This window comes from Streptomyces sp. NPDC057697 (assembly GCF_042799335.1).
Lineage (GTDB): Bacteria > Actinomycetota > Actinomycetes > Streptomycetales > Streptomycetaceae > Streptomyces.
The window spans coordinates 114009-224188 of the sequence record NZ_JBHVJA010000006.1 but is presented as its reverse complement, the minus strand read 5'-3'; the positions used below and the strand labels follow the sequence as shown (position 1 = coordinate 224188).

Below are 110180 nucleotides of genomic sequence, written 5' to 3'. Positions count from 1 at the left end.
TGCGCCGGCCTGGCCCCGGGCCGGGCCGGGCGGGGCCCCCGGGGCGGGTGGCTCGGGGGGCGCCCCCGTACCGACCCGCCCGGCGGCTCCCCGTCACGGCGGCCGGTGGGTCACTCCTGCCGGAACGGCAGATAGTCCACGTCGTAGCCGAAGTACCGCGGCCCGGCGAGCGCCAGGCCGCCCGGGGTGGTCCAGCGCGGGTCGCAGGGGGCCGCGAGGACGCTGACGCGCAGGCCGTAGCGGAGCCCCTCCGTGGTGACCGGGTCGCCGGTGTCGGTGTCCAGCACGCAGATCAGGTCCGGCGTGGTGGCGACCGTCTCGCCGTCCCGGGTGGCCAGCAGGTGCTCGTTCTGGAAGCCCAGCTCCAGCACCCGGCCCGCGTCCTCGCCGATGCCCTCGATCCGGGCGCCGCCCCGGGCGAAGCCGCCCTGGGTACGCCGGCTCACGTCGACCACCTTGCCGGTCAGCAGATGCGTACCGGAGAGCATCGCGCGGGCCGCGCGCACCGGGTCGGTGTGCGCGGCGCGCGCCTCGCGCACGGCGGCACCGAGCCGTTCGGCGAGCGTCAGCGTGGCGGGGACGAGCCCGTCGGCGAGCTGGTCGCCCCGCATCACGGTGTCGGCGCTGGAGATCTGGCAGCCGAGTTCCACGCAGACGGCCCGCGCGATGCGCTCGGCCGCGTGGTTGGAGACGGCGTCGACGATGATGCTGTTGCCCTTGTCGTCGGCGAGCGCCATCGGGGTGTTGGCGACGCCGATCAGGCCGGGCAGCACCATCTGCGCCTCGGGGAAGGCGCGGCCCATCGCGTCGCCGTCCACCAGTGGCAGCCCCGCCTCGGCGGCGCAGGCGATGGGCAGCATGGAGTTGACGCCGCCGACCTCGATCGGCGCGATGTGGGTGGCGGGCCGGCCGATGTGCTTCTCCAGGGCGCGCAGGGCGGCCACTTCCTCGCCCCCGGCCGGGACGCGTTCCAGCAGCACCGTGGGCGCGCCCATCCCCGAGACGGGCACCACGGTCGCGTCGGCCGGCACCTCGTCGAAGGCGACGAGCCGGACCGGGCCGTATTTCCGGATGGCCTCGCGGGCCAGCAGCTTGCCGATGTACGGGTCGCCGCCCCCACCGGTGCCGAGGATGCCCGCGCCGCGCGCGATGTCGTCCAGGTTGTCGAGGTTGATCTCACGCATGTGACGCTGCTCCATGGGTGTCGCGCGCCCCGGCCGGGGCGCGGGTGCTGCCGATACCGTTCAGGTCGAGGTCGCCGACCGCCTTGACGCGGATCCGGGTCGCGCCGCCCGGGAGGTAGGCCAGCGGGACCTCCTCCACGTCGACGACGCGGACCGTGCCCGGCCTGGCGCCCGCGCTCTCGGCCCGGCCCACGGCCTCCTCGCGGGCCTCGGCGAGCACCGCGTCCCGGCGCCCCTCCGGGACCTGGAAGACCCGGTCCACCTCTCCGCCGACCTGGGCTATCGCGGCGCCCACCGCGTTGGCGACGTCGAAGTGGCCGGGGCGGCGCACATCGTCGAAGCCGGGCAGCGCCGCGGGCACCAGCACACTGCCGCCGCCCACCGCGACGACCGGCAGCGGCCCCGCCGAGGTGCGCATCCGGTCCACGGTCTCCGCCAGCCGACCGGCGATCCGGTCCAGTGCGCGGGCGGTGAACTCCGGGTCCAGATGGGCGACCCGGGACCGGTCGCCGATGTCGGCGCGGCCCGCGGCGACCGCGAGATCGGTCGCCGTCAGGGTGGAGCCGCCGAAGACCAGCGCCTCCTCGGTGAGCCGGAATCCGACCGAACGGGGGCCGGTCACGCCGTCCGGCGACACCAGGGAGCCGCCGCCGATGCCGAGCGAGAGGACGTCGGGGATACGGAAGTTGGTACGGATGCCCGCAGCCTCGCTCTCCCCCGCCGCCTCGCGCGGGAAGCCGCCGGTCAGGATGCCGACGTCCGCAGTGGTGCCGCCGACGTCGACGACGGCGCAGTCGCCGAGGCCGGAGAGGAAGGCGGCGCCGCGCATCGAGTTGGTGGGCCCGGAGGCGAAGGTGGCCACCGGGTAGGCGCGGGCGAAGTCCACGTCCATCAGCGTGCCGTCGTTCTGCGAGAGGAAGAACGGGGCAGTCAGCGAGACCTCGGCGAGCGACTTGGCGAACGACTCCACGATCGCGGTCGCCAGATCGCGCAGCGCCGCGTTGATGATCGTGGCGTTCTCGCGGGCCAGCAGCCCGACCCGGCCGAGCTCGTGCGACAGCGAGAAGTGCACACCGGGGCCCAGTTCGGCGCCGAGGATCTCGGCGGCCCGGCGCTCGTCCTCCTCGGCGACCGGGGAGAACACCGAGGAGACGGCCACCGAGGTGAGCCCGCGCGCGGCGATGTCGGCGGCGGTCCGCTTCAGCTCCTCGGGGTCGAGCGGCGACAGCGGCCGGCCGTCGAACTCCCGTCCGCCGTGGCAGAGGTAGCCGTGTCCGCCCACGGCCGCCCGCTGCCGCTCCGGCCAGTCCGTCATCGGCGGCAGCGCCGCCGTGGCGGGCAGACCGAGGCGTACCGCGGCGACGGGTGCCAGCCGGGCGCCCTCGATCAGCGCGTTGAGGAAGTGGGTGGTGCCGATCATCACGGCGGTGACGGACTCCATCGGCGGGTCGAGGGCCCGGATCGCCGTGGTCACGCCGGAGGTGATGTCGGAGGTGGTGGGGGTCTTCGCGGTCGCGACGATCCGGTCGTCGTCCCCCAGGAGGGCGGCGTCGGTGTTGGTGCCTCCGACGTCGATTCCGATGCGCATGGTGGGTCCGTCTTTCGTAGGGGGTGGGGTTCTCGGATGGTGCACGGGTCAGGCGACGGCCTTCGGCGACCAGGCCGTGCCCGCTTCCGCCTCGATCGCCGCGGCGGGGCGCACGGGCTGTTCGAACGGCAGCTCCCGGGCTCCGCGCACCAGGCCGAGCTTGCCGAGGACGACATAGCCGAGCCCGGCCAGCAGCAGGGAGTCGAGCGCCGGGACGCCCCACCATTGGTAGTGGTCGCCGAGCCAGCCGAACAGGGAGGCGGCGGTCCACAGCGCGATGGTGGCGGGCACCCAGCCGGGCTCGGTCTCGGGCAGCCGCCCCGCCGAGCGCGAGGCGTCCAGCTGCGGCCGCCACTTCTTCACCACGAAGTACTCGGCGACCATGATCCCGGCGACGGGCGGGGTGAGGACACCGAGGAGCGTGAGGAAGTCGGTGAACCGGTCCAGGATTCCGGCGGCCGCGGCGAGGCTGCCGAGCACACCGATCGTGACGGTCGTGCCGACCCGGTTCAGCCGGACCTTGAAGAGCGCCTCGACCGCGCCGATCAGACCGAGCGACGAGGAGTACAGATTCCAGTTGTTGATCTTCACGGTGGCGGAGACCAGGACGATGACACCGATGACGCCGGAGGAGGACGTGATGATGGCGATCAGGTCGGAGGACTTCACCGCGTAGGCGAGCAGCACCCCGCCGAGGCCCAGGACGTACTCGCCCAGACTGATGCCCACCACCGTCTGCTTGACGACATCGCCGGTGTTGCGGTTGAAGCGGGTCATGTCGGGGGTGGTGACGGCGCCGACGATGTACGAACCGGCCACGACGGTCGCGCCGGTGGCGATGGACATGTGGGCCCCGAACGGCGCCGAGGCCACCAGGTCGCCCACGTCGTGCCGGGAGAACTCGACCATCATCGCCCAGCCCGCGAGGCCGAGGAAGGCGGGCACGGTGACGAACGCGGTCCAGCCCATGGCACGGAAACCACGCAGCACCAGCGCGGTGACGCCCAGCCCGCAGATCAGGCACCAGGCCCAGACCGGCAGCGCGGGCACGATGGAGTGCAGCCCGGCCGCGAACACCGCCGTCTGGACACCGAACCAGCCGAACAGGCTGACCGCGATGACGAGACCGATGAGGGTGGAGCCGTAGCGGCCGAAGCCGGTCCAGCGGACCAGCATCGAGGTGGACAGGCCCTCCCGCATACCGGCGATGCCGACGAATATGCAGACGATCTCCAGGATCACCGAGCCGAGGGTGAACGCCCAGAAGGCGCCCCAGAAGGAGAGCCCGGCGCCGAGCGCGGCCCCCAGCAGGAACTGCGTCAGGTCGGAGAGCTGGCCGAAGCGCTGCACCGCGACGTTGAACCAGGAGTACCGGGCCGCGCGCGGCACCCGCTCCAGGGGGTAGTCCTCGTCCTGCTCCTGGGCCTGGGGACGGGCCGGTGGCCGGGTGGACGGCTCTCGATGCACATCGAACTGCTGGGTCATGGGGGCGGGTCCTCGGGTGAGCGGGCGGGCAGGAGGGCGCAGCAGCACGGCACAGGGCTGCTCCGAAGGGGAGGGAGAGGTGTGAGGGGCGGGGGGTCAGAGCGGAAGGGGCGGCCCGACGGCACGGGCCCGCAGAAGCACCGCGCCGGGCAGATACGGCACCGGCAGGTCCGGTTCCGCGTGGGTGCGTACGCGCCGGGGGTCGGCCCCCGCCCGTACGGCGCCGGCCCTGGCCAGGTCGCGTACCTCGTCGCGCACGGCGTCCAGGCGCCGGCCGGGGCCGCGGTGGACGATCCGGTCGAAGTGACCGCCGACCGGGCTGGCCGCCGCGCCGAACGCCCCGGCCACACCGCCGTGTTCGGGACGTACGACGTCGAACCCGGTCAGCTCCCCGCCGGGTACGCCGCCCGCCCCGCCGCCGACCAGGATCAGCGGGAGGAGTCCGGCGGCGGGGCGCATCCGGTCGGCGGCCTCGGCGAGTTCGCGGTGGGCGTCGGCCCGGACGGTGATCAGGTCGGGGAAGCGCAGGCTGACGGGGACTCCGCCGATGCGTTCGCCGGGGCCCGCCTCCTGCGGATAGCCGCCGGTCAGCGCCCCGACCCGGGCGCGGCGTTCGCCGATGTCGGCGACGACGGCGTCCCGGAGCCCGGCCAGCAGTCCGGCGCCGCGGATGGTGCAGGCGGGCCCGCTGCCCAGGCTGAGTCCGGGCTGGCGGCGCAGGTACTCCAGGCTCATCAGCGTGCCGTCGCTGCGGGTGACCAGCACGGCGGCGCCGGGGGCGAGACCGAGGCCGGGCAGGACGGCGGTCAGCTCGTCGGCGACCCGGGCCACCAGCACGGACAGGGCCGCGTCGAGCACCGTGGCGTTCTCCCGGGCCAGCAGGTCGAGGGTGCCGACATCGCTGGAGAGCAGGACCGTCGTGCCGGGGCCCGTCTCGGCACGCAGGATCTCGGCGGCCTCCCGCTCCTGTCCGCCGTCGACGGGCGAGAACACGGCGGTGACGGCGAACGCCTCGGCGCGGCCTGCCAGCGAGGCGCCGAACCGGGCGACCGCGTCCCGGTCGAGCGGGGTGGTGTCGCGGGGGGTCAGTCCACCGCCGCCCCGGACGTTGGCGGTGCCCGCGCACACCGCGTCGCGCAGCTCTGCGGGCCAGCCGAAGAGCGGCCGCACGGCGTCGGCGGCGGCTCCCCCGACCCGCAGCACACCGACCCGGGCGAGCCCGTCCCGCTCCCGGACCGCGCGGGCGGCGACCCGCAGGCCCACGGCGAGCTGGGTGGCCCGGCCGCGCGGTCCGGCGGGGAGCGCGCGGACGGCGGCGGCGAGCGATCCGACGGCGTCACCGGCCAGCGAGGGCACCTTCACGGCCCGTACCGCCCAGTCTCCGTCCAGGAGCACGGCGTCGGTGTTGGTGGGCCCCACGTCCACTCCGAGGATCACGGGGTGCCTCCCGGTGCCCGGTGCCCGGTCGGCGCGGCCGGCAGACCGGTGAGGCCGAAGGCGGCCGGGCCCGCCAGCCGCAGGCCCGCGGGCGTGTACCAGGCGGGGTCCGAAGGGAGCGTGACGAGGTGGACGCGCAGCCCGTAGCGGACCTCCTCGACCGGAACGGCCCAGCCGGTCCGCACGTCGACCAGGGCGATGACGTCCGGTACGACGGCCAGCGGGGTGCCGTCCTCCAGGGCGGCGACGAATTCGCTGCGGGCCTCGACGAGCACCAGCCGGCCCGCGTCGGGGCCGCCGCCCTCCAGCAGGACACCGGTGGCGTCGTCGCCGTCGGCGCCCTCGGTGGCATACCGCCGCACGGAGGAGACCTTGCCGGTCAGCAGCGGTGTCGGTCCTTCGCCGCGCCCCAGGGCCAGGGCGCGGGTGACCGATCCGGCGACGGCGTGCCGGGCCGCCTGCCCGGCGGTCAGGGGGTAGTCGGTGGACGCGGCGCGCCCGCCGAAGGCAACGACGGCGGCGCGGGCGAACTGTTCGAGGTGCGCGCCGTCCACGTCGTCGACCACCACGGTGTGACCGTGCTCGTCGGCGAGCACCGCAGGTCCCGGGCGCAGTCCGGCCAGCTCCAGGACGTTCTGGTCCATCCGGGGGAAGGCCCGGCCCATCGAGTCGGCGTCGAGCAGCGGCAGCCCCAGCCGGGCCGCCCAGGCGACGGCGACACAGCCGTTGAGCCCACCGATCTCGCTGCTCATCACGGCGGCGACCGGGGCGCCGTGCAGGGCTTCGACGCGGGCCCGCAGCCGTGCGGGCTCGTCCCGGCCACCGATCCGTTCGGCGGCGACGGCGGGAGATCCGACGAGTCCCACGGGCATGACGAGCGCGTCGGCGGGGAGCGCGGCCGGGTCGACGACGGGCACCGGGCCGCACTCCTCGATCGCCTGTCCGGCGACGGGCAGCGTCACATCGGCGGGGCCGCCGCCCCCCGATCCGAGGACGGCACAGCCCCGCGCGAAGTCGGCGAGTGCTCCGGCGTCCACGTGCATGCGTTCCAGCGTACGAAGAAGGATCCCGCTCCCGATGGGCCACCGGCCCATGGTTTCGCACCAGGGTGTGCCTGGAGCACACTGGAGCGATGGTGAACGTCCTGGAACTCCTTGCCTCCCCCGGGCTCGACGCGGTGCGTCCGCTGGTGGGCCCGCTCGACGCGGTGGCGGTCACGGGGGTGCGTCTGGAGGCGCGCCCGGACCGGCTCGCGGCCATGTCGGCCGGGACCGTCGCCGTGCTGCTCGCCCCGGTGCCGGGGCATCTGCTGGACGTGGCGGTGCGGGACGCGGCCGCGGCGGGCGCCGCCGCCCTGGTCCTGACGGGGGTGACGGAGGCGCCGCACGGACTGCCCGCCGAGGTGACGGCCACGGCACGGGCGCTCGCCGAGCGCGGCCGGGTCGCGGTGCTGTACGCCGAGGGGGACCTCGCGGCCCTCGCGGTGGCGGTGGAGCGGGCGGTGGCCGGGTCCGCGGCGGACGCGCTGGCCCGGGTCGCCGCCGCCGCGCGGGAGGTGACGGCCGTCGCGGGGGACCCCGGCCGGGTGGCCGCGGCCGCGGGCCGCGCCCTGGGGCTGCCCGTGGAGCTGCGCGCCGCCGGGCCGGGCGAGGAGGGCGCGGCCGCCGCCGGTCCGGACGGCGAGATCCGGCTCGCGGCCCCGGCCCGCCCCGGTCACGCCGGGGAGGCGGTGCGCTCCGTCCTCGCGCTGGCGGCCCTCGCGGCGGCGGGCGGCGGGCACGGGGACGTCCCGGTGCGCTCCAGGGGCCGGCTCCTCGCCGAACTGCTCGTGGCTCCGCAGGACCAGTCCGCCCGGCTGGCCGCCCGGGGCCGGGCGCTGGCGCTCCCGGTGGACGGCTGGCACATCGCGCTGCGGGTGGAGGCGGGCGGCCTCGACGCCTCGAACCGGCCGAAGGCCCTGGACGCGGTCATGTCCCAGGCGCTGACGCTGCTGCGCACCTGGGACGCGGTGGCGCTCCCGGCCGCCACCGCCCCGTCCGCTCCACGGTCCGGCGACGCCGTCCAGTGGAACGCCGCGCTGGTCGACGACGCCCTCGTCCTGCTCAGCACCTGGCCGGCCGATCCGGGGGCGGACGGGCGGCGCGCCACGCTGGCCCGCGCCCGCCGGGTGGTGGACCGGCTGGCCGGGCTGCGCCCGGATGCGGGCCTGCGGTGCGGCGTGGGCTCCTCGCACCGGGGTCCGCTGGGCATCCGTACCTCGGCCCGTGAGGCGCGTGCCGCGGTGCCGCGCGGGGCGGGGCCCGCGGTGGCGGCGCACGACGCGGTGGGCCTGGACCGGATGCTGCTGGAGTGGTACGCCTCCGACACGGCGCGCGAGGCGGTCGGTGAACTCCTCTCCCCGGTACTGGCGTTGGGCCCGGAGCGCGCCGAACCACTGCTGCGTACGCTCCAGGGCTATCTGGACCACAACAACTCCCCGGCCCGTGCCGCGGAAGCCCTCCATCTGCACCGGAACGCGGTCGGCGCCCGGATCCGCAAGATCGTCCGGCTGACGGGCGCCGATCTGAACGAGCCGGATGTCCGCCTCGCCCTCCAACTGGCCTGCCGCGCGGGCCTGTCCGCCGCGACGGCGGACCGCCCCTGAGCAGCGTCCGCGCCGTCGACGGCCTCCCGGGCCGGGGACGAGGTGACGCCGAAGGGCCGAGCGGCTCGACGCCCGCCCGGCTCACGCCTCGCCCGGGACGGCCGCCGACCGCCAAGGGCGACCTCGGCGGCCCCGGCCCGCCCACCGCCCGGACTCTTCCCCATACACATACGGACGACTCCTCGTACGCGTACGGGCGACACGCAGTCGCGCCCGCTGCCCCCGCGCCGGGGCTCCCGCCCTCGGATCGCCAGGGGCCAGTGGGCACCCCCGACTCCGCCCCTGGCCCCGGCCCTTGTCCGGGAACCGGTTGACTGGCCACCAACACACCTGTTCCACTGGGCAGATGCGCCCTCAGCTGCGGCTGGTCACCCGTGACCACATCGACTTCGGTCGTGTGTGGTCCGCCTCGTGTTGCCGCTGACCGTTCCACGTCAGCCCTTCACCCGACCGGTCTTCCGCAGCACGAGATGAGGCTTCGCCATGCCCGTAGAGTTTCTCGGCATCGCAGCGACGAACGAAGGTTCCGAGGTGACGCCCCGCGCCGGGGCGTCCTTCGACAAGGAGTACACGCTCAGACTGGCCCGCGCACACGAGGACCACGGCTGGGACCGGGTGCTGTTCGCCTACGGCTCCGGCTCCCCCGACCCGTCCCCGGCCGCCGCCTATGTCGCGGCCCGGACCGAAAAGCTCCAGATCCTGGTGGCACACCGCCCCAACGTCTCGTACCCGACGTTCGCGGCCAAGACCTTCGCGACCCTGGACCGGATCAGCGACGGCCGTCTCGCCGTGCACTTCATCACCGGGGGCAACGACCACGAACAGCAGCGCGAGGGCGACTTCCTGACCAAGGACGAGCGGTACGCGCGCACCCGTGAGGCCATCCAGATCATCAAGAGGGCCTGGACCTCGCACGAACCCTTCGACCACGAGGGCACGCACTACCGCTTCAACGACTTCGTGAGCGACACCTTCCCCGTGCAGCAGCCGCACCCGCAGGTCTCGTTCGGCGGTTCCTCACCCGCGGCGTACGCGGCCGGGGGCGCCGAGGCCGACATCTACTGCCTGTGGGGCGAGCCGCTGGCCCGGACCGCGGAGCAGATCGCCGCGGTGAAGGAGGCCGCGAGGGCGGCGGGCCGTACGGACGTCCCGAGGATCCAGGTCGCCTTCCGCCCGATCATCGCACCGACCGAGGAACTGGCCTGGGAGAAGGCCCACCACACCCTGGCCCGGATCAGGGCCCGCAGGGCCGACGCCCCGCCGAGCCGCCGTCACCCCCTGAAGAACCCCGAGAACACCGGATCCCGACGGCTCCTGGAGGTGGCCGCCGAGGGCGAACGCCACGACCGCGCCCTGTGGACACCGACCGCGGCGGAGACGGGCGGCGCCGGTAACTCGACGGCCCTGGTCGGCACCCCCGAAACAGTGGCCCGGGCCCTGCTCGACTACTACGACCTGGGCGTGGACATCCTTTCGGCCCGCGGCTACGACCTGCTGGACGACGCGATCGACTTCGGCCGGCACGTCATCCCACTGGTCCGCGAGGAAGTAGCCAAACGGGACGCGTCCCACCCGGCCGCATAACACCCGGCACCGGAGAACCGCTCCCTCCGCCGCCCCCTGCCCCCGCGCCCCCAGCGCCTACTTCCAGCCTGTCCGGCGTTTGAGGAGCGGGGGTCCGGGGGCGGAGCCCCCGGTTACGGGAAGGGGCGGGGCAGGGGAACAAGCCCGCCGCAGGCGCACCCCACAACCGCCCCAGCGCACCACCCCGCACCCTCACCCCACCGCCCGCACCGCTTCCCCACAAGATTCGCCCCAGCGGACCCTCACCCCACGGAGCTGTACGCCACAACCCCCCGCAACACCGCGTCCACCGCCTTGTGCGCATTGCGCGCCACGGAACTCCCGTCCCGCGGCGCCGCGGCCGCGATCTGCCCCAGCACGTCGATCACCTGCTTGCACCACCGCACGAAGTCCCCGGCCGGCATCTCCGCCTCGCCCAGCACCTCGTCCAGCGTCCGCCCCGACGCCCACCTGTAGACCGCCCAGGCGAAGCCGAGATCGGGTTCGCGCTGGCCGACCCCCTCCGCCTGGTTGATCTTGAAGTCCTCCTCCAGGGCGTCGAGCCGCCCCCAGATCCGGACCATCTCGCCCATCGCGGTCTTCGCCGGACCCGACGGCACCTTCGGTGCCACCGCGTCGTCGGCCTGCCGCGCCTCGTACACCAACGCCGAGACGCACGCAGCGAGTTCGGCGGGGTTCAGTCCCTCCCACACACCCGCCCGCAGGCATTCGCTGGCCAGCAGATCGAGTTCGCCGTAGAGGCGGGCCAGACGGCGGCCGTGCTCGGTGACCTCGTTGCCCCGCAGATAGTCGAGCTCGGTGAGCAGGGCGACGATCCGGTCGAAGGTGCGGGCGATGGTGTTCGTCCGCCCCTCGATCCGCCGCTCCAGCTGCCGGGTGTCCCGCTGCAAGCGGTGGTACCGCTCCGCCCACCGCGCGTGGTCCTCGCGCTCGGCGCACCCGTGGCAGGGATGCGCGCGCAGCTCCGCCCGGTAGCGGGCGATCTCGCGGTCGTCGGCCGCGGCGGACCGCCCCTTGCGGTGCCGCTCGGGCACGATGTGCCCGGCCTTCGTCCGCAGCGCGGAGGCCAGGTCGCGGCGCGACTGCGGGGAGCGCGGGTTGAACGACTTCGGCACCCGCATCCGCTCCAGCGCCTCCACCGGAACCGGGAAGTCGATCGAGGCGAGCCGCTTGACCTGGCGCTCGGCCGTGAGCACCAACGGCCGCGGCCCGTCGTGGTATTCGAGTCCCCGGTGGCCGTGCCCGTTGGTCCGCCCGGCCGGCAGACCGGGGTCGAGGACCAGGGCCAGCCCGGCGAACTTGCCGGTCGGCACATGGATGACATCACCGGGCTTGAGCCGCTCCAGGGACGCCGCCGCCTCGGCCCGCCGCTGCGTCGCGCCCTGCTTGGCGAGCTCGGTCTCCCGGTCCTTGAGGTCGCGGCGGAGCCGCGCGTACTCCTCGAAGTCCCCGAGGTGGCAGGTCATGCCCTCCCGGTAGCCCTCCAGGCCCTCCTCGTTCTTCTGGACCTGCCGCGAGATGCCGACCACCGACCGGTCGGCCTGGAACTGCGCGAAGGAGGTCTCCAGCAGCTCCCGCGAACGGTGCCGGCCGAACTGGTGCACCAGGTTCACGGCCATGTTGTAGGAGGGCCGGAAACTGGACCGCAGCGGGTAGGTGCGCGTGCCCGCGAGCCCGGCGAGCGCCCCCGGATCCATGCCGCGCTGCCACAGCACCACCGCGTGGCCCTCGACATCGATGCCACGCCGCCCCGCTCGACCGGTCAGCTGGGTGTACTCGCCGGGGGTGATGTCGGCGTGCTGCTCGCCGTTCCACTTGACGAGCTTCTCCAACACCACCGAGCGCGCGGGCATGTTGATGCCGAGCGCGAGGGTCTCCGTGGCGAAGACGGCCTTGACGAGACCGCGTACGAACAGCTCCTCGACGACTTCCTTGAACGTCGGCAGCATGCCCGCGTGGTGCGCGGCGATGCCCCGCTCCAGCCCTTCGAGCCACTCGTAATAGCCCAGGACATGGAGGTCCTCGCCGGGGATGGACGCGGTCCGCTCCTCGACGATCTCGCGGACCAGGCGTCGCTTGTCCTCGTCGTTGAGCCGCAGTCCGGCGTGGAGGCACTGCTGCACGGCGGCCTCGCAGGCGGCCCGGCTGAAGATGAACGTGATGGCGGGGAGCAGCCCCTCGGCGTCCAGCCGGTCGATGACCTCGGGCCTCGACGGGGTCCAGATCCGGCTGCGCTGGCGCCGCTCGCGCTCGCGGTCGGCCTCGCGGACCATCTTGCCGCGACGGCGCTCCCGGGGGTTGTACCCCCGCTGGTTCTCCATCCGGGCGAGCCGGACGAGATCGGGGTTGACCTCGCGGCGCGCGGTGCCACGGCCGCCGTGGTCGCTCTCCTCCTCGAAGAGGTCGTACATCCGGCGGCCCGCCAGGACGTGCTGCCAGAGCGGCACGGGGCGGTGCTCGGAGACGATCACCTGGGTGTCCCCGCGGACGGTGTCCAGCCAGTCGCCGAACTCCTCCGCGTTGGACACGGTCGCCGAGAGCGACACCAGGGTCACGGAGTCCGGGAGGTGAATGATCACTTCCTCCCAGACCGCGCCCCGGAAGCGGTCGGAGAGGTAGTGGACCTCGTCCATCACCACGAAGCCGAGCCCCCGCAGCGCCTGCGAGCCCGCGTACAGCATGTTGCGCAGCACCTCGGTGGTCATGACGACCACCGGGGCATCGGCGTTGACGCTGTTGTCGCCGGTCAGCAGGCCGACCTTCTCCGGTCCGTAGCGCTTGACCAGATCGGCGAACTTCTGGTTGGACAGGGCCTTGATGGGGGTGGTGTAGAAGCACTTGCGGCCCTGCTGGAGGGCGAGGTGCACGGCGAACTCGCCGACGATCGTCTTGCCCGAGCCGGTCGGGGCCGCGACGAGCACCCCCTTGCCGGCCTCCAGGGCCTCGCAGGCCTCGATCTGGTAGGGGTCCAGATCGAATTCGTACATCTCGCGGAAGGGCGCGAGTGCGGTGGCCAGCTCGACGGCACGGAGCCGGGAAGCCTGGTATCGCTCAGCTGGTGAGAGGTCCTCTGTCATCTTGCTTACGAGCCTACCCGCCGCCTCCGACAGTGACGCGGTCTTTAAATTCCGGCGGAAATCCCGGCGGAGGGACCGGCGGGAGGAGCCGGTACGAGCACCCGGACCGCGCCCGGTACGCAGTGCGCCGTCAGCGGCAGCGCGCCGAGTCGCTCACCGTCCGCGTACGCGGTGACACCGACCGCGGCCAGCTCGATCGAGGAGACCCGGTGCACGGTGACCTTGGGGTGGTCGAGGTGCGTTCCCCGGTAGACGCGGGGGAAGACCTTGAGCAGGGTGGTGCGGCTGCAGTCCCCGACGACGGTGACGTCGAAGAGCCCGTCGTCCATGACGGCGTCGGCGCAGATCCGCATGCCGCCGCCGTACGTCGTCCCGTTGCCGACGGCGATGAGCGTCGCCTCGATCTCCCGGACCGGTCCGCCGTCCAGCCCGACGCGGTACGGGATGGGCTTGAACGCGGCGAGTTCGGCGAGGATCGCCAGGTCGTACTTGAACCGTCCGCCGACCCACCGCATCCGGTTCCCCCGGTCGTTGACCCGGGAGTCGAAGCCGGAGGCGAGCACGGAGCCGAACCACCGCTCGCCGACCCGGCCCAGGTCGATCTCCCGCGCGGTCCCGCCCTTGAGCGCCTGCGCGGCCAGCCGTCCGGCGGCTGCCGGGTCCCGTATCGGCAGTCCGAGCGCGCGGGCGAAGTCGTTGCCGGTGCCCACGGCCACGACGCCGAGCGGGATCGTCGTGCCCGCGACCGCCTGGAGGGCGAGCGACATCATGCCGTCCCCGCCGACGGCTATCAGCGCGCCGGTCCCGCCCGCGACGGCCTCACGCGCGCGCCGCAGGGCGTCGTCGGCATCCTCACCGAGGACCGTACGCACGGAGAATCCGGCGTCCCGCAACGCGGAAGCGGCCGGCTGCGCGGCGTGCGCGCCCCGGCCGCGTCCTGCGGTGGGATTGACGAAAAGGGTGATCTCGCTGGTCACCCGGGGACCCTACAAGGTCAGGTGATGTCGTCGTAACCGTTCAGCCGGTCACGGTCCGAGCTCGCCTGGGTGGGCAGGGAACGGTTGGAGGAGACCGATTCGATCTCACCGATGTCCTCGGGGGTGAGGTCCAGCTCTGATGCCTCGTCGTCGGAGGGTCCGCCCGCAGCGGTCCTTTCCTTGCGGCGGTCGTTGAGGAGCGAGATCCCCGTCGCCACGAAGTAGAGCACCCAGATCGGTCCGGCGAGACCCAGCATGCTCACCGGGTCGGTGCTGGGCGTGGCCACGGCCGCGAAGACCGTGATCCCCATGATCATGCCCCGCCACCAGCCGAGCATCCGCTTGCCGGAGATGACCCCGCCGAAGTTCAGCATGACGAGCAGCAGCGGCAGTTCGAAGGAGAGCCCGAAGACCACCACCATGCGTGTGATCAGGTCGAGCAGCTCGTCCAGCGGCAACTGGTTGTCGAGGTCGGCCGGCGAGAACTCCAGGAGCACCCGCGCCATCGTCGGCAGCGTCTTGTACGCGAAGAAGCCACCGGCCAGGAAGAGCGGGAACCCCGCGCCCACGAAGGCCAGCGAGTACTTCTTCTCGTGCTTGTGGAGCCCCGGCGCGACGAAGGCCCACAGCTGGTAGAGCCAGATCGGGGACGACAGCACGACACCGGACATCAAGGAGACCTTGAGGGCCAGGGTGAACGGGGTGAGCAGACCGTTCAGGACGATCCGCGCGCAGGTGCCGTCCTTCTGCTGGGTGAGCTCGGCGAAGCTGTACGCGCACCCGACCGACTTCAGGACCGGGTCGGTGAAGACCTCGATGATCTCCTTGTAGAAAAACGCGGCCACAATCGTGACGACGACGATTCCGAGCAGCCCCTTGGCCAACCGGTTACGCAGCTCACGCAGGTGCTCGACCAGGGGCATGCGCCCCTCTGGGTCCGTCTCCTGCTTGCGGGCAGACTTGAGCAACCCACGTCCTCATCTCGTGCAGCAGGCCCTCACCGATCAGGGCGCCTGCGTCGGCCCGTTTCTTGTCAGCGCTTGGTCGAGTCGGTCGGCTCCGCGACCGGACGCGAGCTGGTCACGTCGCCGGGGGCGGCCTTGATGGTGCGCTGGGCGGACTGGTCCTGGGCGTCGTCGTTCGCGGCCGGCTCGGCCGGGGTCGCCGACGGACCGCTCTCGGACTTCATGGCCTTGGCCTCGCTCTTGAGGATGCGGGCCGACTTGCCGAGCGAGCGAGCCATGTCAGGAAGCTTCTTCGCGCCGAACAGCAGAACAATGACGACGAGGATCAGGATGATCTCGGGAGCGCCGAGCCTTCCGAACATATGCGTGTACCTTCTCACCGAGGCAGCAGGGGTGGGGCGGATGGAACCTCGGACAAGACGTCCGATCTTCTTACCGTCAGCGATCGTATCCCGCAGGAGTAAACGCAGGGCAATACCCATGCATCCTTGCGATTACGGCCCATGCCTCGCTCTCAGGGCCGCCTTCAGCAGCGTACCCTCCGAACCCGCGAAACAGGAGGCCACGCCCGTCCGGATCGATCCGCCCTGCTCACAGCCGTGCACGGGCCAGTGGGGCGATGCCTTCTAGCGCAGCGCCTCACCGGTCGCGGCGAGGTCCGTCGCCGCCCTTTCGAGGTCCTCCGCGGCCCGGTTGATGCGCTGGGTGGTCCGGGTCACCTGCTGCCCGAGCCGCTGGGCCTCGATGAAGACCTTGACGGCCAGCACACCGAGAACGGCGATCCCGAGAAATCCCAGGGCGATGGCGAGCATGGGCCAGAACATGCGCAGAGCCTCGATGTGTCTAGGGGGCCGACGGCGTGGAAGTGCGCCGAAGGCGGGTGGAATCTCTCCGGGGCGTGTATCGGAAGTGGCGTCGTCCGCCCGAAGGGAGACGGGACTTCGGGTACACGTCCTAGAGGCCGGTGGTGTGGAGGCGCAGCGTCCGCACCCCGCCCCCGCTGAGGAGCTCGACTATCCGCTCCCCGGCGGGCTTCCGGACGGCCGCGCCGCACTGCGGGCAGGTGAAGGAGTAGAACGTCGTCCGGGGGCTCGCCCCCACGGCGAGGCGAATGGCGGTTGCCGCCAGCTCGAACCGCTCACGGCAGTCCGGGCAGGCGGCCTTGAACCGTACGGACTCGGGCACGACCACGGTCGGAACACCTGACACCACGGGCATATTGCTCATCTCTCCCTCAGACCTCCGCTCGGACCGGCTCGTCGTACGCGGCGAGCGCCGCACGGGCGGCCTGCTGTGCGCTCCGGGCCAGCTCCGGCGGCGAGACGATGCGGCCCTCGCCGCCCAGTCGCAGCGCGAGCCGCCGCAGCGAGGCCGGGTCGGGGGTGCGCAGCACGATCCGCAGTCCGCCGTCGGGCAGCTCCTCCGCGCGGTCGTGCGGGTAGTACTCGGCGACCCAGCGCCCGCCGGGGCCCACCTCGACGACGACCTCCGGGTCCTCGGCGGCCGGCTGGACGAGTCCCGCGGAAAGGTCCCTCAGCTCCAGCTCGGGCGGGGCGGCGGGCTCGTCCAGCAGCCGGATCTCGGCGACCCGGTCGAGCCGGAACGTACGCCGGTCCTCCGACGACCTGCACCAGGCCTCCATGTAGGTGTGCCCCACGGCGAACAGCCGGATCGGGTCCACCTCGCGCTCGGTGAGTTCGTCGCGCGCGGGAGAGTAGTAGCGCAGCCAGAGCCGGCGCCGCTCGGAGATCGCCCGGTCGACATCGGCGAAGACGCCGCCCTCGGACTCGAAGGTGACCGAGAGCCGCGAGCTCGCCGCCCCCACCTCGCCCGCCGCGGTCTCCAGCTTCGCGGTGGCCCGCAGCAGCGCCTGCCGGTCGCTCTCGCGCAGCCCCGGCAGCGTGGCCACGGCGCGGGCGGCGACCAGGAGGGCCGTCGCCTCGTCGGCGGCGAGCCGCAGCGGCTCGGCGACGTCGTCCGGGTTGTGCCACCAGATGCGGTCGCCGTCGGTGTCGATGTCCAGCAGGTCCCCGCCGCGGAAGCTCGTCCCGCACATGGGCAGTACGTCGAGGTCCGAGATCAGCTCGTCCTCGGTGATCCCGAAGGCGCGGGCGACGTCCTGGACGTGGGCGCCGGGGCGCTCGCGCAGATACGTCACCAGGGAGAGCATCCGGCGGGTCTGGTCGATCGCGTTCGTGGCCATGAGTGCCGTCCCTCTCTCAGTCCTTGGCCACGGCGCGCAGCCGGTCCACCACATCGGCCCGCAGATCGGCGGGTTCCTGTACGACGACGTCCGGGCCGAACTCGACGAGCCAGGCGTCCAGGCCATGTCCGTACGGAATCTCCAACTCGTCCCACCCGTCGCCGAGTTCCCGGACCGACACGGCGCGCGAGCGCAGCGGGTATCCGGCACCGGTGCGCAGCCTGATCAGCGCGGTCCGGGTGGCCGTCTCGCCCGCCCAGCTCTCGACCGTCTCGCGCACGGTCACCACGTCGGGCACCTCGGCGGTGAAGGCCCCGGCCCGGGAGCGGACCCGGCCGGAGATGCGGGAGAGCCGGAACACCCGCTCGGCGCCGCGTTCCCGGTCCCAGCCGGCCAGGTACCAGTGCCCACGCCAGCACTCCAGGGTCCACGGCTCGACCTGGCGCTGCTCGGGCCTGGCGGCGTTGCCCTTGCGGTAGTCGAAGGTCACCGGGCGGCGGTCGCGGCAGGCCAGCATCAGCGGTTCGAAGGCCGCCTCGTGGACCGGGATGCGCGGTTCGAGGGCGCTGTGCACCTCGTACGCGTCCTCCGGCATACCGGCGGCCCGCAGCTTCTGCAGGGCGCCGCTGGCGGCGCCGGCCAGCCGCGCCTGCTGCCAGACCTTGGCGGCCAGCCCGAGCGCGGCGGCCTCCTCGGCGTCCAGCGTGATCGGGGGGAGCCGGTTGCTGTCGCGGCGGGCGAGGTATCCCGTCTCGCCGTCCAGGTTCTCCACGGTCTCGATGATCAGACCGAGCTCGCGCAGATCGTCCTTGTCGCGCTCGAACATCCGGTTGAAGGCGTCGTCGGAGCCCGCCTCCAGATAGGCCTCGATGGAACCGCGCAGCTCGCGCTTGCTGAGGGGACGGCGGGTCCCCAGCAGACACAGCGCCAGGTTCATCAGCCGCTCGGCCTTGGCAATCGCCATCGACGCCCCTTCTGTTTCGCTCTCCGACGGTCGACCGTACCGCTACGCGGTGTCGGGACAAAAGCGAGGGCCCGTGCCTGGCGGCACGGGCCCTCGGATCGCACGGAGGCGGGGGATCAGACGGCGACCAGGTCGCAGACGAAGATCAGCGTCTCGCCGGGCGCGATGCGGGCACCGGCGCCGCGGTCACCGTACGCGAGGTGCGCGGGGATGGTCAGCTTGCGACGGCCGCCCACCTTCATGCCCTGCACGCCGCGGTCCCAGCCGGCGATGACCTGGCCGACACCGAGCTGGAACTGGAGCGGGCCGCCACGGTTCCAGGAGGCGTCGAACTCCTCGCCGGTGGAGAAGGCGACACCCACGTAGTGGACGGAGACCTTGTCGCCCGCCTTGGCCACCGCGCCGTCGCCCTCCCAGATCTCCTCGATCTCCAGGTCGGCCGGCGGCTCGCCCCCCGGGAAGTCGATCTCGGGCTTCTCGATGTTCACTGACGTGCTCCTCTTACTGGTGAACTACTGGGCAACCGGGACAGTCTTACATCTTCGCCAGGAGGTCGACGGCGAAGACCAGCGTGGACTTGGCGGGGATGGTCTGCTGCGCCTTGTCGCCGAAACCCTGGTCCGGCGGGACGACCAGGAGCACCCGGCTGCCGATCTTCTTGCCGACCAGGCCGTTCTTCAGCCCCTTCAGGGTCACCTGGGCGAGCGGGAAGGTCTGTGTCTTGCCCGCCTTGTAGGTGCTGTCGAACGTCTTGCCGTCCTTCCAGAGCAGCGCGACGTAGTTCACCACGACACTGTCGGTGTCCTTCACGACGTCGCCCTTGGACTCCAGGATGTAGTTGGAGACGAGCTTGGCCGGCGGGTCGCTCTTGGTCGGGATGGTGACCTCGGGGGCCTTGCCGTCCGTGTTGGTGCCGACCTTGGGGAGGTCGATGTTGTCCTGGGCGACCTCGGTGCCCTTGGCGGAGGCCGGGATCTGCGTGGCCTTGAGGACGTCGACGACGAACACGAGCGTGGCCTTGGGCTTGATGTCGCCCTGGCCCTGGTCGCCGTATCCGAGGTCCGGCGGAATGACCAGCTGGACCCTGCTGCCGACCTTCTGGCCGACGAGACCCTTGTCCCAGCCCTGGATGACCATGCCGGCGCCGAGGGTCAGATCGAACGGCTGCTTGCGGTCGAAGCTGTTGTCGAAGGGCTTGTCGGAGTCCCAGGACTGGCCGAGGTAATTGACCTGGATCGCGTCGCCGTTCTTGATCGCGGCGCCGTCCCCCTGGCTGACCACTCTGGTCTTGAGCTCCTTGGGCGGGTTGCCCGTGCCCTTGGCCAGGGTCGGCTTCTCACCGAACTTCGCGCCCGCGGTGATCGCGGGAAAACCGTCCTTCGACGTGGCGGAAACGGAATCAGAGCCCTTTTCGTCCCCGCAGGCCGCTGTCAGCAGCAACAGGGGGACGACGAGAAGGCCGGCAAGTCGGCGCACTTGTTCCTCAGATCTCAGACGGCACGGTTGGTTGAGTCCCCGACACTCTAGGGCGTACGCGGGGCCCCGTACGAGGAACGCACGGGGCCCGCGTCGCGCCGGAGGCCGGGATCGACCCGTGCCGGCTCACATACCCGCGATCAGCTTTTCCACCCGGTCGTCCACCGAACGGAACGGGTCCTTGCACAACACGGTGCGCTGCGCCTGGTCGTTGAGCTTGAGGTGGACCCAGTCGACGGTGAAGTCCCGCCGCTGTTCCTGCGCCCTGCGGATGAAGTCGCCGCGCAGCCGCGCCCTGGTCGTCTGCGGGGGCACGGACTTGCCCTCGAAGATCTTCAGGTCGTTGCAGACGCGGGCGGCCTGCCCCTTGCGCTCCAGCAGGTAGTACAGACCGCGACGACGGTGGATGTCGTGGTACGCGAGGTCTATCTGGGCGACCCGGGGATGCGACATGGTCATGTTGTGCTTGGCCCGGTACCGCTCGATGAGCTTGTACTTCATCACCCAGTCGATCTCGGTCTCGATGCGGTCGAGGTCCTCGGCCTCGATCGCGTCGAGCGTACGGCCCCAGAGCTCCAGGACCTGTGCGACGGTCCCGGTGCGGATGCCGCGGCGGTCGACGAAGTCGACGGCCTTCTCGTAGTACTCGCGCTGCACCTCGATGGCGGACGCCTCACGGCCGCTGGCCAGGCGCACCTTGCGCTGTCCCGTGGTGTCGTGGCTGACCTCCCGGATCGCCCGGATGGGGTTCTCCAGCGTCAGGTCCCGCATGACCGTGCCCGCTTCGATCATGCGGAGCACGAGATCGGTCGCGCCGACCTTGAGGAGCATGGTCGTCTCGGACATGTTGGAGTCACCGACGATGACGTGGAGGCGGCGGTACCGCTCGGCGTCCGCGTGCGGTTCGTCACGCGTATTGATGATCGGGCGGGAGCGCGTGGTCGCGGAACTGACGCCCTCCCAGATGTGCTCGGCACGCTGGCTGACGCAGTAGACGGCGCCCCGGGGGGTCTGCAGCACCTTGCCCGCGCCGCAGATCAGCTGTCTGGTGACGAGGAAGGGAATGAGGATGTCCGCGAGCCGGGAGAATTCTCCGTGCCGGGCCACGAGGTAGTTCTCATGGCATCCGTAGGAGTTTCCCGCCGAGTCGGTGTTGTTCTTGAAGAGATAGACGTCGCCCGCGATTCCCTCCTCGTGCAGGCGGCGTTCGGCGTCGACGAGCAGGCCTTCGAGAATGCGCTCGCCGGACTTGTCGTGGGTGACCAGTTCGGTCAGGTTGTCGCATTCGGGGGTTGCATATTCCGGATGCGATCCCACGTCGAGGTAGAGGCGGGCGCCGTTCCGCAGAAAGACATTGCTGCTGCGGCCCCATGACACAACACGGCGGAAGAGGTAGCGCGCCACTTCATCAGGGGACAGTCGGCGCTGTCCCCTGAACGTGCACGTGACGCCGTACTCGTTCTCCAGCCCGAAAATGCGGCGGTCCATGACTGAACATTACGCCTGATGGCCTGAGCTGAAACCGGGTTCGACAGCACCGTTCCGATCATTTTCCGATCCCTGTGCGGCAACCGCCGTACGCCCGGGAACGGCCAGTGCCCTTCCGGTCGCCAGCAGGACCAGCAGCGCCGCCACCCCACCGGCCCCCGCCACGGCGAAGCTCCACGAGGTGCCGCCCAGCTCGACGGCCGGGCCCGCCACGGCCGTTCCCGCCGCCGCGCCGACCCCGAAGGTCGTCACCAGCCAGGAGAACGCCTCGGTCACGGTGCCCCGCGGGGCGTGCCGGTCGACGACGATGAAGGAGCAGGCGATCGCGGGCGCCAGAAAGACCCCGGCCACTGCCGCCAGTGCGGTCATGGCGACCACTCCGGGGGTCAGCACCAGCGGCAGATAGCCCAGTGCCAGCAGCGCGACGATGACCCGCAGCCGGCGTTCCGGCGCCCCGGCCCACTGCCGCGCCCCGTAGACCGTGCCGCCGATCAGCGCGCCCAGTCCGAGCGCGGCCATCAGCCAGCCGTACACCGACTCGCGGCCGTGGTCGTCGGCGTAGGCCACACCGGCCACCGTGATCGAGCCCAGCGCGAGCCCGACGAAGAAGAACGACCCGAGCAGCGCCAGGAGCCCGCGCGAGCGCAGCGCGCCCAGCCAGTGGGCCTCGCGGGGCGCGGAGCGCCAGGTACGGGAGGGCTCGGCCAGGACGACGGAGAGGGCCCCGAGGACGCCCAGGGCGTTGATGACCAGCAGGGCGGCGGCCGGTGACCAGAGGGAGACCAGCACCGTCACCAGAAGCGGGCCCACGGTGAACATGACCTCCTGGGCGACGGCGTCCATGGCGTACGCGCGGTGCACCCGGTCCTCGCGGCCCAGGACACTCGGCCACAGGGCCCTCAGGCCGCCCTCCAGGGGCGGTGTGAAGACCCCGGCAACCGCCACCGCCCCGTAGGCCAGCGGCAGCGATCCCAGGCCCACCAGGGCCAGCAGGGCCATGCCGAGGGCCGACACCACGGCGGCCGGGAGCTGGACGCGCGGCTGCCCGTACAGGTCCACGGCGCGGCCCAGCAGCGGCTGGCCGACGGCGGTGGCCAGCCCGTACACGGCCGCGAGGGCCCCGGCCAGGGTGTAGGTGCCGCCCTCGGCGCGGGTGAAGAGCACGATCGCGACGGGGGCGGTGCCGTTCGGCAGCCGCCCCACCAGGGTCCCCGCCAGCAGCCGGGCGGCGTGCCGCGCCCGGAGGATGTCCAGATATCCCGCGGCCATGTCCTGTCGCCCCTCTCCCCCGTACGGTCCGGCGACCCCGAGGTTTTACGTATAACGTCGAGGTTCATACGTACCATGTGCCCAGTCCGCAGGTCCACCGCACGACGCCTGCCCCGACCGGCCCGGAGGCCCGAGTGACCAGCGCACCGCAGCCCGCCCCGACCCGGCCCACCAGCCGCGATGTGGCACGGGCGGCGGGTGTCTCGCAGGCCACCGTCTCCCTCGTGCTCGGCGGCAAATGGCGGGGCAGGGTCTCCGAGGCCACCGCCGAGCGCGTGCGCGGCACCGCCGACGACCTCGGCTACCGGCCCAATCTGGCGGCCCGCAGCCTGCGCCTGGGCGGCACCAGGACGGCGCTGCTGGTCGTCCCCGCGCTCACCAACGAGTTCTTCGCGCGCGTCTACACCGGTGCCGCCAGGGTCGCCGCCGAGCACGGCTTCGGTGTCGTCCTCTACCCGTCCCCCGACGGCGTCGGCCCGGCCCGGGACCCGTTCGCCTCGGCGAGCACCTCGCTGGACGGCGTGATCGCCTCCTCCATGGCCGCGGGCGCGCTCGACGCGCTGCGCGGCGCGGGCCTGCCGCTGGTCATGCTCGACAGCGACCCGGCGGACACCGGTGTCGCGGCCCACGTCAACCTGGACATCGCCGACGGAATGCGGCAGGTCGCCGGGCATCTGCTCGCCCTCGGCCACCGCAGCTTCGTCCATCTGGCGTCGGCGGTCGGCTCCTGGACCTTCGCGGAACGCGGCCGGGCGCTCCGGGACGCCCTGCGGGCCGTGCCCGGCACCTCCGTACGGACCGCGACGGCGGCGCTCGACGTCCACGCGGGCCGCGTCGCGGCGGAGCACGCGCTCGCCGCCCCGGGCCCCCGGCCCACCGCGCTCGTCTGCGACGACGACATCCTCGCCGCGGGTGCCTGCAAGGCCGCCCGCAGGCTCGGCCTCCGTGTGCCCGAGGACCTGTCCGTCACCGGGTTCGACGACCTGGCCCTGGCGACCGCCGTGGAGCCGGAGCTCACCACCGTGCAGCTGCCCGCCGAGCAGGTCGGGGAGCGGGGCATGGCCGCCCTGCTGACGGTGCTGGACGGCCGCCCGGCCGAGCCCGGCAGCCTCCCCGTCCAGCTGGTGGCCCGCGGCTCCTCGGCGCCCCCTCCCTCGGACGCACCGCGGCCATGACCGTGCCCCGGCCCGCCGGGGACGGCGGACCGGGGCACGGTCGCGAGCGGCGGGGCGTCCCGCCGCGGACTACTCGATGTCACCGCCGGAGTCGGTGGACCCGGGAGTCTCCGTCGTGGTGGCGGACTCGCCGCCGTCGCCCTCCTCCGTGTCGGAGGGGGCGTCCGTCGGCGCGGAGCCGCCGTCCGCCTCCAGCAGCCGCGCCAGCTGCCTGCCGACGATCCGCCTGAACTTCCGCTGCTGCGGCCGTGTGCGGTCCAGGACCGCGACCTCCAGCCGCTCCGCGGGGATCTCCCGCTCGCTGCCGTTGGGATCGCGCGACAGCGCCTGCACGGCCAGCTTCAGCGCCTCGGCGAGCGTCATCCCGTCGCGGTGCCGCTGGTCCAGGAAGGTACTGATCTGCTCGGCGTTGCCGCCGACCGCGACCGAGCCGTGCTCGTCGACGATCGAGCCGTCGTGCGGCAGCCGGTAGATCTGGTCGCCCTCCGGCTCGGCGCCGACCTCGGCGACCACCAGCTCCACCTCGTACGGCTTCTCGGCCGCACTGGAGAAGATGGTGCCCAGCGTCTGCGCGTAGACGTTGGCCAGTCCACGGGCCGTCACATCGTCGCGGTCGTAGGTGTATCCGCGCAGATCGGCGTAGCGCACCCCGCCGATGCGGAGGTTCTCGTACTCGTTGTACTTGCCGGCGGCGGCGAAGCCGATCCGGTCGTAGATCTCGCTGAACTTGTGCAGCGCACGGGACGGGTTCTCGCCGACGAACACAATGCCGTCGGCATACTGCAGCACGACCAGGCTGCGACCGCGGGCGATGCCCTTCCGGGCGTATTCCGCCCGGTCGGCCATGGCCTGCTGGGGTGAGACATAGAACGGCGTCGACACCGGTTATCCGTCCCTTTCTGTCAGTGACGAGAGCATCGAAGAAGCAGCGGAACGGAGGTCAGAGCAGCGCGGCGCGCGGGCCGTCGGGCTGTTCCAGCCGGCGTTCCAGGACGGAGCGTGCGATGTCCGAGGACTCCGCCTCGTCCAGCCTCCTGAAGCCCTCGTCGGTGATGACGGTGACGATCGGATAGATCCGCCGGGCCACGTCCGGGCCGCCGGTCGCCGAGTCGTCGTCCGCGGCGTCGTACAGCGCCTGCACGACCAGGGTGAGGGCGTCCTGCTCCGTCAGGTCCTGGCGGAACAGCTTCTTCATCGAACTGCGGGCGAAGACCGAACCGGAGCCGGTGGCCGCGTATCCGTGTTCCTCGGAACGGCCGCCGGTGACGTCGTACGAGAAGATGCGGCCCTTCTCGCGGTCGACGTCGAAACCGGCGAAGAGCGGCACGACGGCCAGGCCCTGCATGGCCATGGCCAGATTGCTGCGGATCATCGTGGAGAGCCGGTTCGCCTTGCCCTCCAGGGAGAGCTGGGCGCCCTCGACCTTCTCGAAGTGCTCCAGCTCCAGCTGGAAGAGCTTGACCATCTCGACGGCCAGCCCGGCCGTGCCGGCGATGCCCACCGCCGAGTACTCGTCGGCCGGGAAGACCTTCTCGATGTCGCGCTGTGCGATCACATTGCCCATGGTCGCGCGCCGGTCACCGGCCAGGACCACACCGCCGGGGAACGTCACCGCGACGATGGTCGTCCCGTGCGGCGCCTCGACGGCGCCCTGCAGGGGCGGCAGGTTCCGGTTGCCGGGGAGCATTCCAGGTGCCTGGTCGGACAGGAAATCCATGAAAGAAGAGGATCCCGGCGTCAGGAAGGCAGCTGGTAGACGCCCGGTGCTACGAGTGTTGGCTTCCACGCGTTTCCCTCCAGGTAAACGACGGCCCTGAGCTGGGCGTCAGGATCGTCTCCCAACTCGGCGACGGCCGAATTGCAGTTGATGCGGTTACGCCACGGACCCTACCCGCCCCGCGGCGGCGATCCACATGAGCCGCGGGGGCGGCTGCACGGCTCGCGGTGGCGCTTGCGCCCGCGCGGCACGGACCGGGTCGGCCCGTACCGCGCGCACCGCTCACTCCCCCGCGTTCACATCCGTGAACTACTGGCCGCCCTTTTGTACGAAGGACCTCACGAAGTCCTCCGCGTTCTCCTCCAGCACGTCGTCGATCTCGTCCAGGACCGAGTCGACGTCGTCGCTCAGCTTCTCCTGCCGGTCCTTGAGGTCCTCGGAGGCCTGGGCGTCCTGCGCCTGCTCCTCGACCTCCTCCGTGGACCGTGTCGCCTTCTGCTGTCCGCCGCCGGTGTCCTTGGTCGCCATCTAGCTCACCCCGCTCGGTTCGAAGCACTTGATCAGACCCTACCCACGGGCTCCGACATCGGCCCGGTACTTTCCCTCAACGTCCGGGGGTCATCCCGATGATTCCCCGATCCCGGCCCTTTCAGCCGCCCGACAGGACCTGGACCAGCTCCTCCGCCGTGCGGCAGCGGTCCAGGAGCTCCTTGACGTGGTTGCGGGTGCCGCGCAGCGGTTCCAGGGTGGGTACCCGTTGCAGCGAGTCATGGCCCGGCAGGTCGAAGATGACCGAGTCCCAGGAGGCCGCGGCCACGTCGTCGGCGTACTGCTCCAGGCAGCGGCCGCGGAAGTAGGCCCTGGTGTCCTCCGGTGGCCGCGTACGGGCCCGCTCGACCTCGTCCTCGTCCAGCAGCCGCTTCATCTTCCCGCGGGCCGCCAGACGGTTGTACAGGCCCTTCTCGGCCCGTACGTCGGCGTACTGGAGATCGACCAGGTGCAGGCGCGCCGCGTCCCAGTCCAGGCTGTCGCGGCGGCGGTAGCCCTCCATGAGCTCCCGCTTGGCGACCCAGTCGAGCTCGCCGGAGAGGCTCATCGGATCGTTCTCCAGCCGGTTGAGGGTGTCCTCCCAGCGGCTCAGGACGTCCTTGGTCTGCTCGTCGGCATCGGCCCCGTACCGCTCCTCGACGTACTTGCGGCCCAGCTCGAAGTACTCCATCTGCAGTTGCACCGCGGTGAGGGTGCGGCCGCTGCGCAGCGTGACGAGGTGCTTCAGCCCGGGGTCGTGGGAGACGTGGTGCAGGGTGCGCACCGGCTGGTCGACCGCGAGGTCCACGTTGATGAAGCCGTCCTCGATCATGGAGAGGACCAGGGCGGTGGTGCCGAGCTTGAGATAGGTGGAGATCTCCGAGAGGTTCGCGTCCCCGATGATCACGTGGAGCCGGCGGTACTTCTCGGCGTCGGAGTGGGGTTCGTCCCGGGTGTTGATGATGGGGCGCTTGAGCGTGGTCTCCAGCCCGACCTCGACCTCGAAGTAGTCGGCGCGCTGACTGAGCTGGAAGCCGTGCTCGTGGCCGTCCTGGCCGATTCCCACGCGTCCGGCCCCGGTGACCACCTGGCGGGAGACGAAGAACGGGGTCAGATGGCGCACGATGTCGGAGAACGGGGTCTCCCGCTTCATCAGGTAGTTCTCGTGCGTGCCGTACGAGGCGCCCTTGTTGTCGGTGTTGTTCTTGTAGAGATGGATCGGCTGGGCGCCGGGGAGCTGGGCCGCGCGCTCGGCGGCCTCGGCCATGATGCGTTCGCCGGCCTTGTCCCAGAGGACCGCGTCCCGCGGATTGGTGACTTCCGGGGAGCTGTACTCCGGGTGCGCGTGGTCGACGTAGAGGCGGGCCCCATTGGTGAGGATGACATTGGCGAGGCCGATGTCCTCGTCGGTGAGCTGGCTGGAGTCCGCGGTCTCGCGGGCCAGGTCGAAACCCCGCGCGTCCCGCAGCGGATTCTCCTCCTCGAAGTCCCAGCGGGCGCGGCGCGCCCGGTGCATCGCCGCTGCGTAGGCGTTGACGATCTGGGACGAGGTGAGCATGGCATTGGCGTTGGGATGGCCGGGAACGGAGATCCCGTACTCCGTCTCGATGCCCATTACTCGCCGTACGGTCATGCGGCCCTCCTTGCCCGGCGGCGCTCCCTCGGGGGCGGCGCTCCAGTACCGCTGCTTGTCGGTGCGCGTGCACTGCCCGTCCACGCACTGCGCGACCGGGCGGTACGCAAGAGCCTAGAGCGCCTCTGTGCTGGTGGGGAGATCAATTGCGTCATTGTGCGGTGTCGCGCGAGCCGTACCGAAAGCAACCGGCTGCGGATGCCCTGCCGGGCATCCGCAGCCTGTCCGCGTGCTTACAGGTACTGCCCGGTGTTCGCCACCGTGTCGATGGAGCGACCGGTGTCCGCGCCCTGCTTCCCGGTGACGAGCGTGCGGATGAAGACGATCCGCTCGCCCTTCTTGCCGGAGATCCGGGCCCAGTCGTCCGGGTTGGTGGTGTTCGGCAGGTCCTCGTTCTCCTTGAACTCGTCCACGCATGCCTGGAGGAGGTGGGAGACCCTGAGGCCCTTCTGACCCTGGTCGAGGAAGGCCTTGATGGCCATCTTCTTGGCCCGGTCGACGATGTTCTGGATCATCGCGCCGGAGTTGAAGTCCTTGAAGTACAGGACTTCCTTGTCGCCGTTGGCGTACGTGACCTCCAGGAAGCGGTTCTCCTCGGACTCGGTGTACATCCGCTCGACGACCGACTGGATCATGGCGTGCGCGGCGGCCTCCTTGGAGCCGGTGTGCTCCGCGAGGTCGTCCGCGTGCAGCGGCAGCGAAGGCGTGAGGTACTTCGCGAAGATGTCCTTCGCGGCCTCCGCGTCCGGACGCTCGATCTTGATCTTCACATCGAGGCGGCCGGGCCGCAGGATCGCGGGGTCGATCATGTCCTCACGGTTGGAGGCGCCGATGACGATCACGTTCTCCAGGCCCTCGACACCGTCGATCTCGGCGAGCAGCTGGGGGACGATGGTGTTCTCCACGTCCGAGCTGACGCCGGATCCACGGGTGCGGAAGAGCGATTCCATCTCGTCGAAGAAGACGATGACGGGGGTGCCCTCGCTCGCCTTCTCACGGGCACGCTGGAAGACCAGGCGGATGTGCCGCTCGGTCTCGCCGACGTACTTGTTGAGCAGCTCCGGGCCCTTGATGTTGAGGAAGTAGCTCTTGCCGGCCGGCTGGCCGGTGACCTCGGCGACCTTCTTGGCAAGGGAGTTGGCGACGGCCTTGGCGATGAGCGTCTTGCCGCAGCCGGGGGGGCCGTAGAGCAGGATGCCCTTGGGCGGGCGCAGCTCGTGTTCCCTGAAGAGGTCGGGGTGGAGATAGGGGAGCTCGACCGCGTCGCGGATCAGCTCGATCTGGTCGCCCAGACCGCCGATCTTGTCGTAGTCGATGTCCGGAACCTCTTCGAGGACGAGCTCCTCGACCTCGCTCTTGGGGACCACTTCGTAGACGTAGCCGGACCTGGGTTCGAGCAGGAGGGCGTCGCCGGGGCGGATGGTGATGTCCAGCAGCGGCTCGGCGAGCCTGACCACCCGTTCCTCGTCGGTGTGCCCGATGACCAGGGCCCGCTCGCCGTCCTCAAGGATCTCCTTGAGGGTGACGATGTCCCCGGCCCGCTCGAATTCCATGGCGTCGACCACGTTGAGCGCTTCGTTGAGCATGACTTCCTGGCCGCGCCGGAGGTCGTCGAGCTCGACGCTGGGGCTGACGTTCACCCGGAGCTTTCGGCCTCCGGTGAAGATGTCGCAGGTGCCGTCCTCGTTGCCCTGGAGAAACACACCGAAACCGGCCGGCGGCTGTGCGAGCCGGTCGACTTCTTCCTTGAGGGCCACGATCTGGTCGCGGGCCTCGCGCAATGTGTTGGCGAGCCGCTCATTCTGTGCGGACACGCCTGCCAGGTTGGTCTGCAACTCGACGATCCGCTCTTCGAGAATCCTCGTATGGCGCGGAGAGTCGGCGAGCTTACGTCGCAGGACGGCGATTTCCTGCTCAAGATAGGCGACCTGGCCGGCTGGGTCTTCGGACCCCCGCCCGGGCCGGATGCCGCGGTTGATGTCGTCGTCGTGGGCTGCCACGGTCCTCACCTCCTCCAAGGGGAGCTGGACGCTTCCTGACCCTACCTGGGTGGGTGATGATTGAAACCCCTAGATCACAAAGACTGCGGGGCGTGTCCGATCTTCACCCTTGCGTTCCCCCCTCGTGTCAGGGGAATACCCACCCTTCAACATCGGAAAGCGGCCGGTTGTATCGTCGAACCGTTCAACACCCGTCAGGGCTGGCTTCTTTTGGTTCGGATACGCAGGGAACGGCAGGAGAAATGACCGTGCAGCAGGACGCTTCCAACGGTGGCGACGCGCAGGACCTGGAGGTCTGGATCGACCAGGACCTCTGCACGGGAGACGGGATCTGCGTCCAGTACGCACCCGAGGTGTTCGAGCTGGACATCGACGGCCTGGCGTACGTGAAGAGCGCGGACGACGAGCTGCTGCAGGACAAGGGCGCGACGACACCCGTGCCGCTGCCGCTCCTCCAGGACGTCGTCGATTCGGCCAAGGAGTGCCCCGGCGACTGCATCCACGTGCGCCGCGTCTCCGACAGCGTCGAGGTGTACGGTCCCGAGGCCGCCTGATCCGGCGCCCTCGGGCCGCCGGTCACACCCGGTGAGCGGTCAGGCGTCGCTCGGGGCGGCCTGGGTGGCACGGACGAACGCTCCGCTCCTCCACCGCCAGGTGACGCGCTCCTGGCGGTCGGGGCAGCAGCGCGCCACGGCGTCCGAGGAGTAGCCGAACAGAGTGGCCGAAACAATTCCGTCACGCACCGCGAACTCCCCGACGCTCGTCCCCTGGGCGGGGTCCACCAGGGTCGCCACGACCCTCGGTGCGGCCCCGCTTCCCTGTGTGAGAACGTAGACGCCGCTCGGCGGGGTGCCGGAGCCGGCCGCGCAGCGGACCACCGCGACGGTCTCGGGGCGGCCGTCGCCGTCGAGGTCTCCGGTGGCCTGCTCGGCCACGGTGCTGCCGACCTGGCCGCAGTCCAGCGGGAAGGACACATGGGCCGGATCGGGGGCCGCGGCGGTCGTGGTGCGGTGCTGGGCCGTGGTGCGGTGGGGGGTGGAGGCGGAGGCCGCGGGGTCCGGCTGGAGCAGGCCGGCGGCCGCGACGACGGCGGCCATGGCCGCCGCGGTGGCGAGCCAGTGCAGCGGCTTGGTGTCGGTGTGCGCGAGGTCCGGGAGCTCGGAGGTCTGCACGCGGGATGTCTCCTGTGGTTCCTGTGGATCGAGGATGCCTGCACGAGCGGCGGCGGCGCCGATGGTGGTGCGGCGGCACGGGGTGGCCAGCATCGTGCCACACGTCACAGAGCAGCGGAACGGTGGGGTCGGTACGGATCGGCCGGCCGGTCGGGACGGCGTCCCCGTACCGGTAACGAAGAGGCGCCGCCGTCGAGTTCCCGGGTCGGTCCGGGAACTCGGCGGCGGCGCCGGTACGTTGCGCGGTCAGCCGCGGGAGGAGCCGCTCTGGCTGCCGGGACCGTCGTAGTCCTCGCCGTACGCGCCCTTGGCGGGGCGGCGGCGGCGCAGCGGCGCCTCCACGCCGTCGGCCAGGCGGCGGGCGGTGACGAGGAAGCCGGTGTGGCCGATCATGCGGTGGTCCGGGCGGACGGCCAGGCCCTCGACGTGCCAGTTCCGGATCATCGATTCCCAGGGCTGCGGCTCGGCGAAGCAGCCGATCTCGCGGATGGACTCGACGGTCCGCGCGAGCTGGGTCGTGGTGGCGACGTACGCGCAGAGGATGCCGCCGGGCACCAGCGCCTTGGAGACGGCCTCCAGGCACTCCCAGGGGGCGAGCATGTCCAGGACGACGCGGTCGACGTCGGTGTCCGAGAGGTTGTCCTGGAGGTCGCCGACGGTGAGCTGCCAGGCCGGGTGCGGTTCGCCGAAGTAGCGCTCCACGTTCTGCTGGGCGATCTCGGCGAAGTCCTCGCGGCGCTCGTAGGAGTGCAGCATGCCCTGGTCGCCGATGGCGCGCAGCAGGAAGGTGGAGAGCGAGCCGGAGCCGACCCCGGCCTCCACGACGCGGGCGCCGGGGAAGATGTCGGCGAAGGCCAGGATCTGCCCCGCGTCCTTGGGGTAGACCACGGCGGCGCCGCGGGGCATGGACAGGACGTAGTCGGGGAGCAGGGGGCGCAGCGCGAGATAGGCGACGTTTCCCGTGGTTCGGACCACACTGCCCTCGGGGGCACCGATCAGCTCGTCGTGCGGGAAAGAACCCTTGTGGGTGTGGAAGTTCTTTCCGGCTTCGAGCGTGAAGGTGTAGTGGCGTCCCTTGGGATCGGTGAGCTGGACCTGGTCCCCGACCTTGAAGGGCCCGCGTCGGCGGGCGGCACCGGTCGGTTCAGACATGTGACCAGCCTACCGGTGATTCCCCGGGCTCCCGCCGCGAGCCCGGAGCGGTCAGGCGGCCGGCCGGGCCAGGGCCGCGACGAACGCGCGTTCGACATCGGCGGTGGAGAGGACGCCGTAGATCTCGCCGGTCTCCTCCAGGACGAGGTACTCGGTGGCCGGGCTGGCCTTGAGCCGGTCCAGGAGCGCCTCGCCGGACAGTTCGGCGGAGACCTTCATGCCGTCGGTGAGGTCCTGGGCGAGGCCGCTGACGGCGACCCAGGGGCGGCGGTGTTCCGGCACGCCGACGATGGCCGTCTCCCGGACGATGCCCTTCGGTGCGCCGTGTCCGTCGACGACGACGAGCGCGCGGGCGCCCGCCTCGTTGGCCCGGCGCAGGGCCTCGGAGAGCGGGGTGGCCGCCTCCACCGGGACGGCGCGCCGGGTGAGGGTGCGGGCGCGCAGCTCGGGGAGGTGTTCGCGCAGCCGGGCCATGCGCAGGCTGTTGCCCGCTCCGGTCCAGATGATCGCGGCGAGGATGGCGGCGAGCAGCGCGTCGGTGATGGTGTCCATGCCGCTGAGGTCGCCGGGGTCGTTCCCGAAGGTCCCGGTGTGGGTGAGCAGCGGGAGGCCGATCAGCGTGATGACGGCGAGGGCGCGGCCGACCCAGGCGGCGGCGACGGTGCCGCTCATCGGCCGGCCGGTGATCTTCCAGACGACGGCGCGCAGCATGCGTCCGCCGTCCAGCGGGAGGCCGGGCAGGAGGTTGAAGGCGGCGACCAGGAGGTTGGAGATCATCAGCCCGGCGAGCAGCACACCGGGCACGGTGCCGGGCGCGACGAACTTCATCCCGGCGTAGAAGACGCCCGCGAGGACCAGCGAGAGCAGCGGTCCGACGAAGGCGAGCAGGAACTCGCGGCCCGGGGTCTCGGACTCCTTCTCGATCTCGGAGACGCCCCCGAAGAACTGGAGCTGGATGCGGCGCACCGGAAGCTTGTAGCGCAGCGCCACGACGGTGTGGGCGAGCTCGTGGACGAGCACGGAGGCGTAGAAGGCGATCGCGAAGAAGAGGGAGACCAGGTAGCGCGCCGCGCCGAGCTCGGGCAGCACGCGTTCCAGCTGGCCGCCGAAGACCCAGGTGATCAGCGCGGCCACGAGGAACCAGCTGGGCGCGACGTACACCGGCACGCCGAAGGGGCGGCCCATGAGAATGCCGCCTCCGGGCTCTTCGGGGCGCTGCGGTTCGCCCTTGTCGGGTCCGGTGCCGGGGGCCTGTCCCCCTGCGCCGGGCTGCGGGCGCCCGCTGTCGCCGCTCTCGTCCACGGGGTCCCTTCGGTCGGTGCCGTACGGCACGATCATGCAGTGTTCGAGGCTGTGTGGTCGATGGTATGCCGCCCGCTGTCGGTGGCGGGCCGTAGGGTCTTCGACATGACCTCCCTGCCGCGGCCCGCTCAGCCGCCTTCCTCCCTGTCGCCGTCGCGGGCGAGTGATTTCATGCAGTGTCCGCTGCTGTACCGCTTCCGGGTCATCGACAAGCTGCCGGAGAAGCCCAGCGAGGCGGCTACCCGGGGCACGCTGGTGCATGCGGTGCTGGAGCGGCTGTTCGACAATCCCGCGGTCGAGCGCACCTCGGGCCGGGCCACGGCGCTGGTCCCGGCGCAGTGGGACCGGCTGCTGGAGTCCAAGCCGGAGCTGTCGGAGCTGTTCGCCGACGACCCCGGCGGCGAGCGGCTGGCGCGCTGGCTCTCGGAGGCGGAGAGCCTGGTGGAGCGGTGGTTCTCGCTGGAGGATCCGACGCGCCTGGAGCCCGCCGAGCGGGAGCTCTTCGTCGAGACGGAGCTGGAGTCGGGGCTGCGGCTGCGCGGGGTGATCGACCGGATCGACGTGGCGCCGACGGGCGAGGTCCGGATCGTCGACTACAAGACGGGAAAGGCGCCCCGCCCGGAGTACGCGGAGGGCGCGCTCTTCCAGATGAAGTTCTACGCGCTGGTGATCTGGCGGCTGAAGGGTGTGGTGCCGCGCCGGCTCCAGCTGGTCTACCTCGGCAGCGGGGACGTCCTGACGTACGACCCGGTGGTGGCGGACCTGGAGCGGGTGGAGCGGAAGCTTCTGGCGCTGTGGGACGCGATCCGGCTGGCCACGGAGACGGGCGAGTGGCGGCCCCGGCCCACGAAGCTCTGCGGCTGGTGCGACCACCGGTCGGTCTGTCCCGAATTCGGCGGCACTCCCCCGGTCTATCCCTTGACGGTCCGCCCGGCGGAGCCGGGGCAGGACGCGCAGGGCAGAATGGACCCGGTCCGCGCCGAGGCCGGCCGGTCTGTGGCTCTCGAAGGGCCGTGAACTCGAAGGACCGTGAAGGAGACCCTGTGGCTATCCGCGTCCTACTGGTCGACGACCAACCGCTGCTGCGCACCGGCTTCCGGATGATTCTGGAGGCGGAGGGCGATCTCGCGGTGGTGGGCGAGGCCGGTGACGGTCTCCAGGCGCTCGACCAGGTGCGGGCGCTGCAGCCCGATGTGGTGCTGATGGACATCCGTATGCCGCGGATGGACGGCGTCGAGGCGACGCGCCAGATCACCGGTCCGGGCCGCGACGGCCCGGCGAAGGTGCTGGTGCTGACCACCTTCGACCTCGACGAGTACGTGGTGGAGGCGCTGCGCGCCGGTGCCAGCGGCTTCCTGCTGAAGGACGCTCCGGCCCATGAGCTGGTGCAGGCCATCCGGGTGGTCGCGGCGGGCGAGGCGATGCTCGCGCCGAGCATCACCCGCAGGCTCCTCGACAAGTACGCGGACCACCTGCCCTCCGGCGAGGAGCCGGTGCCCGACACCCTGCACACGCTGACCGACCGCGAGGTCGAGGTGCTGAAGCTGGTGGCGCGCGGTCTGTCGAATGCCGAGATCGCCGCGGACCTGTTCGTCAGCGAGACGACGGTCAAGACCCATGTCGGTCACGTGCTGACCAAGCTCGGTCTGCGCGACCGGGTGCAGGCCGCCGTGTACGCGTACGAGAGCGGTCTGGTGCGCCCCGGCGCCCAGTGACCCCCGCTTCCCGGCCCCGGTGGGTGTCCCCCGCCGGGGCCGGATCGCCGTCCGGGCTCAGTGCGCGTCCTTCGCCAGCTCCCAGAGCTGGAGGTCGGCGGAGGAGTTGACCGCCCATTCGACGCCGGTGAGGCCGTCGCGCGAGGCGACGTACTGCTTGCCCTGCGAGATCGGCAGCACGGGGACGTCCGTGGCGACGATGTCCTGGAGCCGCTGGAAGGTCTTGGTGGCGGCGCTGCGGTCGGTCTCCCGGCGGGACTGCGGGATCAGCGTCTTCTGCGCCGCGGTCGAGGTGTAGGGCGAGTTGAGGAAGTTGTTCCGGTCGAGGAACGGCGCGATGAAGTTGTCCGGGTCCGGGAAGTCGGGGAACCAGCCCATGCCGTAGACGGCGTAGTCGCCGCGCAGCTGTGCCGGGCGGTACGTCGCCCAGGGGCTGCCCTGGACGGTGATGTCGAACAGCCCGGTGTCGTCGAACTGCTTCTTCAGGGTCGCGAACTCGGCGGGGGTGCCGGCGCCGACGCGGTCGGTCGGGTAGTGGAGCGTGACCTTCACCGGGGTCTCGACGCCCGCGGCGTGCAGGATCGCCGCGGCCTTCTCGGTGCTGGGTTCGCCGTACGCGTTGTAGAAGGCGTTGGTGTGCGCGGTGATCCCGGACGGGATCAGCGAGTACAGCGGCTCGGCCGTGGTGCCGTACACCTTGCTCGCGATCTCGCCGCGGTCGACGATCTGGGCCATGGCCTGGCGGACGGCCTTGTTCCGCACGGCCGGGTCCTTGGTGTTGAAGCCGAGGAAGTGGATGGCGAGGCCGGGCACCTCGGTGAGCTTGATGTCGTCGCTGGGGTTTTCGAGCATCCGCTGGGACTGCTCGGGCGACATGGTGCGGGTCATCATGTCGATCTTCCGGCTGTCCAGGGCCTTGCCCATGGCCTTCGCGTCGGGGAAGACGTCCAGCTCGACCTTTTCATTGCGCACCTTCACGTCCCCCTTGTAATGGGGGTTCTTCGTGAAGAGCACCTTGACGATCCGGTGGTTCTCGACCTCCGGCTTCATGGTGTACGGGCCCGAGCCGTCCACCTGGAATCCGGTGCGCACGGATTTCGCGTCGTACCGGTTCCGCGGCACGATCCCGGCGACCGGGGTGGCGAGTTTGTACGGGAAGGTGGCGTCCGGGGCACGCAGATGGAAGATGACCTCCCGCTCGCCCTGGGTCTCGACGGTGTCGATGTTGTCGAGCAGGGCGACGGGCCCGTTGGGGGCGTCGATGCGGATGACGCGGTCGATGGAGTACTTCACGTCGTCGGCGGTCACGGGCTTGCCGTCGGCGAACTTCAGGCCGCCGCGGAGCCTGCAGCGGTAGCTTTCGCTCTGGGTGTCCGTGAAGGTGCAGCTCTCCGCGGCTTCGGGCACCGGCTCGCCGCCGCCCCGCGGCACATGGACCAGGGTCTGGACGGTCTGCCGGAGCACGTTCCACACACCGGCCTCGTAGCCGATGGCGGGATCGAGCGGCGCGGGACTGTCCTTCGAGGCGACGAACTGGTCCGTGGTGCCGACGACGATGGCGGCCTTGCCCTGGCCCCCGTCATCCGACGCGCCGCAGGCGGCGAGTACGGGCGCGAGCAGGCCGGCCACGGCCGGCAGCACCAGAGTCTTGCGGTTCATCGTGGACGCTCTCCCTCATCCGTGCATGGAGAAAGCGACCTTAGTGCGCGCCCGGGGCACGGCCGGACCGGTGAAGTGCCGACGCCTCGTCACAGGGTGCGGGACCTGCGCGGCGCGCCTGTTTCCCGCGCCGGAAGGGTTTCGCGAATAACGCAATGAACCGGGACATCGCGACACCCGGAACAGACGCGCCGGGCGATCCTGAAACCCTTCCGAAGCCCATTCGGGTGATGAAACTCACGCTTTTCTCTGTTCGAATCCTTTATCGCGCCCCGGCATTCCCACACGTCCACCCGACAGAAAAAGCACCATCCGGCGCCGAGAGTTTTTCCGTTCATTCACAGAAATACTCTCGGTGCCCGGATCAACGCGTTCCCGTGACCAGACCCCGGAGGAAGGCGAGATCGACCTCTTCGAGCGAGCGGACGACCACCCGGCCGGACGCGGGGGCGATGGGCGCGACCGACGGGACGGCGACCACCCGGCAGCCCGCCGCCTCCGCGGCCGCGACCCCGGTCGCGGTGTCCTCGATGACCGCGCAGCGCTCGGGCACCGCGCCGAAGCCGGAGGCCGCGGTGAGATAGGGCTCCGGGTGGGGCTTCGTCCGGGAGACCTCGTCGCCCGCGACGGTCAGGGAGAAGTGGTGGCGCCCCACCGAGTCCAGCACCCGGTCGATGATCCGCCGGTGCGAGGCGGAGACCAGGGCGGTGGGGATCTCGTGCCTGACCAGCTCGGCCAGCAGCCGCTCCGCGCCGGGCATCAGCGGCACACCGCGGCCGATCCGCTGCTCGAAGCGGTCGTTGAGCAGCACGGTGAGTTCACCGAGCCCGATGTCCGCGCCGGTGACGTCGATGAGGTACCCGGCGCTGCGGGTCATCGGCCCGCCGACCACCACGTCCCGCCATGCCTCGTCGAGCCGGTGCCCCAGCTCGGCGAAGACCTCCACCTCCGCGTCCCACCAGAATCCCTCGGTGTCGACGAGGGTGCCGTCCATGTCGAGGAGGACGGCCTGGAGCGCGGCGTCCTCGGCCGTGCGGGTCAAGGACGCGGGGACCGTGCTGGTCATCCGGCACACCTTCCGTAAGGGACGAGAAGGCCGGCCGCCATTTCCCGTGGGAAGGGCGACCGGCCTGCACTGGACCGACCAGTCTACGACGTGTCCCGCTACCGCGCGTCGAACGACGTCCTACCGGGCGTTGAAGTACTTCGCCTCCGGGTGATGGATGACGATCGCGTCGGTGGACTGCTCCGGGTGCAGCTGGAACTCCTCCGAGAGGTGCACCCCGATCCGCTCCGGCTGGAGCAGCTCGGCGATCTTCGCCCGGTCCTCCAGGTCGGGGCAGGCGCCGTAGCCGAGGGAGAAGCGCGCCCCCCGGTACTTCAGCGCGAACATGTCCTCGACGTCGGACGGGTCCTCGCCCCCGAAGCCCAGCTCCGAGCGGACCCGGGCGTGCCAGTACTCGGCGAGGGCCTCGGCCAGCTGCACGGACAGGCCGTGCAGCTCCAGGTAGTCGCGGTAGGCGTTGGCCTCGAAGAGCTTCGCGGTCTCGCCGCCGATCTTCGAGCCGACGGTGACCACCTGGAGGCCGATCACGTCCGTCTCGCCGGACTCCTCGGGACGGAAGAAGTCCGCGAGGCAGAGGCGGCGGCCGCGGCGCTGGCGGGGGAAGGTGAAGCGGGTCCGCTCGGAGCCGTCCTCGTGGAGCAGGATCAGGTCGTCGCCCTTGGACACGCACGGGAAGTAGCCGTAGACGACGGCGGCTTCCAGCAGGTTCTCGGTGTGGAGCTTGTCGAGCCAGCCGCGCAGGTGCGGGCGGCCCTCGCTCTCCACCAGCTCCTCGTACGTCGGTCCGTCACCGGCGCGGGCCTGCTTCAGGCCCCACTGGCCCTTGAAGAGGGCGCCCTCGTCGAGCCAGGACGCGTACTCCTTGAGCTGGATGCCCTTGACGACCCGGGTGCCCCAGAAGGGCGGCTCGGGGACCGGGTTGTCGACGGCGACGTCGGAACGGACGCCCTCCTCCGGCTCCTCGACCTCCAGGACCGCGGTGTCGCGCTTGGGCACCCGGCGCTGCTTGAGCTCGGGCAGCACCGCGCCCGGGACACCGCGCTTGACCGCGATCAGCGCGTCCATCAGGCGCAGCCCCTCGAACGCGTCGCGGGCGTAGCGGACCTCGCCCTCGTAGATCTCGTGGAGGTCCTGCTCGACGTAGGCCCGGGTGAGGGCCGCGCCGCCGAGGATGACGGGGAAGTCGGCGGCCATCTTGCGCTGGTTCAGCTCCTCCAGGTTCTCCTTCATGATCACGGTGGACTTGACCAGGAGGCCGGACATGCCGATGACGTCGGCGCGGTGCTCCTCGGCGGCTTCCAGGATCGCGGAGACGGGCTGCTTGATGCCGAGGTTGACGACGTTGTAGCCGTTGTTGGACAGGATGATGTCGACGAGGTTCTTGCCGATGTCGTGCACGTCGCCGCGGACGGTGGCCAGGACGATGGTGCCCTTGCCCTCGGCGTCGGACTTCTCCATGTGCGGTTCGAGGTGCGCCACCGCGGTCTTCATGACCTCGGCGGACTGGAGGACGAACGGCAGCTGCATCTGGCCGGAGCCGAAGAGCTCGCCGACGACCTTCATGCCCTCCAGGAGGGTGTCGTTGACGATGTCGAGCGCCGGGCGGGTCAGCAGGGCCTCGTCGAGGTCGCCCTCCAGACCGTTCTTCTCCCCGTCGATGATGCGGCGCTGGAGCCGTTCGTCGAGCGGCAGGGCCAGCAGCTCCTCGGCCTTGCCCGCCTTCATCGACTTCGTGCTGACGCCCTCGAAGAGCTCCATGAGCTTCTGGAGGGGGTCGTAGCCCTCGGCGCGGCGGTCGTACACCAGGTCGAGGGCGACCTTGACCTGCTCCTCGTCCAGGCGGGCGATCGGCAGGATCTTGGAGGCGTGCACGATCGCCGAGTCGAGTCCGGCCTTGACGCACTCGTCGAGGAAGACGGAGTTCAGCACGACACGGGCGGCCGGGTTGAGGCCGAAGGAGATGTTGGACAGGCCCAGCGTGGTCTGCACGTCGGGGTGGCGCCGCTTCAGCTCGCGGATCGCCTCGATGGTGGCGATGCCGTCGCCGCGCGACTCCTCCTGGCCGGTGCAGATGGTGAAGGTCAGGGTGTCGATGAGGATGTCCGACTCCTGGACGCCCCAGTTGCCGGTCAGGTCCGCGATCAGCCGCTCGGCGACGGCGACCTTGTGCTCGACGGTGCGGGCCTGGCCCTCCTCGTCGATGGTCAGCGCGATCAGCGCGGCGCCGTGCTCCACGGCCAGCGCGGTGACCTTGGCGAACCGGGACTCGGGGCCGTCGCCGTCCTCGTAGTTGACCGAGTTCAGGACGGCGCGCCCGCCCAGCTTCTCCAGGCCGGCCCGCAGGACGGGCAGCTCCGTGGAGTCCAGCACGATCGGGAGCGTGGACGCCGTGGCGAACCGCCCCGCCAGCTCCTCCATGTCCGCCACGCCGTCACGGCCCACGTAGTCGACGCAGAGGTCGAGCATGTGCGCGCCCTCGCGGATCTGGTCACGGGCCATCTCCACGCAGTCGTCCCAGCGGGCTTCGAGCATGGCCTCGCGGAACTTCTTCGATCCGTTGGCGTTCGTGCGCTCGCCGATCGCCATGTACGAGGTGTCCTGGCGGAACGGGACGGTCTGGTAGAGCGAGGCGGCGCCCGGCTCGGGGCGCGGGGTGCGGGGGGTGACGGCGGTGCCGCGGACCCGCTCGACGACCTGGCGCAGGTGCTCCGGGGTCGTCCCGCAGCAGCCGCCGACCAGCGAGAGGCCGTACTCCCGGACGAAGGTCTCCTGCGCGTCGGCCAGCTCGGCCGGGGAGAGGGGGTAGTGCGCGCCGTCCTTGCCGAGCACGGGGAGGCCGGCGTTGGGCATGCAGGAGAGCGGGACACGGGAGTGCCGGGCGAGGTAGCGCAGGTGCTCGCTCATCTCGGCGGGGCCGGTGGCGCAGTTCAGGCCGATGAGGTCGATGCCGAGGGGTTCCAGGGCGGTGAGCGCCGCGCCGATCTCGGAGCCGAGCAGCATGGTGCCGGTCGTCTCGACGGTGACGGAGCAGATCACCGGGAGGTCGGCCCCGGTGGCCTCCAGGGCGCGGCGGGCGCCGATGATGGAGGCCTTGGTCTGGAGCAGGTCCTGGGTGGTCTCGATCAGCAGGGCGTCGGCGCCGCCGGCGATCATGCCCTCGGCGTTGCTCTGATAGGCGTCGCGGAGCTTGGTGTACGGGGCGTGGCCCAGCGTGGGCAGCTTCGTACCGGGGCCCATCGAGCCGAGCACCCAGCGCTGCTGTCCGGTGGCGACGGTGAACTCGTCGGCGACCTCGCGGGCGATGCGCGCGCCGGATTCGGAGAGCTCGAAGACCCGCTCGGGAATGTCGTACTCGCCCAGGGCCGCCAGGTTGGCGCCGAAGGTGTTCGTCTCCACGCAGTCCACGCCGACGCCGAAGTACTCCTCGTGCACGGAGCGCACGATGTCGGGGCGGGTGACGTTCAGGATCTCGTTGCAGCCTTCCAGGTTCTGGAAGTCGTCGAGGGACGGGTCCTGCGCCTGGAGCATGGTGCCCATGGCACCGTCGGCCACCACCACACGGGTGGCGAGCGCCTCACGGAGGGCTGCGGCTCGGTTCCGGCTGTCGGCGGAAGGGGTCGGCGACGAGGCCATGGATGTACTCCCTGGGATGCGACGGCTGTCGGCTTTGCGTCTTCGGTGGAAGGCGCACCAGGCCAGCCTAGCCGGGCGGCGCCCGGGGCCGTCATTCCGTCCCACGGAACGGACTGCATGCTGTGCGGGGGGATGTCCGGTTCGCAGCGGCGCCGCGGTTTTGCCGAGCGGTCGAGCACGGGTCGGCATCGACCGATAGTGTTCAGCATTGTCGAACCGAGGTGGAGGAGTACGGCGCGATGGCCAAGAACATCCAGTCGCTGGAGCGGGCGGCGGCGATGCTGCGTCTGCTGGCAGGCGGCGAGCGGCGGCTGGGGCTGTCCGACATCGCCTCGTCACTGGGCCTGGCCAAGGGCACCGCGCACGGCATCCTGCGCACGCTCCAGCACGAGGGCTTCGTCGAGCAGGACGCGGCGTCCGGCCGCTATCAGCTGGGCGCGGAGCTGCTGCGCCTGGGCAACAGCTATCTGGACGTCCACGAGCTGCGGGCCCGCGCGCTGGTGTGGACGGACGACCTGGCCCGCTCCAGCGGCGAGAGCACGCATCTGGGGGTGCTGCACCAGCAGGGCGTCCTCATCGTGCACCACGTCTTCCGCCCCGACGACAGCCGGCAGGTCCTGGAGGTCGGGGCCATGCAGCCGCTGCACTCCACGGCCCTGGGCAAGGTCCTCGCGGCCTACGACCCGGTGGCGCACACCGAGGCCCTGGAGGCCGAGCGGCAGTCCTTCACCCCGCGCACCGTCACCGGCGCGGAGGAGTTCGAGGCGATGCTCGACCTGATCCGGGCGCGCGGCTGGGCGGCCGATGTGGAGGAGACCTGGGAGGGCGTGGCCGCGGTGGCCGCCCCGATCCACGACCGCCGGCGGATGCCGGTCGGCGCGGTGGCCGTGACCGGCGCCGTGGAGCGGGTCTGCGCGGACGGGGAGCTGCGCCCGGAGCTGATCGCCGCGGTGCGCGACTGCGCGCGGGCGGTCTCCCGCGATCTGGGGGCCGGGCGGTTCTGACCGCCGGGCGGGGCCGGTAACGATCGAGTTATAGGCCACACAACCCTTGACGGCTGATTCACCTGGGGGAAGCATTGCCGTTCACCGGTCGGCATTGTCGAACACCTAACGGAAATTGGCGTTAGGGTGTGACTGCGCCAAGGGCCGGAAACCGCCCTCACACGAGGGCGCGGACCACCGGAGGGACCCGGGGTTCGGCTTCCCTGGACGAAGGACAAAGGAGTCGCGGGTGTCCAGCTCCGACATCTTCATCGGCGAGACCATAGGTACCGCCGTACTCATCCTGCTCGGCGGCGGTGTCTGTGCCGCCGTCACGCTCAAGCGCTCCAAGGCGCAGAACGCCGGCTGGCTCGCCATCACCTTCGGGTGGGGTTTCGCCGTGCTGACCGGCGCGTATCTGGCCGGTGGCGTTTCCGGCGCGCACCTCAACCCGGCGGTCACCATCGGCCTCGCGATCGAGGGCGGCACCAAGTGGAGCGATGTTCCGCTCTACCTCGGCTCCCAGCTGCTCGGCGCGATGATCGGCGCGGTGCTGGTCTGGCTGACGTACTACGGGCAGTTCCGGGCGCATCTGACGGACCCGGAGATCGTGGGCGCCCACTCGGGTGAGGACGGCATGGTCGACCAGTCCGCCGCACCGGAGGCAGGCCCGGTCCTGGGCGTCTTCTCCACCGGCCCGGAGATCCGCCACGCCGTGCAGAACCTGGCCACGGAGATCATCGCCACCGTCGTGCTGGTCCTGGCGATCCTCACCCAGGGCCTCAACAACGAAGGAAACGGCCTGGGCACGCTCGGCGCGCTGGTCACCGCGCTGGTGGTCGTCGGGATCGGTCTCTCGCTCGGCGGCCCGACGGGTTACGCGATCAACCCGGTCCGCGACCTCGGTCCGCGTATCGTGCACGCGCTGCTGCCGTTGCCGAACAAGGGCGGTTCCGACTGGGGCTACGCGTGGATCCCGGTCGTCGGGCCGCTCGTCGGCGGCGCGATCGCGGGCGGGCTGTACAACGTCGCCTTCGCCTGAGCCGTGACGCCCAGAGCCATGACCCCCATGACCACACAGACTTCCGGGAGCACACCGTGACCGACGCACACACCACCGGCCCGTTCATCGCGGCCATCGACCAGGGCACCACCTCCAGCCGCTGCATCGTCTTCGACAAGGACGGCCGGATCGTCTCCGTCGACCAGAAGGAGCACGAACAGATCTTCCCGAAGCCGGGCTGGGTCGAGCACGACGCGACCGAGATCTGGGAGAACGTCCAGGAGGTCGTGGCCGGCGCCGTCGTCAAGGCGGGCATCACGGCCGCCGACGTGAAGGCGATCGGCATCACCAACCAGCGCGAGACCACGCTGCTCTGGGACAAGAACACCGGCGAGCCCGTCCACAACGCCCTCGTCTGGCAGGACACCCGGACGGATGCGCTCTGCAAGGAGCTCGGCCGCAACGTCGGCCAGGACCGCTTCCGCCGCGAGACCGGGCTGCCGCTCGCCTCCTACTTCGCCGGGCCCAAGGTCCGCTGGCTGCTCGACAACGTCGAGGGGCTGCGCGAGCGCGCCGAGCGCGGCGACATCCTCTTCGGCACCATGGACTCCTGGGTCATCTGGAACCTGACGGGCGGCACCGACGGCGGCGTCCACGTCACCGACGTCACCAACGCCTCGCGCACGCTCCTGATGAACCTGCACGAGATGAAGTGGGACGAGCGGATCCTCCAGTCGATGGAGATCCCCGCCGCGGTGCTCCCCGAGATCCGTTCCTCCGCCGAGGTGTACGGGACCGCCAAGGGCGGCGTGCTCGACGGGGTCCCCGTGGCGTCCGCGCTCGGTGACCAGCAGGCGGCCCTCTTCGGCCAGACCTGCTTCTCCGAGGGCGAGGCCAAGTCCACCTACGGCACCGGCACCTTCATGCTGATGAACACCGGTGAGACGCCCGTCAACTCGTACAACGGGCTGCTGACGACCGTCGGGTACCGGATCGGGGACCAGAAGCCGGTCTACGCCCTGGAGGGCTCCATCGCCGTCACCGGTTCGCTGGTGCAGTGGATGCGCGACCAGATGGGCCTGATCAAGTCGGCGGCCGAGATCGAGACCCTGGCCCTGTCGGTCGAGGACAACGGCGGCGCGTACTTCGTGCCCGCGTTCTCGGGCCTGTTCGCCCCGTACTGGCGCTCCGACGCCCGAGGCGTCATCGCCGGACTGACCCGCTACGTCACCAAGGCGCACATCGCCCGTGCCGTCCTGGAGGCCACCGCCTGGCAGACCCGCGAGATCACCGACGCCATGACCAAGGACTCGGGGGTCGAGCTGTCCGCCCTCAAGGTCGACGGCGGCATGACCTCCAACAACCTGCTGATGCAGACGCTCGCCGACTTCCTGGACGCACCCGTGGTGCGGCCGATGGTCGCCGAGACGACCTGCCTCGGCGCCGCCTACGCCGCCGGCCTCGCCGTCGGCTTCTGGCCGGACACCGACGCACTGCGCGCCAACTGGCGCCGGGCCGCCGAGTGGACCCCCCGCATGGACGCGGACACCCGCGACCGCGAGTACAAGAGCTGGCTCAAGGCCGTGGAGCGTTCCATGGGCTGGCTCGACGAGAACACTGCCGAGGAGTAATCGACATGACCACCCTGCAGAGCGTCCCGGCCCTCGGGACCCACCCGGCCTCCGGCTCCCTCCCGAGCCGTGCCGAAACCCGGGAGCAGCTGTCCAAGGCGGCGTACGACCTCCTGGTGATCGGTGGCGGCATCCTGGGCATCTCCACCGCCTGGCACGCCGCGCAGTCCGGGCTGCGGGTGGCCCTGGTGGACGCCGGCGACTTCGCCGGCGCCACCTCCTCCGCCTCCTCCAAGCTGCTCCACGGCGGTCTGCGCTACCTGCAGACCGGCGCGGTGAAGCTGGTCGCGGAGAACCACTTCGAGCGGCGCGCGGTCTCCCGTGAGGTCGCCCCGCACCTCGCCAATCCGCTCACCTTCTACCTGCCGGTCTACAAGGGCGGCCCGCACGGCGCCGCCAAGCTCGGCGCGGGCGTGTTCGCGTACTCGGCGCTCTCCGCGTTCGGTGACGGGGTCGGACACGTCATCAGCCCGGCGCGGGCCCGGCGCGACGTGCCCGAGCTGCGCACCGACAACCTGAAGGCCGTCGCGGTCTACGGCGACGACCAGATGAACGACGCCCGGATGGCGCTGATGACCGTCCGCGCGGCCGTGGACGCGGGCGCGGTCGTCCTCAACCACGCGGCGGTGACCGGCCTGCGCTTCACCAGGGGCCGGGTGACCGGCGCCGAGCTGGAGGACCGCACGGACGGCACGGAGTTCGGCGTCGACGCCCGTCTCGTGCTGAACGCCACCGGGCCGTGGGTCGACCACCTGCGCAGGATGGAGAACCCGGACGCGGCGCCCTCCATACGCCTGTCCAAGGGCGCGCACCTCGTGCTGAAGCGCACCCGCCCGTGGAAGGCCGCGCTGGCCACCCCGATCGACAAGTACCGCATCACCTTCGCCCTGCCGTGGGAGGACATGCTGCTGCTCGGCACCACGGACGAGGAGTACGAGGGCGATCCCGCGGACGTCGCGGTCAACGAGAAGGACACCGCCCAGATCCTCGACGAGGCCGCGTTCTCGATCAGGGACCAGCAGCTGTCGCGCGATCTGATCACCTACTCCTTCGCCGGTCTGCGGGTGCTGCCCGGCGGCCCCGGCGACACCTCCAAGGCCAAGCGCGAGACGGTCGTGACCGAGGGCCGCGGCGGGATGCTGTCCGTCGCGGGCGGCAAGTGGACGACCTTCCGCCACATCGGCCGTACGGTGATGAACAAGCTGGCCGCGCTCCCCGGGCACCCGCTCGCGGAGGACATGGAGCCGATCGCGCACCTGCCGAAGAAGCTCCCGCTGCCGGGCATCGCCAACCCGAACGCGGTGGCGCACCGGCTGCTGGTCGACGGCGCCGCGCCGGGGCCCCGGATGGCGGCCGACACCGCCCGCCACCTCGCCACGCACTACGGCTCGCTCTCCTTCGACATCGCCCGGATGGCCAACGAGGACCCCGCGCTGGCCCGCCGCATCCACCCGGACGCGCCGGAGATCTGGGCGCAGGTCGCCTACGCCCGCGACCACGAGTGGGCCGAGACCGCGGACGACGTGCTGCGCCGCCGCACCACCCTGACGATCCGGGGCCTGGCGACGGACGAGATCCGGGCAGACGTCGAGACCATGCTCGGCGACCGGGGCTGACGTACCCTCGGGGGCGGCTCCCGTGCGGAGCCGCCCCTCGGGCACACGCCCGCGCGGCGCCCCGCCCCGGTGAACGCGCCACACGGCCGCCATACGGGTGCAATAAGGCGCGGGGACAGTTGAGCCATGAAGTTCTCCGTGCTCTCCCTCATCGGCCACGCCCCGCACCCCCTCGACCACCGGCTCCCCTCCGCCGCCGAGCGGTTCGAGGAGGTGATCGGGACCGGTGTCGTCGCGGAACGGCTGGGCTTCGACGCGTACGCGGTCGGCGAGCGGCACGCCGGTCCCTTCCTCTCCTCCAGCCCGGGCGTGGTGCTCGGCGCGCTGGCCGCCCGCACCTCCGCCATCCGGCTGCTGACCGGTGTCACGGTCCTCGCGATCCTCGATCCCGTGCGGGTGGCCGAGGACTTCGCGACGCTCGACCAGATCTCCCGGGGCCGGATCGAACTCGTCGTGGGCAAGGGCGCCGAGGCCGGCCACTTCGACCTCTTCGGGCTCGACGAGGAGCGGCAGTGGGACCTCCAGCGGGAGAAGTACGAGCTGCTGCGGCGGCTCTGGAGGGAGGAGGGCGTCGACTGGGAGGGCGCGTTCCGGCCCGCGCTGAAGAACACGACGACGCTGCCGCGCCCGTACGCGGGACCGCCGCGCGTCTGGCACGGCTCGGCGACCAGCCTCGACTCCCCCGAACTGGCGGCGCGCCACGGCGATCCGCTGTTCACCGCCAACGCCGTCCAGCCCCGTGCGGCCTACGCCCGGCTGATCGACCACTACCGGGAGCGGTTCGAGGCGTACGGTCACGATCCGGCACGCGCCCGGGTGGCCGCGGGGTCGGGCGGGCTGCTGATCGCCGACAGCTCGCAGCAGGCCGTGGAGCGGTACAAGGAGCTGTACGAGGCGAAGGTGGCGCAGTCGTTCCGGCCGCATCTGGAGGGACGGGCCGGGTACAACACGCCGTTCCGGACGATCGAGGAGGCCGTCGCGGACGGCCCTCAGCTGATCGGCAGCCCGCAGCAGATCATCGACAAGATCCTTGGCTGGCACGAGGTGTACGGGCACGACCTCCAGTCGGTCACCGTGGACGGCTTCGGACTGGGCCGGGACGAGCAGGCCGAGACGCTCCAGCGGTTCGCGGAGGAGATCGCCCCGGTGGTGCGGCGCGAGGCGCCCTCCACTCTCTGGGACTGACCCCGGCGGGCCCGCACCCGGGACGACCTGCGGCAGACCTGGTTCATCCGCCTCTTCCGACCCGCATAATGAAGAGATACATCGGATGTCTGAACCCAGTTCTGATTCCCGTCCGGATCCAGGAGGACCGTCATGGCTGTCACCGACGAGGCGATCGAGAAGATCAAGGGAATGATCGTCTCGGGTGCGCTGCGCCCCGGCGACCGGCTCCCCAAGGAGAGCGAGCTCGCCGCGGAGCTCGGGCTGTCCCGCAACTCGCTCCGGGAGGCGGTACGGGCCCTTTCGCTGATCCGCATCCTCGATGTGCGCCAGGGCGACGGCACGTATGTGACCAGCCTCGACCCGCAGTTGCTCCTGGAGGCGCTGAGCTTCGTGGTGGACTTCCACCGCGACGACACGGTGCTGGAGTTCCTCGCGGTCCGCAGGATCCTGGAGCCCGCCGCGACGGCGATGGCCGCCACCCGGATCAGCGAGGCCCAGCTCGATGTGCTCAGCTCGCAGCTGGACGCCCTCGGGGCGCAGCCCTCGGTGGAGGAACTGGTCGCCTGCGACCTGGAGTTCCACCGCGGCATCGTGCAGTCGTCCGGGAACTCGGTGCTCTGCTCACTGCTCGACGGGCTGTCGGGTCCGACCACCCGGGCACGGGTCTGGCGCGGGCTGACGCAGGAGGACGCGGTCAGCCGTACGCTCCACGAGCACCGGGCGATCGTGTCCGCGCTGCGGGACCGGGACGCGGAGGGCGCGCGGGCCTGGGCGACGGTGCACGTGGCGAGCGTGGAACAGTGGCTGCGTTCGACGCTGTAGCGCCGGAGGGGGCGGGCGGGGCCCGCCGGCCCGCCCGCCCCCTCCCCAAGACGCTCCTCAGTCCTGCTTCTCGCCGCTCGCGAAACGGGAGATGACCAGGGCGACGATGATGATCGCGCCGTTGAGGAACTGGTTCCACAGCGCCGGGACACCGCCGAGGGTCATCACGTTGACCACCAGCTGGAGCGTCAGCACACCGGTCAGCGCGCCGAACAGGGTGCCGCGGCCGCCCTTGAGGCTGATGCCGCCGATGACCGCGGCGGCGAACACCTGGAAGATCCAGCCGTTGCCCTGGGTCGCCGCGACCGAACCGTAGTGACCGGTGTAGAGGATGCCCGCGAAGGCCGCCAGCAGTCCGCCGACGGCCAGCACGATCCAGGTGACCCGGTCCACCCGGATGCCCGCGGCGCGCGCCGCTTCCGGGTTGCCGCCGATGGCGTACAGCGAACGTCCGTGGCGCAGCCAGGCGAGTGCGGCGCCGCCCACGGCGAACAGGGCCAGACAGATCCAGACCGCGGCCGGTGCGCCGAGCCACTCGCTCTTGCCGAGGTAGCGGAAGGACTCCGGTACGTCGGTGATGGACTTGCCCTCGGTGATCCCGATGTGGAGGCCGCGCAGCATGGTGAGCATGCCGAGCGTGGCGATGAAGCCGTTGACCCTCAGTTTCAGCATCAGGAAGCCGTTGACCGCGCCGATGGCGAGGCCCACCAGCAGACAGAGCGGGATCGCCGACCAGGTGGGCAGCAGGCCCAGGCCCGCGAAGCGGCCGCCCTCGGCGGGCAGGACCAGCCACATCGCGACGACCGGTGCGATGCCGATCGTCGACTCCAGGGACAGGTCCATCCGCCCGCAGATCAGGATCAGCGCCTGCCCCAGCACCAGGAGGCTCAGCTCGGAGGACTGCTGGACCACGCTGATCAGGTTCTCGGAGGTCAGGAACACCGGCGAGACGATGAACCCGATCACCATCAGTACCAGGATCACCGGTACGAGGGAGAAGTCGCTCCATCTGATCAGTTTCAGCCGGTCCAGCGGCCGCTCGCCGGTCGGGGAGCCCTTCGGCCCGCCGTCGATGCCGTCGGCCGTCAGGGGCCGTACCGTGCCGGTCATTCCCTCTCCCCCACACCTTCCATGGCGGCGACGAGGTCCCCGTCGTTCCACCCGCTTGCGAATGTCGCGACCACACGGCCGTGGAACAGGGCGAGCACCCGGTCGCAGACCCGCAGATCGTCCAGCTCGTCCGAGATGATCACCGCGGCGTTCCCTTCGTCGGCGACCCGTCGTACCACTCCGAGCAGCGAGTCCTTGGACTTGATGTCCACCCCGGCGGTGGGCCGGACCGCCACCAGTACGCTGGGTTCGCGGGCCAGCGCGCGGGCCACCACCACCTTCTGCTGGTTGCCGCCGGAGAGCCCGGAGACGGGCTGCTCGGGTCCCTGTGTCTTGATGTCCAGCGAGGCGATCATCGACCGGGCGAACTCCCGGGTGCGGGAGGGCAGTACGGTCCCCCAGGGGCCGAGCTGGTCGGTGACCGTGAGCGTGGCGTTCTCGGCGACACTGCGTTCCAGGACCAGGCCCTGGTCGTGGCGGTCCTCGGGGATGTAACCGATCCCGGCGTCCAGCGCGTGCGGCACACTGCCGGAGCGGACGGCCCTGCCGTGCACCCGGACCGTGCCGCCGCCCGCCTTCCGCATGCCGGCCAGGGTCTCCCCCAGGGCCGTGTTGCCGCTGGCCGCCGATCCGGCGAGGCCGAGCACCTCGCCGGGGCGGACCTCCAGGTCCAGGGGTTCGAACTGGCCGGGGACGGTGAGTCCTTCGGTACGCAGCACCGGGGCGGCCGAGGCGTCCGCCGCCGCCGCGCCGACACCGTCAGCGTGCCAGGCGGTGGCTCCGGCGGACTGCTCGCCGGTCATGGCCGCCACCAGCTCCGCCTTGGCGATGTCGGCGACGGGGGCGGTCAGCACATGGCGGGCGTCGCGGTAGACGGTGACCGCCGTGCACAGCTCGTACACCTCCTGCAAGTGGTGGGAGATGAAGAGGAACGCCACTCCCTGGGACTGGAGTTCGCGCAGCTTCTCGAAGAGCCGGCCGATGCCCCGGGCATCGAGCTGGGCGGTCGGCTCGTCCAGGACGATCAGCCGGGCGCCGAAGGACAGCGCCCTGGCGATCTCGACGAACTGCCGCTGTTCGACGGCGAGGTCGCGGGCCCGGGTGGTGGGGTCGACCTCCACGCCGTATTCGGCCAGCAGCCGCTCGGCGCGTCTGCGGAGTCTGCCCCAGCCGATCCAGCGGGAGTGCTCGTCGAAGCGGTTGAGGAAGAGGTTCTCCGCGACGGTCAGGTCCGGGACGACCATGGACTTCTGGTAGACGCAGGCGACCTTGGACTGCCAGGCCGCGGTGTCCCCGAAGGCGGGCGCGGGCTCGCCACCGAAGGTGACCGTGCCCGCGTCCGCCCTGTGGAGTCCGGTCAGGACCCCGACCAGTGTCGATTTGCCCGCGCCGTTGCGCCCGACCAGGGCGTGCGACTCGCCCGGCCGCACGGTGAGCCGGACCCCGTCGAGCGCCACGGTGGGCCCGAAACGTTTGACAACGCCTTCCGCCTGTACGGCAGGGGGTGCCTGGTCCATGGTCAGCTCTTCTTCTCCAGCTGGTTGGCCCACAGCTTCGGGTCGTCGACGTTGTCCTTGGTCACCAGCGGCGCGGGGAGCTGGTCCTCGTAGCCGTTCGGGATCTTGATGATGGTGGAGTCGTGGTCGGTGGGGCCTTCCTTGAAGGTCTTGCCGTCCAGGGCCGCCTTGGCGTAGTACAGCGCGTACTTCGCGTAGAGGTCGGCGGGCTGGGAGATCGTCGCGTCGATCTTCCCGGCCTTGATGGCGTCGAACTCCTCCGGGATGCCGTCGTTGGAGATGATCGTGATGTGCCCCGGCGTACCGGCGGGCTTCAGCAGCTTCTTCTGCTCCAGCAGGGCGAGGGTGGGCTGCAGGAAGACGCCTCCGGCCTGCATGTAGATGCCGTTGATGTCGGGGTTGGCGGCCAGGGTGGCCTGGAGCTTGGCGGAGGCGACGTCGCCCTTCCAGTCGGTGGCCAGCTCGAAGACCTTGATGCCGGGGAAGTCCTTGTCCATGCACGCCTTGAACGCCTCGGACCGGTCGCGGCCGTTGATCGAGGAGAGGTCGCCCTGGAACTCGACGACCTTCCCCTTGCCCCCCAGCTGCTCGCCGAGGTACTTGCAGGCATTGGCCCCGTACGCCTTGTTGTCGGCGCGCACCACCATGTAGATGTCGCCCTTGTCGGGGCGGGTGTCGACGCTGACGACCGGGATCTTCTTCTCGTTCAGCGTGTTCAGCGACTCGGCGATCGCCCCGGTGTCCTGCGGTGCCATCACGACGGCCTTGGCGCCCTGGTCGGTGAAGGTCTGGACGTTGGCGACGAGCTTGCCGATGTCGTTCTGCGAGTTGGTCAGCGGCAGCGCGCTGACCTCGCCCGCCTTGACGCCCTTCTCCACGTAGTTCTGGTACGAGTTCCAGAAGTCGCTGTCGCTGCGCGGCAGGTCGATGCCGACCTTCCCGCCGCCCGCGCCGTCCGCGCTGGACTCGCGGTTGCAGCCCGCGAGGGCGGTCACTGCCAGCAGTACGGCGCAGGCCGCCGCACTCGTCGTACGCACTCTCATTGGGGTCCCGTCCTTTGTGAGTACCGGCTCGGAGCTCTGTCGGCAAAGCGGAGGTGCAGGTGCGGTGGGGCGGGCGGCCCGGTGGCGCGGCTCGGGCCGCCCGGCCCCGGTCAGCTCTCGGCGGGGCGCAGGCGCAGCCCCTGCATGCCGCCGTCGACGGCCAGCGCCGTCCCGGTGACGGAGGCGGCGGCGGGGCTCGCGAGGTAGACGATCGCGGCGGCCACCTCGTCGGCCGAGACCAGTCGTCCCAGTGGCTGGCGGGCGTTGAGCGCGGCCCGCTCGGCGGCCGGGTCGTCGGCCTGGCCGAGGAGCCGGCCGATCCACGGGGTGTCCGCGGTTCCGGGGTTGACGCAGTTGACCCGGATGCCCTCCCGGACGTGGTCGGCGGCCATCGCCAGGGTCAGCGAGAGGACCGCGCCCTTGCTCGCGCTGTACAGGGCGCGCTGCGGCAGCCCGGCCGTCGCCGCGATGGAGCAGGTCTGGGTGATCGACACGGCGCCGGGGCGGGCGGCCGCCGCGCGGCGCAGGTGGGGCAGGGCGTGCCGCGCGGTGCGGACCATGCCGAGGACGTTGATGTCCAGGACCCTGGTCCACTCGTCGTCGGCGTTGTCCTCGACCGTGCCGATGGAGCCGATGCCCGCGTTGGACACGACGGTGTGCAGGGCGCCCAGTTCGGCGGCGGCCCGGTCGACCGCCTCGCGCACGGCGCCGTCGTCGGTGACGTCCGCCTCGACGGCCAGGACGCCCTCGGGGGCGCCCGCGGTCTCGCGGTCCAGCACCGCCACCCGGGCGCCGCGCGCCAGCAGCATGGCCGCGACGGCCGCGCCGATGCCGGAGGCACCGCCCGTGACCAGGGCGCCCATCCCCTCGAAATCGCTCGTTGTGGTCATCGGACGGCCTCCTCGGTGCGGCGGGCGCGCCATACGGCACCCTCCGGATAGCGGTGTGCGTCGATCGACGCCGGAAGCATCCGGGCGGAGAAGCCCGGGGAGCTCGGCGCGGTGTAGCGGCCGGCCTCGATCACGGTGGGGTCGGCGAAGTGTTCGTGGAGATGGTCGACGTACTCGATCACGCGGTTGTCCCAACTGCCGGACACCGCCACGTAGTCGAACATCGAGAGGTGCTGCACCAGCTCGCAGAGTCCTACCCCGCCGGCGTGCGGGCAGACCGGTACGCCGTACTTCGCGGCGAGCAGCAGGATCGCCAGGTTCTCGTTGACGCCCGCGACCCGTGCCGCGTCGATCTGGACGAAGTCGACGGCCCCGGCCTGGAGCAGCTGCTTGAACACGACCCGGTTGGCGCCGTGTTCGCCGGTGGCGACCTTGACCGGCTGTCCGGCCCGGACGGCGGCGTGGCCGAGGATGTCGTCGGGGCTGGTGGGCTCCTCGATCCAGTGCGGGTCGTAGGGCGCGAGCGCGGTCATCCACTCGACCGCGTCCGCGACGTCCCAGCGCTGGTTGGCGTCGACGGCGATCCGGATGTCGGGTCCCACGGCGTCGCGGGCCAGGGCGAGTCTGCGGACGTCGTCCGGGAGGCTGCCGCCGACCTTCAGCTTGATCTGGGTGAAGCCGTCGGCGACGGCCTCCTTGGCCAGCCTGACCAGCTTGTCGTCGCTGTAGCCCAGCCAGCCGGGCGAGGTGGTGTACGCCGGGTACCCCTCGGCGCGCAGCCGGGCGGCGCGCTCGGCCCGGCCCGGTTCGGCGGCGCGCAGGATCGCCAGCGCCTCGTCGGGGGTGAGGGCGTCGCTGAGGTAGCGGAAGTCGACGAGGGAGACGAGCTCCTCGGGCGTCATCGCGGCGAGGAACTCCCAGACGGGTCTGCCCGCGAGCTTGGCGGCCAGGTCCCAGGCGGCGTTGACGACCGCGCCGGCCGCCATGTGCATCACGCCCTTCTCCGGGCCGAGCCAGCGCAGCTGCGAGTCGTGGGTGAGTGCGCGGTGCAGTGCGCCGAGATCGGCCGCGGTACGGGGCACCGGACGCCCCACCAGGTAGGGGCGCAGGGCCTCGATGGCGGCGGCCATCACCTCGTTGCCGCGCCCGATGGTGAAGCAGAAGCCATGTCCCTCCACGCCGTCGCTGCCGTTCTCCGGTCCGGCCGCGCGGTCGGGGACATCGGTACGCAGGACGACGTAGGCGGCCGAGTAGTCGGGATCGGCGTTCATGGCGTCCGAGCCGTCCAGTTGTTCCGAGGTCGGGAAACGGATGTCGTGGACCTCGAAATCCGTGACGGTCTGACTCATGTGCGCCCCCAGGGGAATAACATCGGACCTCTGTTCTGGTCATCCGATGTATAGCGCCATTGAGCCGCCACCGTCCAGGGTTTGTTGGAAATCGACCGCACACAGCTCGGATGTATACGGTGTTCGATGCCCTGATTCGACCGGTGATGCACCCTCGCGGACCGGGTTCACCCGACTGTGCGCGGAGGCTGCGGCGCGCGTGGCCGGAAGCCGTAAGGTTGATGGGTACACAAGGGAACTTCGGAAGGAGGCCTGGGTGATCGAGCTCGAGGGGGTTCCCGAGCTGATCGACCCGGTCATGGTGGCCGCGTTCGAGGGCTGGAACGACGCGGGCGACGCCGCCTCCACGGCGGTCGCGCACCTGGACCGGGAGTGGAAGGGCGAGGTGTTCGCGGCGCTGGACGCCGAGGACTACTACGACTTCCAGGTCAACCGGCCGACGCTCTGGCTGGACGACGGGGTACGCAAGATCACCTGGCCGACCACCAGACTCTCCGTGGTCCGCGTCGGCGGGGAGAAGCCCCGTGATCTCGTGCTGGTCCGCGGCATCGAACCGTCCATGCGCTGGCGCTCGTTCTGCAACGAGATCCTGGGCTTCGCCCATGAACTGGGGGTGGAGATGGTGGTGGTCCTGGGCGCCCTGCTCGGCGACACCCCGCACACCCGCCCGGTGCCGGTCAGCGGGGTCACCTCCGATCCCGATCTGGCGCGGACCATGGACCTGGAGGAGACCAGGTACGAGGGGCCGACGGGCATCGTCGGCATCCTCCAGGAGGCCTGCACGCACGCGGGCGTGCCCGCGGTGAGCCTGTGGGCGGCGGTGCCGCACTACGTGTCGCAGCCGCCCAACCCGAAGGCCACGCTCGCGCTGCTGAACCGCCTGGAGGACCTCATCGGTCTGCGCATCCCGCTGGGCGAACTGCCCGAGGACGCGCGCGCCTGGCAGCTCGGCGTCGACCAACTGGCCGCCGAGGACAGCGAGGTGGCCGAATACGTGCAGACACTGGAGGAGGCCCGGGACACCGCCGAGCTCCCCGAGGCGAGCGGTGAGGCCATCGCCCGGGAGTTCGAACGCTATCTGCGCCGCCGGGACGTCGGTCCGGGCCAGACGCCGGGCGGCCACGCGACCGAGAGCGGCGACACCTCCTATCTGCGCGACACCTCCGGCAGCCGCGCCCGCCCGCCGAAGCCGGTCCGCCCCGAGACCGGGACCGGCACACCGCCCACGGGCGGACCCGACGGGCGGCCGCCGGCCGGTCCGGAGGGGGACGGCGGGCCGGACGACGGCCGGGACGGCGACGGCCCGCAGGATTCGTCGGAGGACTCCCCGGAGAGCTGACGGGACCCGGGGAGCGCCGGGCGGACGGATCACCGCCCGGCGCTCCCCCGCTGTCCGGGACATTCAGGAACAGCTGAACCGGGCCGCGGCCCAGTCCCCGTGGTCACCGGTCTTGGAGCCATTGGTGTCCGTGACCTTCAGATGCACATGGCGCGCACCGTCGAGCTTCACGTCGACCGGCACCGGCGCCGAGGCCCCGGTCGCCTTCGGCGAGGTCCAGAGCACCTTGCCGTCCGCCTCGACGGAGAAGGCCACTTCGCCGTAGCCGTCGATCTCGTCGTCGATCCCCGCGTCGGCCGTGAACGCGGTGCAGCGCCCGCCGAGATAGACCTCGATGTCGGAGTCGGCGTGGGTGCCGATCCCCTTCTCGTACGTCTTCCCGGCGAGGGTCAGCGGATGTCCGTCGTTCGCGCCCGACTCGCCGTTGCTGCGGTCCCGTTCGGCGGGTCCGTAGCCGTTGGTGGACGTCAGCCACACCAGATCGCTCGCCCAGGCCTCGCCGGTGGGCGGCGGCGGCATGACTCCGGCGGCGAACCGCTGGGTGGCGGTCCGGGACTCGCCGGCCGAGCGGTAGCGCACGAGGGCGGTGATCCGTGCCTCGCCCGCCTCGGCGTCCTTCGCGGGCGTGACGGAGACCTCGACCCGGCGGGTGGTGCCCGCCGGGACACGGACCGCCTTCCCGGTCCGCTCGACCCGCCAGCCCTCGGGAACGTCCAGACCGACCTCGGCGTCGGTCACCTCGGTCCGGCCCGCGGTGACGTCGACGGCGACGGTGCTCCGGGTCCCGGCGCCGACCTCCTGGCCCGAGGGGACGGAGACCCTCGCGACGGCCCCGGCGTTCCGGCCGCCGACCGCGGCGGCGCCCTTCAGCTTCACGGTGAACTTCTTGCCGGTGGACAGCGGCACGGTCTTGATCTTCACGACACCGCCGCGGTCGTCCCGGTCGTACCACCAGCCCTGCTTCGCGGCCTTGAACGCGGCGGCCGAGCCGAGCCGGGGCAGCTTCCCGCCCAGCTCGACCGCGCTCGGGGCGGAGCCGGTGTGCACGGTGAACTCGTACGGGCGGCTGCGCTGCTTGCCGGTGAACGTCCCCTCGCTCGCCCCGATCCGCACGGTCACGTCGCCCGCGCCCCGGACCGGCGCGGTCACGTCGGCGCGCTGGGTGGCGTACTTGCCGTCGCGGTGCTGCCGGGTGACGCCGTCGTCCTCGTACAGGGTGAAGGAGGACTTGCCCTGCGGGTAGATGTCCCAGGCGAGCGGGGAGTCGGCGGTGCGGTCCTGGTACGAACGGATGCCGGGCCACATCGGCACGGCGGCCCCGCCCTTGACGAAGAGCGGCAGGGTGTCGAGCGGGGCGCTGTAGTCGTCGAGGGTGACCGGGCCCTCGTAGGTGCGCCCGCTCCAGTAGTCGGTCCAGGTGCCCTTCGGCAGGTAGATGCCGTCGCGCTCGGTGCTGTCCTGGTAGACCGGCGCGACGAGGAAGTCCTCGCCGGACATGAACTCGTACTTCGCCGCGTCCGTCGCCGCCTTCGGGTCGTCCGGGTATTCGAGGACGAGCGGACGGACCATGCCGACGCCGGTCTTCGTCGCCTCGTGCGCGTAGGAGTACTGGTAGGGCAGCAGCGACTCCTTGAGCTTGAGGTAGTCGCGGTTGATGGTGGTGTAGGGCTCCCCGTAGCGGTAGGGCTGCTTGTCGCTGGCCGCCCAGCCGTCCATCGTCATCGTGGTCCCCAGGAACATCTTCCACTGGAGGTCACGGGTGTAGGTCTTGGCGCTGCCGCCGAAGATGCCGTCGACATCGCCGGTGGTGTAGGCGAGACCGGACATCGTGGCGCCCGCGTAGGTCGGGATCTGCCAGCGGATGTAGTCCCAGGTGCCGTACTGGTCCCCGGACCACTGCACTCCGCAGCGCTGCGCGCCCGACCAGCTCTCGGGGGCGTAGGTGAAACCGCGGGCGTCGCTGTTGTCCTCGATGCCCCGGTACGCGTCCTTGCAGCCGTCCAGGGCGAACTTGTACCCGGCTCCGACCCAGGCCACGTCCAGCTTGGCGACCCGCTGGCCCGCCTTGACCTGGTCACCGATCTTGTCGATGCCGTCCTCGGTCCACAGGCCGAGCTGCATGCCGCGGTCCTGGAGGCCCTTGGCGGCCTCCGCGAGGTCCTCGTATCCGCAGCCGTAACCGTCGTTGACGAGCATCCAGCCGTTCGGCATGTCGTTCTCGACATAGCCGTCGGCGACCTTCAGCGCGTCCAGGGTGCGGCGCTCACCGCGGTTGGCGTTGTGCAGGTAGCAGTCGGCGTCACCGATCTCCATGCCGTACACGGGCGGCAGGAACGGCTTGCCGGTGAGCTTCGTGTACTGGCCGATGACGTCCTTGGCGCTGTCGCCCGCGAAGTAGTAGGCGTCGAAGCGCTTCTCCTTCGCGCTGGTGGTCACCGGGTCGGTGAAGGAGTAGGTGTTGGGCGCGAAGGTGTTGCGGTAGACGCCGTAACCGGCCGAGGAGAGGTAGAACGGCACCGAGTTGGGGTGGCCGCCGTCGTCCCAGTCGTAGTCGACGCCCACCTCCACGGTCTTGTCGCGGTGCGAGGTGTTGCCCCGGCCGTTCTGCATGCCCGCGCCGTAGAACTGCTCGTCCGCGCCGCGGGCCAGGGTCTGGGTGGTCCGCTCGCCGTTCCAGCTCAGCCCCTTGGTCTCGGACCAGACCCGGGTGCCGTCCGCCCGGTACAGGGCGAAGCGCAGCGGCGACTTGTAGGCGCGCAGGGTGACGTCGGCGGTGGAGAGCTCGTAGCGGTCGCCGCGCTCCTTCCACCGGGTGCGCGGCGGGGTGCCCTGCGGCAGGACGATGTCGTCGCCGGCCGGGTCCGAGAACGTGCCGTCCGGGGCGAGTTCGATGCGGAAGGTCTCGGCGGATACGAAGCTGACCCGCGCCTCGGCGGCGCCGGCCTTCAAGTGGTAGACGGCCCCGTCGGCGGAGAATCCGGTGAGATCGCCGACCGTGGTGTCCGGTTCGGCGGCACCGGCCTGGGCGGCGCCGGGGCCGGAGAAGACGGCGAGCAACCCCAGCAAGGCTGCAACTGCCGCCGTTCTGATGCGCGTTGATGATTGCATAGAGCGCTTTTAGCGCAACACCGAGCACTTGACCATGGACAAAACGGAACCGGCCCTGAACTTCGTCGAGAAGTCCAAGGCCGGTCCCCGGGGAACGCCCGGTGGGATTCAGCGGGTTGTCGCCCCGTGCGGCGCTAGAGGGCGACTCCCAGCAGCGCGTCGACGGCGCGCGAGACGAGACCGGGCGCGCCCTCGTCCGTACCGCCCTCCGCGTTCTGGCGCTCGGCCCAGCGGTCCACGGCGGCCAGCGCGGCCGGCGCGTCCAGATCGTCGGCGAGGGCCTCGCGGACCTCCTCGACCAGGGCCTCGGCGGGCAGCCCGTCGGGCCGGGAGACGGCGGACCGCCACCGCGCGAGCCGCTCCACCGCGTCGGCGAGCACCTGGTCGGTCCACTCCCAGTCGGCCCGGTAGTGGTGCGAGAGCAGGGCGAGCCGGATGGCCGCCGGGTCCACTCCGTCGTGGCGCAGCTTCGAGACGAAGACCAGGTTGCCCCGGGACTTCGACATCTTCTCGCCGTCCAGGCCGACCATTCCGGCGTGCACATACGCCTGGGCGAAGGGGTGTTCACCGGTCAGTGCCTGGGCGTGCGAGGCACCCATCTCGTGGTGCGGGAAGGCGAGGTCGGAGCCGCCTCCCTGGACGTCGAAGCCCATGCCGAGGTGGTCCAGGGCGATGGCGACGCACTCGATGTGCCAGCCGGGCCGGCCGGGGCCGAGCGAGGCGCCGTCCCAGCTCGGCTCGCCCTCGCGGGCGGCCATCCAGAGCATCGGGTCGAGGGGGTTCTTCTTGCCGGGGCGCTCCGGGTCGCCGCCGCGCTCGGCGGAGAGCAGCCGCATCGCCTCGGCGTCGAGATGGGAGACCTCGCCGAAGTGCGGGTCGCTCTCGACGGAGAAGTAGACGTCGCCTTCCAGTTCGTAGGCGGCGCCCGCGTCACGGAGCCGTTCCACGAGCGGGACGATGCCGGGTATGGCCTCCACGGCACCGATGTAGTGCTTCGGCGGAAGCATGCGCAGGGCAGTCATGTCCTCGCGGAACAGGGCCGTCTCGCGCTCGGCGAGCTCGGTCCAGTCCTGTCCGTCGCGTACGGCCCGCTCCAGCAGCGGGTCGTCCACGTCGGTCACGTTCTGGACGTAGTGAACCTGCCGCTTGGTGTCGAGCCACACGCGCTGAACGAGGTCGAACGCGTTGTAGGTCGCCGCATGACCCATGTGGGTCGCGTCGTACGGCGTGATGCCGCAGACATAGATGCGGGCGACGGGACCGGGGTCAAGGGTGATCCGTCCGCCGGTCGCGGTGTCGTGGATCCGAAGGTCGCGGCCCTTGCCAGGCAGGGCGGGGACCTCAGAAGCGGGCCAGGCATGCATGCCACGAGCGTAACCGGATGCATGTTCCGGATACGAACCGGATGCCGGATCTTGACCGAAGAGGCGGTCTTGCGCCGCGTGCCCCCGTCTGCTGGGGGTGTGGTCCCGGCGCTCCGGTCCGCACCCCCTCGGGTTCCGCGTATCCCCTGCTCCGCTCAGACCGGCGGCCAGGGGATGGAAGGCCATCGACCGCTCGGCTCCGGGTGCCGGCCCGTCGTCCGCAGCCCCGCGACCCGGCCCCGCAACGCCTCGATCTCGACCTCCGTGATCAGCTCGCCCAGCCGGGTGACGAGCGGGGCGCCGGGGGCCAGTTCCGCCGCCAGCCGTTCGACGACCCCGACGGCCTCGGCCGTCAGCGGCTCCCCCGCCCACCCCCACAGCAGCGTGCGCAGCTTGTCGTCCGCGTTGAAGGTCACACCGTGGTCGATGCCGTAGAGCCTGCCGTCGGACGCGGGCAGCAGATGACCGCCCTTGCGGTCCCCGTTGTTGATCACGGCGTCGAGGACGGCCAGCCGCCGCAGCCTCGCGTCGTCCGCGTGGACCAGCAGGGCGGTCCGCCCCTCACCGACCTCGGCACGGACGACGGCCTTCCAGCCCTCCCCGGGCTCCTCGTCCTCGACGAGCGCGAGAAGCGGTGGCTCGCCCGCCTCCCCCGTCCCCTCGGCCTCGTCGTCCTCGGGGACCACGTCTATCCACAGCTGGCACATGCCCTCGCCGTACGGACCGTCCCGCAGCACGGTGGGCGGCACGAGGCCCCATCCGGTCGCCTCGGAGATCTCGTAGGCGGCCACCTCGCGCCGGGCGAGACTGCCGTCAGGGAAGTCCCACAGGGGCTGTTCGCCGGCCACCGGCTTGTAGACGCAGGCCGCCTCCTCGCCGTCGCGGGCGACGGTGCAGTACAGCGCGGCGTTGGACGCCCCGCGGATCTGTCCGAGGACGGTGAGCTCCCCCTCGGTCAGCAGGGCGACGGGGTCGGTGCCGGTCAGGCTCCGCGACGGTATCCGTTCTGGCGCGGGCATACGTGTCCTTCCGGATCGAGCGGCAGGCTGCACAGCGGGCACGGCGGACGTCCGGCGTTCACGACGTCCAGGGCGCGCTTGGCGAAGGCCCGCGCCTGTGCGCCGCTGAGGCGGACCCGGAGCATGGGCGGGCCGTTCTCCTCGTCCTGGAGCAGCCGCTCCTCGGCCTCGGCGAGGTCCTCGTCGGACTCCACGTCCAGCTCGACCAGCGCCTGCGCCTCGACGATCATGCGCTGTTCCTCGCCGTCCCAGGCGAGCGCCATGGTCCCGACCCGGAACTCCTCCTCGACGGGGACGTCCAGGGGGGCGGTGTCGGTGACGTCCATCGGCGCCACGGCGGGCACCGGGGAGTTTCCGCCGGTCCGCCGCACCACCTCGTCGAGCAGTTCGTCGATCCGCTCGGCGAGTGCGGCGACCTGGGTCTTCTCCAGGGCCACGCTGGTGACACGTCCGCCTGAGGATGCCTGCAGGAAGAACGTACGGCGTCCAGGCAGCCCGACCGTACCGGCCACGAAACGGTCCGGGGGGTCGTAGAGGAACACCTGACGGGACACGTCCTGTCTCCCTTGAGATCGACGGTGGATGAGAGTGCGGCCCGGATCGCGGGAACTTTCCCGGGGCCCGGCGCCTACGGAGCGTCCACCCTACTGCGCGAAGCGATCACGGCGCCCCAGCGCCGCCCCCGACAGCCGCGTCCGCCTCCGCCTCCGGGCGCGCGCCCGGTTCGGTCGCGCCGGGGCGCTCGCGGGGGGCCAGGCCCGCGAGGTCCCCGGTGTCGCCGAGCCTCAGCAGGAAGGGCCGCAGCCGGGTGTAGCGGATCGCGGTGACCGAGCAGGGATCGGCGTGGATCCGCTGGAAGAGGTCCAGGTGCATGCCGAGCGCGTCGGCGACGAGGGCCTTGATGATGTCGCCGTGCGAGCACATCACGTACACGGCGTCCTCGCCGTGCTCGGCCTCGACGCGGGCGTTCCAGTCCCGTACCGCGTCGACCGCGCGGGCCTGCATGCCGCGCATCGACTCACCGCCGGGGAACGCCGCGGCCGACGGGTGCTGCTGCACGACGCCCATCAGCGGTTCGTCGGTGAGCTCGGCGAGCTTGCGCCCCGACCAGTCGCCGTAGTCGCACTCGCTGATCCGCTCCTCGGTGTGCAGTTCCAGACCGGGCCGGGCGGCGAGCAGCGGCCGCAGGGTCTCCCGGCAGCGCTGCAACGGGCTGCTGACGGCGGCGGCCAGGGGCAGCCCGGCGAGCCGGCCGGGCAGGGCCGCGGCCTGTTCGGCACCGCGCTCGTCGAGCGCGACACCGGGGGTGCGGCCCGCGAGCACCCCGGCCGTGTTGGCGGTGGAGCGTCCATGGCGTACGAGGATCAGGGTGGGCATACGGGCCAGCGTAGGCCGCCTTCGGCGGTGAGGTGCGCCGGGGAGCGCGGCAGGGAAGAATGCGCGCCGTGATTGTGGACTGCGCCATCTACCGGGACGGGCGCCGAACCGACGGCCCCGCCGACCTCTCCGACGCCCTCGACGAGGCGCGGGCCACCGGGGACGCGTTCCTCTGGATCGGGCTGCACGAGCCGACGGAGCAGGAGTTCGAGCTCGTCAGCAGCGAGTTCGGGCTGCACCCGCTGGCGGTGGAGGACGCGCTGAGCGCGCACCAGCGCCCCAAGCTGGAGGTGTACGACGACTCGCTCTTCGCCGTCATCAAGCCCGTGGTGTACGAGCAGACGAGCGACACGGTCACCACCGACGAGCTGATGGCCTTCCTGGGCGACTCGTTCGTCGTGACCGTCCGGCACGGGGAGGGCGCTCCGCTGGCGGCGGTGCGCCGTCGGCTGGAGGCCGAGCCCGAGGTACTGAAACACGGGCCGACCGCGGTGCTGTACGCGGTCAGCGACGCGGTCGTCGACCACTACATCGAGGTCGCGGGCGAGCTCCAGGTCGACCTGGAGGAGCTGGAGGCCGAGGTGTTCGCGCCGACCGGGGTCGGCGACACCAAGAGCACCGCGGCCCGCATCTACACCTTCAAACGGCAGATCCTGGAGTTCCGCCGGGCCACCGGGCCGCTGAGCGCTCCCATGGCCCGGCTGGCGGGTGCGGACGTGCCGTTCGTCCATGAACACTCGCAGCCCTTCTTCCGCGATGTGAGCGACCACCTGACACGCGCCAACGAGTACGTGGAGGGGCTGGACCGGCTGCTCTCCGACATCCTCTCCGCGCATCTGGCCCAGGTGGGTGTGCGGCAGAACGACGACATGCGCAAGATCTCGGCCTGGGCGGCGATGGCCGCCGTGCCGACCATGGTGGCGGGCATCTACGGGATGAACTTCGACCACATGCCGGAACTCCGCTGGGTGTGGGCCTATCCGGCGGTGATCGTGCTGATGGCGGCGGTGGTCTTCGCGCTGTACCGGCAGTTCAAGCGCCGCGGCTGGCTCTGAGGGACGGCCGGTCGCCCGGCCCGGTTCAGGCGATCCCGGGATCCGGGGCGGCGGGGCCGCCCAGCGCGTCGCGCCGTGCGGGCGGCGCGAGGCTCACCATGCGCCGCCAGCCGACGAGCCGTTCGTACGCGTGGATGCCGTGGATCCCGGCGGCCAGCACCGCCGACCGGGCCCGGGACCAGCCCAGGATGCGGCCCATGTGGTCCATCACGGCGAGGCTGACGTCGCGGTACACCCGGATCTCGGCGAGCGCGCACTCGCGCAGCACGTGCTGGATGGTGCGGCCGTGCCCGGCGCGGGCGAAGCGGAGCAGTTCCTCGTGGCAGTACGCCAGGTGGTTGTCCTCGTCGTTCGAGATCATGCCGACGGCGCGGCCGAGCTCGGGGTGGTCGGCGAAGTGCCTGCGCAGCAGGGCCATCTGCTCGGAGGCGCGCTGCTCGGTGACCCGGCTGTGGGCGAGGTAGGTGATGATGTCGCGTTCGGAGAGCCGTTCCTCGCCCCGCAGCTGCTCATGGGCGAGGCCGATGCCGTGCTTCTCCAGCAGCATCGTGTAGTCGGTCTCGTGCGGGACCGCGGCGGGCCGGAGTCCGCGCTTGCGCAGCAGTGCGTTGAAGATCCTGCCGTGCTTGTCCTCGTCGGCGCCGTGCCGTGCGATCTTGGGCGCCAGGGCGCGCTGGCTCTCGGGCACCAGGGCCGCGATGCGGCCGTTCTCCCAGCCGCCCTGGGTCTCCCCGCCGGCCGCGATGGAACAGAACAGCCGGAAGGCCTCGTCGTCGTCGAGAATCTCCTGGAACAGGCTCCTTGCCGAGAGCATCACTGCCACCTCCGTGCCGCGTCCGACGAGCGACAGTCAAATGCGGCACACCCACCCGGGCAACAGGAACGAGCCCCGGCTACGCCGGATGGGGCACCCCGTTCCGGCCCGTCCGCGGACACCGCCACCGGCCTGCGCCCATGCCGCCGACGCGATGTGACGTGCTGTGCGTGCCGTGCGTGCTGCGCGGCGGTACGGGGGCGTCGGCCGGACACCGGCCCGCGCGCGCCGACGTGACGCGCCGCGCGGCCGTCACGTGCGCCGGGCACGGATGACGGCCGGGGCGGGTGACTCCCGGCGCGGGTGACGGCCGAGGCGCGTGACTCCCGGCGCGAGTGACGGCCGACGCGCGTGACTCCCGGCGCGGGTGACGGCCGGGACGCGTGACGGAGGACGCGGGTGACGGCCGGGGCGCACGGAGCACCGTGGCCCCGGCAGGCAGCCGCCCCTCAGGCGAGTCCGGAGCGCTCCAGCGCCTCCGTGCCGGCCCGCAGCGCCGTGAGCCGTTCGTCGAGCGTGAACCCGGCCGGTGCGAGGGTCAGGGTCGTGACGCCCGCGGCGGCGTACGCCCGCATCCGCTCGGCGATCCGCTCGACCGGGCCGAGCAGCGAGGTCTGGTCGATCAGCTGGTGCGGCACCGCCGCGGCGGCGCCGTTCTTGTCCCCGGCCAAGTACTTGTCCTGGATCTCGGCCGCTTCCTTCTCGTAGCCCATCCGCTGCGCGAGCTGGTTGTAGAAGTTCTGCTTGCGGCTGCCCATGCCGCCCACGTACAGGGCGGTGTACGGGCGGAACATGTCCGCGAGACCGTTGACGTCGTCGCCGACGGCGAGCGGCAGGGTCGGGCAGACGTCGAAGCCCTCCATGGTCAGCCCGGCCTTCTCCCGGCCCGCCCGCAGGTACTTCATCGCGGTCTCCTCCAGGTGCTCGGCGGAGGGGAAGATCAGCAGCGCGCCGTCGGCGATCTCGCCGGTCTGCTCCAGGTTCTTCGGACCGATCGCGGCGATGTACAGCGGGATGTGCTCACGCTGCGGGTGGACGGTCAGCTTGATGGGCTTGCCCGGACCGTCCGGCAGCGGCAGCGTCCAGTGCTGTCCCTCGTACGAGAGGCGCTCGCGGGACATCGCCCTGCGGACGATCTCGACGTACTCCCGGGTGCGGGCCAGCGGCTTGTCGAACCTGACGCCGTACCAGCCCTCGGAGACCTGCGGTCCGGACACGCCGAGGCCGAGGCGGAACCGGCCGCCGGAGAGCGAGTCGAGGGTGGCGGCGGTCATCGCCGTCATGGCGGGCTGCCGGGCCGGGATCTGCATGATCGCGGAGCCGACGTCGATGGACTCGGTCCGGGCGGCGACCCAGGAGAGCACGGTCGGCGCGTCGGAGCCGTAGGCCTCGGCCACCCAGCAGACGTCGTAGCCGAGCTTGTCGGCCTCCTGCGCGACGGCGAGATTGTCGCCGTCCATTCCCGCGCCCCAGTAACCGAGGTTGATGCCGAGCCGCATAGCCGCTCCCCTTACCGATCAGTAACGTCCCTGGCTCCCGGACTCTAGCGCGCGGCGACGGGATCCGGCAGGGGCGACTTGACGCCGGGTTGTCCACAGGCTTCCGCCGGGTGGGGTTCTGGCCAGTAATCTCAGCCCCCATGGAGCAGAGGCATCTCGGCCGCACCGGCCTTCGAGTGTCCCGGATCGGGCTCGGCACCCTCACCTGGGGCCGGGACACCGACGAGCACGACGCCGCCGAACAGCTGAAGGCCTTCTGGGAGGCGGGCGGCACGCTGGTCGACACGGCCGACGTGTACGGCGGTGGGGAGGCGGAGTACCTGCTGGGGCAGCTCGTCGACGGCCTGGTGCCGCGGCGCGAACTGGTCATCGCGACGAAGGCCGGCAGCGTCGCCGACCCGTACCGCCGGTTCGACGGCTCGCGCGGGCATCTGCTGGCCGCGCTGGACGCCTCCCTGGAACGGCTCGGCACGGACCACGTCGATCTGTGGCAGATCCACGCCTTCGACCCGGTGACTCCGCTGGACGAGACCCTTCAGGCGCTGGACCTGGCGGTCTCCAGCGGGCGCGCCCGGTACGCGGGGGTGTCGAACTTCTGCGGCTGGCAGCTGGCCAAGGCGGCGACCTGGCAGCTCGCCTCGCCCGGGATGCGCACCCGGCTGGCGAGCACCCAGATGGAGTACTCCCTCTTGCAGCGGGGCGTGGAACGCGAGGTACTGCCCGCCGCCCTCGACCTCGGCATGGGGCTGCTGCCCTCCTCACCGCTGGGCCGCGGGGTCCTGACCGGGAAGTACCGCTCGGGCACTCCGGCGGACTCGCGCGGCGCCTCGGAGCTGCTGGCCCCGTTCGTGGAGCCGTATCTCGACGATCCGGCGAGCCGCGTCGTGGACGCGGTGGCGACGGCGGCGGACGGCCTGGCCACGACGCCGCTCCAGGTGGCGCTCGCCTGGGTGCGGGACCGGCCCGGGGTGGTGGCCCCCATCGTCGGCGCGCGCAACGCGCGGCAGCTCGCGGAGGCGTTGTCAGTGGAGGCGCTTAGTCTTCCTGACGAGATCTGCCAGGCGCTCGACGATGTGTCGGCGCCCGTGCACCGCTATCCCGACCAGGACTGGAGCACGCTGTGACTGCGCTTCCCCGGGGGGAGACCCCCGGTTCCCCGGCCGCCGACGACGAGGCCGTCGCGCCCCCTTCCGCCGCCGTGCCCGCCCCGCCCGCCGGGGACGAGCCGCAGGCCGCGGACGCGGGCTCACCGACGGCCGTCGACACCGGGGACAGCGCGGAGACGGACGGCCGCCCCACCCCGACGGACGACGACACGGACGCCTCCGGAGCTCCTGAGGACGGGGACGGCGACGCGTCCGGACCCGTGCCCGAAGCCCCGGAGGGCAAGGCTTCGGGCACCGCGACGGACACCACCGCCGCACCGCTCTCGGAGACCGAAGCCGAAAACGACACCGAGGCCGGGCCCGACAACGAGGCCGACAACGCCCCCACGGCCGAGCCCGACACCGAAGCCGACACCCGGAGCCAGGGCGAAAACGACACCGAAGCCGACACCCAGGCAGGGACGGACGCCGCCGCACCGCTCTCGGAGACCACGGCCGGGCCCGACACCGAGGCCGACGCCCAGGCCGGGACGGACGCCACCGCCGCACCGCTCTCGGAGGCCGAGGCCGAGCTCGCCGCCCAGCGCGAGCTCCGGGAGCGGATCGAGAAGCGCAAGGCCGAGAAGGAGGGCCCCATCGCCGCCGGCGCCAAGCTGAGCGGCAAGGCGGCCGACCTGCTGGCGGCCGTACGCGCGGTGGAGAGCGGCGAGCAGCCCGCCGCCTCGTTCTTCGACTCCCCCGCGCCCGCCGTCCCCCGGCGCACCGCCCCCGCGCCCGCTCCCGCCCGCCCGCGCGCCCCCGAACCGGCGCGAGCGCCGCAGGGCGCTTCTCCGGAGGCCGTCGCCGCGACCGCCGCCGTGCTGGCCGAGGGCGGGGCCCCGGCGGCGCTGGCCGGACCTGCGGCCGGGGTCCTCGGGGCGCAGGCCGCCGAGGCGCTGCGCGCGGATCCCTGGCAGCTGCTGGCCGTGCCGGGGGTCGGGCCCGACCAGGCCGACGGATTCGCGCGGGCCCTGCTCGGCGCCGAGTGCGGTCCGGACGACGAGCGGCGGACCGCCGCCCTGGTGGGCTGGCTGCTGGAACGGGCCGCGCTGCGCGGCCACACGGCGCTGGACGCCTCGGAGGTACGGGCCGCGCTCGCCGCGCGTTCGGTGACCGACCCCGGGGCGGCCGTGCAGCACGCCGTCGCCGAGGGAGTCGTGCTGGTCTTCCAGGACGGCCCGGAGGACCTGGAGGACCAGGAGCCCGAAGCCCCCTCCGCACCCGCGGACGGCGCCGAGGACACCGAGGCCGCCGACCGGGAACCCGTACAGGTGCTGCTCGGCCTCGACCGCTACGCACTCGCCGAGGAGAGCCTCGCCGACGGCCTGGCCCGGCTGGTCAACGCCTGTGAGAAGGACGCCGACTGGACAGAGGCGGCCTCGGCCGCGGGTTCCCCCTCGGCGGCCGAGCTGATCCGCGCGGTCGCGGCCCACGGTCTCGTGGCGCACACCGGGGGCGAGGCCGCCAGGGCCGAGCCCGCCGCCCTGATCACCGCTGCCCGGGGTCTCGGACTGCGCGCCCTGGGCGCCGTGCACAGCGTCGACGGCAGACGTCGGCTCGCCGGGGCGACCCGTGATCCGGAGACGGCCGTCACCCTCGCCGGCCTGCTCTCGGGCGCGCAGGGCCCGGGGCGGGACGAGGAGGGGGCCCTCGCCGTCGATCTGCTCGTCGTGCTGGACGCCCCGCAGCTGGACGTCGAGACCGCCGCGATGCTGGTCGAGTCGCTGGCCGACGGCACCCGTCTGGTGCTCAGCGGCGATCCCGGCGTGCTGGGCTCGGCGGGTGCGGGACGGGTGTTCGCGGATGTGCTCGCCGCCCGCGCGTGCCCCCAGGTCGTCTCCCGGACGCCGGATCCGGGCCCGATCGGCGAGCTGGTCTCCGGCATCGGCATCGGTGAGCTGAACCAGGTCGAGGCGCCCGGCAAGGAAGTGGTGATCGTCCCGGTGCGCGATGCGGGCGAAGCGGTGCACCGCACCGTGCAGCTGGTCGCCGACTCGGTGCCGCGCGCCATCGGCGTACCGTCGTCCGACACCCAGGTGATCACGGTCGGCCATGGCGGCTCGGCGGGCACCCGGGCGCTGAACGCGGCGCTGAAGCAGCGGCTCAACCCCGGGCCCGGCCGGTTCGGCGGCTTCGACCCGGGCGACCGTGTCGTCCATGTCCCGGCGCCCGGCAGGGTCGTCCCCGCGGTGGTCGTCGGGGCCGACGCCGAGGGCCTGCGGCTCGACTGCGCGGGCACGGAGATCGTCGTGGCCCAGGAGCGGGTGGAATCCCTCGTGCGCCACGGCTGGGCGCTCAGCGCCCACCAGGCGGCCGGCATGCGGTGGCCCGCGGTGGTCGTCGTGCTGCCGGGCGACGCGGCGCAGGGGCTGAGCCGCGCCTGGGTGTACACCGCCTTCGGCCGCGGGGAGCGCCATCTGTCCGTGGTCCACGGGGTGGACCAGGCGCTGCCGCGCGCGGTCGCCCAGCCCCCGGCCCAGGACCGCACGACACGGCTGCGCACCCTGCTGGAGGCCCCGGCCCGCTGACCGGGGCTGGAGCACACGTCACGGCGGCGCCACCGGCCCGCCGGGCTCGCGAACGGGCCCGGCGGGCCGGGGCGGACCGGCGACGGCCGGCCGGTGGACCGGACCGGACCGGATCAGACGGGGTCCAGGCGGGCCGGTTCCTCCTCCGGTTCGTCCTCGTCGAAGACTGCGCTGACGTCGAAGCGGCAGACCACCAGCTGCGGGTCCGCGTCGTCGAAGGGCGCGCCGAGCCACTCCCCCGCCTCGGGAAGCTCCTCGGCCGCCGTGACCCAGAGCGTGGAGTCGCCCTCCTCCAGGCCGAACTCCGTGTGCCGGGAGGCGATCTCGTCCGGTTCGTACTCCCCGAAGAGCACCCCGAGCGCCGCGTGGACGCTGGAGCCGACCACGGCGGCGCTTCCGCCGCGGTCGTCCTGGTCGAGGTCGGCGATCCGCTGCGCCTGTGCGAGCAGCCTCGGCGGCTCCACCACCGCGTAGTCGCGCCGGATCAGCACGCTGAGCGCGTTGGGCTCCTCGGGGCCCGCGTACGGGGGCAGCGAGTCCGAGGCACCCGGGATCTCGAAGGGAGTGACTTCGTCGTATCGGTCGTAGAGCAGTTCGTCGTAGAACTCGGCGGCAGCGGCCAGTGCGTTGAACGCGTCGTAGACGGCCGCGTCGTCGTCCCCGGACCGGCGTTCGACGGCAGCGAGGTGGTGGTCGAGCGCGGCTTTGACCGCCTCGGCGGCGGCGCGTACCTCGGCAGCGGTGGGCTGCGCAGCATCAGACATAGTGCAGACGCTATCCGTACAGGGGCTCTGCCCGCACAATAGATGCGATGCCGGAATACGAATTTGTCGATGTGTACGTGCCGCGCGGGGTGTCCCGTAAGGAGACGGCCCGTCTGCTGACCGACCATGCCGAGTACGGTCACTGGGAGTTGGACCGGTTGACACTGCGTCGCGACGGCAGCCGCAGGGTGCGCCTGCGCAGACGGATCATCCGCCAGCTCCGGGCCACCTGGTGAAACGGAGCGGGCCCCGCAGCCGCGGGACCCGCCCCCTTCGTCGTGCTGGTGTCGACGTCCTGGTCCGTTATGCGGACATCCGGGCGCGGCGGTAGAGCGCCGTGCCCGCGCCTGCCAGGAGAAGGCCCGCGCTCGCCGGGATCAGCAGGTCGAGCCCGCCCGCTCCGGTGTGTGCCAGCTGCGGGACGTGGTGCGTCTCGGGCACGTTGGGTACGGGCGGCTTCTCCGGCGCCGGGGGCTTGTGCTCCGTGACCGGGGTGACCGGGGTGACCGGCGGCGGCGTGACGACGTCCGGGGTGTTCTTGCAGTCGTTGCCGAAGGTGGGGTTGAGCAGACCGACGACGGAGACGCTGTTGCCGCAGACGTTCACGGGGATGTCGACGGGCGCCTGGATGGTGTTGCCGGACAGCAGCCCCGGAGAGCCGGTCGCGACGCCCTGGGCCGTCGCCCCGCCGCCGATCGGCGCCCGGTGCTTGCCCGTGCCGGGCCGGCTCGCCTGGGTGAGGTCGCCGGAGACATGACTGCCGGAGGCGTGCTTGCCCTGGGAGTCGTCCTGCGAACCGTTTCCGCAGGTGTTTCCGAACGCCGGGTTGAGCAGTGCCACGACGTCCACGGAATTGCCGCAGACGTTGACCGGTACATGGACCGGGATCTGTACCGAATTCCCTGACAGCACCCCCGGGGAATTCGCCGCCTCGCCGGACGCTCCCGCGTCCGCGTGCGCGTAGCCGCCGCTCAGCGCGAGTACGCCGCCCGCGGCCGCCATGGTGATCAGGCCTTTGCGCGTGACCTGTCGCATAGGTGTTTCCTGCCTTCTGACCTTCCGGAAAACCCCCGGACTTGACCGTGCGGGGGCAAAGTGCCCAGCAGCCCCGGAGCGCGTGGTGTGCACTCCGGGGCCGAGCGGGCTCAAACCCTTACGGGTTGACGCACGACGTCAGGCGTTGATGCAGGTGTTGCCGAAGGTGGGGTTCAGCAGCCCGATCACGGAGATCGTGTTGCCGCACACGTTCACCGGAACGTGCACGGGCACCTGGATGACGTTGCCCGAGATCACACCGGGGCTGCCGACGGCGGCACCCTGGGCACCCGAGTCCGCGACGGCCATGCCCGCACCCGCGAGCACCAGACCACCAGTGACAGCCGCAGCAGCGACGACCTTCTTGATCATGATTCCTCCTAGTTGGCAATGCGGTCCCAGCCGCGGACCGCATCACTTGTAACGAGGAAGAGGTAATCGGGCTACGAGCGTATGGACCCTTTCACTCGTTCCGGTCACATACGCACACGCTGGCGATTGTCGGGGCGGAAAGTAGGCGGAAATCCGGCAAGGGGTCAGGAGTTGTCGATGAAACGGTCGAGCACCCGCACGCCGAACTTCAGACCGTCCACCGGCACCCGCTCGTCCACTCCGTGGAACATGCCCGCGAAGTCGAGCTCCGGCGGCAGCTTCAGCGGGGCGAAGCCGAAGCAGCGGATGCCGAGGTCGTCGAAGGACTTGGCGTCGGTGCCCCCGGAGAGCATGTAGGGCACGGCGCGGGCGATCGGGTCCTCCGCCTTCAGGGCGACCTGCATCGCGTCGACGAGCGAGCCGTCGAAGCTGGTCTCCAGCGCCTTGTCGCCGTGCACGTCCTCGCGCTTCACGCGCGGGCCGAGGATCCGGTCCAGATCCGCCAGGAACTCGTCCTCGAAGCCGGGCAGGAAACGGCCGTCCACATGGGCGGTGGCCTGACCGGGGATGACGTTCACCTTGTAACCGGCGCCCAGCATCGTCGGAGCGGCGGAGTTGCGGAGCGTGGCGCCGACCATCTTGGCGATGCCGCCCAGCTTGGCGAGCGTGGCCTCCATGTCCTCCGGGTCGAGCGGGGTGCCGAGCGCGTCGGACAGCTCGTCCAGGAAGGACCGTACGGTCTTGGTCACCCGGACCGGCCACTTGTGCCGCCCGAGCCGCCCGACCGCCTCGCAGAGCTCGGTGATCGCGTTGTCGTCGTTGGTCATCGAGCCGTGGCCGGCGGTGCCGTCCACGGTGAGCCGCATCCAGTGCATGCCCTTCTGGGCCGTCTCCACCAGGTAGAGCCGCAGGTTCTCGTTCACCGTGAAGGAGAAGCCGCCGACCTCGCCGATCGCCTCGGTGACCCCGTCGAAGAGTCCGGGGTGCTTGTCCACGAGGTACCGCGCGCCGTACGTGCCGCCCGCCTCCTCGTCCGCGAGGAAGGCCAGCACGATGTCGCGCGGGGGCTTGCGGCCGCTGCGCATCCGGTCGCGGACGACCGCGAGGGTCATCGCGTCCATGTCCTTCATGTCGACCGCGCCGCGCCCCCAGACGCAGCCGTCCGCGATCTCGCCCGAGAACGGGTGGTGCGTCCAGTCGTGGGCGTTGGCCGGGACGACGTCGGTGTGGCCGTGGATGAGCAGCGCGGGCCGGGACGGGTCCTCGCCCTCGATCCGCGCCACCGTCGAGGCACGGCCCTTGTGGGACTCGAAGATCTGCGGCTCCAGCCCGACCTCGGCGAGCTTCTCCGCGACGTACTCGGCCGCGCCCCGCTCCCCCGGTCCCGAATGGTCCCCGTAGTTGCTGGTGTCGATCCGGATCAGCTCACGACAGAGGTCCACGACCTCGTCCTCGCCGGAGCCGGCCGGAGCCGTGTTGGTCTCGCTCACGCTGCTTCCTTCCACTGTCGCTGTGGTGCTCCCCCTCATCCTCCCGCGCCGGGCCCGCGCGCCCAAGGGCCCCCACCCCTCGTCATGCGCCCTTCACACAGTCCGGGCGTGATCGAGCACCCCCGAATGTTTGCTATTGTTTTCCACGTCGGAACGGGCAGGAGCCCGCGAGACAGACACCTTGTCCGGGTGGCGGAATGGCAGACGCGCTAGCTTGAGGTGCTAGTGCCCTTTATCGGGCGTGGGGGTTCAAGTCCCCCCTCGGACACCAGCGAGAACCCCAGTTGATCTGGGGTTTTTTGCATTTCCGGACGCGGCCCCACCACCCGCGGACGCGGCCCCGCCCACCCGTGGGCGGGGTCCGCACCGCTCGGCACCCTTGTTGCATCGGTTCTCCCCTCGCTAGCGTCCGGGGCGCCAGCAGCACGGAGGGCTTTGCCGAGCGAGGAGTCCCATGAACCGCACACCGCCGCCCGCCCCGCCCTGGTACGAGGAGATGGGCCCCGGATCGGGCGGGCTGGAGCCACGGGCCTGGTACGCGGAATCGGACGCCCGGCGGATGTCGCTGAACGGGCGGTGGCGCTTCCGGCTCTCGCCGGGCGCCGCCTGCGTGGACGAGTCGTTCGCGTACCCCGGGTTCGACGCCTCGCGGTGGGCGACGGTCGATGTTCCCGGACACTGGGTGCTCCAGGGGGCCGGCGGGGCGCCCGTGTACACGAACGTGGTGTATCCCTTTCCCGTCGATCCGCCGAGGGTGCCGGACGAGAACCCGACCGGGGACCATCTGCGGACCTTCGACCTGCCCGCCGGGTGGCCCGGCGACGGTGACGTGGTGCTCCGGTTCGACGGGGTGGAGTCCTGTGCCCGGGTCTGGCTCAACGGCCGGGAGCTGGGCGACTTCAAGGGGTCACGGCTGCCGCACGAGTTCTCCGTCGGCGCGCTGCTGAGGGCCGGGGGCAATGTGCTGGCCGTGCGGGTGCACCAGTGGTCGTCGGGGAGCTATCTGGAGGACCAGGACCAGTGGTGGCTGCCCGGGATCTTCCGGGACGTGACCCTGCTGGAGCGGCCCCGGGGCGCGCCCCGGGACTTCTTCGTGCACGCCGGTTACGACCATCGCGAAGGGTCCGGGACCCTGCGGGTGGAGTGCGCGGGGGCCGGGGGGCGGGTCCTGGTGCCGGAGCTGGGGGTGGATGTCGCCGCGGGTGAGGCGGTGACCGTCGCGGTCGAGCCCTGGACGGCCGAGACGCCGCGGCTGTACGACGGGGAGCTGGTGACGCCGGGGGAACGGATCGCCCTGCGGGTGGGGTTCCGCAGCGTCGTGGTCGAGGACGGTCTGATCAGGGTCAACGGGCGGCGGGTGCTCTTTCGCGGGGTGAACCGGCACGAGTTCCACCCGGAGACCGGGCGGGCCGTGGACGCGGCGACCATGCGGCGCGATCTGGTGCTGATGAAGCAGCACAACATCAACGCGGTGCGGACCAGCCACTATCCGCCGCATCCCGCCTTCCTCGATCTCTGCGACGAGCTGGGGCTCTGGGTGATCGACGAGTGCGATCTGGAGACGCACGGGTTCTCCGGCACACGGTGGCGGGGGAACCCGGTGGACGACGAGCGGTGGACCCCGGCGCTGCTGGACCGGGCGGCGCGGATGGTGGAGCGCGACAAGAACCACGCGTCGGTGATCATCTGGTCGCTCGGCAACGAGTGCGGGACGGGGCGCGGGCTCAGCGCGATGGCGGCGTGGATCAGGCGCCGGGATCCGGGGCGGCTGATCCACTACGAGGGCGATCCCTCCTGCCGGGACGTCGACCTGTACGCGCGGATGTACCCGACGCACGCCGAGGTCGAGCTGATCGGCCGCCGGGCGGAGGAGCCGTGCGACGACGCCGAGTCGGACGCGCGGCGGCGGGCGATGCCGTTCGTGCTGTGCGAGTACGCGCACGCGATGGGGAACGGTCCGGGCGGACTCATGGCGTATCAGCGGCTGTTCGAGCGGTACGAGCGCTGCCAGGGCGGCTTCGTGTGGGAGTGGATCGATCACGGTCTCGCCCATCCCGGGCACGGCTTCGCGTACGGCGGGGACTTCGGCGAGGAGTTGCACGACGCCAACTTCGTCTGCGACGGGCTGCTCTTCCCCGACCGGACGCCCTCTCCCGGGCTGGTCGAGTACAAGAAGGTCGTCGAACCGGTGCGGATCGAGCCCGGGGCCGGTGCGGGCACGGTCCGGATCACCAACGGGTACGACTTCGCGGGGCTGTCGCACCTGGACTTCGAGTGGGTGCACGAGGTGGGCACGGAGCCCGTCGCGTCCGGCACGCTCACGGTGCCGGAGCTCGCTCCCGGCGCGTCGGCCGAGGTGCCGCTGCCGATGCGCGGTGCCGGGGTGTGGACCGTACGGGCGGTGCTGGCGCGGGACACCGCCTGGGGCGGGCGGGGACACGTGGTGGCGTGGGGGCAGACGGAGACGGGCGGCGCGGCCGTCCCGGCCGTCGCGGTGGGGGCGCGGCCGGAGCGGGACGGGCGGCTGATCGCCCTGGGCCCCGGGGTCTTCGACGCGGTGACCGGGGCGCCGGTGCGGCTGGGCGCGGTGCCGGTGGAGGGGTTGCGGCTGGATGTGTGGCGGGCGCCCACCGACAACGACGACGGGGCGGCGTGGCAGCCGGACGAGCGGTACGGGGCGCGCTGGCGGGAGTGCGGGCTGCACCGGATGCGGCACCGGGTCGACGCGGTCGAGGTCGGTGAGGACGCCGTGGTCGTACGGACCAGGGTGGCGCCGGCCGGGGTCGGCCTGGGGCTGCGCACCGCGTACCGGTGGACGGCGTCGGCGGAACGGCTGGGGCTGACGGTGTCCGTGGTGCCGGAGGGCGAGTGGCGGGTGCCGCTGCCCCGGCTGGGCATCCGGTTCGGGCTGCCCGCCGCGTACGGCGGGGCGCGGTGGTTCGGCGGCGGGCCCGGCGAGGCGTATCCGGACACCCGGGCCGCCTCGATGCTGGGGTGGTGGCGGATGTCCGTGGACGCGATGCAGACGCCGTACGTGCGGCCCCAGGAGAACGGGGCGCGCGCCGACGTCCGGTGGGCGGAGCTGACGGACGGCGGGGGCACGGGGCTGCGGACCGAGGGCGGCGAGCCGTTCTGGTTCACCGCGCGGCGGTGGACCAGCGAGCAGTTGGACGCGGCGGAGCACCGGCCGGAGCTGCGGGCGGGCGGGACCGTCTGGGTCAATCTGGATCACGCGGTGCAGGGCATCGGCTCCGGCTCGTGCGGGCCGGGCGTGCTGCCGGAGTACCGGCTCGACGCGCGGGCGGCGGAGTTCTCCTTCGTGTTCACGCCGTTGGGGTGAGGCGGGGGCGGCACCCGGTCCGGCTTCCCGGGCGGCCTCCGTGCCGTCGGGGCTCCGCGCGGACCCCCGTAACGCGCACTGGGGCCGAGGGGCGGCTTCGGAGCGGTACGGGAGTCGGGGGCCGGCGGCGCGGGTGCGCCGGGGCCGGGCCGGCGGGTCCGGGAGAGCCGGGTGGCCGGCCGGTGTGCGCGCCCCACCGGTCCGTGCGCGGGCGCGTCGGGTACCGGGACGGGGCGGTGGGCGCCGCCCGACGCATCAGGGCCGGCCCCCCGGTGACCGGGGATAATGTGCGGAGAATCCGGGCGAGCGAGCGAGGAGCCGGCAGCATGAGCACCGCCGTAGTGGTCGGCGTTCCCCGGTGAGGGGGCGTGCGAAGCCCCCCTCCGCGCCGCTGCCGCAGCGCGACGGGATCGATCCGGTCCGGGTGCGGCTCCCCGAGGATCCGGACGGGGCCTGGGCGACGGTGGGCGACCATCTGATGGCGCGGTTCGCGGGCGCGATCGGGGCGCGGCGGGTGGACGCCATGTTCGCCGAGGGCCGGTTCGTCTCCGCGAGGGGCCCGGTCTCCGCCGACGAGCCGTACGTCGCGGGCCGGTACCTCTGGTTCCACCGGGATTTCGCGCCGGAGGAGCCGGTGCCGTTCCCGGTCGGGGTCGTCCATCGCGACGAGCATCTCGTCGTCGTCGACAAGCCGCACTTCCTGGCGACAACACCGCGCGGCCGGCATGTCACCGAGACCGCGGTGGCCCGGCTCCGCCGCGAGCTGGGCCTCTCGGCGTTGCAGCCGGCGCACCGGCTGGACCGGCTGACCGCGGGCCTCGTCCTGTTCGTCGTGCGGCCCGGGGAGCGGGGCGCGTACCAGACCATGTTCCGGGACCGTCTGGTGCGCAAGGAGTACGAGGCGGTGGCGCCGTACGATCCCGCGCTGGTCCTGCCGCGGACCGTGCGGAGCCGGATCGTGAAGGAGCGCGGGGTGATCGCCGCCCGCGAGGAGCCGGGCGAGCCGAACAGCGAGAGCCGGGTCGAGCTGCTGGAGCAGCGGGCGGGGCTCGGCCGCTACCGGCTGCTGCCCGCCACCGGGCGGACCCATCAGCTGCGGGTCCATATGAACGGGCTGGGGCTGCCGCTCGTCCACGATCCGGTCTATCCGGTGGTCGAGGCGGAGGGGGCGCCGGACGACTTCTCCCGCCCCCTCCAGCTCCTGGCCCGGGTGCTGGAGTTCACCGATCCGGTCACGGGCGAGCCGCGCCGCTTCGAGAGCGGGCTGCGGCTCTCCGCGTGGCCGGACCGGTGAAAGCCCGCCGTCAGTGACCGCGGGCGATCCACTCGTCCAGGTGCGGGGCCTCCGCGCCGATGGTGGTGGAGTCGCCGTGCCCGGTGCGGACGGTGGTCCCGGGCGGGAGCGCGAGGAGCCGGTCCCGGATCGAGGCGACGATGGTCGGGAAGTGGGAGAAGGACCGTCCGGTGGCGCCGGGGCCGCCCTGGAAGAGCGTGTCCCCGGTGAAGACGGTGGACAGCCCGGGGGCGTGGAGGCAGACGGCGCCCGGGGCGTGGCCGGGGGTGTGCAGGACCGTGAGCGTCGTGCCGGCGACCGTCAGCTCCTGGCCGTCGGTCAGTTCGCCGTCCGGGGCGCGGTTCGGATGGGTCTGCTTCCACAGCGGCAGGTCGTCCGGGTGCAGCAGGATCGGCGCGCCGGTGGCGGCGGCGAGGGCCGGGGCGGCGTCGATGTGGTCGTTGTGCGCGTGGGTGCAGACGATGGCGCGCAGCGTACGGCCGTTCAGCGCGGTCTCGATGGCGTCGGCGTCGTGGGCGGCGTCGATGACGATCGCCTCGGTGTCGTCGCCGACGATCCAGACGTTGTTGTCGACGTCCCACTCCCCGCCGTCGAGGGCGAAGGTGCCGGAGGTGACGAGGTGGTCGATGCGGGCGGCCATCAGAGAACCACCACCGAGCGCAGCACGTCGCCGTCGTGCATCCGGGCGAAGGCCTGCTCGACGTCGCCGAGTCCGATGGTCTCGGTGACGAACGCGCCGAGGTCGATCCGGCCCTGCTGGTGCAGGTCGATCAGCATCGGGAAGTCGCGCGAGGGCAGGCAGTCGCCGTACCAGGAGGACTTGAGCGAGCCGCCGCGTCCGAAGACGTCGATGAGCGGCAGCTCCAGCCGCATCTCCGGGGTGGGGACGCCGACCAGGACGACGGTCCCGGCGAGGTCGCGGGCGTAGAAGGCCTGCTGGTACGTCTCCGGGCGGCCGACCGCGTCGATGACGACGTCGGCGCCGTTGCCGTCGGTGAGGGAGCGGATCGCCTCGACCGGGTCGCTGGAGCGGGAGTTGACGGTGTGCGTGGCGCCCATCGTCTTCGCCGTCTCCAGTTTGCGGTCGTCGATGTCCACGGCGATGATCCTGGCCGCTCCGGCCAGCCGGGCCCCGGCGATCGCCGCGTCACCGACCCCGCCGCAGCCGATCACGGCGACCGAGTCGCCTCGGCCGACCTGCCCGGTGTTGATGGCGGCTCCGATGCCCGCCATCACGCCGCAGCCGAGGAGTCCGGCGACGGCCGGGGAGACCTCGGGGTCGACCTTGGTGCACTGCCCGGCGGCGACCAGGGTCTTCTCGGCGAACGCGCCGATGCCGAGGGCCGGTGACAGCTCCGTGCCGTCGAGCAGGGTCATCTTCTGCTTGGCGTTGTGGGTGTCGAAGCAGTACCAGGGGCGGCCGCGCAGGCACGCGCGGCACTGCCCGCACACGGCACGCCAGTTGAGGACGACGAAATCGCCGGGCGCGACGTCCGTGACGCCCTCGCCGACGGACTCCACCACGCCCGAGGCCTCGTGGCCGAGCAGGAAGGGGAACTCGTCGTTGATCCCGCCCTGCTTGTAGTGGAGGTCGGTGTGGCAGACACCGCACGCCTGGATCTTCACGACGGCCTCGCCGGGGCCCGGGTCCGGGATCACGATCGTCTCGATCCGTACCGGCTCGTTCTTCCCCGGTGCGATGACCCCTTGCACCTGCTGCGACATACCGTGGTCTCCCTGTTTCCGTCTTTTCGCGAAGATCGAACGCGAACAACCGTACGCCCCGTGAGGGTGTCACGGCGGCGCGCCGCGATGGCGGGAAACGGCCGCGGTACACCCGGCGGGATGTACCACTTCCGGTCAGATGAGACGTATCACTGAACTCCGGGGGATTCCTGACGGTCCTTCCCTGCGCCAGGGGCCACCGGGTCAGTACCTGCGGGGGCAGGGGTCGCGTGGTCCACCAGCAGGGGAACGACGGATCATGGGGGAAGAGCCTTGACCGAGATCATCGAGACCACGAGGACGACCGGACCGCGGACCGACGAGCCGGGACCGGCCCCCGGCGCGGCGGCGCTCGGCGCGCCGGTCGGCGGACTCGTGCCGTACACCGACGCGTTGCCCGTCCCGCCGGTGCTCCACCCGCAGAGCGGTGACGTGCTCCGCGAGACCGAGATCGCCCTGTCACCCACCTGGGTGCGCCTGCACGCGCAGCTGCCGCCGACCCTGATGTGGGGGTACGACGGCATGGTGCCCGGCCCGACCATCGAGGTGCGGCGCGGGGAGCGGATCAGGATCGCCTGGACCAACCGCATCCCCCGGGGCAGTGAGTACCCGGTCACGGCGGTGGAGGTCGGACCGGTCGAGCCGGACGAACCTGCGCCGCACAACAGCCCCGGCCGCGACGGCGTGGAGCCGGACGCGGACGTCGCGGCGCTGCCCGCCTGGACGGTGACGCATCTGCACGGCGCGCAGACCGGTGGCGGCAACGACGGCTGGGCGGACAACGCGGTCGGCTTCGGCGACGCCCAGTTGTCGGAGTACCCGAACGACCACCAGGCCACCCAGTGGTGGTACCACGACCACGCCATGAACATCACCCGGTGGAACGTGTACGCCGGGCTCGTCGGCACCTATCTGATCAGGGACGACGAGGAGGACGCGCTCGGTCTGCCGTCCGGCGGCCGGGAGCTGCCGCTGATCCTCGCCGACCGCAATCTGGACACCGACGCGGACGGGCGGCTGAACGGGCGGCTGCTGCACAAGACGACGGTGGTCTCCGAGGCCGATCCGGAGACCGGGAAGCCGGTGTCGCTGCCGTTCCTCGGTCCGTACACCACGGTCAACGGGCGGATCTGGCCGCATCTGGACGTGGACGACGCCTGGTACCGCTTCCGGCTGGTCAACGCGTCCAACGCGCGGATCTACGATCTGGTGCTGGTCGACGACGAGAACAACCCGGTGCCGGGGGTCGTCCGGCAGATCGGCAGTGACGGCGGGCTGCTGCCGCGTCCGGTGCCGGTGGACTTCGACGAGGTGCTGCCGGGGCTGACGGTCGCCCCGGCCGAGCGGATGGACCTGCTGATCGACTTCTCGGCGCTGGCGGGCCGCCGGGTCCGGCTGGTCAACCGCGGCACGCTCCCGCCGGGGGTGCCCGACCCGGCGGCGAGCGTGCCGTTCCCGCAGGTGATGGAGTTCCGGGTCCGGGAGACGGGGCGGCGGGACGGTTTCGAGCTGCCCGAGGTGCTGTCCGGTTCCTTCCGGCGGTACGAGCACGGCCGGGTGGAGCACGGGCACCGGCTGGTGGTGCTGACGGCGCCGGGCACGGTCGGCGGCGGCGGTCATCCGGAGATCTGGGAGATGGCGGAGGTCGAGGACGCCGCCGGGATCGAGCTGCCCTCGGACGGTGTCGTCCAGGTCGAGGGCGAGGACGGCACGGTGCGCACGTACCGCAGAATCGCGCGGACCTTCAACGACGGTCTGGGGTTCACGGTCGGCGAAGGCACCTTCGAGCAGTGGTCGTTCCTCAATCTGGGCGGTCCCACGCATCCGATGCACATCCATCTGGCGGACTTCCAGGTGATGGGCCGGGAGGCGTACAAGGTCGACGGCTTCGACCCGGCGGTGGGCGGTACGCGCTCCCCCGTGGCGTTCGACCACGGCACCACGATCGCGACGGCGCCGAACGAGCGGGGCTGGAAGGACGTCTTCCGGGTGCCCGCGGGGCAGTTGGTGAAGGTGCTCGGGACGTTCGACGGGGCGTACGGGCGGTTCATGTACCACTGCCATCTGCTGGAGCACGAGGACATGGGCATGATGAGGCCGTTCGTCGTGATGCCGCCCGAGGCGATGAAGTTCGACCACGGCGCCGGGCACGGCGGCCACCACGGGCACGTCGGCTGACCCCCGGCGACCGGGACGACCGGCGGCCCCCGCGGGATCGTTCCGCGGGGGCCGCCGCGCGGCTCGGGCCTCGTGGACCGGCCCGCCGCCCGCGTACGTCCGCAGGACCCGGTGCGGCCGCGCGGCGGGGGGAGCTGTGCGGCGGTACGGGGTCAGGGCGCGAGGACGTCCAGCTCGTGCAGGGCGCCCACCGCGATCTCCTTCGTCAGCCGCTCCGCCTCCACGGCGTCGCCCTCGCGGACCGCCTCGGCGAGGCGGACATGGAGGGTGACCGCGGCCGGGTCCGGGTCCTCGAACATCACCTGGTGGTGGGTACGGCCCGCCAGGACCTCGGCGACGACATCGCCGAGCCGGGCGAACATCTCGTTGCCGGAGGCATTGAGCACGATCCGGTGGAACGCGATGTCGTGTTCCAGATAGCCCTCCAGCTGCTGGCCGCGCGAGGTCGCGACCATGCCGAGCGCGCACTCGGTGAGGGCGGCGCACTGCTCCGGGGTGGCGTTGCGGGCGGCGAGTCCGGCCGCCACGGGCTCGATCGCCGAACGCAGCACGGTCAGCGAGCGCAGCTGGCGCGGGCGGTCGGCGCCGGCCAGCCGCCAGCGGATGACCTGCGGGTCGTAGACGTTCCACGCCTCGGTGGGCCGGACGGTCACCCCGACCCGGCGCCGGGACTCGACCAGGTGCATGGACTCCAGGACGCGGATCACTTCGCGGACGACGGTGCGTGAGACGTCGAAGCGCTGGGCCAGTTCGTCGGTGCGCAGGACCTGTCCCGGCCGGTGCTCCCCGGCGGCGATCTCCAGACCCAGGGTGTCCAGCACATGTGTATGCAGCCCGGGGCCCTGTGTGGTCATGAGCACAGCCTACGGGGCACCCCTCAGGAACAAAAAGTACGACGTTTACGTCACAGCATCTTGAATAAGTCGTACGTATGGGTTTCAGTAGCGCGACGGACCGATGTCGAGGAAGACATCGAAGAAGACTGCGAGGCACCACCAATGAGCACCCCCCACGTCGTCGTGGTGATGGGCGTAGCAGGGACCGGCAAGACCACGATCGGCCCCCTGCTCGCCGCCGGACTCGGCGTTCCGTACGCAGAGGGCGATGACTTCCATCCTGCGGCGAACATCGCCAAGATGTCGGCCGGCGTCCCGCTGGACGACTCCGACCGGTGGCCCTGGCTCGACGCGATCGGCCAGTGGGCGCACGGCCGGGCCGGGCTCGGCGGAGTGGTGAGCAGCTCGGCGCTCAAGCGCGCCTACCGGGACCGGCTGCGCGCCGAGGCCCCCGGCGCGGTCTTCCTCCATCTGACCGGCGACCGTGCGCTGATCGAGGCGCGCATGGCGGAGCGCAAGGGGCACTTCATGCCCACCGCGCTGCTCGACTCGCAGTTCGCCACCCTGCAGCCGTTGCAGGAGGACGAGGCCGGTGTCTCGGTCGACGTGTCCGGCACCCCCGAAGAAATCACCCAGCGAGCCGTCGCCGCGTTGCGCCGGCTCGGAAACTAAGGATCACCACCGTGACCAGTCTCAGCGTCGAGATGTTGGCAGCGGACGCCGTCGAACCGATCACCTCGGCCGGCAACGCGCAGTTGGGTATCGCCGTCCTGGCGGGCATCGCCGTCATCGTTCTGCTCATCACCAAGTTCAAGATGCACGCGTTCCTCGCGCTGACCATCGGCTCGCTGGCGCTCGGCTCGTTCGCGGGGGCCGCCCCGGCCAGGACGATCGCCAGCTTCACCGCCGGTCTCGGCTCGACCGTCGCGGGTGTGGGTGTGCTCATCGCGCTCGGCGCGATCCTCGGCAAGCTGCTCGCCGACTCCGGTGGCGCGGACCAGATCGTCGACACCATCCTCGCCAGGGCGAGCAGGCGCTCCATGCCGTGGGCGATGGTCCTGATCGCCTCGATCATCGGTCTGCCGCTCTTCTTCGAGGTCGGCATCGTGCTGCTGATCCCGGTGGTGCTGCTGGTCGCCAAGCGCGGCAACTTCTCCCTGATGCGGATCGGGATCCCGGCACTGGCCGGTCTCTCCGTGATGCACGGTCTGATTCCGCCGCACCCCGGCCCGCTGGTGGCGATCGACGCCCTCGGCGCCAATCTCGGCGTCACGCTGGCGCTGGGTGTGCTGGTCGCGATCCCGACCGTGATCATCGCGGGGCCGGTCTTCTCCCGCTACGCCGCGCGCTGGGTGGACATCGAGGCTCCGGAGAAGATGATTCCGCAGCGCCCCTCGGAGGAACTCGACCGCCGTCCCGGCTTCGGCGCCACCCTGGCGACGATTCTGCTGCCGGTCGTGCTGATGCTGATCAAGGCGCTGGTCGACATCGTCGTGGACGATCCGGAACAGGGCCTCCAGAAGATCACCGATGTGATCGGCTCGCCGCTGATCGCGCTCCTCGCGGCCGTGATAGTCGGCATGTTCACGCTGGGCCGGGCCGCCGGGTTCTCCAAGGGCCGGCTCTCCACCACCGTCGAGAAGTCCCTGGCCCCGATCGCCGGTGTGCTGCTGATCGTGGGCGCGGGCGGCGGTTTCAAGCAGACCCTCATCGACGCCGGAGTGGGCCAGATGATCCTGGACTTCTCCAAGGACTGGTCGATCCCGGCGCTGCTGCTGGGCTGGCTGATCGCCGTGGCGATCCGGCTCGCGACCGGTTCGGCGACCGTGGCCACGATCTCGGCGGCCGGTCTGGTCGCCCCGCTGGCCGCCGACATGTCGACGTCCCACGCCGCCCTGCTGGTTCTCGCCGTCGGCGCGGGCTCGCTCTTCTTCAGCCATGTCAACGACGCCGGTTTCTGGCTGGTGAAGGAGTACTTCGGCATGGACGTCGGCCAGACGGTGAAGACCTGGTCGGTGATGGAGACCCTCATCTCCGTGGTCTCGCTGGCCTTCATCCTGCTGCTTTCGCTGGTCGTCTAGGGCGGGTGGCGAAAGCGACGCCGTCCTCCCGGAGGACGGACGGGGCTTTCGCCACCCGCACCCGGGCCCTCGGGCCCGCCCCGGCGACCTGCCGCCCGCACGGTCCTCCCCCCACAGCGCGAGCTGCGACCGTGCCCGGGGGCGCCCGTCCGACCCGGCGCGCACGCCACGGCGTGCCTCCGGGCCGGGCGGGCGCCCCCGCCCTGTTTCCGGCCCTCGCGCCCATGACCGGTACCGCCGCCAACTCCGCTCGTACGCGGCGCAGTTGACGACGCCGGGTGGGCCCCGGGGCCGGGTCCGAGACCGGCGGACATGTCAGACTTGGCGCCATGTCGAACCATGAACCCCTCAAGCCCTTCCTGCTCGCCTACCCGGGCCCCTTGCGCGACCGGTTGGTGGGGGCGGTGCTCGCCGGTACGAAGGTCTCGACGACCGGGCTGCTCGCGGAGTACGAGGCGGAGCGGGAAGAGCTGCCTCCGGTGGGCGAGCGGTCCGCGCTGATCGACTCGGACGGCCGGGAGACCGCGGTGCTGGAGCTGACGGAGGTACGGGTGCTGCGCCTCGGCGATGTCGACCTCCAGCACGCGATCGACGAGGGCGAGGGCCACACCTCGGTCGCCGAGTGGCGCGCGGCGCACGAGAGGTTCTGGCACGGCGAGGAGATGCGGGAGGCGCTCGGCGACCCGGGGTTCACCGTGGACGACGACACCATGGTCGTCGCCGAACGGTTCCGGGTCGTCGAGCCGCTGGACCCCGTCACGGGGGCGGAGGACCGCTAGGGCCTGGCTTCGAAGTGCCGTCGTCCGGCCGGTGGCCGGGCCGACGGCGCTCACGCGGGCACCAGGCCGCTCTCCAAGCCCTCGGCACGGTTGATGGGGTGGTCGAGGAAGACCTCGTCCGCCAGGGCGAATCCCTTCGTGAGCGTCATGGCATGGGGTACGAGCTCCGCGACGACGCCCTCGGTCACGTCCGGCAGCGACCGCACCTGGTCACCCGTCAGACGTCCCTCCGCGAGCAGGTCTCCGCTGTGCGCCGCCACCCGGCGCAGGGCGAACAACCGGTGCAGCAGCCCGAGCTGACGCCGCGCCTCCGGATCGGCGGCCCGGGTGGCCGCGTCCAGAAGGGCCTGGGCGGCCCGGCCGTGCGCATGGGCGTCGACCAGTTCCAGGGCAGGTGTGACGGTGGCGTTCCACCGGCTGAGGGGGTCACCGGCCGTCCGGCTGCGCAGACGGGTACGCGCGCGCTGGTGCCAGACGCGTTCGATGTCCGCCAGCAGGTCCTGGAGGAAGACCGGGTCGCCGAGGTCGCCCTCACCGGCCGGAGCCGTCCGGGGTTCCTTCGGAGCGAAGTGCCCGAGAAGCATCTCGCCCGCGGCCTTGACCCAGATGACAAGGTTGTCGCCCTCGGCCGTGATCGTGCCCTCGTTGGCCGCCAGCTGGCCGGCGATTCCATTGGCCAGGAAGAGCCCCTGGGCACCGCAGCGTTCGCGGCACTCGGTCATGACGGCGCGGGCCCGCCAGGTGATCCAGCCCTTGGCGATGGCCGCGAGGCGCTCGCCGTCCTCCCGCTCCGACTCCGACGCCCGTGCCCACTGACGTACCGCGGAGCGATGCAGGAGGGTGGCGGCGTAGGAGGTCGCGATGGCGTCGACGAGGGGGGCGTGGTGGCTGCGGTGGGCGAACAGCGGGACCTCGCCGCGGGCCGACACACCCGAGGTCCGCCGCGTATGGGCGTGCCGTACGGCCACGCCGACCGCGTGGCGCATGACCCCGAGGCTGTACGCGCTCATGCAGTGCTTGCCCTCGGTGACCCGGCCGATGGAGCCCAGGAAGCGCTTGCGGGGGCTGCCGATGGAACTGGTGAATTCGCCTTCCGGTGTGAGGCGCCCGTGGTCGGACTGAAGGAGTGCCCCGTGGGGCAGCCGGACGTGGTCGAAGGAGGTGACGCAGTGGTCGACGGAGGCGGTGGCGGTCTGCGGCAGCCTGCGTATCCCGACTCCTGGCAGGGGGCGCCCGGCCTCGTCGCTGAGCGGGGTGAGGAAGAGGAAGACGCCCTGGTCCGTGCCGTCCGTGATGAGGCGGGCGGCGACGACGGCGGACTTGGGTCCGCCCACCGAGCTGGTGTTCGGCATGAACTTGCGTGCCGCCGCACTGGGCGTGTGGAGCACGAACTCCCCCGCCGCCCGGTCGTACGTGGCGGTGGTCTCCAACTGCGAGGCGCTGTTGCCGTGCCCGGCCTCCGTGCACAGGAACGTCCCCGTACGCCGCAGATCCGCGAACTCCCGCAGATCACGGTCCGGACCCGACGCGTGGTCGACGAGGCTGCCCAGGAAGAGGTTGTAGTGGATGCTCGCCACCGTGCCCAGCCCCGCGTCCACCGGACCGACCCACTCGTGGAGTGCCGCGAGCCGCTCCGTGTCGGCCACGAAGTCCTCGGGGTCGTCGAGCGCGTCGTTGATCAGGTGTAAACGGGCGTAGGACAGCGCCGCCCGCTCATCGGGCGACAGCCCCTCCCTGAAGCGGAACGGCTCGGTACTGAACAGCTTGCGCCAGGGCTCGTGGAACTCTTCCAGCCGATCACCGAAGAGCACCCGCGTCAGCGCCGCGACGGTCGAAGCTGCCTGGTCGGAGGAGGGCGAGGCGTTGTTGATCACGCATCGGAACGCTAGCTCATACGTTCGGTGAGCATGGCGTGATGATCAACACGATTGAGATCGCCAAATGACGGTAGCCACCCGCTTCGGGGCATGGGTACGTCCCGCACCGTCAGGGAATGTACGAAATTGGCCGCGGCGGAAACCGGAGGCGCGGATTCGGCCGGTTCCGCGTGGACCGAGCGGTCCCCGCGGGCTCCCGGCGCCGATCGACCGCGTCGCGAGGAGTGACGAGGAGTCGCGAGGAGTCGCGAGGAGTCGCGAGGAGTCGCGAGGAGTCGCGAAGCGAAGAGTGGTGGGAGTGGCGCGCAGCCCCGAGGAGCCGTCGCCGCCGTTCCACGTCCCGCGGCGGGGGCGGTCCCGCTCGATCTCGGCCGTGGCGCACGGGGAACGGCATCGGTGAGGACATCGGGCCGGGCCGGACGCCCGCCGCCCGCGCGGTCCGGCCCGTCCCGGACCACCGCCCGGCCGCCCACCGCCCGGCCGGAGGAACGGTCCGGCCCCGCCCACAGGGAACGCGCTTCTACCCGACCGCCTTCGCCGCCGCCCGGCCCGCCGCCCGGCCGGAGAATATGCAGCCGCCGAGGAAGGTCCCCTCCAGCGAGCGGTAGCCATGCACCCCGCCGCCGCCGAAACCGGCCGCCTCCCCCGCCGCGTACACACCGGCCAGGGGGGCGCCGTCCGCGGTCAGCACGCGGGAGGACAGGTCGGTCTCCAGTCCGCCGAGCGACTTGCGGGTCAGGATGTTCAGCCGTACGGCGATCAGCGGGCCGGCCTTGGGGTCGAGGATGCGGTGCGGGGCGGCCGTTCGGATCAGCTTGTCACCGAGGTAGGCGCGGGCCCCGTGGATCGCGGTGATCTGGAGGTCCTTGGTGAACGGGTTGGCGATCTCGCGGTCGCGTGCGGTGATCTCGCGGCGCAGTTCGGCCTCGTCGATCAGCGCCTCCCCGGTGAGCGCGTTCATGCCCCGGACGAGCGCGGCGAGGTCGTTCTCGACGACGAAGTCCGCCCCGTTGTCCATGAACGCCTTCACCGGCGCCGGTACGTCGGCCCGCGCCCGGCCGATCACGTCGCGGATGGACTTGCCGGTCAGATCCGGGTTCTGCTCGGAGCCGGAGAGCGCGAACTCCTTGCCGATGATCCTCCGGTCCAGGACGAACCAGGTGTGGTCGTGGCCGGACCTCATGATGTGTTCGAGGGTGCCGAGGGTGTCGAAGCCCGGGAAGAGCGGGACCGGCAGCCGCTTGCCGCGGGCATCGAACCAGAGCGAGGACGGTCCGGGCAGGATCCGGATGCCGTGGGCGGCCCAGATCGGGTTCCAGTTCTCGATGCCCTCGGTGTAGTGCCACATCCGGTCGCGGTTGATGTGGTGGGCGCCCGCCTCCTCGGCGATGCCGAGCATGAGCCCGTCGACATGGGCGGGGACGCCGGAGAGCATCTTCGCGGGCGGGGTGCCGAGCCGGGCGGGCCACTGCTTGCGCACCAGGTCGTGGTTGCCGCCGATGCCGCCGGAGGTGACGATCACCGCCTGGGCCCGCAGCTCGAAGGTGCCGGTCGCCCTGCGGCTGCTCGCCGTGCCCCGGGCGGCGGCGCTCGGTTCCAGCACCTCGCCGGTGACCGTGTCGACGACGCCGGCGGTGCGGCCGAGGCCGGTGACCCGGTGGCGGAACCGGAAGGTCACGAGCCCCTTGGCGACGCCCGCGCGGACCCGGCGCTCGAAGGGGGCGACGATGCCGGGGCCGGTGCCCCAGGTGATGTGGAAGCGGGGTACGGAGTTGCCGTGGCCGGTCGCGTCGTAGCCGCCGCGCTCGGCCCAGCCGACGACCGGGAAGATCCGCAGCCCCTGGGCGTGCAGCCAGGAGCGCTTCTCACCGGCCGCGAAATCGACGTACGCCTCGGCCCACTTGCGGGGCCAGTGGTCCTCCTCGCGGTCGAAGCCGGCCGTGCCGAGCCAGTCCTGGAGGGCCAGCTCATGGCTGTCCTTCACCCGCATGCGGCGCTGCTCGGGCGAGTCGACGAAGAAGAGGCCCCCGAAGGACCAGTGCGCCTGGCCGCCGAGGGACTGCTCGGGCTCCTGGTCGAGCAGGATCACCGAGCGGCCCGCGTCCACCAGTTCGGCGGTGGCCACCAGACCGGCGAGACCGGCCCCGATCACGATCACATCAGCGTCGTACGCCATGGGTTCCATCCTTGTCGGGGCGATCCGGTCGCGGCCGCGGTCCCTCTCCGGGCCGGGCCCCGCGAGGGCCGGGAGCCGTCTCCGGAGCCGGAAGTTACTCGTGCGTCAGATCTTCTGCACCGGCCGCTGCGACGTCAACCGCCCGGTCGGCCGCACTCCGGCCGCACCCGTGGGACGCAGGCGCTATCGTCGATACAAATCACCCACTTCTGGCCTGACTCGAGGTAGAAGCGTGTCGGTGCTGGTCCTCGTGCTCGCCGTGAGTGCCGCCTGCTGCCTGGGATTCGGTTTCGTCCTGCAGCAGGCCGCCGCCTCGCACGCCCCGAGGAGCGACTATCTCTCGCCCCGCCTGCTGCTGGACCTGATGAAGGTGCGGAGCTGGCTGGCCGGGATCGGGCTGATGGTCTGCGGCATGGTGCTGGGCGCCCTGGCCCTGGGCAAGGGCGAGGTGTCCGTCGTCGAACCCCTCCTCGCGACCAATCTGCTCTTCGCGATGGCCCTGTCGCGCCATCGCACCGGGCAGCGGCTCGGCCGTCAGGGCTGGTCCGGGCTCTGGCTGCTGGCCGGCGGGGTCGCCGCCTTCCTGCTGGCGGGCCGGCCGCAGGGCGGTGCGGCGGTGACCAGTCCGCTGCGGCACTGGCTGGTGATCGGCGTGGTCGTGGGCATCGCACTGCTGCTGACCACCATCGCCAAACGCTCCCGTTCGACGGCCGCCCCCGCGCTGCTCGCGGTGGCGGCCGGGCTGCTGTACGGACTCCAGGACGCGCTCACCCGGGTCAGCGGCCAGCGGCTGTCCGGTGGCGGGTGGACGACGCTGGTGACGGGGTGGCAGCCGTACGCGGTGGTGGTGCTGGGCGTGACGGGGCTGCTGCTGGTGCAGAGCGCGTTCGAGACCGGCCCGCTCCGCGTCTCGCTGCCCCCGCTGACCGCCTCCCAGCCACTGGCCGGGATCGCCTGCGGCGTCGGCTTCCTCGGTGACCGGCTGCGCACCGACACCGGCGCACTGGCCTGGCAGGCGGCCGGTCTCGCGGCGATCGTCGTCGGGATCGTGCTGCTCGGGCTGCATCCGGCGATGCCGGAGGGGCCGGTGGGCGGGCGCCGCGAGAAGAGCCTCCAGCCGAACTGAACGGCCGTCCACCGCCTCCGGCCACCCGCACTGGTTTTTAATAATGGCCAGCATTACAGTGGCCGCATGGCGCGAACGTCCGGACAGGAAACCAGGGACAAGCTGATCCGCGCGGCCGAGGAGGTCTTCGCCGCGCAGGGCCCGGACGGCGCCCAGCTGCGCGACATCGTCCGGCTCGCCGGGCAGAGCAACCCCTCCGCGGTCCAGTACCACTTCGGTTCCCGTGCCGGGCTGCTCGACGCCGTGATGGAGGGCCGCCAGGCCCGTACGGAACGGGTGATAGCCCCGCTGCTCGACGCGCTGGGCGCGGACTGCGGCGTACGGGAGCTGCTCACCGCGCTGGTGACGGCCGAGGCGAGCCTGCTCGCCGACGACCGCGGCCGCCGCTGTCTGCGGATCTCGGCCCGGCTCAGTCATGAGACCGGGCTGCGGACCGGCCGGCTGCACCCGGTCCTGGACGGCACCCACTACGGGCGGCTGATAGCCCGTGTCGGTGACTGCCTGGGCAGCCTGCCCGGTCCGGTGCGCCTGGAGCGCATGGACCTGGCGCTCACCCTGATCGGCGCGGCGCTGGCCGACCGGGCCCGCCAGCGTCTCGTCGGCACCGAACCACTGACCGGCGACGAGCTCTTCCTCGCCGATCTCGTCGAGACCACCACCGCGTTCCTGCACGCCCCCGTACCGGGCGGCGCGTGACCATGTGCGTCACCCGGCCACCGCGCCACGCACCACCCGCACGATGCACCACCCGCACCACTTGCCACCTGCACCACATGAAGGAAGCGACATGACCGACAAGAGCAACCTCACCGACAAGACCGTCGTCATCACCGGCGGCGCCCGGGGCCTGGGCGCCGAGGCCGCCCGCCTCGCGGTGGCGGGCGGCGCCCGTGTGGTGATCACCGACGTGCTCGACGAGGAGGGCGCCGCCACCGCCGCGGAGCTGGGGGAGAACGCCCGCTTCGTGCACCACGACGTGACCTCCGAGGAGGACTGGCAGCGCGTCGCGGAGTTCGCCCTCGCCGAGTTCGGGCGGATAGACGGCCTGGTCAACAACGCCGGGGTGTCGACCGGTCAGCCGCTGGAGACCGAGACGGTCGAGCACTTCCGCAAGGTCATCGACATCAACCTGACGGCGGTCTTCATCGGCATGAAGACGGTGATCCCGGTGATGAAGGAGAACGGTGGCGGTTCGATCGTCAACATCTCCTCGGCCGCCGGTCTGATGGGCCTCGCCCTGACCTCCAGCTACGGCGCCTCGAAGTGGGGCGTGCGCGGGCTGACGAAGGTCGGCGCGGTGGAGCTCGGCACGGCGAGGATCCGGGTGAACTCGGTGCACCCGGGCATGGTCTACACGCCGATGACCGCCTCCGTCGGCATCCAGCAGGGCGAGGGCAACTACCCGAACACCCCGATGGGCCGGGTCGGCGAGGCCCCGGAGATCGCGGAGGCGGTCGCCTTCCTGCTCTCGGACGCCGCCTCGTACATCACCGGTGCCGAGCTGGCCGTGGACGGCGGCTGGACCACGGGTCCGACCGTCAAGTACGTCATGGGTCAGTGACCGTCCCCGTCACGGCACGGTCACAGGGCGGTGATCGCCGCGCGACGGACTGATGTTGGATGAGGAGCATGACTCCTTCTGACGAGATCCTGGACGTCGTCGACGAGCACGACGTGGTCGTGGGGCAGGCCCCGCGCGGTGAGGCGACCGCGCGGGGCCTTCGCCATCGCTGCGTCTTCATCGAGGCCAGGGACGCGGAGGGGCGGCTCTTCGTCCACCGCAGGACCCCGGGCAAGCTGGTCTTCCCGTCCCGCTACGACATGTTCGTCGGCGGGGTGGTCGGCGCCGGTGAGTCGTACGACGAGGCGGCGCTGCGGGAGGCCGAGGAGGAGCTCGGGGTGTCCGGGCTCCCCCGGCCGGAACCGCTCTTCAAGTTCCTCTACGAGGGCGCCGGGCACTCCTGGTGGTCGTACGTCTACCGGGTACGGTGCGAGCTGCCGGTGGACCCCCAGGTGGAGGAGGTCGCCTGGCACACCTTCCTCACCGACGGCGAGCTGGCCCGGCGGATCGACGACTGGGAGTGGGTGCCGGACGGCCTGGAGGCGTACCGGAGGCTGTGCGCCCTCCGGGCGGCCGGGACGGTCTCCTGAGCCCGGACGGCGGGCGCCTGCGAAGCGGCAGATAAGGTTCACACGTGAACGAATTCGTACAGGGCCTGCGGCTGTGGTTCGCGCCGCAGCGCATCCGCGACGAGGGCGACACCCCCGACTACCGGTTCTCGCTCGCCAACGAGCGCACCTTCCTCGCCTGGATCCGGACGGCTCTGGCCCTGATCGGCGGCGGCTTCGCGGTCGACCAGTTCCTGCCGGAGCTGGCCTGGGGCATACGGGCCGGTCTGGCGCTCGCCCTGCTGGCGGCCGGTGTGCTGTGCGCGCTGCGGGCGGTCAACCACTGGGTGCGGTGCGAACGGGCGATGCGGCGCGGCGAGGACCTGCCGGTCTCACGGTTCCCGACGCTGCTCGGTCTGGCCGTCGGGGTCGTCGCCGTGGCGATGGTGGTGGTGGTCCTCTTCGGCTGGGAGGGCGCGTGACCGCCCCGGAGCGCGATCCCGGACTCCAGCCCGAGCGGACCCGGCTGGCCTGGCGGCGTACGACGCTGTCCTGCACGGTGGTGACGCTGCTGGCGGTCAGGCAGGCGCTGCACGGCGGGGCGGGTCCGGCCGCGATCGTGGCGCTGTCGCTGAGCGCGCTGGCCTGGCTGGGTTTTCTGCGGGTGGCGCATCTGCGGGTGGCCGGGATGGGCACCGCGCGGCCGCGACCGCTCTCGCCGCGCGGTGCGCTGACCGCGGCTGCCTGCACGGCCGCACTCGCGGTGTGCGCCGCGGCCATGCTGTTCTGAACGGCGTTCGCGGGCGCGCCCGCGAACGGGCAGCGGTCAGCGGGGAGTCGCCGCCGCGCGCCCGGTCCGGGCGGGGGCGATGCGCGGGCGCGTGTCCGGGCGGGGCGGCTCGGAGCGTCAGTCGTTGTCGTCGCGGATGTCCGGGACCTCCCAGGGGACGGTGACGACGATCTTTCCGCGGGTGCGCCCCCGCTCGCTCAGCCGGTGGGCGTCCGCCGCCCGCTCCAGCGGGAAGACCTGTTCCACATGGACCGAGACGATGCCCTGCTCGGCCAGTTCGGCCAGCCGGGTGAGGTCGGTCGCGTCCGGGCGCACATAGGCGTAGCGGCCGCCGTACGCCAGTACCTCGCCGTCCGCGATGGAGGCCAGTCGGCCGCCGGGCTTCAGCACGTCGGCGGAGATGCGGAGCGTCTCCCCGCCGACGGTGTCGAACGCGGCGTCGAAGCCGTCCGGGGCCAGGTCCCGCAGCCGGTCGGCGAGGCCGTCCCCGTACGCCACCGGCTCGCCGCCGAGTTGCCGGACATGGTCGTGGTTGCGCTCGCTCGCGGTGCCGATGACGCGGGCACCGGTGTGCCGGGCGAGCTGGACGGCGAACGAGCCCACCCCGCCGGCCGCCGCGTGGACGAGGACCGTCTCGCCCTCGCGGATCCCCAGGGTGCGGTGCAGGACCTGGTAGGCGGTCAGTCCGGCCAGCGGGAGGCCCGCCGCCTCCTCGAAGCTCAGGCTCAGCGGTTTGCGGGCGAGGGTGCGCACCGGCGCGGCGACGTACTCGGCGAAGGTGCCGCGGCTGAGGAAGTCCTCCCGGACGTAGCCGATGACCTCGTCGCCGACCGCGAACTCGTCGACGGCCGCGCCGGGCTGCACGACGACGCCGGACACGTCCCAGCCGGGGATCACCGGGAACACGGCGTCCAGGGCGGCGTCGAGGTGGCCCTCGCGGGCCTTCCAGTCGACCGGGTTGACGGCCGCGGCCCGCACCTTCACCAGGACGCTGTCCGGGCCGACCTTGGGGTCGGGCCGCTCGCCGTACTCCAGGACGTCCGCCCCGCCGTACGCGCTGTAGCTGATCGCCTTCATGCACCGACCATCGGTGCGGGCCGGGGTCCCCGCAAGTCAGGCCGGTGCGTCCCGGGCGGCGGGCCCGTCACCAGCGCGGGATCGTCGGCGTCTCCCACCCCGGCTCGGCCTTGCGCATCGCGGCGGCGTCGTCGCGCTCGCGCATGGTGCCGTCGTCGTCGAGCCAGCGCCGGTGCAGTGCGGCCAGGCGCTCGCGGTCGAGTTCGACCCCGAGCCCGGGTGCGTCGGACACCGTGAGCCGGCCGTCCTCGAAGACGTGGCGGGCGGTGATGACGTCCTCGGTCTGCCAGGGGTAGTGGCTGTCGCAGGCGTAGTCGAGGTTGGGAACGGTGGCCGCGACATGGGTCATCGCGGCCAGGCTGATGCCGAGGTGGGTGTTGGAGTGCATGGAGAGCCCGACGCCGAAGGTGCGGCAGATCCCGGCCAGCTCACGCGTGCGGTGCAGCCCGCCCCAGTAGTGGTGGTCGGACAGGACGACCTGCACGGCGCCGCGGGCGAAGGCCTCCGGCACCTCGGCGAGGGTGGTCACGCACATGTTGGTGGCGAGCGGCACCCCGGTGCCCGCGGCGACGGCGGCCATCAGGTCCGTGCCGCTCGCCGGGTCCTCCAGGTATTCGAGTACGTCCTTCAGCTGCTCGGCGACGTACAGCGAGGTCTCCACGGACCAGGCGCCGTTGGGGTCCAGACGCAGCGGCTGCCCGGGGAACTCCTCGGCCAGGGCGCGGATCGCGGCGATCTCCCGGTCGGGTTCGAAGACGCCGCCCTTGAGCTTGAAGGAGGAGAAGCCGTACGCGCGGGCGAACCGGCGCGCCTGGGCGACGACACCGGCCGGGTCGAGGGCGGCGCCCCAGTCGTCCTGCTCGCCGCCCTCGGGGTGGGCGGCCCAGCGGTAGAAGAGGTAGGCGCTGTACTCGACGCTGTCGCGGACCTTGCCGCCCAGCAGGGCGTGCACGGGGAGGCCGAGGGACTTGCCCAGGGCGTCCAGGCAGGCGACCTCGAAGCCGGAGACGACGGAGAGCCGGAGCTTGTCGGCGGTCTGGACGCCGCGCAGTCCGCCCGCGTCGACCCGGTCGTCGGCCGCGCGGGAATCGCCGCACACCTCGTCGGCCAGAGCGAAGAGACCGTTCAGATCGCTGACCGGGCGTCCGGTGAGCGCGGTGGCGAGGGGGCGGGCGAGTTCGAGGTACTTGCCGTCGCCGTACGTCTCGCCGATTCCGGTGACTCCGCCCCGGGTGACGACCTCCACGATGAGCCGGGGGGTGTAGGGCTGGTGGACGCCCTGCGTGTTGAGCAGGGGCGGGTCCGCTATCAGGATCGGGGTCAACCGGACTTCGTCGATCAGCAGCGCTGTATTCATACGTGAACCATATTCAGGGATACGACTGAATGCCAGACTACGGGCCAAGTCCGGGAGAGTCCCGCCGAAGTCCGCGCCGAGCGCGGGCGCGGCCCCGCCCCGCCCCCGGACAGGTCCGCCCGGAGAATCCGGGCACCGGCCGCCCGATGGATACGGGACACGCACTGGACGACATACCGACTGGTCGGCATGATGGCTTCCGACCGTCTCTCATTCCCGGAGGTGCGCACGATGAGCCCCGTCCCCCCGCCAGGCCTCGACCTCGACCGGCTGCGCGGGCATCTCGACCGCGAGCGGCCGGGTCTGGTGAGCGGGCCGCTCGAAGCCCGGCTGATCGAGGGCGGCCGGTCGAACCTGACGTACGTCGTCACCGACGGCACCGGCCGCTGGGTGGTCCGCAGGCCCCCGCTGGGTCATGTGCTGGCCACCGCGCACGACATGGGCCGCGAGCACCGGGTGATCAGCGCCCTGCACCCGACGGCCGTCCCGGTGCCCGAACCGGTGCTGCTCTGCGAGGACGACTCGGTGACCGGGTCGCCCTTCTACGTCATGGAGTACGTCGAGGGCACCCCGTACCGCACCGCCGAACAGCTCGCCCCGCTGGGGGCCGCGCGCACCCGGGAGGCGGTCCTCGGGCTCGTCGACACCCTCGTCGCCCTGCACGCCGTGGATCCGGCGGCCGTCGGGCTCGGCGACTTCGGGCGCCCCGAGGGCTTCCTCGACCGCCAGCTGCGCCGCTGGGGCAAGCAGCTGGACGCCTCGCGCAACCGCGAACTGCCGGGAATCGACGCACTGCACACCGCGCTGGGGCGTGCGCTGCCCGTCTCGCCCGCGCCCACCGTGGTGCACGGCGACTACCGGCTGGACAACGTCCTGATCGGTGCCGACGACCGGATCAGGGCCGTCCTCGACTGGGAGATGTCGACGCTCGGCGACCCGCTGACCGACCTCGGTCTGCTGGTGATGTACAGCTCCGACCTCGGCCTGGCCGATTCGCCGGTCTCCACCACCAGCGGCGCGCCGGGCCACCCCTCCCCCGCCGAACTGATCGAGCGCTACGCCGCCCGCTCGGGCCGGGACACCTCCGCCCTCTCCTGGTACACGGCGTTCGCCTGGTTCAAGCTCGCCGTGATCCTGGAGGGCATCCACTACCGCTACACCCTGGGCCAGACCGTCGGCGCCGGTTTCGACCGCATCGGCGATCTCGTCCCCGTCTTCATCGAGCACGGCCTCACCACCCTCCAGGAAGGCTGATCACCCCCATGGACTTCGCATTCGACGCCCGCACCGAGGAACTGCGCGGCAGGCTGCTCGCCTTCATGGACGAGCACGTCCACCCGGCCGAGAAGACCGCGGACGAGCAGCGCGCCCTGCTGGCCTCCCCGTGGGACACCCCGCGGATCGTCGAGGACCTGAAGGCGGAGGCGCGCAGGCAGGGCCTGTGGAACCTCTTCCTGCCCGACGCGGAGCACGGGGCCGGGCTGACCAACCTCCAGTACGCCCCGCTCGCCGAGATCACCGGCCGCTCCCCGCAGTTGGCGCCGACCGCGCTCAACTGCGCGGCCCCGGACACCGGGAACATGGAGGTGCTCCATCAGTTCGGCACCGACGAGCAGAAGAAGCGGTGGCTGGAGCCGCTGCTCGCCGGTACGATCCGCTCGGCCTTCGCGATGACGGAACCCGAGGTGGCCTCGTCGGACGCGACGAACATCGAGACGCGGATCGTGCGCGACGGCGGGGACTACGTCCTCAACGGCCGCAAGTGGTACATCTCCGGGGCGATGAACCCGGACTGCGAGATCTTCATCGTGATGGGCAAGACCGACCCCGACGGCTCGGACATCCGCCGCCAGCAGTCGATGATCCTGGTCCCCCGCGACACCCCCGGCCTCGAAGTGCGCCGCGCCATGCGGGTGTACGGGTACGAGGACCACTACCACGGCGGTCACGCGGAGGTCGTCCTCACCGATGTGCGGGTGCCGGCCGGAAATCTGATCGGCGAGGAGGGCGGCGGCTTCGCCATCGCCCAGGCACGGCTGGGACCGGGCCGGATCCACCACTGCATGCGGCTGATCGGCATGGCCGAGCGGGCGATCGAGCTGATGTGCAGGCGGGCGGTGTCCCGTACGGCCTTCGGCAAGCCGCTCGCCCAGCAGGGCGTCGTGCAGAACTGGATCGCGGACGCCCGGGTCACGGTGGAGCAGTTGCGGCTGCTGGTGCTGAAGACCGCGTGGCTGATGGACACGGTGGGCAACCGGGGGGCGCACACGGAGATCCAGTCCATCAAGATCGCCACCCCGCGCGCGGTGGTCGGCATCCTCGACCAGGCGGTGCAGCTGCATGGCGCGGGCGGTGTCGGCCAGGACTTCCCGCTGGCCGAACTGTGGGCGGCGGCCCGGACGTTGCGCCTGGCGGACGGCCCGGACGAGGTGCACCAGCGGTCGCTGGCCCGGCGGGAGATCAAGCGGTACCTGTAGACGGGGCCGGGCGCCCGTCCGGAGGGGGCGCACCGGCGTGGCCGGGCATCTGCCCGGACGAGCGGCGCGCCGGCGTGTCCGGGCGACTGCCCGGACGAGCGGCGCAGCAGCGGGGCGGGCGGGGCGGGGCGTTCACGGCCCGTACGGAGCACTCCTCGGCGGGCCTGCTCTGGTGAACCCCGGCCGTCGGCCCCGTCGTCACCCGCCCCATCACTCCTCTGCGTCACCCGGCCCGTCAGGCCCGTGCTTCACCCGCCCCGTCAGCCCTCTCCGTCGTTCGCCCCGCCCCGCGCCATGCCGTCGCCCGGCCCGTCCGCGTCGGCCCGGATCCGGTCGAGCACGTCCGTGTACCGGGACCGCCGGTCCGGGCGGGCGTGGGCGGCGGCGTGGCGCAAGGCGGGTACCGCCGCCCCGGCCAGGGTGACCAGTCCCTCGGCGGCCGCCTCGCGCACGATGGCGTGCGGGTGACCGAGCAGTCCCGTCACGGCGGGGACCGCGGGCCGCCAGCCCGCCCGGCAGAGCGTGTGGACCGCCATGCGCACCACGTCCTGCCGGGGGTCGTCCAGCAGGAGTTCGGTATGGCTCAGATGGGTCCGGCGGTCGAGCATCGCGCGTGAGGCGCGGTGGGCGCCCAGACGGACCTTGGTCCGGGGGTGGGTGAGCAACGCGCCGAGCAGGTCCAGGAGTTGCGGATCGTCGTCCGGTTCCGGGCCCGTGTGCGCGGCGGCCAGCTCCGTGAGCGCCCGGCAGATCTGTTCCGGGGTGCCGGTCCCCGCCAATTCCAGCAGCTCCCGGCGGGCCGGGCGCCCGGCTCCGGCGGGTGCGGCCGGTTGCCGGTCGCGGAGCGCCGCCAGTGTCCGCGCGTCCTCCCGTACGGCGTCCGGGCCGCGCAGCGGGCCCTCGACGAGCAGCAGCCGGTCCGCCGACTCGTCGCGTCCTTCGGCCCGCAGGCGTCGGCGGATCCGGGTCAGGGCGGGGGTGCGCAGCAGCGGGCGGCCGACGAGCAGGTCCAGGAAGCCCCAGGCCCCGGCGTCGAGACGGTCGGCCAGGGCTCGGGCCAGCGCGTCGGCGGGGTACGCGCCCAGCGCGTCTCGGATGGCCGGGCCCACGGCGGGCGGGGCGTGTTCCCACCACTCCAGCAGCAGCGGGACCAGGCGTGCCAGCTCCCCCGGGCCGAGCCGGGCGGCCACCAGCGCGACCCGGTCGCGCAGGATGTCCTCGCCGCGCAGCTCCGTCTCGTCGAACGCGCCCAGTGCGCGGGCCGGACCGGTGTCGACGCGCAGATCGACCCGGCCGCGCAGGTACGCGCCCAGCACCGCCTGCCGGGCTTCCGGTTCGGGCCAGTGCGCCAGTGCCAGGGCGGCGGTCCGCCTGCGGTCGTCGGCGGCCGACCCCAGCATGGTGAGCAGCCGCTCGCGCAGGGCCGCCGAACGGGGCTGGTCGAGATCGCCGTCGTGTGCCCGCCGCGGGGGTGCCGTCGGCGTCCGGGCGGTCTCGGCGATGGTCCAGGGCGGCGCGTCGAGGGGCTGGAGCAGCGTCATCCGGTCGAGCAGCGCGGAGCGCACCCGGGGGTCGGCGTCCCGGTGGGCCTCGATCAGGGCGGCCAGCCGGTCCCGCGAGGGGACCGATCCGTCGTCGAGGCCGTGGAACTCCGCCCAGGCGCCGGGGGCGCGGACCGCTTCGTCCAGCGCGGCCCGCCAGGCCCGGGTCCCGGCGGATACGGGGGCGGCGGCGGTCTCCGGCACGGCGAACGCCTCCCGGAGCACGGCGGTCTCGGCCCGCCAGGGGTCGGCGCCGAGCCGGGCTCCGGCCAGGGCCCGGTCGAGGTCGGCGCGGACCAGGACCGCGCCGAGGCGGCGCAGCAGCGTCAGCGTGGACCGGCCTGGTGTGGCCGGTGCGGGGCGCAGTGCCCGTACCGCGGCGACGGCGGCCGGTCTCGCGGTGGCCGTCAGCAGCGGCGCGACCGCTTCGAGCACGGCGATCAGGTCGTGCCGTTCCTCGTCCCGGGCGTCGACGAGCGCGTCCAGCAGGAGCGGCGCGGACCGGGCGAATGCCCCGAGCTCGGCGTCGTCCCGGGGTCCGGGGCAGATCCGCAGCGCGAACCGCAGCACCCGGTGGCGGAGCGCCCGGCCGCGGGAGGCACCGACGAGGGGTGCCCCGTCGCCCGCCTGACCGGTGTCGGCGAGGCGGAGCCAGTCGGAGAGCATCGGGCGCAGCTCTGCCGCCCGGCCGGGACCGAGCGGCTCGTCCCGTTCGACGATCCGCAGCGCGGTCTCCGGGTTCCATCCGTGGGCCACCAGGGCCCGGACGTCGTGGTCCGTCTCCCCCGCCGGTGACGGTTCTCCGGCGGCCCGTACGGTGATCCCGTGGCGGGCCAGCGGCGCGGCCAGATCGGCCACCGTGCCGGAGGCCAGTCCGACCAGGCCGGACGCCACCAGGGAGAGCAGGGGCGCCGCCACCGGGGAAGCCTGCTCGTCCAGTGCCAGGACCGCCCGTGCGGTGAGGGCCCCGCCGAGGCCGCGCAGCAGCCGCCCGCGGGTCTCGTCGTCCCGGCTGTGCTCGGCGGCGGCGACGAGAGTGGCCGCGTAGGCGTCGCCGAGGACGGCACGCAGGGCCGTGCCGGTCTTCTCGCGCAGCGCCGGGTTGCCCTCGTGCCCGAACCGGCGCAGCAGCGCCGGGAGCGCGGCCGGGGCGCCCGCGCGGGCCAGTGCGTCCGCCGCCGTCTTCCTGATGTTCATGTTGGGGTGGTCGAGGCAGGCGGCGATCGCGGCGGCCGCCCAGTGGGCGCGGGCATGACCCAGCGCCAGCAGCGCCTGCCGGACGGTCTGGACGTCCCGGGCCCGGGTCAGCGCGATCAGTGTCGCCGACAGCGCCTGGGCGTCCTCGCCCGTGGCATCGCGGGCGAGCAGGGCGATGGCGTGCTTGCGCACATGCCGGTTCCGGTGGCGCGACAGCCGGTGCACCCGCGCCCGGGTGCCCGACCAGGGGGCCCTGAGCAGCAGTTCGAGCAGGACCACCTGCTCGTCGTCGGACAGCCCCGGGCGGTCCAGCAGGTCCAGTGCCAGGGTCGCGACCAGCGCGTGCCCGGCCTCCTCCGGGCCCGCGGCGCCGAGCAGACAGACCGGCCGGATCGCGCCGCGCGCGTGGAGCCGGCGGCCCAGGGCGCCCACGGCGTCCAGGACCTCCTGCGGCACCGCGGGTTCACCGGCCGGCTGCCCGTGTTCCCCCGTCCGGGGCGCCGCGCCCGGCTCCCGCAGCGCGGCCTGCCCGGCCACGACGCGCAGCAGCAGATCGGCGATGGCCGGGAGGGTGCCCGCGTCGCCGTGGGCCGCCAGCCGGCACAGCGCCGCCTGCGGATCGTCCGGGTCCAGATGGGACCGGAGCAGGGCCAGTTCCCGTCCGTCCGGGGCGCCGAGGTCGGCCGCGACGCGCGGCGGCAGGTCGAGGGGGTCGAGCCGCACGAGAAGGGCACGGCGTTGCTCGGGATCACGGTTGAGCTGCCAGAGCAGTTCGAGGGCGCGGTGCCGTACGGCGCGCAGGTGGGGCGCCGTGCCCTCCGTGGCGGAGTCCGGCTCCTTGGTGAGGCCGAGCCCCTCGCGCAGGGCCCGTACGGTCCGGTCGCCGCCGATCGCCTCCAGGGTGTCCAGGGCCTCGGCCGGTACCGAGGGCAGCAGGGCGATCACGGCCTCCTCGGCGTTCTCGTGGCGCAGTTCGCGGATCGCGTCGAGGAACGGTCCGGGTGCAGGGGCGGCGGGGAGCAGCCGTGCGATCGCGTCCCCGATCGGGAGGTCGCCGGGCCCCTGTCCGGCCAGGGCGACCAGCAGGGCGAGCCGGCGCGGCCAGCCCGGATCGTCGGCCGGTGCGTCGGCGAGCGTCCGGAGCGTCTCCTCGCGGGAGGTGAACAGGACGGTCGCCACGTCGCGGGGGGCGATCGAGTGGTCGGCCAGGGCCAGGGCGACGACGGCGGGGACGTCCGGGCCGGACGGGAAGTGCCCGCGCCGGTGGAGACCGCGCAGGCAGGCCACGGCCGGGCCGCCGAGCAGCAGGGGGTCGCGCGCGGCGACGGCCGTCAGCGCGCCGATGTCGTCGCGGTCGGCCAGGTCGCCGAAGAGCTCCATCCCGCGCCTGCGGAGGCCGGGCGGGAGGCCGGGGTCCGCCACGGCCCGGCACAGCAGGTCCCGGTGGCCGTGGCGGGCGGCGGCCGCGAGGGCGGCGTAGGCCACCTCGGGCCGCTCCCGGGGCGGGGCGGCGCCGGGATCGGGGACGGCCGGACCGGCCGAGAGGAACGGGGCGAGGAGACCGGGCGGCAGTGGGTCCGTCGCCGCCCATGGTTCGGCGAGTTCGCCCAGGGCCTCGGCGACGACGCGGGCACTGCCGGACCCCAGCAGCCCGATCAGGGCCTTCCGGACCGGCGCCGGGGCCAGCAGTCCGCTGTGCAGTCCCTGCCGGGCGAGCCGTACCGCCTCGGCCTGGAGCACCGGATCGCCACCGGCCGCCAGCTCGTCCACGAGCAGCGCCGGGCGGTGCGCCGCGGCGATGTCCGTGCCGCGCACCGCCTGGTAGAGGAGTTCGCCGGGTTCCTCGGTGCGGAGCACGGCCGGGTCGCGGAGCACATCGGCGCGCAGCCAGGCGATCCGTACCGACACCGGCAGCTGCCCGGCCGTGCGCCACGGCGGCAGGGGGCGGCCCTTCAGGCGGGGGCCGAGCCGTTCGTGGAGTTCGGCCAGGAGGAGGTCCGCCTCCGGGTGTCCCGTCAGCGACGCGGGCAGCAGCGCGGCGAGTTCGGCCGCCTCCCGGTCGCCGGGCGGGGGGCAGCGGGTGATGCGCTCGGTGAGCAGGACGAGGCCCAGTCGGCAGAGCGCGGGGTCCTCCAGCCGGATCAGCCGCCCCAGCTCCCGCGGTGAGCGGTCCCGTGCGTCCGGGAACCCGCCGGGCCGCGCCGTCGCGGCCGGCCCGGTGACCTGGTGGAACTCTTCGTCGGCGGCCGTGTGCATCGTCGGATGCTAACCGGGCGCGCTCCGGCGCCACCAACGGTTTCGGCCCGGCCCGTCCGTCGCTCAGTAGCCGCCGGATCCCACATGGTCGGCCAGTGCCAGGTCACGGGCGAAGGCCCGGACCCGCAGCAGGCACCGGGCGGCGAACCGTACGGCGGGCGCGTGGTGCGGGCCGTAGGCCGCCGCCCAGAGCGCGGGGACGTGGGCGGACAGCTGGACATGAGTCATACATCCAGCGTCGGCCCGCGGCCGCGATCGGTCCAACAGATGGTTCAGCTGGCTGCGATCGATAACGTGGATGGATGGAACTACGCCAGCTCCGCCACTTCCTGGCGGTGGTCACGCACGGCGGCTTCACCGCCGCCGCCCGTGCCGAGTTGATCGTGCAGTCGGCGCTGAGCAGCTCCGTGCGCAACCTCGAACGGGAGCTGGGGGCCGAGCTGTTCGACCGGACCGGACGGCGGGTGGTCCTCACCGAGGCGGGCCGGGCACTGCTGCCGTCGGCCCGGTCGGTGCTCGCCGGGACGGAGGCGGCGCGGAACGCGGTGGCGGCCGTGGCGGGGCTGGTGACCGGCCGGGTCAGGGTCGGCACGATCCAGACGCTGACCTGTGTGGACCTGGCGGCCGAACTGGCCTCGTACCACCGCCGGTGGCCCGGGGTGCAGATCTCGCTGCGCGAGGCGACGACACCGGAGCTGGTCGCGGGGCTGCGGGCCGGTGAGCTGGACCTCGCCTATCTCGCGCCGGACGCCGCCGCGCTCCCCGACGGCATCGTCGGGTTCGCGACCTGGCACGAGGACCTGGTGCTGATCACCACCCCGGGCCATCGGCTGGCGACCGCCGGGCGCACCCTGGTCAAGGATCTCGCCGACGAGCCGTTCGTGGACTTCCGGGCGGGCACCGGGCTGGAGACCGCGGTGCGCAGGCTGGCCGCGCACTGCGGTCTGGAGCGCCGGATCACCTGCGACGTCACCCAGATCCGGCTGCTCGTCGATCTCGTACGGGCCGGGATCGGCGTGGCGATCGTGCCGCGCCGGATCGGCCAGGACGCGGGGCTGCCGTGTGTCGGCATCCGCCAGCCGGAACCCGGCCGGACCGTGGTCCTGGCCGGGCGGGCGTCCAGGCCCCGCAACCCGGCGGCGGAGGCGCTGCTCGACCGGCTGGCCGCAGGGGCGGCGGGCACGGCTTAGGACCGGTCGGCCCCGCCGGGCGGACGGGAGGTGCGACGCACTCCTCAGGGGCGCAGTGCGCGCAGCAGCAGGTCGGCCAGGTGGTCGGCCACCTCCTGGCGGCCGAGCGGGCCGTCGGGGCGGTACCAGGTGGACAGGTGGTGGACCGAACCGAAGTGGTAGTCGACGATCAGATCGGCCGGGGTGGCCGTGGAGAACACCCCGCTGCGCTGGCCCTCCTCCACCAGCGCCCGGAAGCGCTCGTGGTAGCGGCGCCGCTCCGCCCGGACCTGTTTGTTCTTCTCCGGGCTGAGGTGGTGCATGGAGCGGAAGAAGATCGAGGCGTCGTCGAGGTTCTCGATCGTGGTGACGACCACGTCCGCCGCGGCGTCGCGCAGCCGCTGTTCGACGGGGGCGTCGGCGCCGGCGAAGGCGTCGAGGCGCTCCTGCTGGAGGCGGAGGACCCGGGCGTAGACCTCCTGGAGGAGGTCCTCCTTGGAGCCGAAGTAGTGGTACAGCGCGCCCTTGGTGACCCCCGCGGCCTCGACGATCTCCTGGACCGAGGTGCGGTCGTAGCCCTGCTCGGCGAAGAGCCGGGTGGCGGCGGCCAGCAGCCGCTGGGGGACGGGGGCCGTGTCCCCCTCCGTCGCCTTGGCCATTGCCGCCACCTGCCTTCCGCGTGAAACCGTCATCGGCGGGAACGCAGTTCCCGCCTGAGGATCTTCCCACTCGCCGTCTTCGGCAGCTCGGCCAGGATCTCGACCTCGCGCGGGTACTTGTACGCGGCGAGCCGCTCCTCGCAGTACGCACTCAGCTCCCCGGGCGCGGCCGAGGCACCGGGCCGGAGGCTGACGTAGGCGCGGACGGTCTCGCCGCGGTAGGCGTCGGGCACACCGACGACGGCGGCCTCCCGGACCGCCGGGTGGGTGTGGAGGACGTCCTCCACCTCGCGCGGCCAGACCTTGAAGCCGGAGGCGCTGATCATGTCCTTCTTGCGGTCGACGACGTAGAGCCAGCCCGCGCTGTCCATGAAGCCGATGTCACCGGTGCGCAGCTCCCCGTCCGGGAAGGCCGCGGCGGTCGCCCCGGGCATCCGCCAGTAGCCGGAGACGACCTGCGGGCCGCGCACCGCGATCTCGCCCTGCTCGCCGAAGGGCAGGTCCGCGCCGTTCTCGTCGATGATCCGTACGACGGTGTCCGGGCCCGGCACCCCGACCGAGAGGGTCCCGGAGACCGGGTCGACGGGCGCCTCCCGCTCGGGCGGTACGGAGGCACAGGGGGCGGTGCACTCGGTGAGGCCGTAGCCGTTGCGGAGGTACGGGCCGAAGGCCGCCCGGAACTTCTCGACCAGGGCCGGCGGCAGCGGTGCGCCGCCCGAGGAGATCACCCGGAAGGAGGCGAAGTGCTCGGGGGTGGCGTCGGGGTGGGCGGCCAGCGCCATGAAGGCGGTGGACGGGCCCACGGTGTAGGCGGGGCGGTGCTCGGCGAAGGCTTCCAGGACGACGGCCGGGTGGAAACGGTACGCGAGGACGAGGGTGCCCGCGTTGGCGAGGCAGGCGGCCAGCTGGCACACCATGCCGGTGATGTGGAAGAGCGGGGCGAGCGCGAAGTAGGAGGAGCCCTCGGCGACGGGGTGCCCGGTCCGCTGGCGCTCGGCGTTGACCATGATGTTGGCGTGGGAGTTCATGGCGCCCTTGGGGGTGCCGCTGGTCCCGGAGGTGTAGCTGATCAGCGCCACGTCGTGGGCGGCGGGTCCGCGCCCTTCGGGGGCCCGGGTCCCGCGCCGGGCGACGGCGACCAGGTCCTCGGCGTCCCCGGGCACGGGCAGCCGGTCGGGGCCCAGCACCCGTTGGTCGTTCCGCGTCTGGAGGTCGAGCTCGCTGGTGGTCAGGGCGATCCGTACCGTCGGGGCGTCGGCCGCGGTGTCCCGCAGATACGCCTCCCAGGCCCGGTCCGCGCAGATCAGCGCGGTGACCTCGGCGTCCTTCAGCACATGGCCGGCCTCGCCGGACTTGTACATCGGGTTGAGCGGGACGACCGTGGCACCGGCCTTCCACGCGCCGAGCAGGGCGAGGACGAACTGCGGGGTGTTCTGCAGCATGATCGCGACGCGGTCGCCGCGCTCCAGGCCCGCGGCGGCGAGATGGCCGGCCACCGAGTCGGAGAGCGCGTCGGTCTCCCGGTAGCTCAGGCGTCCGTCGAAGTAGGCGAGCGCGGGGTGTCCGGGGTTGCGGGCGACGGACTCCCGGAAGGCGTGGACGAGGGTGGCGGCGGGGCTGACGGGGGCCCGCTGGGCGTCGCTGAGCAGGGAGACCCAGGGTTTGGCCGCGTAGATCGACTCGGTCATGCGCCGGCCTCCTCCCACGTCCGCTGGAGGTGGTTCATGCCGCCGAGCCAGTGGTCGGTGTCCTGGGCGCGGGCCCGGTAGTAGCCGCCGGCCTCGGGGTGCGGCAGGACCAGGAAGCGGTCCTCGGCCATGGCGTCGAAGAGCGCGTCGGCGACCGCCCCGGGCTCGATGGCGCCGGGGACGAGGACCAGCTCCCCGGCCGATCCGGCGGCGTCGAGCATGTCCGTGCGCACGCCCTGCGGGCAGATCGCGTGGACCTTGATGCCGCGGTGGCGGTAGGTGAGCGAGAGCCATTCGGCGAAGGCGACGGCGCCGTGCTTGGTGACGCTGTACGGCGCGGCGCCGATCATCGTCAGCAGTCCGGCGGCCGAGGCGGTGCAGACGAAGCGGCCGCTGCCGCGCTCCAGCCAGTCGGGCAGCAGCGCCCTGGCCGCGCGGACGTGGGCCATCACATGGACGTCCCAGGCCGCGGCCCAGACCTCCTCGTCCGCGAAGGCGTCGCCGGGCGAGGCGAGGCCCGCGTTGGCGCAGTAGACGTCGACGGTGCCGTCGAGCGCGTCCCTGGCGGCGTCCACGATCCGCGAGGCGTCACCGGCGACGGCGGTCCCGCCGATCTCCTCGGCGAGCGGCTCGATCCGTGCCTCGTCCAGGTCGCTGACCACGACCCGCGCGCCCTCCGCGGCGAACCGGCGGGCCAGCGCGGCCCCGATGCCGCCTCCGGCCCCTGTGACCACCACGCCCGCGCCCTGCATCGCACCCATCGGGTCCCGCCTCTCTCGGAGCCCGTCGGGCGGCCCGGGACCGGGCGGCCGCGCCCCGGCGCGCACCGGGGCGCGGCCGCCGTCCGGTCCGGGGTCGCCCGGCGGACTCTCAGCCGACTGCCCTGGCAGACTAACCAGTCGGTATGCCGGAGTGGAAGGGGCGGACCCGGCCGGGGAAGCACTCCCGTCGCACCCGTCCCGTCCGGCTCGTTCCGTATGGCCTGAACGCGCGCTAGCGTGCGTGACCATGACATGCGTCGCGATCATGGAGGTACCCGAATGAGCCTGTCCAGACGTGGTTTGCTGGCCGCCGGCGGTGCGGTGGGGGCGCTCGCGGCGACGGCCGCCGGGGCGGGGACCGCGACCGCCGCCCCCGCCCCGCGCAAGGGGCACGGCCGGGTCCGCACCGGCTTCGACCGGCTGGCGGCGGACGGCTACGCGCTGCTGAGGGGCGAGAAGGTCGGGATCGTCACCAACCCCACCGGGATCACCTCGGACGTGCGCCACATCGTCGATGTGATGCACCCCGACAAGCGGGTGGACCTGATCGCCGTCTTCGGCCCGGAGCACGGCTTCCGCGGCACCGCGCAGGCGGGCGGCTCGGAGGGGCGGTACGACGACCCGGCGACCGGACTCCCGGTCTACGACACGTACCTGAAGAGCGGGCAGGCGCTCGCCGATGTCTTCACCGCCTCCGGCGTGGACACGGTCGTCTTCGACATCCAGGACGCGGGCGCCCGCTTCTACACCTACATCTGGACGCTCTACGACTGCATGGAGGCGGCGGCCCTCGCGGGCAAGCGGTTCGTCGTCCTGGACCGGCCGAACCCGGTGACCGGGCGGGCGGCGCTCGGCCCGGTCCTCGACCCGGCGTTCGGTACGTTCGTGGGCCGCCGGGAGATCGCGCAGGCGCACGGCATGACCGTCACCGAACTGGCGCTGCTCTTCAACGCCCGGTTCCTCGCGGAGCGGCCGGTGGACCTGCGCATCGTGAAGATGTCCGGGTGGAAGCGCTCGGACTTCTTCGACGCGACCGGGCTGCCATGGGTGCCGCCGAGCCCCAACATGCCGACGCCCGACACGGCGCTGGTCTACTCGGGCACCTGTCTGTTCGAGGGCACCAACCTCTCCGAGGGGCGCGGCACCACCCGGCCGTTCGAGCTGCTCGGCGCGGAGGGCATCGACCATCGCTGGGCGGCGGCCGTCAACGCGCTCGGCCTGCCCGGGGTCGCCTTCCGCGAGGCGTACTTCGCGCCGACGTTCTCCAAGTTCCAGGGGAAGACGGTCGGCGGGGTGCAGCTGCATGTCCACGACCGCGAGGTCTTCGACCCGGTGCGCACCGGGATCGCGCTGCTGGTGACGGCGAAGCGGACCTGGAGCGGGTTCGAGTGGCGCTCGGACAACTGGATCGACAAGCTCACCGGCAACACCCGGGTACGCACCATGATCGACGCGGGGGCGGACACGGACGAGGTGGTGGGGGCCTGGTCGAAGGACCTGGCCGCCTTCCGCGCGGTGCGCAAGCGGTACCTCCAGTACCGGTGAGGGACCGCTGAGCGGTGCGGGGCGGACCCGGAGCATCCGGATCCGCCCCGCACACGGCTCGTACGCGCCCTCACGGGCCCCGCGGCGCCGGGGCCTTCGGTCCGGATCGTGCGGAGACGATCCGGACGAGGACCCCTACCGGTGGTCGGGGAACTCCACCACCTGCTGGTACGTCGGGCGGTTCTGCCAGTGGATGGCCTTCTGGCCGATCCCGCCCAGCGGCCGGTGGACGATCGAGTCGGTGCACCACTGCTCGCCCGCCTTGCAGGTGTCGTCCCCGGGGTAGACCTCCGTCGCCGGTTCGGCGACGGCCTGCTTCAGCGACGCGAGCAGTGCGTCACGGCAGCTGTCCGCGTCGCCGCCGCCGCAGTACGTCCTGGCCAGCGGCCCCTCGACCGGCCGGCCGAGGACCTGGCGCAGGTCCTTGTCGACAAAGCCCCACCAGCCGTACTGGAACGCGGATCCGCTGTGCGCCCCGCTCGGCCCGTGACTGGCCGCCGGGGACTCGTCGGTGGCGAGCGCCGCGGTCAGCGCGTCGTACAGACCGTCGCCGAGCCCCGGCCGGAACTCGGCCTCGACCAGCTTCGGCCACCAGGCGTCCATGATCCGCACCGCGTCGGCATGGGAGTAGGCGTGCGAACCGGGGCTGCTCTCCCTGCGCTGCGAGCCCGCCGCCCGCCAGGACTCCAACTGCTGTACGGCGGCGTCCAGTCCGGGGTCGGTCACCGGCCGGGAGCGGATCACCTTCAGCAGTTCGGGAAGCAGCTGCTCGCCGCGGAGGTCGGTGACCGCGGCCTCGGCCATGGCCCGGGTGAGGGAGGCGCGGGTCACCCCGCCCTGCTCGACCAGCTTCGACACCCGCTGGTCCAGCAGATCGCCCCGGTGCACGGCGCCGAGGCCGAAGCCCGCGGCGGCGTACCCCTTGGCCTGCTTGTTGTTCCAGGAGATGTAGTAGTCCTGCCCGCTGGAGTGCGGGTGCTCGGCGAACGGGGTGTACGTGGCGGTGTTG

The 110180-nt window shown here is 72.1% G+C and carries 90 protein-coding genes and 1 tRNA gene (1 of these 91 only partly in view); 34 read left to right on the top strand and 57 right to left on the bottom strand.

From position 1 onward, the window contains the following. Positions 1 to 110: 110 nt before the first annotated feature. From ACFVFH_RS18465 to ACFVFH_RS18445, 5 genes are all read right to left on the bottom strand, one after another. Positions 111 to 1184, bottom strand: a complete 1074-nt coding sequence (locus ACFVFH_RS18465) for a DUF917 domain-containing protein (RefSeq protein ID WP_383769515.1) — start codon at positions 1182 to 1184, stop codon at positions 111 to 113. Then, positions 1177 to 2772 carry a hydantoinase/oxoprolinase N-terminal domain-containing protein gene (locus ACFVFH_RS18460; RefSeq protein WP_383769512.1) on the bottom strand — a complete coding sequence of 532 codons (1596 nt, stop codon included), beginning with the start codon at positions 2770 to 2772 and terminating at the stop codon, positions 1177 to 1179. Before ACFVFH_RS18460 ends, ACFVFH_RS18465 begins: the two co-directional genes overlap by 8 nt. 48 nt (positions 2773 to 2820) lie before the next feature. Beyond that, positions 2821 to 4257: a purine-cytosine permease family protein gene (locus tag ACFVFH_RS18455; RefSeq protein ID WP_383769509.1), complete on the bottom strand. Its 1437-nt coding sequence runs from the start codon at positions 4255 to 4257 to the stop codon at positions 2821 to 2823. A gap of 96 nt (positions 4258 to 4353) precedes the next feature. Continuing rightward, positions 4354 to 5694 carry a hydantoinase/oxoprolinase N-terminal domain-containing protein gene (locus tag ACFVFH_RS18450; protein WP_383769506.1) on the bottom strand — a complete coding sequence of 447 codons (1341 nt, stop codon included), beginning with the start codon at positions 5692 to 5694 and terminating at the stop codon, positions 4354 to 4356. Further along, positions 5691 to 6737, bottom strand: coding sequence for a DUF917 domain-containing protein (locus ACFVFH_RS18445; protein ID WP_383769503.1), 1047 nt, complete (start codon positions 6735 to 6737; stop codon positions 5691 to 5693). Before ACFVFH_RS18445 ends, ACFVFH_RS18450 begins: the two co-directional genes overlap by 4 nt. Positions 6738 to 6826: 89 nt before the next feature. Here ACFVFH_RS18445 and ACFVFH_RS18440 point away from each other — a divergent pair, with 89 nt between their 5' ends. Both ACFVFH_RS18440 and ACFVFH_RS18435 read left to right on the top strand, forming a co-directional pair. Then, a complete protein-coding gene (locus tag ACFVFH_RS18440) occupies positions 6827 to 8338 on the top strand; it encodes a PucR family transcriptional regulator (protein WP_383769500.1) in 1512 nt (503 codons plus the stop codon). Between the two features lie 483 nt (positions 8339 to 8821). Continuing rightward, positions 8822 to 9922, top strand: a complete 1101-nt coding sequence (locus tag ACFVFH_RS18435; RefSeq protein ID WP_383769497.1) for an LLM class flavin-dependent oxidoreductase — start codon at positions 8822 to 8824, stop codon at positions 9920 to 9922. Positions 9923 to 10164: 242 nt separating this feature from the next. Here ACFVFH_RS18435 and ACFVFH_RS18430 read toward each other — a convergent pair whose 3' ends face one another. From ACFVFH_RS18430 to ACFVFH_RS18375, 12 genes are all read right to left on the bottom strand, one after another. Beyond that, positions 10165 to 12999, bottom strand: a complete 2835-nt coding sequence (locus ACFVFH_RS18430) for a DEAD/DEAH box helicase (RefSeq protein ID WP_383769494.1) — start codon at positions 12997 to 12999, stop codon at positions 10165 to 10167. A gap of 44 nt (positions 13000 to 13043) precedes the next feature. Further along, entirely contained in the window at positions 13044 to 13976 is a 933-nt protein-coding gene (locus tag ACFVFH_RS18425; protein ID WP_383769491.1) for a diacylglycerol kinase, read from the bottom strand. A gap of 17 nt (positions 13977 to 13993) precedes the next feature. Next, positions 13994 to 14944 (bottom strand): twin-arginine translocase subunit TatC, encoded by a 951-nt coding sequence (tatC, locus tag ACFVFH_RS18420; RefSeq protein WP_383769488.1) that lies wholly within the window; start codon positions 14942 to 14944, stop codon positions 13994 to 13996. A gap of 65 nt (positions 14945 to 15009) precedes the next feature. Then, on the bottom strand, positions 15010 to 15303 hold the full coding sequence (gene tatA / locus ACFVFH_RS18415) for a Sec-independent protein translocase subunit TatA (protein ID WP_383769485.1): 294 nt from the start codon (positions 15301 to 15303) through the stop codon (positions 15010 to 15012). Between the two features lie 264 nt (positions 15304 to 15567). Beyond that, complete coding sequence (locus ACFVFH_RS18410) at positions 15568 to 15765, bottom strand: hypothetical protein (RefSeq protein WP_326764653.1); 198 nt, start codon at positions 15763 to 15765, stop codon at positions 15568 to 15570. 130 nt (positions 15766 to 15895) lie between these two features. Further along, on the bottom strand, positions 15896 to 16168 hold the full coding sequence (locus tag ACFVFH_RS18405) for a hypothetical protein (RefSeq protein WP_383769481.1): 273 nt from the start codon (positions 16166 to 16168) through the stop codon (positions 15896 to 15898). Positions 16169 to 16175: 7 nt separating this feature from the next. Then, positions 16176 to 17144 carry a helix-turn-helix transcriptional regulator gene (locus ACFVFH_RS18400; protein ID WP_383769478.1) on the bottom strand — a complete coding sequence of 323 codons (969 nt, stop codon included), beginning with the start codon at positions 17142 to 17144 and terminating at the stop codon, positions 16176 to 16178. Between the two features lie 16 nt (positions 17145 to 17160). Further along, positions 17161 to 18108, bottom strand: a complete 948-nt coding sequence (locus ACFVFH_RS18395; protein ID WP_383769476.1) for a helix-turn-helix transcriptional regulator — start codon at positions 18106 to 18108, stop codon at positions 17161 to 17163. Between the two features lie 116 nt (positions 18109 to 18224). Further along, complete coding sequence (locus ACFVFH_RS18390) at positions 18225 to 18596, bottom strand: FKBP-type peptidyl-prolyl cis-trans isomerase (RefSeq protein WP_383769473.1); 372 nt, start codon at positions 18594 to 18596, stop codon at positions 18225 to 18227. A 46-nt stretch (positions 18597 to 18642) separates the two neighbouring features. Next, complete coding sequence (locus ACFVFH_RS18385) at positions 18643 to 19584, bottom strand: FKBP-type peptidyl-prolyl cis-trans isomerase (RefSeq protein ID WP_383769471.1); 942 nt, start codon at positions 19582 to 19584, stop codon at positions 18643 to 18645. Positions 19585 to 19710: 126 nt separating this feature from the next. Further along, positions 19711 to 21072 carry a Pup--protein ligase gene (pafA, locus tag ACFVFH_RS18380; RefSeq protein ID WP_383769467.1) on the bottom strand — a complete coding sequence of 454 codons (1362 nt, stop codon included), beginning with the start codon at positions 21070 to 21072 and terminating at the stop codon, positions 19711 to 19713. Positions 21073 to 21081: 9 nt separating this feature from the next. Next, positions 21082 to 22341 (bottom strand): MFS transporter, encoded by a 1260-nt coding sequence (locus tag ACFVFH_RS18375; protein ID WP_383769464.1) that lies wholly within the window; start codon positions 22339 to 22341, stop codon positions 21082 to 21084. Between the two features lie 134 nt (positions 22342 to 22475). On the opposite strand from ACFVFH_RS18375, the gene ACFVFH_RS18370 reads away from it, so the two are divergent. Beyond that, positions 22476 to 23516: a LacI family DNA-binding transcriptional regulator gene (locus tag ACFVFH_RS18370; protein ID WP_383769462.1), complete on the top strand. Its 1041-nt coding sequence runs from the start codon at positions 22476 to 22478 to the stop codon at positions 23514 to 23516. A 69-nt stretch (positions 23517 to 23585) separates the two neighbouring features. Here ACFVFH_RS18370 and prcA read toward each other — a convergent pair whose 3' ends face one another. The 5 genes from prcA to arc form a co-directional block, all read right to left on the bottom strand. Beyond that, complete coding sequence (gene prcA, locus ACFVFH_RS18365; protein WP_383769460.1) at positions 23586 to 24398, bottom strand: proteasome subunit alpha; 813 nt, start codon at positions 24396 to 24398, stop codon at positions 23586 to 23588. Positions 24399 to 24456: 58 nt separating this feature from the next. Then, positions 24457 to 25302 carry a proteasome subunit beta gene (gene prcB / locus ACFVFH_RS18360; RefSeq protein WP_383769457.1) on the bottom strand — a complete coding sequence of 282 codons (846 nt, stop codon included), beginning with the start codon at positions 25300 to 25302 and terminating at the stop codon, positions 24457 to 24459. A gap of 240 nt (positions 25303 to 25542) precedes the next feature. After that, entirely contained in the window at positions 25543 to 25761 is a 219-nt protein-coding gene (locus ACFVFH_RS18355; RefSeq protein WP_266421631.1) for a ubiquitin-like protein Pup, read from the bottom strand. Between the two features lie 121 nt (positions 25762 to 25882). Next, a complete protein-coding gene (dop, locus tag ACFVFH_RS18350) occupies positions 25883 to 27394 on the bottom strand; it encodes a depupylase/deamidase Dop (protein WP_383769453.1) in 1512 nt (503 codons plus the stop codon). 233 nt (positions 27395 to 27627) lie between these two features. Then, positions 27628 to 29394 carry a proteasome ATPase gene (gene arc / locus ACFVFH_RS18345; RefSeq protein ID WP_383769450.1) on the bottom strand — a complete coding sequence of 589 codons (1767 nt, stop codon included), beginning with the start codon at positions 29392 to 29394 and terminating at the stop codon, positions 27628 to 27630. Between the two features lie 242 nt (positions 29395 to 29636). Here arc and ACFVFH_RS18340 point away from each other — a divergent pair, with 242 nt between their 5' ends. Next, a complete protein-coding gene (locus ACFVFH_RS18340) occupies positions 29637 to 29948 on the top strand; it encodes a ferredoxin (RefSeq protein ID WP_383769447.1) in 312 nt (103 codons plus the stop codon). Between the two features lie 39 nt (positions 29949 to 29987). On the opposite strand, the gene ACFVFH_RS18335 is transcribed toward ACFVFH_RS18340, so the two are convergent. The 3 genes from ACFVFH_RS18335 to ACFVFH_RS18325 form a co-directional block, all read right to left on the bottom strand. After that, on the bottom strand, positions 29988 to 30566 hold the full coding sequence (locus tag ACFVFH_RS18335; RefSeq protein WP_383769444.1) for a hypothetical protein: 579 nt from the start codon (positions 30564 to 30566) through the stop codon (positions 29988 to 29990). Between the two features lie 246 nt (positions 30567 to 30812). After that, positions 30813 to 31718: a tRNA (adenine-N1)-methyltransferase gene (locus ACFVFH_RS18330; RefSeq protein WP_124718703.1), complete on the bottom strand. Its 906-nt coding sequence runs from the start codon at positions 31716 to 31718 to the stop codon at positions 30813 to 30815. Positions 31719 to 31769: 51 nt separating this feature from the next. Continuing rightward, positions 31770 to 33020, bottom strand: a complete 1251-nt coding sequence (locus tag ACFVFH_RS18325; protein WP_383769934.1) for a site-2 protease family protein — start codon at positions 33018 to 33020, stop codon at positions 31770 to 31772. A gap of 171 nt (positions 33021 to 33191) precedes the next feature. Here ACFVFH_RS18325 and ACFVFH_RS18320 point away from each other — a divergent pair, with 171 nt between their 5' ends. Both ACFVFH_RS18320 and ACFVFH_RS18315 read left to right on the top strand, forming a co-directional pair. Next, positions 33192 to 34037 (top strand): RecB family exonuclease, encoded by an 846-nt coding sequence (locus ACFVFH_RS18320; RefSeq protein WP_383769932.1) that lies wholly within the window; start codon positions 33192 to 33194, stop codon positions 34035 to 34037. 26 nt (positions 34038 to 34063) lie between these two features. Further along, a complete protein-coding gene (locus tag ACFVFH_RS18315; protein ID WP_361448414.1) occupies positions 34064 to 34735 on the top strand; it encodes a response regulator transcription factor in 672 nt (223 codons plus the stop codon). A 57-nt stretch (positions 34736 to 34792) separates the two neighbouring features. On the opposite strand, the gene ACFVFH_RS18310 is transcribed toward ACFVFH_RS18315, so the two are convergent. The 3 genes from ACFVFH_RS18310 to metH form a co-directional block, all read right to left on the bottom strand. Further along, positions 34793 to 36394 (bottom strand): ABC transporter substrate-binding protein, encoded by a 1602-nt coding sequence (locus ACFVFH_RS18310; RefSeq protein WP_383769441.1) that lies wholly within the window; start codon positions 36392 to 36394, stop codon positions 34793 to 34795. A gap of 364 nt (positions 36395 to 36758) precedes the next feature. Further along, positions 36759 to 37460, bottom strand: coding sequence for an HAD family hydrolase (locus ACFVFH_RS18305; RefSeq protein WP_383769439.1), 702 nt, complete (start codon positions 37458 to 37460; stop codon positions 36759 to 36761). 120 nt (positions 37461 to 37580) lie between these two features. Continuing rightward, positions 37581 to 41093 (bottom strand): methionine synthase, encoded by a 3513-nt coding sequence (gene metH, locus ACFVFH_RS18300; protein ID WP_383769437.1) that lies wholly within the window; start codon positions 41091 to 41093, stop codon positions 37581 to 37583. A 239-nt stretch (positions 41094 to 41332) separates the two neighbouring features. On the opposite strand from metH, the gene ACFVFH_RS18295 reads away from it, so the two are divergent. From ACFVFH_RS18295 to ACFVFH_RS18270, 6 genes are all read left to right on the top strand, one after another. Next, complete coding sequence (locus ACFVFH_RS18295; protein ID WP_383769434.1) at positions 41333 to 42097, top strand: IclR family transcriptional regulator; 765 nt, start codon at positions 41333 to 41335, stop codon at positions 42095 to 42097. Between the two features lie 229 nt (positions 42098 to 42326). Next, positions 42327 to 43118, top strand: coding sequence for an MIP/aquaporin family protein (locus tag ACFVFH_RS18290; RefSeq protein ID WP_383769431.1), 792 nt, complete (start codon positions 42327 to 42329; stop codon positions 43116 to 43118). A 56-nt stretch (positions 43119 to 43174) separates the two neighbouring features. After that, on the top strand, positions 43175 to 44710 hold the full coding sequence (gene glpK / locus ACFVFH_RS18285; RefSeq protein WP_383769429.1) for a glycerol kinase GlpK: 1536 nt from the start codon (positions 43175 to 43177) through the stop codon (positions 44708 to 44710). 5 nt (positions 44711 to 44715) lie between these two features. Then, complete coding sequence (locus ACFVFH_RS18280; RefSeq protein WP_383769426.1) at positions 44716 to 46326, top strand: FAD-dependent oxidoreductase; 1611 nt, start codon at positions 44716 to 44718, stop codon at positions 46324 to 46326. Positions 46327 to 46452: 126 nt separating this feature from the next. Further along, entirely contained in the window at positions 46453 to 47511 is a 1059-nt protein-coding gene (locus ACFVFH_RS18275) for an LLM class flavin-dependent oxidoreductase (protein ID WP_383769423.1), read from the top strand. 132 nt (positions 47512 to 47643) lie between these two features. Continuing rightward, entirely contained in the window at positions 47644 to 48315 is a 672-nt protein-coding gene (locus ACFVFH_RS18270; protein ID WP_383769421.1) for a FadR/GntR family transcriptional regulator, read from the top strand. Positions 48316 to 48372: 57 nt separating this feature from the next. Here ACFVFH_RS18270 and ACFVFH_RS18265 read toward each other — a convergent pair whose 3' ends face one another. The 5 genes from ACFVFH_RS18265 to ACFVFH_RS18245 form a co-directional block, all read right to left on the bottom strand. Further along, the gene (locus ACFVFH_RS18265) at positions 48373 to 49425 is read right to left on the bottom strand and encodes an ABC transporter permease (RefSeq protein ID WP_383769418.1); all 1053 of its coding nucleotides are present in this window, start codon (positions 49423 to 49425) and stop codon (positions 48373 to 48375) included. Continuing rightward, entirely contained in the window at positions 49422 to 50942 is a 1521-nt protein-coding gene (locus ACFVFH_RS18260) for a sugar ABC transporter ATP-binding protein (protein ID WP_383769416.1), read from the bottom strand. The genes ACFVFH_RS18265 and ACFVFH_RS18260 overlap by 4 nt, the downstream gene beginning before the upstream one ends. 2 nt (positions 50943 to 50944) lie before the next feature. Beyond that, the gene (locus tag ACFVFH_RS18255; RefSeq protein WP_383769413.1) at positions 50945 to 51985 is read right to left on the bottom strand and encodes a sugar ABC transporter substrate-binding protein; all 1041 of its coding nucleotides are present in this window, start codon (positions 51983 to 51985) and stop codon (positions 50945 to 50947) included. Positions 51986 to 52095: 110 nt separating this feature from the next. Beyond that, the gene (locus ACFVFH_RS18250) at positions 52096 to 52875 is read right to left on the bottom strand and encodes an SDR family NAD(P)-dependent oxidoreductase (RefSeq protein WP_383769410.1); all 780 of its coding nucleotides are present in this window, start codon (positions 52873 to 52875) and stop codon (positions 52096 to 52098) included. Continuing rightward, positions 52872 to 54224, bottom strand: a complete 1353-nt coding sequence (locus tag ACFVFH_RS18245) for an enolase C-terminal domain-like protein (RefSeq protein WP_383769407.1) — start codon at positions 54222 to 54224, stop codon at positions 52872 to 52874. Before ACFVFH_RS18245 ends, ACFVFH_RS18250 begins: the two co-directional genes overlap by 4 nt. A gap of 256 nt (positions 54225 to 54480) precedes the next feature. On the opposite strand from ACFVFH_RS18245, the gene ACFVFH_RS18240 reads away from it, so the two are divergent. Next, entirely contained in the window at positions 54481 to 55563 is a 1083-nt protein-coding gene (locus tag ACFVFH_RS18240) for a PAC2 family protein (RefSeq protein ID WP_383769404.1), read from the top strand. A gap of 63 nt (positions 55564 to 55626) precedes the next feature. On the opposite strand, the gene ACFVFH_RS18235 is transcribed toward ACFVFH_RS18240, so the two are convergent. From ACFVFH_RS18235 to ACFVFH_RS18215, 5 genes are all read right to left on the bottom strand, one after another. Further along, positions 55627 to 58671, bottom strand: coding sequence for an NPCBM/NEW2 domain-containing protein (locus ACFVFH_RS18235; protein ID WP_383769401.1), 3045 nt, complete (start codon positions 58669 to 58671; stop codon positions 55627 to 55629). A gap of 134 nt (positions 58672 to 58805) precedes the next feature. Then, a complete protein-coding gene (gene mshC, locus ACFVFH_RS18230) occupies positions 58806 to 60035 on the bottom strand; it encodes a cysteine--1-D-myo-inosityl 2-amino-2-deoxy-alpha-D-glucopyranoside ligase (RefSeq protein WP_383769399.1) in 1230 nt (409 codons plus the stop codon). 155 nt (positions 60036 to 60190) lie between these two features. After that, positions 60191 to 61054 carry an SCO1664 family protein gene (locus ACFVFH_RS18225; protein WP_383769396.1) on the bottom strand — a complete coding sequence of 288 codons (864 nt, stop codon included), beginning with the start codon at positions 61052 to 61054 and terminating at the stop codon, positions 60191 to 60193. Continuing rightward, positions 61018 to 61608, bottom strand: a complete 591-nt coding sequence (locus ACFVFH_RS18220; RefSeq protein WP_124718684.1) for a DUF3090 domain-containing protein — start codon at positions 61606 to 61608, stop codon at positions 61018 to 61020. Before ACFVFH_RS18220 ends, ACFVFH_RS18225 begins: the two co-directional genes overlap by 37 nt. 106 nt (positions 61609 to 61714) lie before the next feature. Next, complete coding sequence (locus ACFVFH_RS18215; RefSeq protein ID WP_383769393.1) at positions 61715 to 62431, bottom strand: histidine phosphatase family protein; 717 nt, start codon at positions 62429 to 62431, stop codon at positions 61715 to 61717. A gap of 59 nt (positions 62432 to 62490) precedes the next feature. On the opposite strand from ACFVFH_RS18215, the gene corA reads away from it, so the two are divergent. Next, positions 62491 to 63486, top strand: coding sequence for a magnesium/cobalt transporter CorA (corA, locus tag ACFVFH_RS18210; RefSeq protein WP_383769391.1), 996 nt, complete (start codon positions 62491 to 62493; stop codon positions 63484 to 63486). A gap of 25 nt (positions 63487 to 63511) precedes the next feature. Here the strand turns inward: corA and ACFVFH_RS18205 are convergent, their stop codons facing one another. Next, entirely contained in the window at positions 63512 to 64300 is a 789-nt protein-coding gene (locus ACFVFH_RS18205) for a ferritin-like domain-containing protein (protein ID WP_383769388.1), read from the bottom strand. A 449-nt stretch (positions 64301 to 64749) separates the two neighbouring features. Beyond that, a complete protein-coding gene (locus tag ACFVFH_RS18200; RefSeq protein ID WP_383769385.1) occupies positions 64750 to 65799 on the bottom strand; it encodes an LLM class F420-dependent oxidoreductase in 1050 nt (349 codons plus the stop codon). Positions 65800 to 65939: 140 nt separating this feature from the next. On the opposite strand from ACFVFH_RS18200, the gene ACFVFH_RS18195 reads away from it, so the two are divergent. Both ACFVFH_RS18195 and ACFVFH_RS18190 read left to right on the top strand, forming a co-directional pair. Then, entirely contained in the window at positions 65940 to 66923 is a 984-nt protein-coding gene (locus ACFVFH_RS18195; RefSeq protein ID WP_383769382.1) for an aldo/keto reductase, read from the top strand. 74 nt (positions 66924 to 66997) lie between these two features. Next, a complete protein-coding gene (locus ACFVFH_RS18190; RefSeq protein ID WP_383769929.1) occupies positions 66998 to 69472 on the top strand; it encodes a helix-hairpin-helix domain-containing protein in 2475 nt (824 codons plus the stop codon). A 113-nt stretch (positions 69473 to 69585) separates the two neighbouring features. Here ACFVFH_RS18190 and ACFVFH_RS18185 read toward each other — a convergent pair whose 3' ends face one another. Next, positions 69586 to 70236 (bottom strand): hypothetical protein, encoded by a 651-nt coding sequence (locus tag ACFVFH_RS18185; protein ID WP_383769379.1) that lies wholly within the window; start codon positions 70234 to 70236, stop codon positions 69586 to 69588. Positions 70237 to 70283: 47 nt separating this feature from the next. On the opposite strand from ACFVFH_RS18185, the gene ACFVFH_RS18180 reads away from it, so the two are divergent. Then, positions 70284 to 70472, top strand: coding sequence for a DUF5703 family protein (locus ACFVFH_RS18180; RefSeq protein ID WP_030918345.1), 189 nt, complete (start codon positions 70284 to 70286; stop codon positions 70470 to 70472). Between the two features lie 67 nt (positions 70473 to 70539). Here the strand turns inward: ACFVFH_RS18180 and ACFVFH_RS18175 are convergent, their stop codons facing one another. The 3 genes from ACFVFH_RS18175 to ACFVFH_RS18165 form a co-directional block, all read right to left on the bottom strand. After that, positions 70540 to 71271, bottom strand: coding sequence for a chaplin (locus ACFVFH_RS18175; RefSeq protein ID WP_383769376.1), 732 nt, complete (start codon positions 71269 to 71271; stop codon positions 70540 to 70542). A gap of 138 nt (positions 71272 to 71409) precedes the next feature. After that, on the bottom strand, positions 71410 to 71643 hold the full coding sequence (gene chpH / locus ACFVFH_RS18170) for a chaplin ChpH (protein WP_329867341.1): 234 nt from the start codon (positions 71641 to 71643) through the stop codon (positions 71410 to 71412). A gap of 164 nt (positions 71644 to 71807) precedes the next feature. Next, positions 71808 to 73133 carry a M20/M25/M40 family metallo-hydrolase gene (locus tag ACFVFH_RS18165; protein ID WP_383769372.1) on the bottom strand — a complete coding sequence of 442 codons (1326 nt, stop codon included), beginning with the start codon at positions 73131 to 73133 and terminating at the stop codon, positions 71808 to 71810. A 183-nt stretch (positions 73134 to 73316) separates the two neighbouring features. Between ACFVFH_RS18165 and ACFVFH_RS18160 the strand changes: the two genes are divergently transcribed. From ACFVFH_RS18160 to ACFVFH_RS18150, 3 genes are all read left to right on the top strand, one after another. After that, a tRNA-Leu gene (locus ACFVFH_RS18160) sits at positions 73317 to 73404 on the top strand. 183 nt (positions 73405 to 73587) lie between these two features. Beyond that, positions 73588 to 76473 carry a glycoside hydrolase family 2 TIM barrel-domain containing protein gene (locus ACFVFH_RS18155; protein WP_383769369.1) on the top strand — a complete coding sequence of 962 codons (2886 nt, stop codon included), beginning with the start codon at positions 73588 to 73590 and terminating at the stop codon, positions 76471 to 76473. Between the two features lie 358 nt (positions 76474 to 76831). Then, a complete protein-coding gene (locus tag ACFVFH_RS18150) occupies positions 76832 to 77767 on the top strand; it encodes an RluA family pseudouridine synthase (RefSeq protein ID WP_383769366.1) in 936 nt (311 codons plus the stop codon). Between the two features lie 10 nt (positions 77768 to 77777). Here the strand turns inward: ACFVFH_RS18150 and ACFVFH_RS18145 are convergent, their stop codons facing one another. Both ACFVFH_RS18145 and ACFVFH_RS18140 read right to left on the bottom strand, forming a co-directional pair. Continuing rightward, positions 77778 to 78407: an MBL fold metallo-hydrolase gene (locus ACFVFH_RS18145; protein WP_383769362.1), complete on the bottom strand. Its 630-nt coding sequence runs from the start codon at positions 78405 to 78407 to the stop codon at positions 77778 to 77780. Further along, positions 78407 to 79492 (bottom strand): S-(hydroxymethyl)mycothiol dehydrogenase, encoded by a 1086-nt coding sequence (locus ACFVFH_RS18140; RefSeq protein ID WP_383769359.1) that lies wholly within the window; start codon positions 79490 to 79492, stop codon positions 78407 to 78409. The genes ACFVFH_RS18145 and ACFVFH_RS18140 overlap by 1 nt, the downstream gene beginning before the upstream one ends. A gap of 273 nt (positions 79493 to 79765) precedes the next feature. Here ACFVFH_RS18140 and phsA point away from each other — a divergent pair, with 273 nt between their 5' ends. Next, positions 79766 to 81670 (top strand): O-aminophenol oxidase PhsA, encoded by a 1905-nt coding sequence (gene phsA / locus ACFVFH_RS18135; RefSeq protein WP_383769356.1) that lies wholly within the window; start codon positions 79766 to 79768, stop codon positions 81668 to 81670. 152 nt (positions 81671 to 81822) lie between these two features. Here the strand turns inward: phsA and ACFVFH_RS18130 are convergent, their stop codons facing one another. Next, positions 81823 to 82524 carry a FadR/GntR family transcriptional regulator gene (locus tag ACFVFH_RS18130; protein ID WP_383769354.1) on the bottom strand — a complete coding sequence of 234 codons (702 nt, stop codon included), beginning with the start codon at positions 82522 to 82524 and terminating at the stop codon, positions 81823 to 81825. A 144-nt stretch (positions 82525 to 82668) separates the two neighbouring features. Here ACFVFH_RS18130 and ACFVFH_RS18125 point away from each other — a divergent pair, with 144 nt between their 5' ends. The 3 genes from ACFVFH_RS18125 (at position 82669) to ACFVFH_RS18115 (ending at position 85366) form a co-directional block, all read left to right on the top strand. After that, positions 82669 to 83178, top strand: a complete 510-nt coding sequence (locus ACFVFH_RS18125; protein WP_383769352.1) for a gluconokinase — start codon at positions 82669 to 82671, stop codon at positions 83176 to 83178. A gap of 11 nt (positions 83179 to 83189) precedes the next feature. Next, positions 83190 to 84587 carry a GntP family permease gene (locus ACFVFH_RS18120; RefSeq protein ID WP_383769349.1) on the top strand — a complete coding sequence of 466 codons (1398 nt, stop codon included), beginning with the start codon at positions 83190 to 83192 and terminating at the stop codon, positions 84585 to 84587. A gap of 329 nt (positions 84588 to 84916) precedes the next feature. Continuing rightward, positions 84917 to 85366: an ASCH domain-containing protein gene (locus ACFVFH_RS18115; RefSeq protein WP_383769347.1), complete on the top strand. Its 450-nt coding sequence runs from the start codon at positions 84917 to 84919 to the stop codon at positions 85364 to 85366. 50 nt (positions 85367 to 85416) lie between these two features. Here ACFVFH_RS18115 and ACFVFH_RS18110 read toward each other — a convergent pair whose 3' ends face one another. Continuing rightward, the gene (locus ACFVFH_RS18110) at positions 85417 to 87240 is read right to left on the bottom strand and encodes an acyl-CoA dehydrogenase (protein WP_383769344.1); all 1824 of its coding nucleotides are present in this window, start codon (positions 87238 to 87240) and stop codon (positions 85417 to 85419) included. Positions 87241 to 87763: 523 nt separating this feature from the next. Then, entirely contained in the window at positions 87764 to 89419 is a 1656-nt protein-coding gene (locus tag ACFVFH_RS18105; protein WP_383769341.1) for an FAD-binding dehydrogenase, read from the bottom strand. Between the two features lie 232 nt (positions 89420 to 89651). Here ACFVFH_RS18105 and ACFVFH_RS18100 point away from each other — a divergent pair, with 232 nt between their 5' ends. The 6 genes from ACFVFH_RS18100 (at position 89652) to ACFVFH_RS18075 (ending at position 93444) form a co-directional block, all read left to right on the top strand. Continuing rightward, complete coding sequence (locus ACFVFH_RS18100; RefSeq protein WP_383769338.1) at positions 89652 to 90545, top strand: DMT family transporter; 894 nt, start codon at positions 89652 to 89654, stop codon at positions 90543 to 90545. A gap of 66 nt (positions 90546 to 90611) precedes the next feature. After that, entirely contained in the window at positions 90612 to 91241 is a 630-nt protein-coding gene (locus ACFVFH_RS18095; RefSeq protein ID WP_383769335.1) for a TetR/AcrR family transcriptional regulator, read from the top strand. Positions 91242 to 91332: 91 nt separating this feature from the next. Further along, on the top strand, positions 91333 to 92106 hold the full coding sequence (locus ACFVFH_RS18090) for a glucose 1-dehydrogenase (RefSeq protein WP_383769332.1): 774 nt from the start codon (positions 91333 to 91335) through the stop codon (positions 92104 to 92106). Between the two features lie 68 nt (positions 92107 to 92174). Continuing rightward, on the top strand, positions 92175 to 92696 hold the full coding sequence (locus tag ACFVFH_RS18085; protein ID WP_383769328.1) for an NUDIX domain-containing protein: 522 nt from the start codon (positions 92175 to 92177) through the stop codon (positions 92694 to 92696). A 44-nt stretch (positions 92697 to 92740) separates the two neighbouring features. Continuing rightward, complete coding sequence (locus tag ACFVFH_RS18080; RefSeq protein WP_383769325.1) at positions 92741 to 93136, top strand: YidH family protein; 396 nt, start codon at positions 92741 to 92743, stop codon at positions 93134 to 93136. Then, on the top strand, positions 93133 to 93444 hold the full coding sequence (locus tag ACFVFH_RS18075) for a DUF202 domain-containing protein (RefSeq protein WP_383769322.1): 312 nt from the start codon (positions 93133 to 93135) through the stop codon (positions 93442 to 93444). The genes ACFVFH_RS18080 and ACFVFH_RS18075 overlap by 4 nt, the downstream gene beginning before the upstream one ends. Positions 93445 to 93561: 117 nt before the next feature. Here the strand turns inward: ACFVFH_RS18075 and ACFVFH_RS18070 are convergent, their stop codons facing one another. Beyond that, positions 93562 to 94521: an NADP-dependent oxidoreductase gene (locus tag ACFVFH_RS18070; protein ID WP_383769319.1), complete on the bottom strand. Its 960-nt coding sequence runs from the start codon at positions 94519 to 94521 to the stop codon at positions 93562 to 93564. A gap of 67 nt (positions 94522 to 94588) precedes the next feature. Further along, entirely contained in the window at positions 94589 to 95878 is a 1290-nt protein-coding gene (locus ACFVFH_RS18065) for a glucarate dehydratase family protein (protein WP_383769316.1), read from the bottom strand. Between the two features lie 231 nt (positions 95879 to 96109). Here ACFVFH_RS18065 and ACFVFH_RS18060 point away from each other — a divergent pair, with 231 nt between their 5' ends. Then, positions 96110 to 97132 carry a phosphotransferase family protein gene (locus ACFVFH_RS18060; protein WP_383769313.1) on the top strand — a complete coding sequence of 341 codons (1023 nt, stop codon included), beginning with the start codon at positions 96110 to 96112 and terminating at the stop codon, positions 97130 to 97132. A gap of 8 nt (positions 97133 to 97140) precedes the next feature. Next, positions 97141 to 98355 carry an acyl-CoA dehydrogenase family protein gene (locus tag ACFVFH_RS18055; RefSeq protein WP_383769310.1) on the top strand — a complete coding sequence of 405 codons (1215 nt, stop codon included), beginning with the start codon at positions 97141 to 97143 and terminating at the stop codon, positions 98353 to 98355. A 260-nt stretch (positions 98356 to 98615) separates the two neighbouring features. Here the strand turns inward: ACFVFH_RS18055 and ACFVFH_RS18050 are convergent, their stop codons facing one another. Beyond that, positions 98616 to 103349 (bottom strand): HEAT repeat domain-containing protein, encoded by a 4734-nt coding sequence (locus ACFVFH_RS18050; RefSeq protein ID WP_383769307.1) that lies wholly within the window; start codon positions 103347 to 103349, stop codon positions 98616 to 98618. Positions 103350 to 103412: 63 nt separating this feature from the next. Then, on the bottom strand, positions 103413 to 103577 hold the full coding sequence (locus tag ACFVFH_RS18045) for a hypothetical protein (protein WP_383769305.1): 165 nt from the start codon (positions 103575 to 103577) through the stop codon (positions 103413 to 103415). 74 nt (positions 103578 to 103651) lie between these two features. On the opposite strand from ACFVFH_RS18045, the gene ACFVFH_RS18040 reads away from it, so the two are divergent. Continuing rightward, complete coding sequence (locus ACFVFH_RS18040; protein ID WP_383769302.1) at positions 103652 to 104539, top strand: LysR family transcriptional regulator; 888 nt, start codon at positions 103652 to 103654, stop codon at positions 104537 to 104539. Between the two features lie 44 nt (positions 104540 to 104583). Here the strand turns inward: ACFVFH_RS18040 and ACFVFH_RS18035 are convergent, their stop codons facing one another. The 3 genes from ACFVFH_RS18035 to ACFVFH_RS18025 are packed head-to-tail and all read right to left on the bottom strand — an operon-like array spanning position 104584 to position 107626. Further along, positions 104584 to 105177: a TetR/AcrR family transcriptional regulator gene (locus tag ACFVFH_RS18035; protein ID WP_383769299.1), complete on the bottom strand. Its 594-nt coding sequence runs from the start codon at positions 105175 to 105177 to the stop codon at positions 104584 to 104586. A gap of 29 nt (positions 105178 to 105206) precedes the next feature. Then, positions 105207 to 106865 (bottom strand): AMP-binding protein, encoded by a 1659-nt coding sequence (locus tag ACFVFH_RS18030; protein ID WP_383769296.1) that lies wholly within the window; start codon positions 106863 to 106865, stop codon positions 105207 to 105209. Beyond that, positions 106862 to 107626: an SDR family oxidoreductase gene (locus ACFVFH_RS18025; protein WP_383769293.1), complete on the bottom strand. Its 765-nt coding sequence runs from the start codon at positions 107624 to 107626 to the stop codon at positions 106862 to 106864. Before ACFVFH_RS18025 ends, ACFVFH_RS18030 begins: the two co-directional genes overlap by 4 nt. Before the next feature lie 279 nt (positions 107627 to 107905). Here ACFVFH_RS18025 and ACFVFH_RS18020 point away from each other — a divergent pair, with 279 nt between their 5' ends. After that, a complete protein-coding gene (locus tag ACFVFH_RS18020) occupies positions 107906 to 109171 on the top strand; it encodes an exo-beta-N-acetylmuramidase NamZ domain-containing protein (protein WP_383769291.1) in 1266 nt (421 codons plus the stop codon). A 135-nt stretch (positions 109172 to 109306) separates the two neighbouring features. On the opposite strand, the gene ACFVFH_RS18015 is transcribed toward ACFVFH_RS18020, so the two are convergent. Continuing rightward, on the bottom strand, positions 109307 to 110180 hold the 3' end of the coding sequence (locus tag ACFVFH_RS18015; protein ID WP_383769288.1) for a penicillin acylase family protein. It continues 1955 nt past the right edge of the window; 874 of the gene's 2829 nt are visible here — the last part of the coding sequence; its start codon lies beyond the right edge, outside the window; it ends in the stop codon at positions 109307 to 109309.

Coding starts and splice junctions, on each gene's coding strand:
- ACFVFH_RS18115 (WP_383769347.1), top strand. CDS start 84,917: ATGTCGAACCATGAACCCCTCAAGCCCTTCCTGCTCGCCTACCCGGGC.
- corA (WP_383769391.1), top strand. CDS start 62,491: ATGCGCGCCGTGATTGTGGACTGCGCCATCTACCGGGACGGGCGCCGA.
- ACFVFH_RS18270 (WP_383769421.1), top strand. CDS start 47,644: ATGGCTGTCACCGACGAGGCGATCGAGAAGATCAAGGGAATGATCGTC.
- ACFVFH_RS18405 (WP_383769481.1), bottom strand. CDS start 16,168: ATGAGCAATATGCCCGTGGTGTCAGGTGTTCCGACCGTGGTCGTGCCC.
- ACFVFH_RS18305 (WP_383769439.1), bottom strand. CDS start 37,460: ATGACCAGCACGGTCCCCGCGTCCTTGACCCGCACGGCCGAGGACGCC.
- ACFVFH_RS18140 (WP_383769359.1), bottom strand. CDS start 79,492: ATGTCGCAGCAGGTGCAAGGGGTCATCGCACCGGGGAAGAACGAGCCG.
- ACFVFH_RS18440 (WP_383769500.1), top strand. CDS start 6,827: ATGGTGAACGTCCTGGAACTCCTTGCCTCCCCCGGGCTCGACGCGGTG.
- ACFVFH_RS18030 (WP_383769296.1), bottom strand. CDS start 106,865: ATGACCGAGTCGATCTACGCGGCCAAACCCTGGGTCTCCCTGCTCAGC.
- ACFVFH_RS18410 (WP_326764653.1), bottom strand. CDS start 15,765: ATGTTCTGGCCCATGCTCGCCATCGCCCTGGGATTTCTCGGGATCGCC.
- ACFVFH_RS18045 (WP_383769305.1), bottom strand. CDS start 103,577: ATGACTCATGTCCAGCTGTCCGCCCACGTCCCCGCGCTCTGGGCGGCG.
- ACFVFH_RS18355 (WP_266421631.1), bottom strand. CDS start 25,761: ATGGCGACCAAGGACACCGGCGGCGGACAGCAGAAGGCGACACGGTCC.
- ACFVFH_RS18435 (WP_383769497.1), top strand. CDS start 8,822: ATGCCCGTAGAGTTTCTCGGCATCGCAGCGACGAACGAAGGTTCCGAG.
- ACFVFH_RS18295 (WP_383769434.1), top strand. CDS start 41,333: ATGGCCAAGAACATCCAGTCGCTGGAGCGGGCGGCGGCGATGCTGCGT.
- ACFVFH_RS18195 (WP_383769382.1), top strand. CDS start 65,940: ATGGAGCAGAGGCATCTCGGCCGCACCGGCCTTCGAGTGTCCCGGATC.
- ACFVFH_RS18330 (WP_124718703.1), bottom strand. CDS start 31,718: ATGTCTGAACCGACCGGTGCCGCCCGCCGACGCGGGCCCTTCAAGGTC.
- ACFVFH_RS18155 (WP_383769369.1), top strand. CDS start 73,588: ATGAACCGCACACCGCCGCCCGCCCCGCCCTGGTACGAGGAGATGGGC.
- ACFVFH_RS18340 (WP_383769447.1), top strand. CDS start 29,637: ATGACCGTGCAGCAGGACGCTTCCAACGGTGGCGACGCGCAGGACCTG.
- dop (WP_383769453.1), bottom strand. CDS start 27,394: ATGACCGTACGGCGAGTAATGGGCATCGAGACGGAGTACGGGATCTCC.
- ACFVFH_RS18235 (WP_383769401.1), bottom strand. CDS start 58,671: ATGCAATCATCAACGCGCATCAGAACGGCGGCAGTTGCAGCCTTGCTG.
- ACFVFH_RS18095 (WP_383769335.1), top strand. CDS start 90,612: ATGGCGCGAACGTCCGGACAGGAAACCAGGGACAAGCTGATCCGCGCG.
- ACFVFH_RS18395 (WP_383769476.1), bottom strand. CDS start 18,108: ATGGCGATTGCCAAGGCCGAGCGGCTGATGAACCTGGCGCTGTGTCTG.
- ACFVFH_RS18020 (WP_383769291.1), top strand. CDS start 107,906: ATGAGCCTGTCCAGACGTGGTTTGCTGGCCGCCGGCGGTGCGGTGGGG.
- ACFVFH_RS18455 (WP_383769509.1), bottom strand. CDS start 4,257: ATGACCCAGCAGTTCGATGTGCATCGAGAGCCGTCCACCCGGCCACCG.
- ACFVFH_RS18275 (WP_383769423.1), top strand. CDS start 46,453: ATGAAGTTCTCCGTGCTCTCCCTCATCGGCCACGCCCCGCACCCCCTC.
- ACFVFH_RS18175 (WP_383769376.1), bottom strand. CDS start 71,271: ATGCGACAGGTCACGCGCAAAGGCCTGATCACCATGGCGGCCGCGGGC.
- ACFVFH_RS18145 (WP_383769362.1), bottom strand. CDS start 78,407: ATGGCCGCCCGCATCGACCACCTCGTCACCTCCGGCACCTTCGCCCTC.
- ACFVFH_RS18460 (WP_383769512.1), bottom strand. CDS start 2,772: ATGCGCATCGGAATCGACGTCGGAGGCACCAACACCGACGCCGCCCTC.
- chpH (WP_329867341.1), bottom strand. CDS start 71,643: ATGATCAAGAAGGTCGTCGCTGCTGCGGCTGTCACTGGTGGTCTGGTG.
- ACFVFH_RS18200 (WP_383769385.1), bottom strand. CDS start 65,799: ATGCGGCTCGGCATCAACCTCGGTTACTGGGGCGCGGGAATGGACGGC.
- ACFVFH_RS18260 (WP_383769416.1), bottom strand. CDS start 50,942: ATGGACCAGGCACCCCCTGCCGTACAGGCGGAAGGCGTTGTCAAACGT.
- ACFVFH_RS18225 (WP_383769396.1), bottom strand. CDS start 61,054: ATGCCCGCGCCAGAACGGATACCGTCGCGGAGCCTGACCGGCACCGAC.
- metH (WP_383769437.1), bottom strand. CDS start 41,093: ATGGCCTCGTCGCCGACCCCTTCCGCCGACAGCCGGAACCGAGCCGCA.
- ACFVFH_RS18245 (WP_383769407.1), bottom strand. CDS start 54,224: ATGAGTCAGACCGTCACGGATTTCGAGGTCCACGACATCCGTTTCCCG.
- ACFVFH_RS18430 (WP_383769494.1), bottom strand. CDS start 12,999: ATGACAGAGGACCTCTCACCAGCTGAGCGATACCAGGCTTCCCGGCTC.
- ACFVFH_RS18215 (WP_383769393.1), bottom strand. CDS start 62,431: ATGCCCACCCTGATCCTCGTACGCCATGGACGCTCCACCGCCAACACG.
- pafA (WP_383769467.1), bottom strand. CDS start 21,072: ATGGACCGCCGCATTTTCGGGCTGGAGAACGAGTACGGCGTCACGTGC.
- ACFVFH_RS18035 (WP_383769299.1), bottom strand. CDS start 105,177: ATGGCCAAGGCGACGGAGGGGGACACGGCCCCCGTCCCCCAGCGGCTG.
- ACFVFH_RS18060 (WP_383769313.1), top strand. CDS start 96,110: ATGAGCCCCGTCCCCCCGCCAGGCCTCGACCTCGACCGGCTGCGCGGG.
- tatA (WP_383769485.1), bottom strand. CDS start 15,303: ATGTTCGGAAGGCTCGGCGCTCCCGAGATCATCCTGATCCTCGTCGTC.
- ACFVFH_RS18265 (WP_383769418.1), bottom strand. CDS start 49,425: ATGACCGGCACGGTACGGCCCCTGACGGCCGACGGCATCGACGGCGGG.
- ACFVFH_RS18250 (WP_383769410.1), bottom strand. CDS start 52,875: ATGACCACAACGAGCGATTTCGAGGGGATGGGCGCCCTGGTCACGGGC.
- ACFVFH_RS18050 (WP_383769307.1), bottom strand. CDS start 103,349: ATGCACACGGCCGCCGACGAAGAGTTCCACCAGGTCACCGGGCCGGCC.
- ACFVFH_RS18105 (WP_383769341.1), bottom strand. CDS start 89,419: ATGGCGTACGACGCTGATGTGATCGTGATCGGGGCCGGTCTCGCCGGT.
- ACFVFH_RS18085 (WP_383769328.1), top strand. CDS start 92,175: ATGACTCCTTCTGACGAGATCCTGGACGTCGTCGACGAGCACGACGTG.
- ACFVFH_RS18180 (WP_030918345.1), top strand. CDS start 70,284: ATGCCGGAATACGAATTTGTCGATGTGTACGTGCCGCGCGGGGTGTCC.
- ACFVFH_RS18375 (WP_383769464.1), bottom strand. CDS start 22,341: ATGGCCGCGGGATATCTGGACATCCTCCGGGCGCGGCACGCCGCCCGG.
- ACFVFH_RS18320 (WP_383769932.1), top strand. CDS start 33,192: ATGCAGTGTCCGCTGCTGTACCGCTTCCGGGTCATCGACAAGCTGCCG.
- ACFVFH_RS18255 (WP_383769413.1), bottom strand. CDS start 51,985: ATGAGAGTGCGTACGACGAGTGCGGCGGCCTGCGCCGTACTGCTGGCA.
- ACFVFH_RS18055 (WP_383769310.1), top strand. CDS start 97,141: ATGGACTTCGCATTCGACGCCCGCACCGAGGAACTGCGCGGCAGGCTG.
- ACFVFH_RS18040 (WP_383769302.1), top strand. CDS start 103,652: ATGGAACTACGCCAGCTCCGCCACTTCCTGGCGGTGGTCACGCACGGC.
- ACFVFH_RS18400 (WP_383769478.1), bottom strand. CDS start 17,144: ATGGCCACGAACGCGATCGACCAGACCCGCCGGATGCTCTCCCTGGTG.
- mshC (WP_383769399.1), bottom strand. CDS start 60,035: ATGCATGCCTGGCCCGCTTCTGAGGTCCCCGCCCTGCCTGGCAAGGGC.
- ACFVFH_RS18065 (WP_383769316.1), bottom strand. CDS start 95,878: ATGAATACAGCGCTGCTGATCGACGAAGTCCGGTTGACCCCGATCCTG.
- ACFVFH_RS18125 (WP_383769352.1), top strand. CDS start 82,669: ATGAGCACCCCCCACGTCGTCGTGGTGATGGGCGTAGCAGGGACCGGC.
- ACFVFH_RS18445 (WP_383769503.1), bottom strand. CDS start 6,737: ATGCACGTGGACGCCGGAGCACTCGCCGACTTCGCGCGGGGCTGTGCC.
- ACFVFH_RS18130 (WP_383769354.1), bottom strand. CDS start 82,524: ATGACCACACAGGGCCCCGGGCTGCATACACATGTGCTGGACACCCTG.
- ACFVFH_RS18185 (WP_383769379.1), bottom strand. CDS start 70,236: ATGTCTGATGCTGCGCAGCCCACCGCTGCCGAGGTACGCGCCGCCGCC.
- ACFVFH_RS18310 (WP_383769441.1), bottom strand. CDS start 36,394: ATGAACCGCAAGACTCTGGTGCTGCCGGCCGTGGCCGGCCTGCTCGCG.
- ACFVFH_RS18465 (WP_383769515.1), bottom strand. CDS start 1,184: ATGCGTGAGATCAACCTCGACAACCTGGACGACATCGCGCGCGGCGCG.
- ACFVFH_RS18205 (WP_383769388.1), bottom strand. CDS start 64,300: ATGCTCTCGGCAAGGAGCCTGTTCCAGGAGATTCTCGACGACGACGAG.
- ACFVFH_RS18025 (WP_383769293.1), bottom strand. CDS start 107,626: ATGGGTGCGATGCAGGGCGCGGGCGTGGTGGTCACAGGGGCCGGAGGC.
- ACFVFH_RS18280 (WP_383769426.1), top strand. CDS start 44,716: ATGACCACCCTGCAGAGCGTCCCGGCCCTCGGGACCCACCCGGCCTCC.
- ACFVFH_RS18090 (WP_383769332.1), top strand. CDS start 91,333: ATGACCGACAAGAGCAACCTCACCGACAAGACCGTCGTCATCACCGGC.
- ACFVFH_RS18070 (WP_383769319.1), bottom strand. CDS start 94,521: ATGAAGGCGATCAGCTACAGCGCGTACGGCGGGGCGGACGTCCTGGAG.